Raw genomic sequence first — 115343 nt, 5'->3', positions numbered from 1 at the left:
AATAGCACCAAACTAGATTCAATTTTAGGCTATTTTGACGGCACCCTGCAGACAAAATGGCATAAGCTATTTTTAAACAAAAAACATGTTTAAAGAGAGCATCATGACAGAACAAAAGTTTTATCACGTAGGTGAGAGAAGCACTGAGCAACCTGCAACAACTCAATACCAACCTTCAAAATTTGCGAAAGCAAAGCACCCTGAGCCGTACCGCTTTGAAGTCAACTTAAGTGCAGATGCAGGCAATATGCAAAGTAAAACTGGTGTGGTTTCGGTGAATATTCCAGGCTTTAGCCCAGTGAAATTATATTGCGACGAGCAGCCTCCTGTAGGGGAAGATACTGCGCCGCCTCCATTGGCATTTTTCTCGGCAGGCATTGGTTTTTGCTTAATGACGCACTTGACCGATATTTTGACGGCACGAAAAATTCAGGTAGATAGCTTAAAGTTAGAGCAGCGCATTGTATTTCGTACAAACTTGGGCCACATGCGTGAGCATGGTTACATGACAGATGGCGGCTGTGATGTAGTCGAGACTCATGTGATCATCGAAAGCCCTGAGCCTGAAGAGAAAATCAAAGATCTATTGGATGAAGCTGAAAATGGCTGTATGGCACATTTTGCGCTTCGCAACCCTATTCCTTGGTCGACACGCTTAGTTTATAACGGTAAAGAAGCGATCAGTCGTTCAGGTGAATAATCTTGATTTACGACAGAACATCAGCCAATGAATAGGCTAGTGAATTAAGAGGCTAACCTCGATTAGCCTCTATGCATTTACTGACTTAATTCTGCCGCTGTATCTTGAAAGATCCCCTGAATGTCATGCGCTTCGCGTTCAGTTTGGCCACCATGCTTTAAAAATGCTTTGATGATAGTTTGCGTTTTTTGTTCTTTGGCGCGGTCTAAAAAGTATCTCAATTCTAATTCTGCACCCGCATTTTCATCAATGATTGACGTGTTGATGATGTCTTTATACATGGCAATATCTCGCAACTCCCAGTGACTAACTAGTGCGAGTAAAGGTGCTAAAAATTCATCGAGATCACACTTTGGTACAAATTGAGTAATGATGTTCAGCGTTTCCGCTTGTTGAGCAGTAAAATCAGCACCTGTGAGTAACGCTTGCAGTGCTTTGCCTTTACCTAAACGTCTTGCGAATTGAACTGCACCTTGACCACCTGTAGGTATGTTAATGTAAAGCTCTGGTTGCGCAAATGCCGCACTTTCAGTGCCATAGGCCAAGTCACAAGCCATTACAAACTCATTGCCACCTCCTCTAGCCACGCCATCAACTACTGCAATAGACAACTGCTTCATTGCTTTGATGTTTTCAATCATATGATTAAATTCGATTGATGCCGCTTGGCCACCTTGCGTGCCATTAATGACATGTAAATCTAAATGGGCGATAAAAAAAGTGTCATGAAAAGACTTAAAAACAACCACTTTGGTATCTCTGTCATCTTTTAAAGACAGCACGAATGCATTGATTTCGTTTATTAAATCACTGGTTAATATATTGATTGGCGGATTCTGAATTAAAACAGTTGCGACACCAGCTTGTTTTGTAATTGCGAGTTTAGACATGAGATGACCCTTTTACGTGTATTAAGTGGCAATTTGCCGTGTTGTTGAGCACACTTTAAGGTTTAATTTGTTATCTAAAAACAAGCTAAATTGAATTATAATGATTCCAAATGGGAACCAATTGGGTGGGTTATGGATCTGGCAAGTCGATTATTATTACTGTTGGAAGTGTCTGAATTGGGCAGTTTTGCTAAAGTCGCGGAATACCGTAATGTCAATCGTTCCGCGATTTCAAAGCAAATAACGAAGCTTGAAGAAGAGCTTGAGGTACACCTATTAAATCGCTCAACAAGGGCTATTTCCTTTACCGCTGCAGGGGTTGAGATGCTAAATCAAGCGAAGCAACTTCGCACTGTATTAAGTAACTCTAAACGCTTAGCACAGAATTATCATACCGAGCCAAGAGGGGAGTTAAAAATTGCTAGCCCAACCTTGTTTGGTCGCCAATATGTTCAGCAAGCTGTAACGATTTACCAAGAGAAATATCCTGATGTCACGATTGAGCTTTTGCTTGAAGACAGGCTAGTTGATGTGATCGGTGAAGGGTTTGATTTGGGCATTAGGATGGGAGAGCCTTTAGAGTCAAATCTAATCGCTAGAAAAATTGCACGAAATCGCTTACTGCTGTTGGCTTCTCCCGCGTACCTAGCAAAATTCGGTGAGCCAGAAAGTATTGCAGAATTAGAACAACTGCCCGCAGTGGTTTATTGCGCCCCCGGCTTAGTCATAGATAAAATTAAGTATATAGATGAAAGCGGTAAACAAGCGTTTCTTCATTTGAATACGGCTTATAAAGTGAATGAAGCCGAGTTACTGATTAAAACAGCTTTGAATGGTCGTATGCTGACAGCAGCAACCGCGCAAATGCTCGGGGACGAAGTTAAAGACGGTGAACTGATCCCAATAATGACAGGTATAGAGCTCAGTAATTACGGTAACTTCTTTGCTGTTTATCCACATAGAGATTTGGCATTAAAGACTCAGCTATTTCTAGATATACTCACTGATATTGTTGGAGCGGCAACACCGGTTTGGGAAAGTAGAATTCCAGGCTTTAATAAAATGTATGGTTTTGATGAGCCTTAAAACAGAAAAAGCGCACTGTAGGGTAGTGCGCTTAATTTCTGCGAATGGTGAAGGGGTACTAAATGCAAGGACTAGTTCTTGGTGAATGCAACACCGTTTCGACCCTTCAATATGTTTAACGCAGCTGCTATTAGAAAAGATCAGTTAATTTAAAAAAATCTTTAAGATTCTTGTTTAGCACTATGCTTTACCATTTTTATAGCTTAGGTGCGACTCGCCCCTGAGTTAATTGCTCAAGCAGCTTTGCGATTTCAAGCACTTTCATATCTTGGTCTAAATCACCAATAATACTTACAGCATAAGGCAACCCGTCTTTTAACCCCATAGGGACAGTGATGCTTGGTGAGCCAGTGACAGCGGCAATTGTTGAGCTACTACCTGTAAATTTGTCTCCATTGATAGGATCTATTTTCCATGCAGAGCCAACACTCGGTGCAATGATGGCATCGAGTTTATGTTGTTTGAATATTTCCTTTAATTGTTGCTTAGCGTATTTGTCTATCGCAGCGATAGCTTGTTTGTATTTAGCTTCATCATTTGCTTGAAGTGAGGCAAGTAAGAGCTCTTGTTTTTGATCGTTCAGTTTCTTGTTGTATTCAATTAGTTCAGGTAGTGATTTAACACTGACACCATCGCCAGTATTTGCTAAATAAGCAGTGACGCCATGATTAAACTCGTACAACAGTACATCAAATTCAGCGGGGAATATTTTGTCCATATGATTAAACTTTATATCGTTAACGATAGTTGCACCCGCTGAACCCAAGCGTTTTAAGGTGTCTTCGAATTCAGCTTTATAAGCTTGATTAAACTGGTTTATGCCCGGGATAACTCCAATGCGTTTACCTTGCAATGAATTAGTTGAAGGTGACTCTTTGTGAGCATACTCCGAGATTGCTAAATAAGTAAGCTCAGCATCAGTCACGGTTCTTGTAATAGGGCCTGCTGTATCTTGAGAATGCGCAATCGGGATGATCCCTGTTTGGGAAATATGATGAATACTCGGCTTAAAACCAACAACGCCATTGAGCGCGCTTGGGCAGTGAATTGAACCATCGGTTTCTGTACCAATACTGACTAGTGCTAGATTACTAGAGACTGCCACAGCAGAGCCAGAGCTAGAGCCGCAAGGAGTCATAGTCAGATCGTAAGGGTTCTTTACTTGACCAGCGACATGACTATAACCACTCGAGCTAGGTGAAGATTTAAAGTTTGCCCATTCACTTAAATTTGCCTTTCCTAAAATGATTGCGCCTTCTGAAAGCAATTGCTCAACAATAGGGGCATTTTTGCTTGGGTAATGATTTTGCAATGCGAGCGCCCCGGCAGTGGTTGCCATTAACTTGGTATCTATGTTGTCTTTTAGTAAAACGGGTACACCAAATAAAATGCCTTTTTTTCCATTTTCTTTGTAGCGTTTGTCTTTGTTCAAAGCTTGCTGGTAGGCGTCGGGATTGACAGTGATCACAGCGTTTAGTTGAGGGTTATGTTTTTGTATGTTGTTTAGGTAATACTGGGTAACTTCGGCAAAAGTAAACTGACCTGCTTTTACCCCTTGATGAAGCTGGTTAATTGTCAGCTCAGAAAAGTCTTTTGGTTGTGATAGCGCTGAGGCTGAAATTATTAAAGACAGTACGACCATGCAGGTTTTTATCATGAATGTATTCCTTTTAGGTATTTATTCGATGGTATCTGATGGATTTTTAAACTGCAATTGTTCTAGAAAATTTAATAAACGTATTAGCTCAATACAGTGTGTAAATAACTTTGGATAACAGCAAAAGCTATGCTTATGTCGTTATGGAATCACATACTTAAGTAAATCCACCCATCACGCATTCATAAGATGAATCAGCCAAAGATTAAAATTCAAGAAGTTGATGAGTCTAGGGAGGGAAGTTTAGGCTTTTTCATCGCATGGCACTGCAAAATCTACATGATAATGTTCATCATGCCTCACCCATGAACGTTTCTTGGAAAACTGTATATGCGTTTTAAGGTAATCCCCGTATTTGGTTTTAAATAAATTGGGTTGTAGTTTTGGATCAAAAATAACTCGCCATAAATCCAAACCGAGTTCTTTTGACGACTTGTGTAATGCAACCAGATGTGCTGAAAGCGCGTCATAATCTATTCGATATTCATCAAATTGACCTACATTATCAAACTCAATGTTATAACCAAATTTGTTAAATGGGTGGGTAGAAAGGTGTACTGATTCACCATTCTCATTTAATACAGGAGTCATGAAATCTACAGATAAACCATTTTGATGTGTTTTATGAGGTCGAAACTTTCCACCATCAACAAAACCGGTTTCTGCATACTTAAAGACCTTATTAGGTTCTAATTTTTCTAAACGAGAATAAGCATCAAGGGTGATATCTCTGACTTTTGAGTGCACGTATGTGCGCCCAGCTAACCTTGCTATTTCACTATAACCAACAAAGTTATTGCCTTCTTTTGGTAGCTGAACACCATTTTGTAAACTACCGTTTGATGTCGTGCCATAGCAAACGCTTGAACTGGCCAAAGACGAAAAGGTGCTCAAGAGAAAAATAGCGCATACTGATAGCGTTTTGAGCTTATACAAAGCAGATATAAAGAGAGTGTAGAAATCCATTTGTATGTCGTTGTTTGAAAACGTACCAATAGTTTAAACACCTAATCTGAATGCAGCTTTAATTTACCACTTTGCAAACCGCTCTAATAAAAAGTCTATGGCTAGGCGTGCCCTGAGCGGCATAAATTGCTTGTTTTGATAAACAATCCAGCTGGTTGCGCCTTTAATGCAATATGAGTCTAAAAGCGGTACCAGCTTTTGCTGTTCGATTGATTCTGTGAAGGTGCTTTCGGGCATATAGGCAATACCAAGACCTTGTTCGCAGGCTTCGCGTACCACATTGGAATTATTGCTGCGCCAGTTACCAGTGACTTTCACACTTTGTTTGGTTCCGTCGATATTAAACGCCCAGTGGTCGTTATTAGCGATAATACAGCGATGGCTTTTTAGTTGGTTAGGATGGTTTGGCGAGCCATTGGTTTTGAGATATTCAGGGCTGGCAACCACCATCATAGAGCGGCTAATTAACTTACGGGCGATGAGGTTTGAATCATTCAATTCGCCATAGCGAATGGCAAAGTCGATACCGTCTTCAACAAAATTAACCAGTCGAGAATTAAAGTCTATTTCAATATTGAGCTCTGGGTGCTGTTTAGCAAATTCCATCAGAGCAGGGGCGATGTAACTTTCGGCAAAGCCACCTGCGGCACTGACTCTGAGCGTGCCAGATAACTGATATTGCTGCTGGCTTAATTGTTCGTTGGCTTGTTGTAAGCCAGTGACGAGTTGCTTGCACTGTTGGTAGTAAAACTCGCCATTTTCAGTCAGGCTAATTTGGCGAGTGGTTCTTGCTAAAAGACGCGAGCCTAAGCGTGCTTCTAAGCGAGAAACTTGTCGGCTGACATGGCTGGTGGAGCAGTTTAACTTTTTTGCAGCCGCCGAAAAGCCACCGCTTTCGGCAACAGCCACAAACTCAAAAATGCCTTCAAAACTGTCCATCACTACTTTGCCTATGTGGTAAATATTTGCAGGTGTTATTTAACAATCACTTATCGTAAATAGCAAAGATTGGTTTAAGTGAGGTGTGTTTTACAGCTAAAATGCTTCATATAGAGTGAGCGTAATTCTAGTCTTAATAGTCCCTACATATGAACAGATTAAAGTCGATAAGCTGTTGCTCTAGCAAGGTTAGAGTAATCATATTGTAAGCTCATAAATAGGCCAAAAAATGGATGTTTACTCCACATTCAGTTCATTCTTTAAATTATTTTCAATTGAACAAACAGTGTATTTAGCCTGTTCAAATTCACCACATTGCAGCAATTCAATTATCCTTAAAGCATTTTCTTTACTTCTACCTTCAACTCGATCGATTACAGAAAGAAGTAAAGTTAAGCTTTCATCAAACCTTTCTTGCAACACCAAACCAAAACCACAAGTTAAAGAGATATTTGGGTGACGGTTAACATTTGCTCTTAGCTTAGAACAAAAATCGATTAAGTTATCTGGCTCTTCAAATGTTCTGACTTCACCTTCCAGAAAAAGCAGGAGTTTTTCAATAATTTCTCCTTTGTTACTCGTTGAATTATTAAACTTAAAATTACTTTTGTCGGCAATGCTGCTATAAAGTAAATGAAATCTATTCTCACCATCAAACAAAGGAAAATTAAAATTCCAGATTACAAAACCTGTACTTCTCTTTTCTATCAGGAAGCCTTTTATAATATGCAGATTTATCTTATAAAAATAACGTGATTTGTATGAATGAAAACCTTCAAAGACCTTATTAAAAATTTGCTTTCCCATGACTTAGCTTTATTAACTGTCTCTTAATAAAAATGTACCTCAACTCTGCACTTGAAGGAAGCATGATTCATTTTCCCTTTAAGTTGTTCTGGGTCTGTAAAAGGCTTAATTGCTTTAGTTTCAAAAGCGAAATTAGACCTAACAAGAGCACCTAAATGTACTCCTATTAAATCTTTTAATATTAATATTTTGATTGTTTTGCTTCAGTGTAGGGACTAGGTGGCTGTCTTTTAATAGGTAAATTTATTACTATCTTCACTTATAAGTATTATTTACTCAGGGTTTCAACGTTAATGACCGACAGAAAATGGACGTTAAAGAGTATCGCTGCACATTTAGGTGTGTCGAATGCCACTGTTTCAAATGCTTTTAATCGACCAGATCAGCTGTCGAAAGCAAAACGTGAAGAAATCCTCGCAGCGTGCCATGAGCTCGGTTACTTTGGGCCAAATAAAGCGGCACGTTCGTTGCGAAAAGGCACGTTCAACATTGTCGCGCTCGTGCTTCCTGACAGCGTTGAATACATGGTGTCAGATCCGGTGGCGAGCAGCTTTATGCGCGGTGTTGCCAAAGTGCTTGAACCTCAAGGTATTAATTTACTGCTTTTCTCGGGTAATGCTGAAAGCGTCAATGATATTGTCGATTTTGTTGATGGCTTTATTTGCTATGGCCGCCCTCGTAATACCAAATTAATTACTCACCTTGAAGCGCTCAGCAAGCATGTCGTGACGGTCGATTTTGAGTTAGACAACAAAGCCAGTGTCAACATCAATAATCATGAAGCCGCTTACACTGTCGCGAAACAAGCATTTACAGGTTTTGAACAGACGAATGATGATATTGAGGCAGCTATTTTAGGCCTACGCTTGCTTGATACTGAGCTTATCTGTCGTGTGTATGACCATCATTTGCCAGAACTTAATACCTCGATTGCACATCAACGTTTAGCTGGATTTCGCCAAGCTATCAATGAGTTGGGTGTCGTCATTGCGGATGATAAAACTTGGAATATACCTGAGAGTAGCGAACGTTATGCGCGCATTGCTGCAAAAGAAGCATTAAATACATCGCCTCGACCCAATGTGTTGTTATGTATGAGTGATTTAATTGCACTCGCCGCAGCGAGAGAAGCCCAAGCGCAGGGCATTAAGATCCCTGAAGAGCTTAAAATTGTAGGCTTTGACGGCATTGATGAAGCAGAGCTTTTTCAACCAGCCATTACCACCATTCACCAAAACAGTGAGAATAAAGGGCAACAAGCGGCCGAGCTGTTTATAAATAAAGAAAAGCAGCAAGTTATGCTGCCTTTCAATCTTAAGTTAGGTCAGTCGACCTAACACCTTTGGCGTAATTTCACAGATACGAAGTAGTCTGAGCTTTGGTTATGAGATTTGTATCCTGAGTTCAGGTTACTTAAGTAAATCCGCGAGATTAAAACGCTTAGCGCCTTTTCCATCAGCAAAGGTCATTTCAATTAGGTGTGTTTCAAAGTCAATTTTCAAACATGCCGTGTGTTGCTGATTTTCCCACTCCATGATTAATAAACTGTCGGCGCCTTGCAAAGAGAATGCACCATTAAAAGCTTGGCTTTCATTACGCAATTTAATGAGTTTTGACAGAGCTTTAACCACTGGTTTTTGTAATTGAATATCGACCTTTTCTGGCGTTAAGTAACTGCGGTTAATATCGCGGCCAACATTGGTGCTATCAAGTAATGCCATGTCATTATGCAATGCAAGTAAACCACCGTAATAAACCTGTGGTACACCCGGAGAGAAGAACTGAATAGCTCTTGCTGTTAAGTAGTCTAAGTCGTTGCGAGCGAGGGCATCATAATAGGTGCAGTTCACTTGGTATAAATCGACGTTACTGGCTGCTGCGCCGGTCGCTTGACGGCTTTGCGAATTGCTATTTTCATGGATCTGTTCAACTAAGTTGTCGACTTGTGCTGCATTGAGCAAACCCGGTTTTTCACCTTCAGGACCCGCATCAACAATGCCAATACCATCGTGGGTGTCGAGCACGGTCAAGCAGTTACGCGGCGCAATGGTCAGCCAAGATACTAGAGCATCTACATTTTGCGTAAACAAAGTGTGCAAGATAAGTGGTGGCAGCGCAAAGTCGTACACTCGGTCAACTTTTTCTGCAACCGCAATTTGGGTTTGATAATGGCTGTGAATTTCTGCAATTGTTTCCATGCCCATCTCATTGGCTTGTTTTGAGAGTTGTTTAATAAAAGCAAAGGCTTCATCGGTCATAAAGCAGCTGGTACCTGCGCGCTTAATGGCAAAACCTGCGGCATCTAAACGAATGATCTTCACCCCATTGTTGGCAAATAAGTTGAGTACTTTATCTAAGTAATTTTTACCCGCTTCGGTTTCAACATTTATATCAATCTGGTTGTCGGTAAAGGTCGTCCAGAAATTAACAACTTCGCCTGAAGCCAATGTTTTAGGTGTAAAACAACTGGTGGGTCGTGGTCTAAAAATAGCGGCGGCTTCTTCGTCTGTGATGCCATTTGGAAACACATCCTGCTCTTTTAAAAACATACTCCAATATTTAGATGCTGTGCCATTTTCAAGCACATCTAAAAACTCAGGAGATTGACCAGAAGCGTGGTTGACGATGAGATCAGCCATTATTTCATAGTCTTCTCCTAATGCTTTTAAGTCTGGCCAACTACCTAAGCGACTATCAATTTGTGCATGGTCAATTGGGTCAAAACCCGCATCGCTACCATCAATAGGATAGTAAAAAGGCAAAATATGTACGCCAGAGAATAGACCTACCAGCGGCCCGTCAAGCATCTGCTTTAACACTGGTAGGCCACTCCCTGTAAGCCTGTCTGCATAGGTGATCAATTGCACTTGGTTTTTCATAGTCGCACTCAATATCTCAAAGTTGATTCTTAATCGATTAAGTTATATCTTTAATCAGCAATCAAAGATATTCAAGTACTATTTACAATAAAAATTGGCTGAAGCTGGCCTGATACAGGCTAGACTTATTTAAGATCAGCCAGTTATATCAACTGAATTAACCGCTTAATAAAGTTGGTATTAATCCTTGAGGTAACCATTATGACAACACACAACTTATCGACGCTTCGCTGGTTGACCTACATGATGTTTTTCATGTTTGCGATGACCTCAGACGCGGTGGGCGTGATTATTCCAGAGCTGATCAGCGAATATAACCTGACCATGACACAAGCCAGTGCTTTTCATTATGCGCCGATGATTTGGATTGCCATTAGTGGCCTGTGCCTTGGTTTTTTAGCAGATAAAATAGGCCATAAGCCCACCATAATTATTGGCTTTTTATTATTCTCAGTGGCGTGTTTTGGTTTTGCTGTCGGCAACACATTTACGTTATTTGTCGGTCTGTTAAGTATGATAGGTCTGGCAATTGGCTTGTTTAAAACCGCGGCGCTGGCTTTACTTGGCGATCTAACGCCATCAAGTAAAGCGCATACTAAAACCATGAATACCGTAGAAGGGTTCTTTGCTGTGGGGGCCATAGTGGGTCCGGCCATTGTTAGTTATATGTTGGTTGCTGGCGTCAGTTGGAAGTACCTATATTTACTGGCAGGCGCCATGTGTGTGTTGTTATGTTTGGCGACTTTTAAGGTGTCCTTCCCAGCTAAAACAGAGAAAACAAGCAACGAGCAGGCGAGCTTTAAACAAACGCTTGCGATGTTAAAAGACAAGCATGCCCTTGGTTTTTCTGCTGCCATTGCGCTTTATGTGGCGACTGAAGTTGCAATCTATGTCTGGATGCCAACCTTGCTTAAAACCTACCAAGGTGATTGGACGTTGCTGGCGACTTATGCGTTGACCATCTTTTTTGTGCTGCGTGCTGTGGGTCGATTTATGGCTGTATGGTTGTTGAATTTATTCTCGTGGCAGAGCGTGATGCTTGCACTCAGTAGCGCGATATTTTTATGTTATTTAGCAACTTACCTGTTTGGTGTAGATGCAGCTGTGTTTACATTGCCACTGAGTGGCTTATTTATGTCGATGATTTATCCGACCCTGAACTCAAAAGGGATCTCCTGTTTTGAAAAACATCAACACGGCTCTGTCGCCGGGGTGATTTTATTCTTCACCGCGTTGTCAGCAGCGGTTGCGCCTTTATTGATGGGTATCGTCAGCGATCACTTTGGTCATATTGAATATGGCTTTGCATTGGCAACCGGCTTTGCTGCCTTACTGATGTTAGGCATGTTGTATAACTATTTTAAAGATCCAGCAAAAGCGCGTTTAGCTCACGCTTAATTTAAATCAAATCCCCTTGTCAAAGTGTTCAACTGCACCAAATCTGCCAATTTGGGTGCACCGAGTTGGACACTTTTTTGTTATCTATAACAATCACTTAATAAAATAAGCACAATAATCGAGCACTTTTTTATTGCAAATGATGACATTTTTGCTAACTTACTTAATCGATTAAGTAAGAAAATCCACATTAGTGGTGCCATACTTTAAATTGACAACAATGAGGCACATTATGAGAACACATAACCCCACTTGGTTTGCCCTAAGCGCTATCGCGTTAGCTATCAGCACTCAAGCACTGGCTGAAGAACAACAAGCAAATACCGCAAAGCCACAAAATGAATTAGAAAAGATAATTGTTACAGGTGTGCCTCAAAGTCGCACCGTGATGGCATCTAGTGTGTCAGTGAGCAGCATTTCTGCAGAGCAGATCAATGTATCAACACCTAGAACCACCGCTGAAGCATTTAGAATATTACCGGGTGTGCGCTCTGAGTCGACGGGCGGTGAAGGTAATGCAAACATTGCCGTGCGTGGCCTACCTGTGGCATCAGGTGGGGCTAAGTTTTTACAGCTTCAAGAAGACGGGCTGCCAGTTTTACAGTTTGGTGATATTGCATTTGGTAATGCTGATATCTTTTTACGTCTAGACAACACGGTACAATCTGTCGAGTCTATTCGTGGGGGCTCAGCGTCTACGGCGGCAAGTAATGCACCGGGCGGTATCATCAACTTTATTTCTAAAACAGGTGACAGCGAGTCAGGCAGTATCGCAACAACCTTTGGTTTAGATTATGACGAGTTTAGAACTGACTTCGAATTTGGTACTTACTTATCTGACAGTGTGCGCTTTCATATCGGTGGTTTTGTTCGCCAAGGTGAAGGGCCAAGAGACACAGGTTACACAGGCAATAAGGGCGGCCAGATCAAAGCTAATTTAACCAAAGAGTTTAATAACGGTTACGTGCGTTTGTATCTAAAACATTTAGACGACCGAAGCACTAGTTATTTACCAATGCCAATGCGCTCAAATGGCGACTCGTTAGCCAATTTTGACGCTTTATCTGATACACCACACTCGGCGTACTTTATTAAAACACAAGGCTTAGGCGCAAATAATGAAATTCGCCAAGGCGATATGCGTGATGGTATGCATCCACAAGTAGACAGTGTGGGCGTAGAAGCCAGTTTTGATCTCAGCAATGATTGGAAAATAGAAAACCGTTTTCGTGTTGCAAGTGTGAAAGGCTCTTTTAATTCTCCTTTCCCTGCCGAGGTTGGCAGTGCATCGAACATCGCTGCAAGTATTGCTGGAGAAGGTGCCACCTTACAATATGCAAACGGCCCACAAGCAGGTTCAGCCTTTAATGATGACACATTGATGCGTATTCACACCTTTGATGTTGAAATGCGTGATTTCGGTTCAATGGTTAATGACACCAAGTTAACTAAATCATTAAGCGATGATACGTCAGTTACATTTGGCTTTTATGCATCTGAGCAAACCATTGCCATGTCTTGGCTTTGGAACTCTTATTTAATGGAGCTTCAGGGCGATAATGCTGCGCTCGTCGATGTGTTTGCTGCTGACGGCACTGCATATTCAGAAAACGGTTTGTACGCCTATGGCACTCCAGCATGGGGCAACTGTTGTCAACGTAACTACGACACAGACTATTCAACGCGAGCGCCTTATTTGGCGGTATCTTCTCAATTTGACGATATCACCCTAGATGCAAGTGTACGTTATGACTCGGGCGAAGCCAAAGGCACGTATGCAGGTGCTGTAGTGTCACAACGAGACATTAATGGTGACGGCGTTATTTCAAAACCAGAAGAGCAAGTAGCTGGCATCGATATCGCAAACCCAAGTGCGGTGAACTATGACTGGAGCTACACCAGTTATTCAATCGGTGCGAATTATCAAATCAACCCAACACAAGCTATTTTTGGCCGTATCAGTGAAGGTGCACGTGCAAATGCTGATAGATTACTGTTTGGTAAAGTAAACGCCGACGGCAGCGTGGCCAAAGAAGATGCCATTGATGAAGTAACCCAATATGAGTTTGGTTTAAAACAGCGTTTTGAAAACGGCAGTTTATTTGCAACGGCATTTTATGCTGAAACAGAAGAGCAAAACTTTGAAGCAACCAGTCAAAAGTTCTTTGATCGCCAATACGAAGCAAAAGGCATTGAGCTAGAGGGGGTTTACTTCGTAGGGTCATTCGACTTCAGAGGTAACATGACTTGGACGGATGCAGAAATTGCCAAAGATGCATTAACACCTGAAGTAGTGGGTAACACGCCTCGTCGTCAAGCTGACTTTATCTACTCACTGATGGCGCGTTACAACATGGAGCAAGGCGCGGTTGGTTTAAGCTTTATCGGCACCACAGATGCGTATGCACAAGATAATAATGACTTAAAGTTCGATGGCTACACGCAGGTTAATGCATTTGCAAGCTATGACGTGACTGAAAACTTATCTGTCTCACTCAACATCAATAACCTGTTTGATACGGTGGGTATAACAGAAGCAGAAGAGGGCAGCGTACCAGCTAACGACATTATTCGCGCACGAAGCATTAATGGCCGTACGACGTCGTTCACATTGAACTATCAATTCTAAACCGCATATTGAGTTGGAGTTATTATGACTGAACAAACGATCATGCAGCTAACTTGCTTTGGCGAAGCATTAATGGACCTTTTACCTCACGATGGCGAAGCTTTGCTTCCCATTGTGGGTGGAGCGCCCGCCAATGCCGCTGTGGGCTTTGCCAAATTAGGTGGTCACAGTGCGTTTTTAGGTGGGCTATCGAATGATGCATTCGGGCAGATCATTGCTAAGACATTGCAACATTATGGGGTAGATACGGCACATTGTCCGGTTATCAAAGCAGCAAACACCGCGTTGGCGGTTGTTCAGCTCGATGAGCACAAAGAGCGACAATTTAGCTTTTATCGTCAACAAACGGCAGATATCAGCGTATCAATGGATGACTTTAATGAATTCGCTTGGCCGCAATCAGGTATTTACCATTTTTGTTCGAATACCTTAACGGATTCGTCGATTACAGCAACGCATATGGCGCTATTAGAGCAGGCCAAAGCACATGGGCAAATGATTAGTTTTGATGTCAATCTTAGATTAAATCTATGGCACGATTTAGCTGATTTACCTGCTCGCGTTGAAGCCTGCTTTTCGTTGTGTGACATTTTAAAATTTAGCCTAGAAGAGCTTGAATACTTAAGCCAAGCGGCGTCGCTTTCAACTGAGCAATATATTCAGCGATTATGCGCGCTGGGCGTTCAGGTAATCTTGGTGTCAGATGGCAAAAATCCGGTGCAATTGATCACGCCACAACAGACGCGCTCAATTGCAACCCCGACCATTAACGCTGTTGATACCACAGGGGCGGGAGATAGTTTAATAAGCGGCTTTTTGTTCGCTTTAGCTCAGCAGCAATTAGAGCAATCCCAGTTGAACACAAATATTGAGAAGCTGATTGATGCCGCTGAGTTTGCAGTCAAGTGTGGGGCCTATACCTGCACAAAGCTTGGCGCAATGCCGGCACTTCCGACTTACGACGAAGTGAACTAATCGCTTTCTTTGTCTAACTTATTTTGAGTAAAGGCCATTCGTTAAAGCGACTGGCCTTTTTTATTTTAGGCTTTTAAAAGAAATAAATAGAAAAGCGATCTTTCAAAGGGCAGCGGCGTATCTTATAAGCTTGAATCAATAAATTGCATTGATTGTTGCTAAATAGCAAAAGAGTTTCACTGATTTATCTAATTATCATTCATTAGGTAACAATATACAGTGTCCTTATCGTCTTTTTAGCAACTTGCACAAAGGCATCAAACAACTTTATGACAACACTGAGTTAAGGTAATCATCATGAAAAAAGTACTTATTCCAGTCACTAATCACGCAACACTCGGCAGTACAGATCAAGCTAATGGTACCTATGCACCAGAGCTGACGCATGTTGTAGATGTATTAAACGCGAATAACATTGGGTTCGATATTGTCTCTATTCAAGGTGGTAAAGCACCACTGTATGGCACCGACATTGAGGGGGATGAGGTAAATAATAAGGTATTAGGTGATGCGTCATTCCAAACGCAGATCAACAATACCGTGCCTGCCTCTCAGGTCAACGTAGACGATTACGATGCTATTTTCTACCCAGGTGGTTTTGGTTTACTGTCAGATTTAGCAAGCAACGAAGAAGTCGCAGCAATGGCAGCCAAGCATTATGAAGCGGGCGGGATCATTGCGGCAGTGTGCCACGGTCCGGCTGCATTATTGCCAATTACACTCAGCAATGGCGAATTATTAATTGCTGACAAAGAAGTCACTGCATTTACCCGCGAAGAAGAAGTCGACTTTGGCACCATCAATGATATTCCTTTCTTACTCGAAGAAGCATTAACGCGAAAAGCGGCTCAATACAGCAAGGTACAACCTTGGAATGAATTTGTTATTCAAGACGACCGTTTAGTGACAGGTCAAAACCCAGCAAGTGCCCATGCGGTAGGTGATTTTTTGGTGAAATTGTTAGCTGAGTAATTGGCTAACAACTTTAAAAAGAAGGATTTAATATGAATCAAAATCGTAATGTTAATCGCCAAATAACTTTGAATTCACGCCCTCATGGGGCACCAACGTTAAGCAACTTCAACCTTGTTGAGTCGGCTATCCCAGAACCGGGAGAGGGTGAAATTTTACTTCGCACCATTTACCTATCATTAGATCCTTATATGCGTGGACGTATGAACGATGCCAAATCATATGCACCACCAGTTGCTTTAGGTGAGGTGATGGTTGGTGGCAGTATCTGCCGTGTTGAGGTTTCAAATCATCAAGGTTTTGAACAAGGCGATTTGGTTGTCGCATTTGGTGGTTGGCAAGATTACAGCGTCTCGAATGGCGAAGGGGTGATCAAACTAGATTCAGCAATGGTAAACCCATCTTATGGCTTAGGCGTGTTAGGTATGCCGGGGCTAACCGCTTATATGGGCTTGATGGACATCGGCCAGCCGAAAAAAGGTGAAACACTGGTTGTTGCCGCAGCTACCGGCGCAGTGGGTAGCTTGGTTGGTCAAATAGGCAAGTTACAAGGCTGTAAAGTCGTTGGCATCGCTGGAAGTAAAGAAAAGTGCGAGTACGCGGTGAATGAACTGGGTTTTGATGCGTGTCTTAATCACAATGCTGCAGACCTAGAATCACAACTGGCAACCATTTGCTCGAATGGCATAGATATTTATTTTGAAAATGTGGGCGGAAAAGTGTTTAACGCCGTACTGCCTCTGTTAAACCCAAAAGCACGGGTACCACTTTGCGGCTTAATTGCTCAATACAATGCCACTGATTTACCTGAGGGACCTGATCGTATGGGCTTACTTATGGGGAACTTGCTTGTTAAACGTATAAAAATGCAAGGCTTTATTGTATTTGACGATTATGGCCATCGCTATGACGAGTTTCAGCAAGCTATGGTGCCTTGGTTGATGTCAGGGCAAATTAAGTACAAAGAAGATAAGGTCAGCGGGCTTGAAAATGCAGCGACTGCATTTATCGGATTATTACAAGGTGAAAACTTTGGCAAATTGGTCGTGCAAGTGGGTCCAGAGCATTTAGATTAAAGATTATTCATCGCAACACACAGGATCAAAATATGATAAAGGTACATCATCTCAATCAATCGCGTTCAACACGCGTGTTATGGCTATTAGAAGAACTTGGCATGCCATACGAAGTTGAGAAACATGAACGCGATGCAACAACGCGTTTAGCGCCAGCGAGTCTTGGCAAAGTACATCCATTAAATAAAGCGCCGATCATTGAGCACAATGATATTGTGATCTGTGAATCGGGTGCGATTATGGAGTACATTCTTGACCAAGACACAGAGCAGCGTTTACGTCCAGAAAAAGGCAGCAAAGCCTATTACCAATATGTTGAATGGTCGCACTTTGCTGAAGGCTCTTTAGGCTTGCCAGTGATCACTAGCTTGCTGATGCAAATGGAAGAGCGCAGTGGCACCAACCCGATGGACGGGTATATTGCCAAAGAGCTAAATCTAGATTTCTCATACATAGACTCGGTACTCGCTCAGCAAACTTATTTTGCTGGAGATGAGTTTACTGCGGCCGATATTATGATGACCATTACACTTGAAATTGCAGGTAGCCTAAACTTGCTACAGGGCCGTGAAAATATCGCTGGTTATCTTGCGAATATGCAAAGCCGCGAAGCGTATTTAAAAGCGCGTTCATTCGGTTAACTCGCAGTCAGTTAATTTTTAAAGCGTGCGTTACATTGTTTGTTGCGCACGCTTTTATTTTTCGGGTCACCTTGATCACGCTATCAACTTTAATGAGGGTTACTTTTAATTTGATCGTTCTTATCTTTTTGTACTTCTAAATCATTAACATAAATTTGCTGACAAAGCCGTTTTGCGAGCTCATAAGAGGTTGTTTATTAGACTACTCTGAAGTATAAATATAGGTACTTCGATGTAGCTTATTTATCTATATCAACAGTTTGCTAATTTAGATAAGGACAATCATGTTTAGCTTCAAAAATATAAGCACTCTTACCGCTTCAATAGCACTTTCCTTATTTGCAGCATTTTTACTTTATCCTGAATTCCCATTTAGTTTATTTAGTATTGAACAAAACAACTCTGCACTTTTTGTTGGTCGAAGAATGGCAATGCTGTTTTTAGGTTTAGCGATACTGCTATGGGTAGGCAGAAATGCAGCGCATTCAGAGTCACGACAAGCAATAAGCTTAAGTATTGCCGTTTCGATGTGCGGGCTTGCTGGTCTTGGCGTTTTTGAATTATCACAGGGTCATGCTGGGCCGGGCATTTTACTCGCTATTTTTACTGAATGTGTCATTGCCGGGTTGTATTTCAAATTGTGGCTAGAACACCAGAATATCGAGCAAAATGTGGGAGGAGAAACCTTGCCAAATGTAAAAGGTGAGTAGCTTTTAGGTCACCACTTTACACATTGATTGTGCACTGTTTTTAGCCTTCGACTTGATAAATAAAAGTTCACCTCCATAGATTATCTTATATACATGCTAAGTTTATGGATAAGCCTAGGTTAATAAAGAGCAATCTATAATGTCGCGCTAGCAGTTGGTTACCGATCACCGAAAATCACTTATGGCTTTGAGTTAAAGTCGATAGCCGTACACAGCACGCTATAAGCAATTAAGGATAAGCAATGAAGATGTTAAAGTATTATTTAGCGGTCAGTTTATGCTTAGCCGCACTCACCATTTACAGCATAGGCACTTGGTTTTTATTGCCAATTCTTTGGATAACCTTGTCTTTCTTTTTGGTTACTTTTGCCTATGCCACAAACTCACCTTCAGTTTTTAGAAAAAAAAGCACAGGTAAGATCCCTTGGTACATTACTTGGTTATTCTGGCCATACCTGAGTGGCGTTCATCTATATAATGGGCTTGCAAGAAAAAGAGATACCGTGGATGTATTTCAGCCTCTATCCGATAATTTATTTGTTGCTTGTCGTTTGTTCCCTAGCGATGTTGATATGCTAAAAGCCCAAGGCATTGAAGCGATTTTAGATGTCACAGCTGAATTTGATGGACTAAATTGGTCTGCTGAGCAGCAAGGCCTGCATTACCTCAATATTCCAGTACTTGATCATCAGCCCCCAACAAATGAGCAGTTATCTCATGGTATTGCTTGGATAGATGCGCAGCATAAATTAGGTCGAAAAGTGGTGGTGCACTGCGCTTTAGGCCGCGGTCGTTCAGTGTTTTATTGTGCGGCATATTTACTGTTTAAAAATAAACATGACACAGTTCAACAGGTACTTGAGCAAATCCAGCAACGTCGAGAAACCGCTAGGCTGAACAAGCATCAGCTCAAAACACTGACAAAATTACATAAAAGTCAGGCGCTGGCACATACAGATAAAGCATCATTGATTATTAACCCAGTGGCGGGTGCGAAAAAATGGTCTATTTCAGAGAATGAAATTATCGGCTTGTTAACCAGTAAGTACCATTTAACCATTCATTTCACCGAGGCAGATACCGATGTTGCCGTGTTTGCGAAGCAAATATTAACTTCGGATAAACCCAATATGGTTATTGCTGGTGGCGGCGATGGCACATTAGCGGCCGTTGCTCACGGGATCATAAAAAGCGATGTTAAATTTGGTATTCTCCCGCTGGGTACTGCGAATTCACTAGCAACGGTGCTGTTAGGGCCAGCAACAAAAGTAGTGCCCATCTCCACGTCATGTGAAGCCATTTTGTCAGGCAAGCTTAAACCCATAGATATCATGACCTGCAATGATAAAACGGCGCTTTTAGCGGCTGCGATTGGCTTTGGCGAAGAGATGATTGAAAAAGCCGATCGAGAACAAAAAAATATGTCTGGCCAATTTGCCTACATAAAAAGCCTATTAGAAGCCGTCAGCGAAAATAAGCCATTAAAGCTAAAGGTGAGTTTTGATGGTAATGCGTACTCTGACATTGAATGTGTTAGCCTCGTAGTTGCCAATGCGGCGCCAAAAACAACTATCTTGGCGCAAGGGAATGGTGAGCCAATTTATGATGATGGCAAGTTAGACGTGACCATTTTGCCTTTTAAACCAGAAAGCGCGCAGAGTATTACAGTCGCAGAGCTTCTTTTACCTGAGCACGATAGAGTATTTTCAGATATTCGCTTAAAGCAGTGTGAAAAAATAAATTTAGAATTTGAGCAAGAGCAAAACTTCGCCCTTGATGGCGAGATACTGCATGCTAAAAGCATTGAAATAGTGATCCAAAAACATGCCCTTAACGTTATGACGCCCAATTAGTCGCGTTGTGAGATAAGAGTTAACTGTTAAGTCACTCAGAGGCATAAACACAAAATTATTCGAGAGGGATCCAATTGAAAACAGTTTTACTTGTAGATGATGACAATGAGTTTGCAGAACTCGCTGCGCGTATTCTTGAGCACCTAGGTCATGAGGCATATATTGCAAATGACTTATCTGCTGCAAAACAGTGGCTAGAAACCCAAAAATTTGACCATATCTTTTTAGATTTTATGTTGCCTGATGGCAGCGGCTTGCACTTAGTGGATGCACTGAGGGGGCAAGGTGACAACACGGCCATCACTTTAGTGACAGGGCACCCATCAGTAAAGTCAGCCTTGTCTCAGTTGTGTCATGACGGCTTGAATTATCTTACTAAGCCAATCGATGCCGATGACTTTAAAACAGCGCTCACTCCTCAATTAAAAACCAATAAACCAGTACAAAACACGGCCCATTTTGGTGTTCTACTCGGTGAATCTGAAAAGATGAAGCAGCTTTATAAAATGATAGAGCGCGTAGCAAAGACCGATGCCAACGTGATGCTGATGGGAGAAAGCGGTGTAGGTAAAGAAATGTTCGCTCAAGCAATCCACAATGCCAGTTTGGTCAAGGGTGATCTTGTTAGTGTTAACTGTGGTGCTATTCCAAAAGACTTAATAGGCAGTGAGCTTTTTGGCCATGAGAAAGGGGCGTTTACTGGCGCAAATGCCCAGAAGGTCGGGGTATTTGAACAGGCTGAAAATGGCACGCTATTTTTAGACGAATTAACCGAAATGCCTATTGAGCAACAACCAAATTTATTACGTGTTTTAGAAACACAAACTGTGACGCGTGTTGGCGGTACAAAATCAATTAATGTGAACTGTCGGGTTATCTCTGCCACAAACCGCAGTGTAGAAGATATTGCGACGAATGAAGTGCTACGAGAAGACATTTATTTTCGTCTTGCCGTTTTCCCGATAGAGATCCCGCCGCTTAGGTCGAGAAAAGATGACATTCCGATTTTAGCCGAGCACTTTTTGCAAGGTCTGAATAAAAAGGGCAACACCGAGTATGTTATCGCGCCTTCAGATATGTCACGGTTAGAAGAATATGACTGGCCGGGTAATGTGCGAGAGCTTAAACACACCATTCATCGCGCTTATATTATGGCCGATCACGACACACAGACTTTACAGTTCGACAGCAATTTTGCTTCACCATTTGCACAAGCAAAACGTATGCATCAACACTCTTCGGTGGTGACTGCCCAAAGCCTAGTGCAAAACACCAGTTTGCAGCAGCCAAAGGCCATTGAAATAGACTCGCCAGAAATGAAAACAGGCAAAACCATAGAAGAAGTGGAGCGAGAGCTAATTTACCATACGCTCGACTCAGTTGAGGGAAACAAAACCCTTGCTGCAAAAATGCTTGGGATCAGCACAAAAACACTCTACAACCGCTTAAACACCTACGAGGGAGTAGCACATCCATAAATATAGGGGGCTAAGATGTCAAAAAACAATAATGAAAATCTAACTCAGTTGGTACATGATGCACGTAAGCCATTGAATCAAATATCAATGAATTCAGAAATAATAAAGTTACTTGCTGAAAAGCCCGGCTCTCACGAGCAAGTGATTGAAAGTGCTAACGCCATTATTAAGGCCAGCAAAGAATGTAGTGAGTTGCTGCAAAAACTGGTCGAGCAAGGAACGAGTGAATGAGTTTAAGCCCAAAGGTAAATGTGTTTCAGCGCTTATTTAGCAAGTTAAATTATATTTGGGTGTTAGCCCTCATTGTTATGGCATTGGTCGCGGCGAATGTCATGGTGAGTTACAAGAATATTCAATACTTGAACCGTGTACAATTAAGCATCAGTAACACCAGCGAAGTTATGATGTCACTCGATCAACTTCATATCTCGATGTTAGATGCTGAGTCAGTACAGCGCGGTTTTTTATTGGCATCGAATGAGCAAGACCTACTGCCATTTAAGTCTGCATTGGCTTTACTTGAGAGCAACATTGATAAAGTAAGCCAAAGACAATCGGAAAGTAAAACTCAGCAAAATAAAATCAATCGCTACGTTGAAGGGGTAAAAAAACGCTTTACTGCACTAGAGTCAACCATCTTTATTGCCCAAAACAATGCACAGGCTGACGAATTAAAATTGCTTGATAGGGCGTCGAATTCGGGTGGTGAGTTGCGTCAATTGTATGAAGAAATCATTTCAAAAGAAGAAGAGATCAGAGACTTTCAAATCAAAGCTTTGGGTAAAGTGAAAGCTGATGCGACCAGCAATATTACCTTGTCAGCTTTACTGAGTGTGACGCTACTACTTGCAATACTGGCGTTAATGACCATGAACCTCAGACATGCCAAAAGAGCAAAAATTGAATTGCAGCGCGCCAATAGTGATCTTGAAGATAAGGTAAAGGCAAGAACAGAAGTATTAGAACATTACGCCGAAGAGTTAAATCGAAGCAATCGAGAACTCGAAGACTTTGCTTTTGTTGCATCACATGATTTACAAGAGCCGCTCAGAAAAATACGGGCTTTTGGAGATCGAATTGAGAAAAATCATAGCCAACAGTTAGACGAAAAAGGCCTAGATTATTTAGCGCGCATGACCAGCGCAGCGAAAAGAATGTCAACGTTGATAACTGATTTACTGGAACTGTCGAGAGTAACGACGCGTGCAAAACCTTTCGAGTTAAATGATCTCAATGAGATTTTACAATATGTGCAAGATGACCTAGAAATCGCAGTCAAAGAAAGTCATGCCGTGGTCGATATTGCGCCTTTGCCCAAACTCAAGTGTGATGCCAGCCAAATACATCAACTCTTTTTAAACCTCATTTCGAACGCACTCAAATTTCGTGCACCAGGGCTGACACCCGAAGTTAAAATCACGGTAGATGAGACCTTATTCATGGAGCAAAAAGCGTACACTTTTGTCATTGAAGACAATGGCATAGGTTTTGAGCAGGAATATGCAGAAAAAATATTCTCGCCATTTCAGCGCCTTCATGACAGAAACCAATATGCCGGAACGGGCATAGGCCTAACCGTTTGCAGACGAATTGTAGAGCGCCATAGCGGTGTTATTTTTGCAACTGCAGAGCAGGGTAAAGGCGCAACATTCTCTATCACGCTTCTTGCCGAACCAGTACAAATCATTCAGGAATTGAACACATGAACTACAGAAAGACCCAGCCAATCCACATATTGATGGCCGACGATGACGAAGACGATCGCTTATTGGCACAGGATGCACTTGAAGAAAGTCGCGTGCTCAATGCCGTTCAGTTTGTGAAAGATGGGGTTGAATTGCTTGAATATCTCAGAAATGAAGGGCAGTTCACCGATGCACAAAAATACCCAAGACCGAATCTTATTTTACTCGACCTAAATATGCCGAGAATGGATGGCCGCGAAGCATTAAGAGAAATAAAAAAAGACCCAGCACTGCGCTCTATCCCGGTTGTTATTTTAACTACCTCAAAAGAAGAAGAAGACAAACTAAGAGGCTATGACTCTGGTGCCGCTTCATATATTACTAAACCTGTGGACTTTGATGGTTTAGTAGATTTAATGAAGAATTTAGGTAAATACTGGATAGAAATTGTGGAGTTGCCGAACTAATACTCAAGACCTATTTATCTGGATTTACTCACCCATGCGCACCGTCATCTAGCAGCGCTCTTTAAAGCCTAGATAGATAACGACGGTGTAGCGTTTCACGCAATCAATATGACTCTAACTTGGAAATTAGCATGACAAAGGGATCACTCAGCGACGTTAATGTACTGCTTATTGAAGATGATGAAGACGATTATGTCTTAACCTTAGATTACTTAGAATCTATCGCTAACTTTAACTTCAACCTAGTTTGGCACAGTCAATATAATCAAGCGTTAGAAGCATTAGAAAGTAACGAGTATGACCTTTGCTTACTCGACTACCAGTTAGGCCCAAAAACAGGGTTAAGCATACTTAAAGAAGCGAAAGCGCGAGACGTTCATACACCGATTATCATGCTAACAGGGCAGTCTGATGCGGTGCTTGATGACGAGGCTTTAAAAGCCGGCGCGGAAGATTTTGTGCTTAAATCAGAAATTGGCAGCGTGCGTTTTATACGTTCTATTCGCTATGCTCTAGCACGTAAAGAACTCGAATTAGAACGACTAGAGCGCTTAAGAGTAGAGTCTGATATTAGAGCCAAAGACCGCTTTTTAGCGCATTTAAGTCATGAGCTCAGAACACCGCTGACCTCCATCTTAGGTTACACAAACTTATTACTTTCTAGACAAGAATTAGAAAACGTAAAACCAGAACTCTCAATAATCAATAACAATAGCGAGCACTTACTTAGTTTGCTGAATGATGTGCTAGACCTTTCTAAGATAAATGAAAATAACCTACAGCTGAATGTTGAAGATGTGTGCTTGAATAGCTTTTTGAGTGATCTACATAGCTTGTTCAAGATGGCTGCTGCAAAAAAAGGACTGAGCTTTAATATCGAAGCGAAAACGCTTTTGCCGAAAAAGGTGCGAGTAGATAAAACACGGTTAAAGCAAATTCTCATCAACATCATTTATAACGCGATTAAATTCACAAGCTCAGGGTTTGTGAAAGTTGAAATCGCTTTAAATGAAAGCTCAAAACTTGAATTTAAGGTGATTGATTCTGGTATCGGTATTCCGCAAGAGAAACTAAAGCGTATATTCAAACCGTTCGAGCAGGTGCAAAATGTCACCACCCGCAGTGATGAAGGAGCCGGGCTTGGTTTAGCAATTAGCTCTGCATTAATTGCCCTAATGGGAGGCAAACTTGAAGTGAGCTCTACCTTAGGCGAGGGCAGTGAATTTGGCTTTTTTATTGCGCTTGATATGGCCGATGAAACAACACTTGCACCGTTACGATTAAATGATGCGAAAAACGACGAAGAAGACTCATTGCCAAGTGATCTAAATGGACACATTTTGATTGTTGAAGACATGAGTGAAATTCAGATGCTAATGCGCACGTTAATCGGTCAAACCGGAGCAACTGCAGATATTGCCAGTGACGGCGTTGAAGCACTCGAGACTTTAAAGCGCAATCCAGATAAATACGATTTAGTATTTATGGACCTGCACATGCCAAGAATGGACGGTCGAGATACGTTAGTTACGTTAAGACAAAGTGGGCTTGAACTCCCTGTTATTGCACTCACCGCAGCAGCTCAAAAAGGGACCAAAGAAGAGCTCATAGCCCTTGGCTTTAACGATATGCTGAGCAAGCCTGTGAGTGTCCCTGAACTTGGACGCTGTCTAAAAAACTACTTAAATGCGCAACAAAACAGCGAAGTAACTCATATTGATTCCGCCTCAGACGAACTGACATTTTTAGTTGTTGAAGACGATGCCGATGCACGTAACTTGTTAGAGTTACTCTTAAATTCACAGCAAGTGAATGTGGTGACAGCAGACAGTGCACAAGCTTGTAGGCAGCATATAAACGGCAAACAGAAGTTCGATACGATTTTGATGGATATTGGCCTACCCGATGCATCAGGCCTGTCACTGGCAAGAGAAATCAAGTCACAAAACCAAGACCAACATATTGTTATTGCCAGCGGGTTTGACCCAGAACCTGAAATATTAGCCGAATCTCAAGTCGATGACGTACTGCTAAAGCCCATTACACTGGTTGATTTGCAAACAATTATAGAGTCATTACCAAGATAGTTGAAAAGTTGATGTGGCGCATAGTTCAATTAGGTAAATAAGGTTAGATTTCACTTAAGGCTCATGGGTGCTCAAATGGATGAAAATTTGCTTTAAGTTCAGCAAAGAGCAATTTTTTAAGTAGTCCGATTTTATCTTTATATAATTCCTATTTTAGTTACATGGGTTTTTATAAGGTGTTGAGTCTATTTAATAAACACTATATTGTTAATGAAATTAACAGGGGGCATTTCAGGTTTTCTTCCGGCACAATTAGGGATGACTCCTATGGAAAAGCTGCTAGTGCCCATGGAGTATTCACTACCGAGGGAACAACATGCCAGTAGGCTATAAACCGACAGTATTCGTAAGTTCTACTTGCTTTGATTTGGGGCAAGTTAGAGCAGATATTCGAGAGCTAATTAATACATTTGGACTTGAACCTGTATTATCTGAATATGATTCTTTTCCGATCTCACCAGACACAGACACTATTTCTAATTGTCTACGAAATGTAAGAGAGAAAGCTGATATTTTTATTCTTATTGTTGGTAGCAGGTATGGGTTTCAAACCGATAATGGTAAATCAATTACTAATTTAGAATATATAGAGGCAAAGAAAAAAGGTATTCCCGTATATGTATTTGTAAACTCAAATATCATGAATATTTTACCTATATGGAAAAACAACCCAACTGCTGATTTTTCTAGTCATGTTGAAAACCAAAAAGTACTTGAATTTGTAGATAATGTTTCTAATTATAAATCTAACTGGGTGTACAAATTTGACTTAGCACAAGACATCAAGTCTGCCTTACTTCAACAAATACCTTATTTGTTCATGGATTCTCTAGAGTCTAGGAGAAAGCTCAAAGCAAGTGATTTAACCCTACCCGAGAATAAATATCCTCCTATTGCCGCAAAACTTGTAATTGAAAGGCCTGAGGGTTGGGAATATTTGCTATTTGCAGAGTTATGCAAGTCTTACATTGATGATCTGAAGTATAAAAAATTTGATCTTGAATATGGTCTTTCATTTAGTGACGTAATTACAATTGATGACCCAATCGAAGTTTTTGAATGGATAAATTCTCATAACTCAGAAATGCTCAAATTAATTCGTATCACTACAACATTAATAAATACGGCAGCTGTAAAGTCTTTTGGAGAGTCCGGTGTTGAGGGGGACTATGAAAAAATTCAATATGTTAGCCAAAGATTGATTGAAGTTTATGGGCAATTAATTGATTGGAAACTATCATTTACCACCTTGGAAGTAGATGACGAATTTAGGTCTATATTATCGGTACTTTCAGGATTTGCAGATGACTCAATCTTTAAAATAGAGCAACTTGTGCAACGGCTGTATACTGAGACCCCTGAAGCTATTCAAGCTATTAATAAAGGTGAAGAAAAAGTAACTTTAGACTTCACATTCGTTTTAGAGTCACCTGATGTAGAAAGCTTTGATAAAGAGTTTGCTCGTTTAGTAAAACTTTACAAATAGTAGAACCCTAAAAAGTTAATTAAAAAATGCATGAAAAACAGCAGGTTTGAGCTCTTTTATCATTAATTTTAGCCTGCTATTTTCCGTCAGTTAAGCGATACATTATACCGCAGAGGATGCATGGCGAAAATTTCAGAACGTGTTAGACATACAAAGATTACTAATGGCTATTGTCTTATTTGTGGTGACTTTGGCAGGTTGTCAATTGATCATGTTCCACCCCAAGGTGCTGTGACCATTACTAAAGTTGAACAGAGGCATGTTTCGGAAATGTCCGGAGCAAAAGTAAACTCCATTAAAGGTGTTCGATCTCCAAACGGAAGTAAATTCAAGACTATCTGTCATAAGTGTAATAGTGAGGTCTTAGGTGCTAATGATGTTGAAGTGGCTGAAGTATCAAAGATGCTCACTGAAAAGATTAAGGCATACTACTCGGATATAAATAATCCATTTAATTTCATTTCAGTTGACATTAATCCGGTGAAGTATGCAAGGGCAATGATAGGGCATATATTATCTGCGACATCTGTAACGGAGTGCCGAGCCCCGCAAGAAGAAACAGAATATTTTACACCATTGAAAAAATTTGTTCTGGGTAATGACAAAGCGTTAGATAACTCTCATGATATTTATTATTGGTTCTACCCACACAATCGTCATTTAAGTGCAAAATACGTGTACTTTCGTAACCAAGGTCATTCTACGGGTTTAAGTTTACTATCGTTTTTTCCTATTGCCTTTTTGGTCACACCTAAAGGGCAAGGTATATACCCTGCACACGCACATAAACTTGATTTCAATACGACAACGATGTTTCTAAGTCTTTCTTCTCATAATTTAAAATATACAGATTTTCCTTTCGTAGATTTAAAGGGTGATCAGCTTTACTTATTGACCGAGTATCAAACAATTATTAGCTACCCTATAAAAGCGTAATACGATATAAAAACTGTTTAAGAGTGATTTGTATCAAAATAATAGGGCACCCATTCAAATAATTGAACACCATTCATCTATGACTTTATTTTACTTTTCTTAGCTCAGCTTGACGCTTCACTACTTAAAGAAAGCTGGGCTCATCACATTCAACTTGTCATCCCTACGCTAGTTGCGTACACTTCTTGTATGAAAAGTGTATTTGTCGAATCAACTATTTTTGAAAAGTACCGTAATGAATACCTCAGTGATGAAGAGTTTAGACTGTTTCAAGCTGAGTTAATGTCTAACCCTAAACAGGGGGACGTAATTCAAGGAACTGGCGGTTTGCGCAAGATTCGAGTGTCAAGCAAAGGCAAGGGTAAGCGGGGTGGCTCTCGCGTTATCTATTATTTTCTAGATGAAAAGCGACGTTTTTACTTGCTAACCATTTATGGCAAGAATGAAATGTCGGATCTAACCGCAGACCAAAAGAAACAGTTAAAGTCTTTTATGGAGGCGTGGCGTAATGAGCAATCGTGACCTATTTGCAGAATTAAGTACCTCACTTGTTGAAGCTAAAGAGCACTCGGAGGGCAAGGTAACCTTAAAAACCCATCTAGTTAATGACGTGAGTGAGTTAAACATTTCACCAGATGAAATTGTTAGTATCCGAGAACAGTTTAATATGTCGCGAGGCGTATTTGCTCGTTTGCTGCATACATCATCTCGCACTCTTGAAAATTGGGAGCAGGGGCGAAGTGCACCAAATGGACAAGCTGTCACACTGTTAAAACTTGTTCAGCGACACCCTGAAACACTGTCACATATTGCTGAGTTATAGCAAACGATCATGCTGCTAAATAACTGCTTCTAACACCTACACAACACTCAGAGTTAATTCAGTTGCCCTAACCAGACCTAGTTAGGGCTTTTTCAAATAAGCCCTTGCAAGACTCTGCGCATAAGCACAACTTTTCTGAGCGCACCATACTTACCATATTTAGCACTGAGTGCACCGACAACAAAAGTGAGGGCAATTCCTTCAGGTGAGCTCATTGTGTTTGCAATAGCTTTACGAGCTCGCACCTTAGTGAGTCTGTTGAATTGTGCAGCGTTAAATAGCGCTTCTTCTTGTTCGTTAACGATTTGGTGCGTTTTATTAATGATATGGTTTGCAAGCTTAGTCATCGTTTTTATCCTTCTGTACAAACTCTGAAAAGAAGCCTGAGGTTAAACTGTCAATGCTGTGATCAAAGAGCTTTAGCCCTGTCAGAATTAAGTAAATGACCGCGGCAAAGTTAATACCCAGTACCAAGCCAGCTGATAAAAACAAGTTAAGCCCAGCATAATGTAGAGCATAAACGACCAATACCTGAGCACATACCCACACCGCGACGGCTAAAACAGCGGCGAATAAGATAACGCCAAGCCCTATACATAAGGTTTGAGCATTCGCTTTTAATTTAGCACCCAGTAAATGCAGGGCTGTTTCTGCGATTTGTTTATAGCTGTCTAATAGCAATGAAGCCGAATCAGTGAGCTCAGCGAGCGCAGGTTTGCGCTCGTGAGCTGTGCTTTGATCAGCGACGCGGTCCTTGTCTTGCATCGTTATTTTTTCCTTAATAGCATGGTTGCTAGCATGCCGAGGGAAAATGCAATACCAGCCGTTTTAACCGGGTTCTCAGTGGCGTATTTTTTTACACCTGACTTATCCCAGGCGCGCTGCAATTCTTCACGCTTCATATTAATGGCCTCGCTTGAATCATGGCCTTTTTCTCTTAGTGAAGTTTCTGTGCGAGAAGCAGTTGCGTGCAGTGAGTCGACTGATTCATGTAAAGATTCAGCGAGGTTATCTGCAACAGGGTGGCTTGTGTCTTGGCCATTTGGCTTTTGTTTTGAATTACTGTTCGATTGAGATTGATTACTCATAAATTACTCCTTATTTGTGTTAGTCACCTAGAGAGTTGCAAGTGCCTTGCCAGATAAATAGTGTTTATTTATCAGTGGTTTATTGTGTTTGCGGATAGTGGGTGAGTAGTTTTGTAAGCAAGGCGGTAAAATTTACACGGTAATAAATACAAAGTAGCAATCGCTATTACTCCGGCTTCTGACTAAAGGCATTTGATGAATAAGCCAAACGGCACGAAGCGTATAAACACCACGAAGCGCATAAACAGGGTCTAATAAGGCTTTTTAAGATTTAATAAGGCAGTCAGCAGAAACAAAAAAAGCGCTATAAAATATAGCGCTCAAAATTGCTCTACAAAAAGAGCATCAGTCAAAGGGATAAATCGGTAGCAATACCTTTAAAATTGGTATTCAACAGATACGGCTGCTACGTCCATATCTGGGTCAATATTGTTTTCAAGTTCATAGCGCGTATATTCTAAGCGCATATTTACGTTTTCATTGAGGTGAAACTCAACACCGGCGCCGTATAGCCAGTCGCCACCGTCTATACTCGATGAAACTCGACCAATGGCAGGAATATCTGCGTGCACGTCAGCATCCCATTCAAGCCAGCCACCTTTTGCATAAACTGAAAAGTGTTCATTTAGCGGAGCAGATAAGCGCGTTGATAAAGATATGCCATCGACTTCAGCTGAGTTATCGATGTCGCTTGCTTCATCAAAATTTTCGTAAGCTAGTTCAAAGCTCCAGTAAGGGTTAATTTTTGTACCTACGTAAGCTTTTAACATTGAAGAGTCGTCATCAAACGAGGTGTCGTTGTCTCTGTCGTCCCATTGAAAAGAATACTGACCATAGCCAATACCCGTGTAGATTTTATAACCATCGGGCCAAAACGTTTCTTTTGAATAAGCAGTGGTTGATACCAAACCTAATGACGCAAAAAGCGCAGCGGGAATAGTAGGGCGTGTTTACCTTTGAGGTATGAATTTTGTTCAAATCAAAGGCTTTTAATACGCGAAATGAGCTACGAAGCATAATGAGTTATGTGAGTGGCGAATGACAAAGTAGTGGAAGCCTTTGGTTGAACTCTTCGAGCAGCACGAGTTGGACATTTATTCGGCGTTATCGGCTGACTTACATAGAATAATTATGCTACGCAGCCTCTGCGGGGCAGCCCCTGCCTAGCCTAAATACCCAACTCGCAGCTGCAAAAACACACAGCAAAGGTTCACACGCCCTAAATTTTCATGTTCATTCCTTTATTTAATTAAAATTCAAATAAGCTTTATTTGATAAAAATTGATATTAGAGGAGAGGGGGCAAGCCCCTCACAGATTTGAATTTATGACTTACTGCTGATGCGCAAGTTGTCTTCTACTTCAAGTACATCGTTGGCATTTTTCGCAATTTGAATCGCTAAGTCACGTTCGGCTTCGCTTTCGACGTGGCCGTTTAAAGTTACAATGCGGCGCTCTACATCAACGTCAATGTCTGTGCCGTCTACGTCTGTATCAAACAGGTATCGTGACTTAATGACGGTGGCAATTTTAGCGTCAGTAAAAGTACTGCTGTCTTCTTTACTGTCTGCCTTTTTGTGAATGTCTAAAATAGTCAGTTCGTTTTTGACCTTCTTAACACCATCGATACCTATTACAAGCTCTTCAGCTAGCTTTTTATCTACTGAACGCTCAACTTCACCCGTTAATACCACAACACCATTTTTTACATCGGTGTTTATATCGAAGTTATTAAGCTCACCATTAAAGAGTAGTGTGGCTTCGGCTTTGCCATCAATCCAGGCGTCACTCGCTTCTTTTTCCCAGTTGTTGTCAGATGCAAATACAGAAGTTGTTGTAAGTGCTGAAACTAGAACTGTTGCAATTAATGTGATTTTCATAATTAAACTCCTTTAATTTAAAGTCGAATTAATAGTTGCATGTGATGTGCCAATTTTAACTATCTGATTTTTAAGGTTTATTTTTGTTGTGTAAGTAAAGGCGGAAATTCTTACAGGGAAGTTTTGCAGCAAGTCTGTAAAAGTTACGCTGTTTATAAGCGCAATTTCTAGTTTGGCGCAGCCTAGTAACCAAATAGAGGCTTTTAGAATAAATCGCTCAACCAAGTAATGAGCCAATGGCAAGCTCTAGCAATACTATGTGCTAATAAGTCTAAAGGCGGTATGTTCACAAGCTTAAGAGCGTAAAGATGCTTAACTTAGATTGTGTAAGTGTTATTTATGCTGGCAAAAAAAGGCTATCAACACTGAATCTAATATTGTTTAACACACTCTTTGAGGAATGCTTTCTGCATTATTCATCAAACTCAAAAAATACTCTGGAGTTATGAATAATGGAAATAGATAAGTTTTGGAAACTCATTAATGAAAAGCTAATCGCCTGGTTAGAAGGCGCTATTCAACTATTACCCAACATCATTTTGGCATTATGTGTTTTGATATTCTTCACTTTGCTCGCGAGGGTATTGTCGGTTTGGTTCTCAAAAGTCATATATAGAATTATTAAAACAGCACAAGTCGCATCTTTGATCAGCTCAGTATTTAAGATCATCATCATCTTGGTAGGTGTTTTCTTTGCGTTAGATATTGTGAAGCTCTCTGGTGCGGTTATGTCTTTATTAGCTGGTGCCGGCATTATAGGGCTAGCGATTGGTTTTGCGTTTCAGGATATGACCGAAAACCTGATAGCCGGGTTCGTCATGAGTGTAAGAAAGCCATTTATGGTCGGTGACATCATAAAAACCAAAGACTGCTTCGGAACAGTGAGCAGGATCAATTTGCGAAACACCCTGGTTGAAAATTTTTATGGTCAGCTGTCATATGTTCCGAATAAAACACTATTTAAAAATGAGCTGCAGAATTACTCGAAACTCGGTAAACGCAGAATAGAGATACCCGTTGGTATTTCTTACGCGGATGATCCTGAGCAGGCAAGGGCACTGATTGTAGAAGCGCTGAATCAGCATGACTTTGTTTTAGATCCCGACGAAACAGATGTATATGCAGCATCATTTGGTGATAGTGCCATAAACTTACTTGTGTGGTTTTGGATTGATTATCCGAGTGAGCCAAGCTTTATGCTGGTGCGCCACAAAGCCATCTGCACGATTAATCGCGTGCTATCAGATAATGACATATTAATTCCATTCCCTATTAGAACGATCGACTTCAATGCAAAAGGCGGCACACGGTTAGGTGCACAATTTACACAGGAATAATTTACAAAGCCTATGTAATATTTTCATCGTGTAAAACTTAGATTTTATTTTTGTCTTTAAAAACAGTTATTTAAGTTTGGCATTAAACCTGCTGCATAGAGTTCACAGTAATTAAAACACTTACTGCATTTAAACAATATCGAAATGAAAGGAGTTACTTATGACACATTCAAACTACGATATGAGTCCAGTGAAAGATCTAATTAGAGTGCTTAACGGTGGCGTTGAATTTTACACTCAAGCTAAGAAAAAGTTGGATAGCACTAACTTGAACCGCGTGTTTGACCAAATGATCGCTGATAAAGCGCAAGCAATTTCTGATCTTCAGCCATTTGTTTTTGTTGATGAAGGTACCGTTGAGACGGACACTGCAACGAGTGTTGATATTCGTGAGTCTTACACCAAAGTCATTGGTGTATTAAGTACTGACAAAGCACATACTTATATTTCTCAGTTAGAAGAAGTTGAAGATAAAGTGCTAGATAAGCTTGATAAAGCGTTGAGTGAGCCATTACCGCCAAAATGTAAAAGTGCGCTGCTGCAAATTCAAAGCCGAATGCAGGTTTGTCATGACCAGATGAAGCAGTTACAAGAGCTAACCGCTTAAGGAGGACAGCATGCTTAGGTGGGCAATAACCTTCTTATGTCTTGCGCTGATTGCCGCTGTGTTGGGTTTTTCTGGCATAGCAGGCGCAGCAGCTGGAATGGCTAAAATATTATTTTTTGTATTTATCGCATTTATGGTCATTTCATTCTTATTTGGAAAGAGAAAAACTCCCAATTAACAGGGAATTGAATATTTAAATCGTTATAGGAGATTAATGATGAGATTAGCAATAACTCTAGCAAAAGTATTTGGTTTTATTTCAATTTTGGCGCTATTTGGTTGTAGTGACGGCCCTGCAGAAGAGGCTGGTGAACGCTTAGATGAGAAAGTTCAAGAAGTTGAAAACAGCGTTGAAGATGCATGCGAAAAGGTCAAAGAAGAAGTAAACGCGAAGAATGAAGAGTGCTAAGTAAATCGCAGGCTTTCTAAAAACAGCACTAACAAAGAAACTTCAGTTAACGTGATTGTTAACTGAGGTTTTAGTTTTCTCAATTCTCTTACCTTATCTAAAGCCCTGTTGGTGTACCAAATGAGATCACAACGCTTGAACATAATATGTGTATAATTCGCCCATTATTTAAGAGCGTGAAAAACATAGAGGTAAAATGGCTGTTTTAGAGATTCTAAAAGCTCCAAATGAAAAATTGAAAGTTGTTGCAGAGCAAGTAACTGACGTAGAAAGTGTGCAAACTTTGATTGATGACATGCTGGATACCATGTACGACACCGATGATGGCATTGGTCTGGCGGCGACTCAAGTTGGCCGTAAAGAAGCCATTATCATCATAGATATTTCTGAACAAAGAAACGAGCCGTTAATTCTGATTAACCCAGAAGTGGTGGGTGGCTCTAACAAAGAGATGGGGCAAGAAGGTTGTTTGTCGGTGCCGGGATATTATGCTGATGTAGAACGTTTTACCTCTGTACAAGTCAAGGGTTTAGACAGAACTGGCAAAGAAGTGCTCGTTGAAAGTGATGACTTTTTAGCAATCGTGCTACAGCACGAAATTGACCACTTAAAAGGTAAGCTGTTCATTGATTACTTATCGCCTTTAAAACAAAAAATGGCGATGAAAAAGGTTAAGAAAGCGATTAAAGCGGCTTAATCGCTTTTGGTAAATTAGCTAGAAATATAGCCTGTTAAGCTAGCATAAGTACTTGAAGCCTTGATGTTCACTGAGCATCAAGGCTTTTTTCTTAGTAAGCCACACCCATTCTCTTGTTGATATGTGCTGCTTTTTCAATTTCATCTACAAATGCGACCGCATAGTCGGCGACTGAAATACGACTATTGCCTTGCTCATCGGTAATAAGTTGCTCAGTACCGGTACGATATTGGTTTAGTTTATCACCCGGGAAAATCTCAGCTGCAGGGCTAATAAACGTCCAGTTTAATGGGCTACTAGAGTGTTTAAACACGTCAAGAGCTTCACCTTGCGCAACGGCTTCATCTTTATATTCAGCAGGAAACTCAGGGGTATCGATTAACTTTAAGTTTGGTGCTACTTCTAGTGAGCCTGCGCCACCGACCCATAGCAAACGCTCAATGCTGGTGTTTGGTAATTCATTGAGTAAGCGCTCAGCGGTCTTTTTTACAATCTCGTGATTGCCCAAAGCTCGACCGCCAATGGCCGCAACAAACACCGTTTCATCACTGATTAAAGCGCTTAAGTTGTTAGATGGGTTATTTAAGTCGAATGACTTTGCGGTGACGTTAGGTACGTCGTATTTATCATGTGCTCGAACTAGCGCTGTGATCTCATGCCCTCTTGATTTTGCTTCTGCCACGATATGAGAGCCTATCCAACCTGATGCGCCTAATACGATTAGTTTCATAATATTTTCCTCTTGGGTAAGTGTTTTGAGTTGTGTCTAGATTAGAAGAAAACTAAGATGAAATAATCGAGCAAAATTGAAATAGATTGTTTCTTATTTGCTATCTAATAATAGGCTGAATTTTTAATATGGATCGTATTACTGCCATTAAAAGCTTTGTTGAAGTGGCGCATTTATCTAGCTTTACTAAAGCTGCTGAACGTCTTGACTTAAGTCGTCTTCAAGTGACACGCCATGTGCAAGAGTTAGAACAATGGCTAGAGCAAAGGTTATTGCATCGCACCACCAGAAAGGTGAGCTTAACCCAGCATGGAGAACAAGCTCTACATAGATTTGAGCGAATTCTCGATGAAACCAGTGCTTTGATTGCTGAGAGTACCGAAGGTAGGCAAACGTTATCGGGCACGGTTCGCATTTCGAGTCCTATCGGTTTTGCCCAAAATATGTTGGTCAATGCCGTTAGTCAATTTATAGCGCAGCATCCAAACGTTAAAATTGATATTCATGCCAGCGATAGTTTTTCGAATTTAGTTGAACAGCGCATAGATATTGCGCTCAGATATACCAACACGCCCGATGAAAACTTGATTGCCAGACGACTGATGGTGATAGGCGCGTGTGTTTGTGCATCTCCAGAGTATTTAGACAAGCATCAAGTTCCCGAAAAGCCTGAAGCCCTAACAGAACATCCTTGCTTAGTGCATTTATCACATGATAAATGGCGATTTATGAAAGCTGAGCAAAGTGTTGAGGTGAAAGTAAACGGGCCATTAGTTTGCAATGATGTACCCACACTCGTGCAAGCCGCAATGAATGGCACGGGCATAGCGTGGCTGCCGTATGATATTGCGAGGAGCTACATAACAGAGAAAAAGCTCGTGCCTATTTTGCAAGATTATAAAATTGAGAATAATCAACTTTGGGCGGTGTACTTATCAAGAAGCTATCAATCGCCGGTTGTGCGCGCCTTTATTGATTTTGTGGCAGCGCTTTGGCAAGAAGATATAGTGCCATTCAATTAATTATCAAAAAAATATTGAAACTGTTTTCGTAATTACAGGGCTAAAACAGTTTAAAACGAACCTTTAAAATCGTGTTTTATCGACAATCGATGAGTCACAATATTTATGCGTCATGTAGTAAAAACCCTTGTTATAGTCACATTCTTTCTCACTTTTATATCAACAAACGCTTTCACTGCAGAGCTCAAAGTAATTAAAGCGCAATCAGTAGAATGGGGCTATCTGAACCCACTTCGAGGTGCCAAGAGCCCGGGAGCTGCTGAGCTGTGGGGAGACAGAACAAAAACTAACGCGACAGGCATGCTTGTTCGATTTAAAAAAGGCTTTTCGTCACCTCCGCATATCCACAATATCTCTTACCGTGGCATTGTGATCAAAGGGTTAATACATAATGCAGATCCAAATGCCGAACATTTATGGATGCCTTCAACTTCATATTGGACGCAACCTGCGGGTGGCAATCATATTACCGCAGCAAACGGTGATGAAAATCTCATTTATTTGGAAATAGATAGTGGTCCTTATTTGGTCAAACCAAGTGAAAAACAGTTCAATAATCAGGAATATCCACTCAATTTACATGCTGATAATTTGGTGTGGCAAAGTGCAGATGAACTGACAGCGTTGAAAACAAGGCAAGCTATGCTTTTAGCATCTTTATGGCAGTCAAATGATGGCAAAACAAAAGGGCAGCTATTAAAGTTACCTGCTGATTTCAGTGGTAATGTGCATGTTATGTCAAAAGAGTTTAAAGCTGTGATCATTCAAGGTGCTGTAAACCTTGCTAGCTCAAAGCACAATGACTTATTAGAAGCTGGAAGCTATATTGAGTTAAACGGTGTTGGTAAATTTAACCTTTCTTCGTCACAACCTGCAATTTTATATATTCGTTCAAATGGTGAGTTTGACGTAAGGGATTAACCGCCTTTTAGAGCATGAATAAGAGATTATTCATGCTCTTTTAAATGGGTACTTAAGAAATCAATAAAAGTCCCAATCTTGTGAGGAATGTAATTACTATTTTTATAAACTGCATACATTGGCAATGAAAAAGCATGCTTTTGTTGTAAAACTTCAACAAGTTCACCGTTTTCAAAGTACTCTGCGACCATCCATTTTGGCATGGCAGCTATGCCTGCCCCTAAGCACGCCATTTTCACTATCATGTCTGGGCTATCACTCTTTATAACTTCGTTTACTTGTACTTTACTGCCTTCAAAAGTCCAAACATTTGAAGGGCGCATTAAAGAGTAAGTAATGCACTTATGGGTGCTTAACTGAGACGGATTTTGAGGTGTACTATTTTCAGCTAAGTAACCAGGAGAGGCGAAGTAACATAATGAGTGCTCGATTAGTTTTTTGGCTTTTAAGTTTGAATCTTCAAGGTGAGCGGCCCTGATCGCAATATCAATATTGTCTTTGAATAAATCGGCCTGTTGATCATTCACTGAGATATCAAGCTCGAGCTCGGGGTGGAGTGCCATAAAGTGTTTCAAGGGCTCAGCGAGCCGCTTTGTTGCAAACGCCGAAGGGGCGGAAATTCTAAGCTTGCCAACGACTTTAGATTGCTCGTTACGGATCTGGTGCTCAGTTAACGACAGCTTCTCAAGCACTTCTTGGCTACAGGCTAAGTAATCACTTCCTGCATCTGTAAGCGTGATTTTTCTGGGTGTTCGGTTAAATAAAGTAAAACCCAAGTCTTGTTCAAGCCAGGCAATGCGCTTACTGACAGCGCCTTGTGTCATGTTTAGTTCGTCTGCGGTTGCCGTAAAACTACCCAAACGCGCTGCGGTGGCAAACACCGAAAGGCATGTGAGTTTATCCATTATGCATTCCTACTGGGAATATTAACTATGTAATTAATAGCATTTATCGCAATTTTTAGGAATGTTTAAATAACACCATTATTAAATACGGAGTTTAAACATGACGATTATTTCATTGGTGTTATTCGCGTTCTTTTCATTTGTAAGTTCAATTAAATTAACGGGGTGGCAAAAGAAGATTTTTGAGATCCAGTTAGGCTTTTTTAAAAACTATGGCTTGAGTCGTACCCATATGTTCTTAATTGGGTTGATAGAAAGCGCATCAGCACTGTGTTTGCTGTTATCAGTATCAATAGACAACAGCTTACTCAATGCGTTAGGTGCAATTGGCATTTTATTTACATCAATAGGCGCTATTTTCTTTCATCTACGTTTTGACACATTAAAAGATGCACTGCCTGCAATAGTAACTTTGTCTTTATCAGGTGCTTTACTATTTAGTAATCAATATGTGTATAACGTTATATAACACTTATCAAAAAAATTAATCACTGAGCAGTTTATATTTCAAAAACAAGTCGCTGATCCTGCGAGTTAACAGGCTTTGCTCGGTATTTGGCACATGATGTAAGTGCATCGATAAATAAGGTTCTGAGGGATAAAGTCTGAGTAGGGTCTTATTTATCTCAGCTATTATTTTTTTAGATCTTGGCGTGCTACTGCAGGCAATATGACCTGCTATAAATTTGGGGTGATTGTTAATAGTCAGCGAAGCAATATCAGTGTCATCTTCAGCGTAATATTGTTTAAAAATAGTGGGGTATGAAATTAAGAAATCAACGCGATGTCGGGCAAACAGTTTGATCATGGCATCGTATGCATCGCTGCCTGCACGAGCGAGTAGGTTTTCATTTTTTAGCTGTTTTACTTGCTTATCTAAGCCTTTTCCGTATGACCTACCTGTTTCGATGGCAAGACTTGCCATCGAGTAGTGATTAAACAAAGTATTCAAATTAATCAGCTCGCCATTTTCGGTTAGCATATTGTCTAGTAAAGGTGTGCGGTCTTTAAAATAGTAAAGACGATGACTGGGATACAAGTGCACAGGATATGAATAGAGGTTATAGAGCAGGCGCTCTTCGGTTTTGATACGGTTTACTGCACAGATGGTTTTGTCTTGTTTAAGAAGTGCATCAATACGAGCTGTGGGGGCGATTTTTAGCTCAAATTTAACGTTTTCTAAGTTTTCAAATAACAAGCGGTATGAGTCACTGGCAATATCGTTGCGGCCATTTTTATAAAACAGCTCGAGATCGTTTGCATCATCACTTAACAGTGTGACCTTTTCAGCCTCAGCGTTAAATGATATCAACAAGAAAATAAACAGCGAGAGTAAGTACTTCATAAACACCACTTGAAGTTGATTTATTCCATTATAGTCAATAAATACAATAACTGATGGAGAGTTTTAACACACGTTAAAAGTGGTAGGTAGTGTATTTGCTCCAACGTCATATTCTAATTTTTGTTATTTAAAATCATTGGATTAAAGATTAAGTTTGTAGAATAAAAAAATGCCACAAACAAACTTAAACAAATTTAAAATTTCTCTCTTGAACTTTTTGAGTTCGCCCATATCAAAAAATGCGATTCGTTCTTTACTTTGTTTTGGGGACAAGCCCAGCAACTATGGAGATAATAACAATGTATTTTTCGATAACGTCTCAAGCACTCTTTTCAAATAAAAATCTATTTATAAACAACTAGAAACTAAGCTGAGCTTTGGTTAAGAGATTTACTGACATAGCGATATTTAATCGATAAGCGTCATTTAAATCTGCAGCCGGAAACTTTTAGGGATAACACCGCTCACGCGTCCTGCTATCGCCAAGGTACCTACTTCCATGTAGGCAAGGCAAATTTGCGCGTCAATAGCAGGCCTATTGCAAGTAAATTTAACGCAGTTAGCGTTGAAAGTAGCCGCTGAAGATAGATTTATTATCCAGAGATCAGGTTAGTTAAGCTTAATTCGGAGACTTCCATGTTAGAGGTGAGTAATTTAACTCGCAGCTATGGCAGTTTTAAAGCTGTAGATTCTGTGAGTTTTAAAATCCAAAAAGGTGAAATTATCGGGCTGCTTGGGCACAACGGCGCGGGTAAAACCACCATAATGAAAATGATCAGCGGCTATCTCGAAGCTGACACCGGTGATGTTAGCTTAGATGGCATAATGCTTTCTAAAGAACCCAAAAAACTTCAAAGCCAACTCGGTTATTTACCCGAAAGTTTGCCAGTCTATCCAGAAATGAGCGTGGCCGAATACCTAGATTACACCGCTGATTTAAAAGGGTTAAAAGGCAACACTAAAGTGGCTGAAATTAAACGCGCCATCAAAGCCACTGACTTATCGGCAAAATTGTTAGCACCCATTGAAACCTTATCACGTGGTTATAAGCAGCGAGTGGGGGTGGCACAGGCAATTTTGGGGCAACCAAAACTATTGATTTTGGATGAGCCTACCAATGGCCTCGATCCAGAGCAAACACAACATATGCGTGAGTTGATTAGAGACATCGCCAAAAAAGCCATGGTGATTTTATCAACCCATATTATGCAAGAGGTGAATGCTTTATGTGATCGCGTGTTGATTTTGAAATCGGGTCAACAGGTCCTCGATGAACAACTCGAAGCACTGCAGCACAGTAAAAAGCTGGTGGTCGAAAGCGACTTAGCAGAAGTGAAAAAGCTCACCGACATCAAAGGCATTTTTGCTGTTGAACAAGAGCCACAAAAATTTATCGTGAGCTTAGAAGACAAGGCGAATATGCAGCAAGTTGCAGCCACTATCAGCAAAACCATTATTGGAAGTGGCGCGCAGTTGTTTGCCATATATCCGCAAAAACGTGACCTAGAAAGTGTCTTTAACCAAATCAATAACGACGAATTTGTCGCAACCGCGAATAACAATCAAGGGGGAGCCGCGCATGCAGCCTATTCAATCTGCGCAGTTTAATGCTGTTCGTATTGCGCAAAAAGAAATCGCGCTATTTTTCTCATCGCCCATTGCTTACTTGTTCATTGGCGCATTTGTGGGGTTAACCTTATTTATCTTCTTTTGGGCTGAGGCATTTTTCTCTCGTAACATTGCCGATGTGCGCCCAATGTTTGAGTGGATGCCCGTTCTGCTTATCTTCTTATCGGCAACCTTAACCATGAAGCTTTGGAGTGAAGAGCGACGCAGCGGAACCATCGAATACGTGCATACCTTATCGGTGCCACTGTGGCATTTTGTATTGGGCAAGTTTTTAGGTTGTTTGGCACTGCTGGCGATAGCGTTAGTAATCACACTGCCTTTGCCGATCACAGTTAGCTTTTTAGGTGAGTTAGACTGGGGCCCGGTTATTTCGGGTTATTTGGCGGTGTTGTTATTGGGTAGCGCTTATATTGCCATTGGTTTAGCGGTATCAGCGCGCAGTGACAATCAAATTGTCAGTTTGATCACCGCATGTGTGATTGGCGGACTTTTTTACTTTATTGGTACCGCTGCGATCACCGACTTTTTCTCCCATCAAATGGCTGAATTCTTAAGACAACTCGGCACCGGCGCGCGCTTTGATGACATCACTCGTGGTGTTATTGATGTGCGAGACTTGGTCTATTATGTGTCGTTAACTTTGGTGTTTTTGGCTTTAAACACTTACTTTTTAGAGCAAGAGCGCTGGGCGAAAAACGACAGCAAAGCAAATACACAATCAAGGCATCATAAAACCTGGCAGCTAGTGACAGGCTTGCTGGTAGTAAATTTACTCACAGCTAACGTGTGGCTTAGTCAGTTACCACAACTGCGTTTAGACACCACCGCAGGCAAACAATACTCGATTTCTGAGGCGACTGAGTCTTATTTGGCGCAGTTACAAGAGCCTATGTTGATCCGAGGGTATTTCAGCAATAAAACCCACCCGTTACTAGCGCCACTGGTGCCACAAGTGAAAGACTTATTACAAGAGTACGAAGTCGTTGCCGATGGCAGAGTGCGCGTAGAGTTTATTGACCCGCAAATGCACCCAGAGCTTGAAGAAGAAGCCAATACTCAATTTGGCATTAAACCAATGCCGTTTCAGGTTGCCGACCGTTATCAAGCGTCCATTGTCAGCTCTTATTTTAATATTCTGGTGCAATACGGTGACGAGCATCAAGTACTAGGGTTTAGAGACTTAATTGAGGTTAATGCCCGCGCCGAATCAGATGTTGAAGTGCTGTTACGTAACCCTGAACACGACATTACCCGCGCGATTAAAACCGTACTGCAAAACTATCAAAGCGGCGGTAACTTATTCGACACCGTTAAGCAAACATTGACATTTAACGCCTATGTGTCGGCAAATGACAAACTACCTGAGCAATTACAAACCTTAAAGCAGGGTATTGAAAAGCACTTAAATGATGTGCAAGCCAAGTCTTACAATAAGCTGGCAGTAAACTTTATCGAGCCAGAAGCCGAAGGCGGTAAAGTCGCGACTCAAATTGCTGAAGATTATGGCTTTGAGCCAATGGCAACCAGCTTTTTCTCAGATCAAACCTTCTACTTTTATCTGACTTTGGCGGGCGAAGATCAAATAGTACAAATTCCACTGGCTGACTTCAGTGACGCAAGCTTTGAGCGTAACCTCGATGCGGCAATTAAGCGTTTTGCTTCTGGATTCACTAAAAACTTAGCTTTGGTAAAACCCGCTTCAGCACCGAGTTATGGCTACGGTATGCCAAGCAGTAGCTTCAGAGAACTAGAGCGCATGCTAGGCAGTGAATTAAACATCATCAATGAAGATTTAAGCGATGGCAGTGTTTCGGGTGAAGCCGATATTCTAATGCTGGTCGCCCCTAAATCACTGGATGAAAAACAGTTATTTGCTGTAGACCAATTCTTGATGAAAGGCGGGACAGTGATCGCAGCAACGTCGCCTTATAGCATCAATCTTGCTGGTGGCAGTTTGAATATGAGTTCAGTCGACAGTGGGCTGACAGATTGGTTGGCGCATCATGGTTTAAACATTGAAAACAGCCTAGTGATGGATGCCACTAATGCGGCATTCCCAATTCCGGTGACCCGCAATGTCGGTGGATTCCAGTTGCAAGAAATGCGTATGTTGGATTACCCCTATTTTGCAGATATTCGTGATGGGTTAAATCAAGATAATTTAATCACCTCTGAGCTACCGCAACTGACCATGGCTTGGTCGTCGCCCATTACCCTTGCAGATAATAAAGACAATATCACTTTCACTAAATTGATTGAAAGCTCTGACAAAGCGTGGACGTCTTCGTCTCTTGATGTGATGCCGCAGCTAAATGCGCAAGGCGAGGCGAGTTACATCTCAGAAGGTGACACCTCGAAGCAGTTAATGGGTGTGATGGCACAAGGTAAATTTACTTCATACTTTGCAGATAAAAACTCTCCGCTTTTAGCTGCCAAAGAGTCTGACAATCAAGGCGATGCATCGGATGACAACACTGAGAATGAGTCAGAAATCAGTGAAGCCCAGAGCGACACGCAGTTTGATGTCAGCAGTGTGATTAAGCACGCGCCAGACAGTGCACGCATTATCTTGTTCAGTTCAAATGATTTTGTACAAGACCAAGTGCTACAACTGACCGCAGGCGTATCGCAAGGCGATTATCTAAATAGTTTACAGCTGATGATGAACGCCGTGGATTGGTCGCTGGAAGACCGAGCGCTCATGAGCATTCGCGCGCGTGGTAATTTCAACCGCACCTTGCCACCAATGGAGCACGACCAGCAACTTATGTGGGAATACGGAAACTATGCGCTGGCCTTTACATTGCTAATGGGCTTAGCCCTATTTGATCGTCAACGTAGAAAGCGCAAGCAGCGTGAGTATTTAACTTGGATTTCGCAATAGGAGTGCAACCATGAATAAAGCAGTAACTATTTTATCTGTGGCTCTAGGCGCACAGGTGATCCTAGCTGGCGCACTATTTTATAACGGTCAAAATAGCTTTGAGACACAAGCGCCAGTGCCATTGTTAAGCCTAGAACAGCAAACCATCAACGAAATTACCTTACAAGAAGGTGATAATGATAAGCCGCTTACATTGGTGAAAAACGGTGAAGATTGGCATTTGGCTGATTACCCAAATTTACCTTTACTTGATTATAAAGTGTCAGCTCTAACCGACACTTTAATCAACAGCAAGGTGAATTGGCCTGTGTCACGCACTGAAGCCAGTCACGAACGCTTTAAAGTGGCCGATGACAACTTCGAAAAACGCATCACCTACAAGCTAGGCGATGATGAAGTTGAAGTGTTGCTAGGTGAGTCACCCAGCTTTAAAAAGCTCTACGCGCGTAATGGCGACAATAACGATGTGTTCACCATAGAGTTCAGCGGCTATCATCTGAGTGTTGATAAAAATGATTGGTTGAATAAGTCGTTGCTGTCAGTAAATGATATCAGTGAAATCAGCCAAGCAGGATTAGCGTTTGAAAAAGCCCAAGTACAGCAAGACGCTGAATTAGACGAGCACACAGAGTCAGTGAAAAGCACAAGTGTTGATAAAAGCACTGTTTTACCAGAGATCATCAATGCAAAAGCCAGTTCAAAGACCCGTGTTGAAACCACATGGCAAGTTAAAGCGCCAGCAAAACTGCCCGAAGGTCAAACACTCGACACCGAGCGTATTGATGAGCTGCTTGAGCAATTCTCTAGCTTAACGGTGACGGCAATCGCTGAGCAAGAAATCGCTTTTGCAGAGATTGAAAAGCTCAGCGTGAAAGATGCCCACGGCAAGCAGTTCGACTTTGTATTTGCTCAACATAAAGACAGCTATTACGTAAAACGCAGTGACTTTGCACATTGGTTTAGCCTTGGCAAAGCGCAGTTTGATAACCTAGCTAATATCAATGCCAATGACTTTTTCATTACCCCAGATGATGACGAAAATTCGCAGCAATTGAGTAATGAAACAAATCAACAAACGGACACTGAAACATCAGATTAATTCGCCGTAGCTCTACTCCAAAGTAGGCAAAGGTGCGATCCCAAAGGATTGCACCTTTTTTATTTTATCTAATGAAGGGGAGGATAAGAAATATAAAGAAAAACCCGACATAAAGTCGGTGCTACCGAGATACTTTTTAGCTTTTAGCTTTTAGCTTTTAGCTTTTAGCTTTTAGCTTTTAGCTTTTAGCTTTTAGCTTTTAGCTTTTAGCTTCTATAACAACGCGGCTTGTTTCACTACAATCGCATGACGTTTTGCCAATCGTAAATGGTCTTTATCGTAACCGCCGCCGATCACCGTGGCTACTGGCACGCCTTTGTTTTGGCAGGTTTTAAGCACTAACGCATCACGCTTTTCTAATCCTTGCCATGAAATATTGAGCTTACCTAGGGTATCTTGCTCCCATACATCAACGCCTGCATCGTACAGCACTAAATCGGGGTTCAAGTCTTCAATCAGCCCCGTTAAGGTTTCTTGCACAATGTTTAAATACGCAGCGTCTTCTAAGTGATTCTCTAGACCGATATCTAAATCACTGTCATGTTTTCTAAACGGGAAGTTTTTCTCGCAATGAATAGAGCAAGTAAACACGTATGGGTTGTGTTTTAACATAGCGGCGGTACCATCGCCTTGGTGTACGTCTAAATCAAAAATCAGTACATTATTCACCTTGCCTTGCTTAATAAGCGTTGTTGACGTAAATGCAAGGTCATTCACCATGCAATAGCCTGAACCAAAATCATAATGGGCATGATGGGTGCCACCGGCAAGATGACAGGCAACCCCATGTTCAAGGGCCAACTCTGCGGTTTTTAATGTGCCAAGGGGGGCGGTAAAAGTACGCGCCATTAATTGCTCTGACCAAGGTAAGCCAATTCGGCGCATCGCTTTGTCATCGAGCTGATTACGCCATAGATCCCAAATATAGTCTTCGCAATGCACGAGCTCGAGTGGGGTAGGCGAGCCAAGCTCTGGTTGAACTAGGTTGTCACCAATTAAACCCATGCTTTTTACTTCATTAAATAAGTTTGCGAATTTACTCATTACAAAGCGGTGTTTAGGATCAAAACTAAACGAGTAATTTGGATGATAAACAAGCGGTAAACGGGTGTTGAGCGGGCTGTGATTTGAGAGCATTAAAGGCGGTGCTTAGTTTCAAGTTCAATAAGTGTAACTGATATACGTACCAGCTTACAGTTGAGATTATTATCTGCGCCTACAGGTTTTTTTACCGCATGGTTTATGCAATCATGTTGGTCTTATTTTTCAAAGTGGTAAAGACAAATGGAACTGAATTTCTCTGACTTTTCTGGCAATCAAATCTATCACTTAATGACGCAAACCATTATTCCGCGTCCTATTGCTTGGGTGTTAACTGACTCGGGCGAGCAAAGCTACAATCTTGCGCCATTTTCTTATTTCACAGCGGTGTCGAGTGCGCCGCCTCTGATGATGTTTTCGGCTGGTAAAAAGCCAACAGGCGAGATCAAAGACACAGTTAAAAACGTGATAAATACCAAGCAGTGCGTAATTCACATTGCGTCTGAGCAAGACGCTGATTTAGTCACCGCCACGGCTGCAACACTCGAGCATGGTGAGTCTGAAGTCACCGCTAACGACATTGAACTGGTGGAGTTCACAGGCTTTGATCTACCTCGCATTAAAAACTGCCATATCGCTTATGGTTGTGAGTTATATGAAGTTCAGAAAATGGGCGAAGCACCGCAATCGTTAGTGTTTGTGAAAGTAAACACTTTATACGTGAACGATGAAGTGATTGAACTGGATGCCAAACAACGTTTAAAAATTCATGCCGATAAAGTCGCCCCGCTGGCGCGATTAGGCGGTGGGGAATATTCAGGCATTACAGCTCCTTTTGCGATGGCGAGACCTAAATAAGGATAAATAATCAAAGCTCAATACAAATAACTCGGTTGAATGAGTGATTAGAATAAACAAGCGCAGCATCACACTGCGCTTTTTTGTTGGGAGAGCATTTTGTTTAGAGTGGTGTTGGTTAAGCCGTTTGCGGGTTTAACGTTTTTTGCATTTGTAAATTTGCCCATCTCTTCTCAAGGACCAAGATAGTAAATAAGTAACACAGCACCACAATAATTGGTTGTAACACAAAGCTGTTCTCAGGACTGATGATAAAAGCGGCGGTACATAAAACCGTTCTGACAACTGCGTGAGCCACACACACTTTAATCTTACAAATCGCGCCATGTACCAACCACATTAAACCCGACTGCACTGCAATCGCAAACGGCAGGGCGTAAGGGTTTTGCATGGCAAAGGTAATACTAATTGAGAAGGTCAAAAACGTCATCGCAACCGCAGCTAAAAAGATGGTATCGAATGGGTTGCGCTCAGCGCCTTTTTTAAACTGTACGTCTTCACCAGTTAACTTAGCGAGGCCTAAGCCCAAATACACTATTGAACCTGTACCAATATAAATCGCCCAAGTTTGCATGTGTAACGATAAAGACATGCCAGTAAAAATTAGCAAGCTCCACACTATCATTCCAGCCAGCGGCACAGCTAAAAAACGGCGGTTTTGATAGTTTTGTAAATGTGTTTCTAGGTTAATGGTGTTCATGGCAATCTCCGTCTGTTGATGGAGTAAGTATGGCCAGAAGGTTGGGTGTTTATCAGTGAGCTTTGTCACGAACTCAGATGACAAATGTCATTGCTTTGGTTTATCGGTGAGAGTTCATTGGCATGAGTGCAGGGGAGCGTTTTGTAGGATCTAAATTAAAGTCTACGCTGTTTATTTATTATGGTAATATCAAGAAATAATAAAAACTTTAAAGGAAATATAAAGTTATGAAATTAGTTTGCACTTTATTATCTGCCGCCATACTGTTTGGCACCTCAACGCTTTCTACATCAGCTTTTGCAGCTTCAACTTCTGCAGAAGCAGCAAAAAGTGTCACAGACATTGTCGATATTCAGCTTAAAGCCTACAACAACCGAGACATTGACGCGTTTTTAGCAACCTACCACAAAGACGTAGAGATCCACTATTTTCCAGAAGGTCTCAAATACAAAGGCATTGATAAACTAAAAGAAGAATATGAGCTGATGTTCAGCAGAGTCAGTTATTTGAATGCTGCAATTACACATCGCGAAATTCAAGGCCGCTTTGTTGTCGATACCGAAGAGGTGACTGCAAAGTTTTTGTATCAAGGTAAAGAGCTCGAAAACAAGTTTAAAGCGATCGCCACCTATGAAGTTGAAGATGGTTTGATAAAGCGCGTGCTGTTTTTGAAGTAGATTACTTACGAACCTTAATTTTTCTCTTCTCTTTAGGTTTATAGTCAGATTTGTTTGAGTTTTATCAAGCAAATCTGACACTCTCATTTTCAGCTTTCAGCTTTCAGCTTTCAGCTTTCAGCTTTCAGCTTATCGCCTACCCACTAAAAATAGCCTTAAACCCTTCTACAACAAGCTTACAATCAACGTTGCTCACATCTTTATGCAACACAAAACGCATTTGCTCACCAGCACAAATTTTGATGCCTTTTGCTAATAGCTTATCGGCAAGCTCGGTGGGTGAAAGCGGGCCCTTGTATTCAACAAACACCATATTGGTGAATTGCTTGGTGACTGTCAGTTCGTCGAATTCATTGAGTTCTGCTGCTAAAAACTCTGCATTGTGGTGATCTTCAATCAGTCTTTCTATGTTGTTGTCTAATGCGAATATGCCTGCGGCTGCGACAATGCCCGCTTGACGCATGCCACCACCGAGCATTTTTCGCCACTTGTGAGCTTCATGAATAAAGTCTTTCGGGCCACATAAAATACTACCAAGTGGCGTGCCTAAACCTTTCGACAAACAAATAGAAACCGAATCCATCTGAGAGGTAATTGCCGATACAGGCACATTGTGATGCACCGATGCGTTGAATACCCGTGCACCATCAAGGTGTAAACCAAGCCCTGTGTCGTTACAAAACGCACGCGCATCATCTAAGTACGACATTGGCAGAGCTTGCCCGCCAACTGTGTTTTCGATTGATAACAAGCGGGTGCGAGCAAAGTGATGGTCGTTAGGTTTGATTTTCTTTTTCGCGATATCCAGTGGAATAGTGCCGTTTGCAGCAAACTCAATTGGCTGAGGTTGAATACTGCCTAATACCGCCGCGCCACCGCCTTCGTATTTATAAGTATGGGCGTCTTGACCAACAATGTATTCGTCACCACGCTGACAATGGGCGAGAAGGGCAAGCAAGTTACTTTGAGTACCACTTGGGGCAAATAACGCCGCTTCATGGCCGGTTAGCTCTGCGGCTTTTTGCTGTAGTGCATTTACGGTTGGATCATCGCCAAACACGTCATCGCCAACAGGGGCATTGGCCATTGCCTCACGCATGGCTTTACAAGGTTGGGTAACGGTATCACTGCGTAGGTCGATTATTCTTGTTGTCATTCTAGTTACTTATATTAGCGGTGGGTAATTTGAGTGTAACTGGAGGGTTTTGTAGATTCAATGGCAAAGCGACAAAGCCATCTTTGACTCTGTCGCAGTATAAAAATAAGCATAAGCTTGAGCTTTTTCGAGTGCTATTCCCATACGCCTTTTTCTGTTTTACCCTGAATCTCAACATTGTCTAATTTAAACTCTGGAGTTTTATTGGCTTTTAGCTGACTTTGATAGTCTTTGGTAATATTAACAATGGTTGGGGTGAGTAGTACAATGGCGTAAACGTTCACTAAGGTCATTAAACCAAGGGCGGCGTCAGCCATGCTCCATACCTCTTTGAGTGATGCAGTTGCTCCCCAAAACACCATAAATAAATATAAGGCCGTATAAGCTGCGCGACCCAGTTTATTGTCGAGTTTGAATAGATGAAGATTACTCTCTGCGTAAGCGTAGTTTGCGACCACGGAAGTGAAGGCAAATAGGGTAATTGCCGCGGCAACAAAATAATGACCAAATTCACCAAAGTGACTGCTCATGGCGTTTTGTGTCATGCCAATGCCTTCCATTTCGCCACTGATGGTAATGTCAGACAGTAAAATGACGACGGCGGTACAGCTACATAAAACAATAGTATCAACAAATACCCCAAGCATTTGCACATAACCTTGCGCAACAGGGTGGTTTGGCACAGGAGATGCACCAGCAGCAGCATGTGGTACACTACCTGCGCCAGCTTCATTCGAATATAATCCCCGTTGAATACCATTTTTAATGGCAGCACCGAGTGCCCCCGCACCAGCTTCTGTTAAGCCAAATGCCGAAGCGAACATATCAGCAAACATAGCAGGGAGGTGTTGAATGTTCATTGCGGTAATTACCAGTGCCACGGCCACAAATGCCAGCCCCATAAATGGCACAATAAGCTCGGCAAAACGGGCAATACTGCGAAGTCCGCCTACCACAATAAAACCTGCGATAACGGCAATCACCGCACCAGAATAGGTTGGGTCGATAGCAAAAGTATTGTTCAGCGCATCGGCAATGGTGTTGGCTTGCATAGCACTAAAGCTTACCCCGTAGCCTAAAAACAAACACAGCGCGAACAGCACTGCGAGCCAAGGTTTGTTTAGACCTTTACGAATATAGTATGCAGGCCCCCCTCGAAATTCATTGTTGCCGTCACGAATTTTATAAAGCTGACCGAGTACGCTTTCGGCGAACCCAGTCGCCATACCCAATAGCGCAATTAACCACATCCAAAATACCGCGCCACTGCCCCCTAATGAGATGGCAATGGCAACGCCAGCTAAGTTACCTGTGCCGACCCGAGCCGATAAACCAGTACATAAAGCTTGAAACGAGCTGATACCAGATTTATCGCCTTGGGTGCTGTCTTTCATCACTTTGAACATGTATCTAAAGTGGCGAAATTGCACAAACTTGAGCTTGAATGAAAACCAGAAGCCTGCAAATAACAGCAAATAAATGAGTATTTGGCCTTGGCCCCACAGTAAATTGTTAATGGTACTAATTGCGCTATTTATCATTGTTATATGCTCTCTTTTTTTATACCAACTAAAATTCTCAATTGACCGGTGCTAGCGTTTTGACAGATGTATGCCCGCTAACATGCAGCGAACTGAGCCTCCGGCTAGTTCGATGGCCGAAACATCAAGTGGCACGAGTGTAACACTTTGCTCAAGCAATGCTTTTTGCGATTGGCTGAGCGCTGCAAATGCGGTGCTCGACAATGCCAATAAACGTTTAGAACCTGCGTGTAACTCTAGTGCATTACCGCAAAATGCGCCTATTTGCGCTTCAGTTAAATGGATCACCTTTTTGCCAGCGAATTCAAAACGACGAATGATTTCATCGCGACGTTTGACGTCTGTCATCATCTCAAACCCAGCTATAACAAAGTCGCTGCCAATACACATCAAGACATTGGTATGGTAAACCGCTTTACCTTGCTTATCTTGAGCATCAAACACCATAGGTTCAAAATTGAAGTGCGAGCAAAAACGCTCTAACACATGAGAGTCGGTGCGGTTTGAGCGAGCGGCATAAGCGACACGTTCAATATGGTCTAACACCATGGCCCCCGTACCCTCTAAAAATAGGTTGTCGTACTCAAGGCCAGAATAATCAATAACATCTTGTACACGATAATGAGCTTTTAAAAATTCGATGACATCACTGCGACGCTCTTTACGCCTATTCGGCGCGTACATAGGGTAAATGGCTATTTGCCCACCAAGATGGGTCGAAAACCAATTATTTGGGAATACCGAATCTGGAGTATCGATGCTTTCATCTTCAAAAATATGCACGTTAATACCATGGCCGCGCAAGGTTTCAGCGGCTTTGGTAACTTGCTCATAGGCTAAACGACTTACCTCAGCGGGGTCGAATTCGCTGCTTGACTGAAAGCTATTATCAACCGCAGTTTGCTCGTTTGGGCTAAAATGATGCGGTCTTATCATCACCACCGCATTGGGTGCTTGAGGAAATAAACTCATAGTGGTCTCTTCTTTATTATTTTTATTTAACTAAGAACCGATACGCTTGGGGCACTGTGATTTTGCGTTAAGCCAAACAAGTTTCTTGGGTCTTGTGGACTGGCCAATAACTCAATCTGCTGCGCCTCTTTATTCTGTTTTACTAGCTCAAAAATAAATCGCAATGCCGAATAATCTTCAAGTGCAAAACCTACACCGTCGAAAATGGTCAGTTGTGCGTCATGGGTACGCCCTGACTTTTCACCCAAAATAACTTGGTACATCTCGGTCACTTTGCTGTCGCTAGGTAGTTGCTGAATGTCGCCTTCAATACGCGTTTGAGGTTCGTACTCGACGAAAACGTCTGCGCGATTGAGCAGGGCGGCATCGAGTTCAGTTTTACCCGGGCAGTCGCCGCCAATGGCATTGATGTGAATGCCTTCACCTACCATGTCACTGGTTAAAATGGTGGCATTTCGTTTATCAGCGGTGCAGGTGGTAATGATGTCAGCCCCTTCAATGACCTCTTTGGCTGAGTGGCATATTTCAATATTTAGGTCGTTTTCTTTGGTATAACTTTTTAAGTTACTAAAGCACTTTTTGGTTGCATTAGGCTCTATGTCATACAGGCGAACATGGGTGACGCCTAATATGGCTTTGAATGCGAGTACCTGAAACTCAGATTGCGCACCACAACCAATCATTGCCAGCGTTTTGCTGTGTTTGGGGGCAAGGTACTTCGCCATCATGGCGGATGTTGCAGCTGTTCTGAGTGCTGTAAGTATGGTCATTTCGCTGAGCATCAGCGGGTAACCACTGGCAACATCGCTTAGAACGCCAAATGCGGTAACGGTTTGTAGGCCGATTTTGGTGTTTTTTGGGTGACCGTTCACATATTTAAAGCTGAATTGCTGGTGGTCAGCAACGGGCATCAGCTCGATTACGCCCTCCGCAGAGTGCGCCGCAAAACGGGGTGACTTATCAAAATCAAGCCAACGTTTAAAATCAGCTTCAAGATATTCAACCATGCCAAGCATCAGTTGCTCAACACCATATTGATTAATCAGTGCCAACATATCTGAGACACTCACAAAAGTGATGTTTGAAGACTTGATGTTTAATGACTCTAAGCCTTTTTGTTCAGCGTTAAAGTGTGTTTTGAACGGGGATTCTGTGTGCATTTTTACTACCTAGTTTTTAACTTAAGCAAATAATAGAAATGAGTTGAACTAAACTAAATGTAAAAATATGATGCTTTTTGTATTAATTTTTGGCATTTTGCTAGCTTCTGATGAGCAAAGTGATATTTCAACGGCTGAGTAAAGGACTAATTTAATGGAGAGTAATTTTGGATAATCGAAAACCTTATCTATTTGATGCCATCGATAAAGAGCTGGTCGCCATTTTAAAAAGTGACGCCAGAGCGCCTGTGGCAAAACTTGCAAAAATACTCGGCGTATCGCGGGGTACAGTACAAAACCGCTTAGATAGGCTGGTAAGTAGTGGGGCAATTTTAGGCTTCACCATTCGCGCCCATGAGCAAATCGAAACAGATGCCATTAAAGCGGTGATGATGATCGAAGTCGTAGGCAAATCGACGACTCAAGTTATTCAAAAGTTACGGGGTATCCCGCAGCTGTTAAAAATGCACACCACCAATGGCGCGTGGGATCTAATCGCAGAAATTCAAACTTCGAACCTACAAGAATTTGATTTAGTGCTTCGAGAAGTGAGAGCCATTGACGGGGTACTGAATTCTGAAACCAGTATTTTGCTAAGCTCTGTCTAATTTATACCTTGTTTAATTTAAGCTCGGTTTAGTTATAGAGTGAGCCTCGGTGAGAAAAAGTCGATAAAAGCGTTTATACGTGCCGATACGCTGGAGCTTTTATAATACACCGCATGGATTTCTTCTCTTGGATTCGGAGTTTGCAAAGCATGAGGGAGCACTTCAACTAAGCGCCCTGATTTTAGGTCGTCGTGCACCATAAAGTTTGAAAGCAGAGACAGACCATTACCAGCTAAGGTCAGCTGTCTTACAGATTCGCCGTTACTGGCAAATAAACTTGGTTTTATACGTGTAGGCTCTTTTAAAGGCCAGTTATTAAGTTTAGGTGCTTCGGCAAAACCAATAAGGGTATGCGCCGAAAGGTCTTGGTTGTTTTTAGGGGTACCGCATTCATCTAGGTATTCAGGACTTGCAACAATGCGTAATGGGCTGGTTCCTAACTTTTTAGCATATAGGTTTGAATCAGACAGTCGACCAATGCGAATAGCCACATCAGTCTTTTTCTCAATGAGGTCAACAATATTTTCATGGGTGATCAACTCTAGTTGGATCTGAGGAAACGCTTGTTTAAATGCTTTAACCCAGGGGATTATTTGATGAAACATAAAAGGGCTAGCCGCATCCACTCTAAGTGGGCCACTGGGGGAGCACTTATTTACACTGAGTGCCGCTGTGCCTTCTGATAAAATAGCGAGGCTTTGCTTGGCATAAGTTAAAAATGTTTGCCCATCTTCGGTTAAATCAATTTTTCTGGTGGTTCTGTTAAATAGCGTGACATTTAGCATGTTTTCTAATCGGGCAATTGCACGGGAGATCTTGGCGACTTGCGTATTATGAAAGTTGGCAGCAAGGGTAAAGCTCTGAGACTCGGCCACAGTCACAAATATTTCTAAATCTTCAGTCTTTGGTTGCGCCATTTTATATGTTCACTTTTACAATAATCACAAAAGTATTTTGAGATTATTGCTGTTTTTGTCAATTTAAATTTTCTCCAAAATACCCTCACTTTAATTTTGTGAGGAATCTAAATATGCCTTTAGCTTTATTCGCGCTGACTCTCAGCGCTTTTGCAATTGGCACCACTGAGTTTGTGATTGTCGGTTTGGTGCCGACCATAGCCGCAGACTTGGGCGTGTCTTTACCTTCCGCGGGTTTATTGGTGAGCTTATATGCGCTGGGTGTTGCGGTTGGTGCACCCGTATTAACTGCACTGACAGGAAGGTGGGATCGCAAGTTGGTGTTGCTGACATTAATGGCGCTGTTTGTGGCGGGCAATTTGTTAGCGTGGCAAGCCCCCAGCTATGAGTCTCTAATCACTGCGCGTATTCTCACAGGCTTAGCCCATGGGGTATTTTTCTCAATAGGCTCAACCATAGCAACAAGCCTAGTGAGCAAAGACAAAGAAGCCAGCGCCATTGCCATTATGTTTACAGGTTTAACGGTTGCGCTTGTAACCGGTGTGCCGCTGGGCACTTGGATAGGGCAAGAGCTGGGCTGGCGAGCAACGTTTTTAGTGGTATCAGTACTTGGCTTAATTGCGTTGATCGGCAGTGCTATTTTGGTACCAAAAAACCTCAAACAGTCTACGCCTGCGAAAATAACGGAACAATTAAAAGTGTTAACACAACCAAGGCTACTACTTGTGTATGCGATGACAGCAGTTGGGTATGGCGGCACATTTGTGGTATTCACGTATTTAGCACCAATTTTAGAGCAAGTATCTGGTTTCGCTTCGAGTTCAATTGGTTTGATCATGTTAGTGTATGGCGTTTCAGTTGCAGTGGGTAACATTTGGGGTGGTAAGCTTGCTGACAAAATGGGTCCTGTCAAAGCATTGCAACTCATATTTTCTGCACTGGCATTGGTTTTATTGGTCTTTACTTTCACAGCGCAAAGCCAAATAGGCGCAGTGTTGACCGTTTTAATTTGGGGCGCATTTGCATTTGGTAATGTGCCTGGCCTGCAAGTTTATGTGGTGCAATTGGCAGAGAAGCACACCCCAAACGCTGTGGATGTTGCATCAGGACTCAATATTGCAGCATTTAATGTCGGCATCGCACTTGGTTCTGTTGTGGGTGGTGTCATTGTTGAAGACATGGCTTTAACAGACACAGCTTGGATAGGCGCAGCAATTGTGGTGTTGGCATTCGCATTAACACGTTTCTCAGGTTATCTAGATAAGCAAGCTGAAAAATGTTTGATCTAGCCTAAAGCCTTATTTGATTTATCGTTCAGGTTATCAATTTGAAAGGGCGCATATTCTATACGCCCTTAATTTGTGAGCTACTTAACAAAACACATCTTGGATGTTCTTTAAATTTCCTCACAACCCAAAGAATGACATGGTCCCTGACATTGAGTTAAGTATGTTACATATCCTTATGATTATTAATAACTAAGATATTGACTATTTAGGGCTAAAATTTAATTTTTTCTAGGAATTTAAATTTATAACAGTTAAAGTTTTTTAGAAATTTCGTTTACGCCTTTGGTATAGATATATAAGGATAATATGTTAAGGGACAATATAAAGCTTATATCAACAGAGGTTTCGGTAGATGTTGCTCAAAGTATAGAAAACTTCACAGAAACTGAAATTAACTCTTTATGTTTAGATTTTTACGGCGAAAACGCTGAAGCATCTTGTTATAAGCAAGTAAGTTTATTCTTAAATCATCCGCAGCACCTAAGCATGAGTCTTCAAACTCTAGATAATAATGATTATGTGCACCAAAAAATTATTAATAACCTCAATAAAGCGGCAAAAAAATTAAACTGGCAGCAAAACTCAAAACCGCAAAGAGGTACATTAATCATTTTGGGTCTTGGCGCTGGGTATCACGTAACGCATTTATTAGAAAAGGTAAACTACTCAGATGTGATCATTATTGAACCGAATGTTGAGCAGTTAGCCCTTGCCTCACATCATACTTGTTTGAGTAACATAAAAAATATTTGTGAAAAAAGAAATGGTAAGCTAAGAATCTTTACCTTTAAAACTTACGAAGATTTCGTTAGGGAATTTATAAATTTAGTAAATAATCACGAACCTTCACTGGTTGCAGATGTCAGCCTTTTTCGTCATTACAGCTCACCGGAGTTTGACAAGATATTTAAAAATTTTAAAGTTTGGCGCAATAGTGCTGCAAGTCTGTGGGGTTTTTATGAAGATGAGTTAATGAGTCTAACTCATACAATAGAGAATAGTCATCATAATCAAATTAGTAGCCATTCAAATGTGTTTGAAAAGTACAAAAGCACACCAATCATAATTGCTGGCAATGGACCATCCTTGGATGACGATATATCTCATTTACACTCTGTGAAGAATGATGTGCTGATTGTATCCTGCGGAACTTCGCTAAACGCCCTGATCGAAAATGGGATTACGCCTGATATTCACGTTGAAATGGAACGTTCGCCTGAAAGTTTGTACATAAAAAAAGAACAAGCTAGGCAATTGGCAAATAAAAAGTCTATTTTTATTGCTTTAAACACTGTGTTTCCAAAATATATTCAGCTTTTCGAAAACCGTATTATATTTGCAAAGGCAAATGATCTCGGAGCCTCTTTGTTAAAAGAAGAGTTTGTTAATCTACAGTACCTGTATAACTGTAATCCAACGGTTACTAATATGGCTTTAAGCTCAATGCTGCGTTTAGGGTTTAAGAATATATTTCTGTTAGGTTGTGATTATGGTTATGCAGACCCTAAATACCACCACAGTAAGCACTCAGCTTATTTTGATGAAGCCAGTACTTTATCAAGCTCAGTATTTTTGGCTGAAATGAGTGTAAAAGGGAACTTTGAAGATACAGTATCAACTTCGAGAATATTTAATGAATCTAGGTTAGTACAACAAAAGATTATTGTTAGTGATACATCCCTTACGGTTACAAATTGTAGTAACGGTGCGAAGATAGAAGGAACTAAGGTTGAATACTTTAAGAACTTAAAGTTTCCAAGTCTTCATAAAGAGAACGTTATAAATGACATAAGACAATATGCTCAGTTTCATTCAATAAAAGCAATTAAATCTGATGATACACTAGACATTGCATCTGATTTAGCTGCTGCTCTCATGATGAAGTTACGAGAAGAAAAGTCTATAGAGGGTATTGTTAAGTTAATGTCCAACTTGGTTAAAGATATATCGTTAAATTCAGATTTCAGGAAGGTAAACTATCTATTAAGCGGTACCTTTAAATATATTTTATTAGTAATTTCATCTCATGTTAATCATATTCCAATTGATAAGCGAAGGGATTATTTAGTTGAGTTAAAGTCTAATCTTGATAAATATTTATTGTTTTTAATAAAGAAATAGCGTTGTAACGTTCATAAGGAAGATATATGAAATTTAATATAATGGCAGTTTTACCATTAGCAATAGGCACTATGCATGTAGGTGAGTCAGTGGCTGACACAGTTAACAAGGTTGTTCAGCATAACTCAGGTTTTACCCAAAATTCAGTTGACAATATCAATTCAGGTGACTCATTCGGTGCAGGTGACTCATTCGGTGCAGGTGACTCATTCGGTGCAGGTGACTCATTCGGTGCAGGTGATTCATTTGGTGCAGGTGACTCATTCGGTGCAGGTGAGCGTCCAGAAGGCTTTGTCTCATTTCCAACAAATGAAGTTAACTCCGACATGCCAAGCGGTACTTCAAGTTTCATTCACTATGGTGTTCTTTATATGGAAATAAAGAGAGATGTTTATGGTGAATATGAACCATATTATTCGACTTGCGTCAGGACTGCGAATAGACAAATAATTGGTTCAGCATCAACCTCTGATATTTTTCTGCTGGATAAACAATATATGCTATCAGGGCGTTATAAACCATACACACCGAAAACAGGTGCATATGAAAAAATACAGTTAACTATACAAGACACATTATTAAAGAAAAAAGAGCGTATTACCTTAGATAAAAATGATTCTGGTAAATATGAATTCTACGGCTATTCTAAAGTTGGTAAAGACTTTATTGGAACAGTAAGAGCTTACTATAAAGGCAGAGAGGCTTATGATAATGAATGCCGTTACTCCTTTGGTAATGCGCCAGATTAAATATTTAAAGTTAAGGTGATAATATTAAAATTAGTAAATTTTCTTTACAATAAAATTTATTCTGGCTTGCTAGTTATAAACCTCAAAATGGCGCATGTTATAATGCGCCATTTTCTTTTTAGCGAAGGTTTAAAGCTTCTGATTTTTAGTGAGATTACTCTCGTTTTTTCTGTCTTTTATACTATGTGATTATAAATGGACAAGAAATATGGGTAATATCAAATATACTGCCATTTTTAGCTTCTATGACCAAGTCAAAGAGGTTAACGAATCAGCAAAATGGTTTAATCAACACCTTTAAAAAATATAACGCCCTGGGGCCTTCAGGGCGCTTGTTGCTGGAAGCTTTTTCATGATGTTCACGTTACAATAACGGCTCTTAAATCTACATAGACGATAATAGTTATGAAGCGGTCTTATCTGAGCATATTTTTATTAGCAATAGTCTCCTTATCTGGGTGTGGAGGTGGCTCAGGCTCAGAAGGTGATACTTCGACTGACTCAATTCAGACGTATTCTGTCTCTGTAGATATTAATAGTAATGGCAGCATAGATAAAAATTCAGCTCAAGTGAAAGCGGGTGAGACAGTAACCTTTGAAATTACCCCCGATGATGGATTAGTGATTGATGCTGTTTCTGGCTGCGGCGGAAGTTTATCGGGAACCACATATACAACTGGTGCAATTAATGAAAACTGTGTCGTAAAAGTCAGTTTTAAACTAAAACCTTTTCTGGTTTCGACGGACGTAGCAGCGGGAGGCACTATCTCCCCCAGCTCAGCTGAAGTGATCCAAAATAGAATTCAAAGCTTTCAAGTTTCTCCTAATGAAGATCAGCTAGTTGAGTCGGTAAGTGGTTGTGGCGGTGAATTAAGAGATAATAATGTATATGTTACTGCGCCCGTGACTGAAAACTGTGAGGTTAAAGTGGTGTTCAAGCCAAAACTGGTGCTTGCAGAGATAATACAAGATCCGGCTTTATTGGCATGTACACAGGCCTCAGGTTATAAGTATGCAACCGATATTGCCGAACTTGCTTGTGATAGTGAGGTGACTTCGTTAGATGTATTACCATCACTGCCAAACCTTACAACTTTGAGGCTTGTAAATAGCCAGGTTCAGCAACTTGATGTTTCAAAAAATCCAACCCTAACAAGTATTTCACTTGTCAATACACTAATTACAAACCTAGATTTACAAGCGAACACTCAGCTCACAGCCCTTCACATTGAAAATAGCCTACTCTCACAAATCGATATCAGCGCTAACATAGCACTTAGAGAGCTGGCTGTGACCAATACATCTCTGAACAGTATTGATGTTACAAATAACTCCGCATTGCAAAAGGTGGTGCTAACGGGGAATCAGCTCACAGAGCTAGATATCTCGAACAACACAAATCTCATTGAGCTTAGAGTGGAAAACAACCAACTTACGAAGCTTAATGTGAGTAACGCACCTCTGCTGCAAGATCTGCGAGTGGACAACAATAAACTGTCATATTTAGATATCTCAAACAATATTGCACTTGAAGAATTAAGAGCATCGAACAATCAGCTTCAAGCAATTGATACGCAGGCAAACCCTGCATTGTCAGTTTTAAGCCTAGGAAGAAACTTAATCTCATCAGTAGATGTATCCAATAATCTGGAGTTAACGGATTTAAGGTTGTTTGGTAATCAGTTAACGACGCTTGATATCTCAAACAATACAGAGCTAACGCGTTTAAGTTTGTATGAAAATCAGCTCACAGAGCTAAATATCTCGAACAACACAAATCTCATTGAGCTTAGAGTGGAAGACAACCAACTTACTAAACTAGATGTGAGTAAGGCGCCTCTGCTTCAAGACTTACGAGTGGACAGTAACAAACAGTCAGATTTGGATATCTCAAATAATACTGCACTTGAAGCATTAAGAGCTTCGAACAACCAGCTCTCAGAGCTAGATATCTCAAGCAACACAAAACTCATCGAACTTAGAGTGGAAGACAACCAGCTTACGAACCTTGATGTGAGTAACGCACCTCTGCTGCAAGATCTGCGAGCAGATAACAATAAACTGTCATATTTAGATATCTCAAACAATATTGCACTTGAAGAATTAAGAGCTTCGAACAATCAGCTTCAAGCAATTGACACTATGGCCAATCCTGCATTAACCGTCTTGAGCCTAGGAAGAAACTTAATCTCAATAATAGATGTATCAAAGAATCAGGCATTAACGGATTTAAGGCTCTATGGTAATCAACTGACGGCGCTTGATATTGCTAAAAATATACAATTAATGTATCTAAGTTTGTACGAAAATCAGCTCTCAGAGCTAGATGCCTCGGACAACACAAATCTCATTGAGCTTAGAGTGGAAGACAACCAACTTACGAAGCTTAATGTGAGTAACGCCCCTCTGCTTCAAGATCTGCGAGTGGACAACAATAAACTGTCAGATATAGATATCTCAAACAATATTGCACTTGAAGCATTAAGAGCTTCGAACAACCAGCTCTCAGAGCTAGGTATTTCGAACAACACAAAACTCATCGAACTTAGAGTGGAAGACAACCAGCTTACGAACCTTGATGTGAGTAACGCACCTCTGCTGCAAGATCTACGAGCAGATAACAATAAACTGTCATATTTAGATATCTCAAACAATATTGCACTTGAAGAATTAAGAGCATCGAACAACCAGATTCAAGCAATTGATACGCAGGCAAACCCTGCATTGTCAGTTTTAAGCCTAGGAAGAAACTTAATCTCAATAATAGATGTATCAAAGAATCAGGCATTAACGGATTTAAGGTTGTTTGGTAATCAGTTAACGACGCTTGATATCTCAAAAAATACTCAGTTGACGCGTTTAAGCTTGTATGAAAATCAGCTCTCAGAGCTAGATGCCTCGGACAACACAAATCTCATTGAGCTTAGAGTGGAAGACAACCAACTTACGAAGCTTAATGTGAGTAACGCCCCCCTGCTTCAAGATCTGCGAGTGGACAACAATAAACTGTCAGATATAGATATCTCAAACAATACTGCACTTGAAGCATTAAGAGCTTCGAACAACCAACTTACGAAGCTTAATGTGAGTAATGCACCTCTGCTGCAAGATCTACGAGTGGACAACAATAAACTGTCATATTTAGATATCTCAAACAATATTGCACTTGAAGAATTAAGAGCATCGCACAATCAGCTTCAAGCAATTGACACTATGGCCAATCCTGCATTAACCGTCTTGAGCCTAGGAAGAAACTTAATCTCAATAATAGATGTATCAAAGAATCAGGCATTAACGGATTTAAGGCTCTATGGTAATCAACTGACGGCGCTTGATATTGCTAAAAATATACAATTAATGTATCTAAGTTTGTACGAAAATCAGCTCACAGAGCTAGATATCTCGAACAACACAAATCTCATTGAGCTTAGAGTGGAAGACAACCAACTTACGAAGCTTAATGTGAGTAACGCACCTCTGCTGCAAGATCTGCGAGTGGACAACAATAAACTGTCATATTTAGATATCTCAAATAATATTGCACTTGAAGCATTAAGAGCTTCGAACAACCAGCTCTCAGAGCTAGATATCTCAAACAACACAAAACTCATCGAACTTAGAGTGGAAGACAACCAACTTATAAAGCTTAATGTGAGTAACGCCCCTCTGCTGCAAGATCTGCGAGTGGACAACAATAAACTGTCAGATATAGATATCTCAAATAATACTGCACTTGAAGCATTAAGAGCTTCGAACAATCAACTTACGAAGCTTAATGTGAGTAATGCACCTCTGCTGCAAGATCTGCGAGTGGACAACAATAAACTGTCATATTTAGATATCTCAAACAATATTGCACTTGAAGAATTAAGAGCATCGAACAATCAGCTTCAAGCAATTGATACGCAGGCAAACCCTGCATTGTCAGTTTTAAGCCTAGGAAGAAACTTAATCTCAACGATAGATGTATCAAAGAATCAGGCATTAACGGATTTAAGGTTGTTTGGTAATCAGTTAACGACGCTTGATATCTCAAAAAATACTCAGTTGACGCGTTTAAGCTTGTATGAAAATCAGCTCACAGAGCTAGATATCTCGAAAAACACAAATCTCATTGAGCTTAGAGTGGAAGACAACCAACTTATAAAGCTTAATGTGAGTAACGCCCCCCTGCTTCAAGATTTGCGAGTGGACAACAATAAACTGTCAGATATAGATATTTCAAACAATACTGCACTTGAAGCATTAAGAGCTTCGAACAACCAGCTCTCAGAGCTAGGTATCTCGAACAACTCAAAGCTCATCGAACTTAGAGTGGAAGACAACCAACTTACGAAGCTTAATGTGAGTAACGCCCCTCTGCTGCAAGATCTGCGAGTGGACAACAATAAACTGTCAGATTTAGATATCTCAAACAATACTGCTCTTGAAGAATTAAGAGTTTCGAACAACCAGCTCACAGAGCTAGATATCTCGAACAACACAAATCTCATTGAGCTTAGAGTGGAAAACAACCAACTTACGAAGCTTAATGTGAGTAACGCACCTCTGCTGCAAGATCTGCGAGTGGACAACAATAAACTGTCATATTTAGATATCTCAAACAATATTGCACTTGAAGAATTAAGAGCATCGAACAATCAGCTTCAAGCAATTGATACGCAGGCAAACCCTGCATTGTCAGTTTTAAGCCTAGGAAGAAACTTAATCTCATCAGTAGATGTATCCAATAATCTGGAGTTAACGGATTTAAGGTTGTTTGGTAATCAGTTAACGACGCTTGATATCTCAAACAATACAGAGCTAACGCGTTTAAGTTTGTATGAAAACCAACTGAAAGAACTTGATATTGCTAATAATTTAAACCTAGTCGAGCTAAGTGTAGGCAGTAACCAACTAAGCGATATCGATACAAGTCAGCATACACAGTTAGTGTCTTTTAAACTGTATAGAAACAACTTGTCTCAAGTTGAAATTGCAAACAACCTCGCTTTAAAAGTGCTTAACTTGGGAGGAAACACACTAGGCTCGGTTGATGTCTCAAAACATACCGATTTAGAAGAATTGAGCTTGTATGAAACAGGCCTGAGTAACATTGATATTTCTAACAACCTCGCTTTAAAAGTGCTTAATTTGGGTGGGAATGATTTAGGTAATATTGATGTTTCAAAGCATGTTTTACTTGAAGAGTTAAACCTTTATGAGACTAATTTAACCAGTATCGATGTGTCAAAGAATACATTTTTAACTGAGCTTAGTTTGTATACATCAAGCAGCAGTAGCACTCGCAACGATTTAAAAGAGCTCAATTTGGCTAATAACAGCAAATTAATAGCCTTGAGTTTGGGCGGTAACAAGAATTTATCTAACTTAGATTTGAGCGCAAATACAGAGCTTGAATCATTAAAACTCTACAGTATGGGCCTTACTGAAATTAATCTCTCAAAGCATGAAAAGTTAAAGGAGCTGAACTTAAACTTCAATGATTTAATTGATATAGATTTGTCTTTACAAACGTCCTTATTGGAACTTTTATTGACTAATAATCGGTTGTCAGAAATAGACTTATCGAGCAATGTTGCTCTAGAAAAGTTGCATCTAGAGAGTAATAACTTAACCGAAATTGACTTAAGTAATAATACACAGCTGAAAGCGGAAAATATAAAGTTAGATGATGGCGTTACCTGCAATGGGGATGTTTGCCCAAATTTTGGAGAATAGAGCATAAATGACGTATGCTTTAGGTAAGTAATAGGGAGGTTTTATGGAAGCAAGTTTAAGGCATACGTTATTGAATCATGAATACTTCACGGTACGTGGAGTGTACCAGGATTTTTTGGAAATCATCGTTGCTTTAAGTGGCAGCCAGATTGGTTATTTTCATTTATATGATGAAGAGTCTAAAACGCTGCGTTTAAATATTTGGTCTAAAAGTGTTTTGGAATTTTGCTCAGCCTCTACCGACTCCCATTACCCTCTAGAAAAAGCAGGCATTTGGGCCGATGCTATTCGTTTGAAAAAAGCTATTTTTCATAATGACTATCCAAATTTAAAACATAAAAACGACCTGCCTGAAGGGCATTTTCCGCTACAAAACCATGCTGCATTTCCGATATTTGAAGGTCAAAAAGTTATTGGTGTATTGGGCATAGGTAATCATCCTGACGGATACTCTGAAAAAGTAATAACAAGCTTAGAAGCAAAAATTACTGAATTATGCACTATTGCATGCGAAAAAATAGAAGGTATAAAAAGACGAGAAAAACTCTTAGAAGAGGAATTCTCAAAATATAGTCCACATCAAATATTGCTTGAAATGCTCAAAGCAATAACGCATAGCTTAGAGATGCGAGATCCTTACACAGCTTACCACCAAAAGCATGTTGCTTATATTTGCTCGGAAATTGCGACCAAGCTTGCTCTGCCTGAAAAGCAAAGAATGGGACTTTATATTGGCGCATTAATTCACGATATTGGTAAATCAAATATCCCCAGTGTTATTTTAACTAAACCCTCTAAACTCATACCTGAAGAACTAGCCCTTTTAAGAACGCATAGTAGTAATGGTGTTGAGATGTTTAGGGAGTGCCATTTCCCGTGGCCTATTCAAGATATGATAGGTCAGCATCACGAACGACTTGATGGCAGCGGTTACCCTAAAGGACTTACTGAAAATCAAATTTGTTTAGAAGCAAAAATTATCGCAGTGGCCGATACTTTTGATGCAATGGCAAATGATAGACCTTATCGCAAGGCCCGAGGAGCGCAAGCGGCTATTAAAGTGCTTAAAGAGGGGCGCGGCACTGTGTATGACCCTTATGTGGTTGATGCTTTTATGGCATGTTACGAACGAGACCCAACCTTTGCAGGCATTTACGACTAGGCCTACCGGTTTTGTTGGTAGTTATAATCTTGAAAGAAGACTAGGTTACTAAAAAGAGACTAGTTGTTAAATTAAACAGCCAATCTAAAATTAGTCTAAAGCAATAACAGGTATAAAAAATGGCTTTAGACAAACACCCAATGTGGAAAGCACCACAGCATCACATGGACAGTGACCATCAACATGATCATGTTCATTGGATTGAGTTATTTTATGACTTAATCCATGTGGTCATTATATTCTTGCTCGGTAATTACTTGAGCGACCATTTAAATCCCGGTGGTTTTGCAGTTTTTACAGGTGTATTTATTGCAGTCTGGTTTGCTTGGGCAGACTCCAGTGTCTTCAACTCTCTCTATGTCAGCACCGACATCAAACACCGTTTTATTATGAGTAGCCAAATTGTCACCGCTATGATCATGGCTGCTTCTATTCCCAATATTCATGAAAAGGGGTGGATGTACTTTGCTCTTGCCTACTCAGCAAACCGCTTTATAACTGCTTATTTATATTATCGAACCGATAGATTGGGGATTGAAGAAACTGTATTGGCAAATAAAGTCAGTAAAAACTTTGCGGCTTTGGCGGTTCTTTTTACCGTAAGTGCGATTATTCCAGCACCTTACAACTACTTTTTATTTGCTCTTGGCATAATCAGCATTCAACTTTTGTACATGCTACCAAAAATAGGTGTTTTAGAATGCAGTCGTTTTTTACCCCGCCTTGGTCATATGTCAGAGCGATTCGCGTTACTTGTGTTAATTGTGCTTGGAGAAGGCTTTTTTAAGTTGGTGATCACCTTATCTGAGAAAGGCATTTATAAAGTAAGCCCTGATGTTTTAGTTAACTTCATTTTTGGTGGGATCTCTGTATTTGTTTTATGTTGGATATATTTTGATTTTGTAGGCAATGGTAAGCCTAAAAATACAAAAAAGTGGACGCTTGTAAGTTGGTGGCTGGCCCACTTATTGGTTATGTTGGCTGCCGTAATGATAGGTGTAGCCTTATCAGGAGAAGTTAAAGTCGGGTTTTGGGAACCTTACCCACTTAAGTATGCAACGATCGGATGTATCGGTCTGGCTGTTTATTTGCTCAGCTTACTTTGGATACAAAAGAATATTGAGTATCGAGTCGCACATCGATTTGCGACAGCCAAAATTCGATTCCTAGGCGTATTTTTAGCGATGATCACTTTGGTTGTTGTGCCATTTGTGCCTTCTTTAATTGGTAATTTGTTATGGGGCAGTGCACTGTTTTCGCAAATCGCCATTCCAGTCACAAAAGCTTATGTCACTTTTCAAAAAGAAGAGGCGTCTGAGGCCAAATAATAAAAATGACAAAGGCTGTTAATTTCGTTAGGGTTTTTAGCTGAAACTTTATAAAAATAAGAATATTAGTTTGCAGATCAGAAGACTTAACACTATACGTGCGCTTGCGGCCATCATTGTTCTAATTACTCACTTTAGTGATAAAACCGACTGGTTGGGTGGCATATTAGGAGGGCGAGCAGGGCAGTACGGCGTCATGCTGTTTTTTATGTTAAGTGGGTTTTTAATGGCGTACTTGTATGCTGACAAGCCATTTAATACGGTCAAGGTTAAAACTTATTTAATGGCGCGTATTGCCCGGGTTTTACCTTTGTATTTGTTAGTGGTGCTGGTGTCATTTGGCACGCTACAGCTAGGGTTTCAAAGCTTATATGACATTCCTGATGGCAGTGCTCTGTTGTCACATTTGTTGTTTTTAAAAGGCGACAGTGTACTTTGGACTATTGCCCCTGAAATTCATTTTTATCTACTTTTTGTTCTTCTTTGGGGCATTGCGCGGTGGCGCTTTGGCTACGTACATTTACTGGTTTTCACTTGTTTAATCGGACTATTTTTATCTAACTTTCCAAGGCCAATTGGGCAATTATTTGAGCTTGCTTATGATCTGCATATTTTTAGAAGTCTGCCGTACTTTTTAGTGGGCGTGCTATTTGGCTTACATTACGGCAAAGCCCATATTCCTGACTATTTAAAAAGCCACGGCTTTGTTTTGATGCTCGGTGGCATTGTATTGCTATACCCTGATCTCAGCCCAGTTCGTTTTGATAGCGTGTATCGTATGTGGCTCAGCTATGAAGTGTTACTGATGATGTCGGCTATTTTCTTTGCGCTGGTGTATTTAGTGCCCGATAAGAATGTGATTTTAGAAAACAAATTCGGCGACTTTCTTGGCAAGATTTCGTTCTCTTTATATTTGCTGCATATGCCAATATTGACGCAAGTAGTTAAGTTAGAAGTATCTGTATTAATGCAATTATGGATATTTATTGGTTTATCTGTGTTGGCGGCGACGCTCAGCTATCAGCTCTTCGAAAGACCTGTTGCCAAGCTAATTAGGGGGAGAGTAAAACCTTAATTATCGGTAGCACCGACTTTATGTCGGGTGAGATTAAGTTATAAAAACAAAACGGGGCACATGGCCCCGTTTTTGGTATTAGCTTTATTGCGAATTAGAATGTTGCGCGGTAGCGTACACCAAACTCGCTTGCATCATTGCTCTTGATAACAAGTAGGTAGTCACCTGTGTTTATACGAGCATCATCATAACGCTCATCAAAGATGTTACGACCGTAAAGTGATACATCCCAGTTTGCGTTTGCAGGCGCGTAAGAGATATCGAAGTTTACTGTTGTGCGGCTATCAACTTGCGTCATGCGAAGTGGGTCTGAGCTTGGCTCACCGTACATGCTGTCACGGAAAGATACATCAAAACGGCTTGTTACTGTCGCGTTGTTTTCAAGTTCAAACGTGTATGACGGGCTAAGTGATGCAGTCCACTCTGGTGTAAGTGGTGCAACTGGCTTCACGCCATTTTGTTCTTCAACGTCTACGTCCATAAAACCAAAGCTTGAGTGAAGCGTGAAGTTGTCAGTTACGTAATAAGTGCTTTCAAATTCAACACCGCGAGACGTTTGCTCAACGATCAGATTATTCGTATCAAAACCTGTCTCTGTTGACGTGTTTACTTGGTAAGGAAGGTCGTCATATTCTGTGTTGAAGAATGCCACACTCATGCTGAAATCATCTGTTAACTGGCCTTTGAAACCTGTTTCGTAGTTGATTGCGCTGATGTTATCACTTGCCATGAATGCGTTGTTTGCACGTACAATTGCAGCAGCTTCTGGGTTATCAAAACCACCTGCACCGAAGAATTGACCGATTAAGAAGTAAGGACGCGCAGGGTACTGACCTGATTGGTAACCAGTTTGTACTGTACCGTACCAGTTTAGACCGTTTTCAAACGTGTAGTTTGCAGCGACTTCATAAGACACTTCGTCCCATTCGCGGCTTGAATAAATTGTACCTACTGGGTCAAATACGTTTGTTGAAGCTGATTTTTCATCTTCTGTGTAACGCACACCACCAGATAGACGTAAGTCGTCAGTTGCATCGTAACCTACGTTTACGAATACAGCGCGGCTTGTCGTTTCTTGGTCAAGCTCAAGCTTTGTAGGGCCGCCATCAAACTGTGCTTCAGTGTCGCTTTGACGGTTGCTGCCTTCTTCGTTAAACCAGTAAACACCCGTTACAAAGTCAACTGAGCCTAAGTAACCTGTTAATTGTAGTTCAACAGAAGTTTGATCAGCTGTGCCGCGCTCTGGGTAATGGTCTAGTTTTATTGCTGTACCGTCGTCATCAAGACCCGCTTTGTATTCTGATGAACGCTTAGAGAAGATGAATTTTGTACCTAGGTCAGCGTTGATGTCGTATTCAGCTGTTAAAGAAATGCCGTTTGCTTTGTTTGAAACGGTTGCAGTTTCGATTGTGCTGGTTGCATTGTCATATGGGTCAGCTGCAACGTCAGCGTTTGTTAAACCGCTTTGCGCTAAACGACCGTTTGGTAGTTCGTCAATTAATGTTGTGAATGGACGTGTACCGCCTTCACCGTCGTTTGCATCTGCTGTGAATACCAAACGTAAATCTTCGCTTGCATTGTATTTTACAGATAGTCGGCCGTGGAACTCTTGGTTCTCGCCCACATCGTATTCAGCATTTGGCAAGTTGATGAACTCACCTAAACCGCCGCGACGGTTAAAGCCCATGTTGAAGTTAAACGCTAAGTCTTCAGTCACTGCTTGGTTAGTGAAGATGCTGCCTTTTAAGCGACCTCGAGTACCCACTTCAGCACTTACTTTAGTGACTGCTGCTTGATCTGGCTGTTTAGTGATGATGTTGATTGCACCACCGATTGAGTTACGACCGTAAAGAGTGCCCTGAGGACCACGTAACACTTCGATACGCTCGATGTTTGCTAGGTTCCAGTTTTGACCTACTTGGCGACCTAAGTACACGCCGTCAACGTAAACACTTACGCCTGGATCTGTAGTGATAAGGTGATCTTGCAGACCAATACCACGGATGAACGGGTTCGCAGATGAGTTGTGGCCCGCTGAGAAGCCTGTGATATTTAAGTTAGGAACAAACTTGCCTACATCAGTGATGTCAGAAATACCTTGTGAATCAAGGTCATCACCTGAGAATGCACTCATCGCAATTGGCACTTCATAAATAACTTGCGAACGTTTAGTTGCTGTTACTGTAATTGCTTCGATTTTTTTGTCTTCAGCTTTAGCTTCGTCAGCCATTACCGAAGTTGAAGGGAAGCTGGTCAGTGCAAAGGCCATCGCCGCAGCGATAGGAGATAAATTGCGTACAGGGGTGCTCATATTTATTCCTCAAGAAACAGTGTTTTAAATCTCGTGTGTGTTGGTTTCTTGCGAGGTGACTCGCCAACCTAGTGGAATAACAGAGAAATGAGACTTTAATTTATAAAACACGCGCGCACAAAAACGCCATCACCTTAAAAGGGCGATCGCTTCCATGACAAATGATTTTTTATAAAATGAAGGTCAGCATCATGCTGCTATTCGGTTGGGAGGGCATTATAGAGCAAAGCGTAATAATTCTGCAATAATAAATTAGATTTTATTCTCCAAAGTAAGAGGTTGGTTAAATAATTAAGTTGTTTTTGTGGCTAAATTAGAAATTTTTGTACCTTAAATTAATATAAGTTAATGGTTTTATAAAAATCGCAAAAGCTCGCATTAACAAAGACTTTATGAATTAATAGGATTTGTGAAAACAAACAACACTTAAAACAACAAGGGCTCCTGATGAAACTCACCTCAATTGCGTTAAGCATTTTCGCTGTTACAGCGAGTATGTCAGCATTAGCTGAAGACTTAATTATTCATGCCGACGCGGCACTCGATGTTAAAACAGGCAAGCTTATAAAGCCTGTTACGCTTGTGGTTGATGACAATAAAATTTCTGAAATTAAACGCGGTCATTCAAAAGTATCGGGTGATTATAAAGTCATTGAATTACCGGGACATACATTGTTACCAGGGTTATTCGACATGCATGTTCACTTAACCAGTGATTCTCAAGTTCATGGTTATAAACGGTTACAACGTACTTCGCAGCGTGCTGCAATTACGGGTGTTCGTAATGCAAAACGAACTTTAGAGGCTGGTTTTACCTCTGTGCGTAACTTAGGTGCTGTGGGTTATTCAGATATTGCATTAAAACAAGCAATTTATGATGGTGATGTGCCAGGACCGCGTATTTTTGCCTCAGGCCCATCGCTGGGTGTAACTGGTGGGCATTGTGATAATAATTTATTGACCCATGAACATGCCGTAACAGCTAAAGGGGTTGCTGATGGCCCTTGGGCGGTGCGTGCCAAAGTGCGTGAAAACATTAAATTTGGTGTCGATGTGATTAAGTATTGTGCAACTGGTGGTGTACTTTCTAAAGGCACTAAAGTGGGTGCCCAGCAATATACTCAAGAAGAGATGGACGCTATTGTTTCTGAGGCACATTTACGTGGCTTAACCGTTGCCGCTCATGCTCATGGTACTGAGGGTATAAAATCAGCAATCAAAGCGGGCGTAGATTCAGTAGAGCATGTGAGCTTCTTAGATGATGAAGCTATTATGCTTGCCAAAAAACACGGCACTTATTTCTCAATGGATATTTACAACACAGAGTATATTTTAGGTGAAGGCGAGAAAGCCGGTATCTTAGAAGAAAGCTTAAACAAAGAGCGTGTTGTAGGTGCTAAGCAACGAGCAAGTTTTGGCAAAGCGGTTAAAGCGGGCGTAAAAATGGTGTTTGGCTCAGATGCGGGGGTTTATCCTCATGGTGATAACGGTAAACAGTTTAGTCGTATGGTGAAATTTGGTATGACCGAGTTGCAAGCTTTACAGGCGGCGACTATTACGCCAGCTACTTTGCTTAAACAAGAGCAGTCACTCGGTTCGTTAGAGGTTGGCAAGTATGCCGATTTTATCGCCGTTAAAGGTAACCCGTTAGAGAATATTTCAGTGATGGAGCAAGTCAGTTTTGTCGTGAAAGATGGCGAAATTGAGGTTGATAAAAGATAATATCTAAAATCGTTTTTAGCCCCGTAAAACAGTCACGGGGCTAAAACCATTAAATAGAAAGTTTTAAGTCTGACGTTAATTCTTCAGGCTTCTTGTTTAGCAGTTTTTGACAGCTTTTAATTGGCTGCTTTTTTAAAACTAGCGGTTGCCACTCTTTCTTGTTGAAACTTGAGCTATTTGTGTGTTCGGCGACTACGTAATATCGAACACAAGGTTCAAGCGTTAATTCGACAGTTTTGGTGTTATATTGTGCAATTGCATTACCGACTGTTAGGCTCGGCTTAGTTGTAGATAAGCGCAATTGAACTTTACCCGGTTCAACAGTTCGTCTATTAAGCTGGCTGACGTTTGACTCGCCATTCACTCCAATGATGTTAGCACTATAAAGGTTTTTCTTGGCTGTTTGATCTAAGTTACCTGATACTTCTGACCAAGGCTGAGAGGCACATGCTGAAGTGAGTAATGTTGCTAAAATTATTGCTGTTTTTTTCATGTTAATTCCTTTCTATTTAAAAACAAAAATAATGCATTAATAACAATAGATCTAAGTGGTTAAATTTACAACACAATTTTTAGTTGTTAATTTGAGAGAGTTCGTTGATTATTTCAGTAAATGAAGAGTGATTTGAACTTGATTATGTATTTTTTGCACTTGTTGTATTTTTGAAATTATTGCAAAAGTTTCATTTGCTAATGTGATAATTTGGAATAAAAAAATACAAAGTTAAGTGTAAATTCTAAATTTAACATATGTTTACAATTTAACTGCTATAGTCATTATAAAATTATTTATGATAGAGATGGTTCATCTTATAAAGATATTATTATGACTATCACCCGCTTTGTTTTAATTCTCTTCTTGAGTGTCTTTTTTTCACCTGTTTCTGCAGAAAAAGCAGTTCAAGATGATGAATATCGCATAAATGAAGCGGCGTATTTTCTGAATTCAGACCCTCAAAAAACATTACTTTTACTTCAAAAAATAGATCCGGCAAAACTAAAAAGTGATGACTTAATTATCGAGTACCATCATATAACGGTACTGGCGTCTTTATTACTGCACGAACATCAATCGTCCGAGCCTTCTTTTGCATCCCTCTTCAGTCGTGTAGATGAAAAAGCTTTCCAAGAAAGGCGTTTCAATATTCTTTATAACCTCGGGGTGTGGTTGAGACGAGGTGGTTTTTATTCTCAATCTGAAGGAGTGCTACTTTGTGCTTTAAGAAGTGCTAATAAGTCGACAGACAAAATGAAAACACTCAATAGCTTAGGAGGTATAGCTCGCCATTATGCGAAAAACAGTCAAGCACGAGACTATTTTCAACGTACGCTCGAATTAGCGGAACAGGTCAATAATAAAAAGGCTATTGCGATCTTAAATAATAATTTGGGTGTCATGGCACTTGAGTTTAACGAAGTGACAAAGGCGAATCGTTTTTTTATAGCGGCGTATCGTAATTTTCAGATCAGCCAATATGAAAGCGGGGAGTTAAATTCGGGTATAAATTTATTATTTACTTTTGCTCTTTTAGAAGATCATGACATGTATAACCGTGCATTGCCTAGAGTTAAAGAATTAGTCGACAAATACAATAGTAATACTAAAAATGCCTATTTTTCATGGGTAAATGCTTTCAGCGAAGCTCAATTCAGTAGGCATAAGCATACTAAAGAGCAAAGGGATACCTTAAAACAGAGATTTGAAAGTATTGATGAGGCAGGACTTCAAAGGCTTTTACAAAAGTATATTGCTAAGCCGCTCGAGATAGAAGTCGCGCTCTTACCTGGAAAAGTTTTAGAAACAAAATCATTGGCCATTGAAACAAGGCCATGGCTAAAAAAAGCCATTGAATGTAATTTTTAGTCAATACCTGGTTCCTTTGGCTTAAAACTCATACTCCAGTGCAAATCTGAGAGTATGATCTTTTCCTGAGTGTGAAATTTCACTGATAAAACCTGCCTCCCACTTCAGTTGTTTTTGCCCTTCGAAGCGGTAAGTGCCCATAAAGCCTGGGCCAATACCGACAAAATCTTCGCCTAAATAGATTTCGATTGAAGGTTGTAGCACGCTCATATAGCGATATCTGAATTTGGCTCTGAATTCGGTTTCAAACTCGTTTTCTATGCTGTTGCCCCATTCATAAATTAAAAAGGCATTTAAAGTTGCACTGAGCTTACCAAACTCCTTTTCAACAGCGATGCCAGAAGTGGCTTCAAAGTTATCTTCGCCATTGTGCTTTTCAAATTCAAAAATAGCCCCCCAATCAGCACTGTATTGACCTTGCTCTGTGAGCATCCAGCGCATTTCGAGCTCGTAGCCGGTAACGCCAAAGTTATCATCTTGGTCACGCTCGCCAATGACATAGAGCTCCAACATTTTGTTTTCAGCAAATGACTGTCCATACCCAAAGCGCTGACCTAGGCGGTTTTTATTTTCCGTTTGGCTCGACATAATGCGCCATTCAAACTCTTTTTCGTTGGCCAGCACATAGGGGTGATATACCTTATCGACGACCAAACCATCGGCGTGCGCAAAAGGTGTAAACCAAGTGACAGCCAGTAGTAATAAAAAACCGAGCAATGATTTATTCATCGTGCTGGCTCCTTAGTAAAATGAGTTTTGTGTCTGCTAAACGCAGTAAAACACAAAGCAATAATGATTAGATAAAACAAAGCAAAGCCGCTGGTGGGCGCTGCTTCAAAGCCAAATAAGGCGCTGAGTAAATGACCGTACTCTGATTTGTCAGCGACGATATGGGAAATATCGAACAAGGTTTCTCCCGCACCGAGTACATCGACTTGCGCAAGGTTATCGCTAATTTGTGCGCTATGTCCTGCGACAAAGCTGGCAAATGCGAGCGAGTTAATGAATTGGCCAAATCGGCTGCTAAGTTCGTTTAGAAAGAATGACCAAAGCACTGCAAAGCTGAGCGAAATACCAAAGCCGACACACCCTGCAACTAGTAAAACTTGCAATGAGCCATGACCTTGCCATGCGGTTAAAAAATACACGTAAAAGCTCGCAAGTTTTAAAATTGCAAAGCTGCATAAGGCAATAGATAAGCTGAGCAATGGCCATTTTTTAAAGTGTGCGGCAACGAGCAATGCCAATATACTGATTAATAGTAAGGCACTTTGACTGAGCTCTAAGCCAATGCCATCGAACCATTCACTGATGTTTGCAGAGCTGGCGACGAAGGCGAACATGCCCAGTAAAGCACCGACAGACAATGCGCCTAATTGTTTCAGGGAATACTGCGGTGCAAAGGTGTTTTGTACATAAGTGAATAAAATAAAAATGGGCAGTAAGTCGCGCAAAAAGATAATCACGGTATTAATGAACATCTCTTGGCTCCTTCACAACTACAAACCCTCTGGCAGAGTCGGGGTTAAATTCGCCAAAAAATTCGTATTCACCGGGCTTCAAAGGGCCGACAAAAATCACGGCTTTGCGATTCGGAAACAAGACTTTTTCACGGTTTAAGTCGAAGCTATCAAATTCTTCTGCGGTCGTATCGCGATTGAGTATGATCAATTTAACTTTTTTATTGGCGGGCAGCTCGATGCGCTCGGGCACAAAAATATGATCTTTCAGTTCAATATAAAACGCTTCAAGCTTGGCAACACTCGAAAAGCTACATACCAGCAATAAACTCAGCCAAAGTGGGCGTAAACTCATATTTTCGCTCCTTGGCTAGCTTGCTCGGGTTTTGCAACCGGTAAGTAAATGGTGACGCCTAAGCCTCCAAGAGCACTTTGGGCGATTTTGAGCTCACCATTTAAAAGCGTGACAATGTGTTGCACTATGGCCAAACCGAGCCCTGAGCCTTTTGCTTGATGTTTATTGGTGTCGTCACGATAAAACGGTGTGGTCAGTTTAGCCAGGGTATCGGATTTTACGCCTGGGCCTGAGTCGCTCACTTCGATGCCAATGAATCCGCTCGGTGCTGCAACGGTTTGCATCACAATAGTTTGTCCTTTGCCCGCATATTTAATGGCATTTTTTAAAAGATTGTCGAATAGGGTGGTAAGTGCAAATTGCTCCCCTAACACAGTAATATTATCGGCGTCGAGGCTTATATCTTGCTCGTTGTCGGCGATTTGCTCGTAGCGTTGACCAATCAACTCTTGCAACAGGGCAGTTAAATCAACGGCCGTTAAGCTTTGTTCAAAATGCTCAGGGGTGTAACGCGATAGCGCTATGATTTGCTCAACCACTTGCGCCATTCTGGCAACTTGGGCTTTGAGCTCGAGCAGTTGTGACTCGCTAATATGTGTCGTTTTGATCTGCTGTAACAAGTTATGGCTGGTGATGGTAAGCACGCTAATGGGGGTACGAAGCTCGTGGGCAATATTGGCGGTTAAGCGTTTTTCGCGGTCAAAGGCGCTATCAAGGCGTGCCATGAGATCATTGACTTTGTCTGTCACCAATTGCAGCTCTTGCGGCACTTGCTCGGTGTTAAGTGGGCTTAAATCACGGTGACTTTTTTGTTTGAGTGCCATGCCTAAATCGGCAACGGGTTGCACGCTTTTTTGAATAATATAAAAAATAAATAAACCAATGACGGGAATGGTCAACACAATAGGCAAGATACTACTTAGCAATAAGTTTTCAGAAGCGTCGATGCGCTGCTGAATTGGCTCGGCAACAAGCACCGAATACGCATCATTGTGTTTTTCATATAAACGCCAGCGTTGCCCCCAAAATCCAGCTTCGGAAAATTGACTCGCTTCTGAGCGCTTAAGCTGTAACGTATCAAAGTGTTGCGACTGACTTTGCATAGCATGAGCTTGAAAAGGGCGAGGTAAACGTTTGGCTGCTTTTATTAAAGCTTGGCTTTGTACCAAACGACCATCAGCGTAACGAATTTGAAAAACATGCTGGTTGTCTTCAATGGGCGATTTGTTGTGTGTTAAGGCAACCAATGTGTGGGTAAATTGTGCCAATTGATTATCAAAAATGCGCTCAAGCTCGCGGTCGCTTTGCTGATAACTCTGCAAGGCGGCGAAAAAAGTCGCCAACACAACCATGGCGAGAATGAGTTTGAGTAACTGTTTTTGAATCGACATCAATTTTTAATTATATAACCCACACCACGAATGGTTTTAATAAAGTCTTTGGGGACGCGTTTACGCAAGTTGCTGATGTATACTTCAATGGTATTTGAGCTAACATCTTCACCCCAATTATAGAGCTTTTCTTCCAGGCTCGACTTTGACTGAATACGATTTAAATTTTCCATCAATGCGCGCAGCACCATGTATTCTTTGCGCGATAAGCTGACTTCGTTGCCATCAACAATAAGTTGGTTGTTTTGCGTATTTAACACCACATTGTTGACCACGATATTGGTTTGCGTATTGGTGCCATTGCGGCGCTCTAACACTCGCAAACGCGCCATAAGTTCAGCAACATCAAAAGGCTTGGCAAGGTAATCATCGGCGCCTTGGTCAAGGCCTGTAACTTTACTGTTAATATCATTGCGTGCGGTAAGAATAAGCACAGGTAATGTGGCATTGTGCGTTTTGAGCTTAGTGAGTACTTCAAGGCCATCGAGATCGGGCAAGCCTAAATCAAGGATCACCAATTGGTAATCAATCCGAGCAGCTGACTCAATGCCGAGTTTGCCAAGTGCCACCCAGTCGACCGCATAGCCTTGGGTTTCTAGAGAGGTTTTTAGGCCTCTTGCGAGAGGCCCATCATCTTCAATTAAGAGTAATCGCATTTAGCGTTTCTTTTTGTTTAATTTTTTATCGACTTTCGCCATCAGCATATCGATTTCATGGTGTCTGAACTCGTCCGCCACAGGTCGCATTGGACGAGCAGGGGCTTGTTTGGCGCGCTCTAAATACAATTTTGCTTGTTTGTATTTTCTTTCATCATAAAGGTATTCGCCGTAAAAGTAATTAGGATCAATACCTTGTGGGTTTAATTCTAGCGCCTTTTGCAGCAACTCGCCTGCTTTATCATCATCGCCAAAGCCAATCGGCCAACCTGGTACTTTGTGAAAGAGGGTGCCTAAGCTGGTATAGGCTGAGCCAGATAGCGCATTCGGGTTCATTTTAAGAGCTTGCTCGAATGCGTCTTTGGCATTTTCAGCATGCTTTAAAGCACCTAAACCGCCTTTTGCTACGGCATAACTTGATTGCACGATACCGTACCAAATCAGCGCATCGACATTATTTGGCTCTGCCGCTTTAAAGGCTTCGGTGTCTTTAATTAACGCTTTGTAGGCGTCAAGTTGGGCGTCATCTTCAAGTTGATAGTTCACATGTACCCATTGCTTTTGAATGGCGTTTAAGCTGTTTTCTTGGGCGCTTACAACGCTTGTTTGCAGGCTTAATGCAGAACAAAATAGTGTCGCTACTGATAATTTACAGAATAAGTTCATGATAGTTTCTCCAAACTAGGTTGAAAGAAGGTTTTAATTTTTTTCAGTTTTTTGCCAAGTGCATTATCAACGACTTCCGGTAGTGCGCCGTTTAATCGTACAAATAAGCGCTCGGGCCAGCCCAAGGTTAAGCGGCGTTTATTTGAGTTAATCAGTGCTACTAAGGCTTTAGCGACCACTTCAGGCTCATCGACTTGATTGCCAAGAGCGCTGTTCATGTCGTTGACTTGTTGCGAGTTAATCGCGGTTTTTGTGGCGCGAGGCGCAAGGTATTTAATGCGTTTATTTGAGCCTGAATATTCCCGCGCTAAGGCTTCTGTAAAGCCGCGCAGGGCAAACTTACTGGCGCAATAATTCACATAACCAGGATGCCCAATTGCACCTAGGGCCGAGCCGACATTCACCAAAGTTAACGGGCGTTGTTTGGCTTGTTGTAGTAGCAATTGATTAAGCGCCATCACTGCAGTGACATTGACATTAAAAATATGCTCAATGTCTTGATAGCTGCCCTCTACAAAGGCACCAAATTGTGATGTGCCCGCACAGTTGACCACTAAATCGAGCTCGCCTAATTGCGCGCAGAATGACAATAAATCGTGTCGAGCGCTTTGCTCAGTTAAATCGGCACTAAAGCTATAGTGCTCGCCGGGTAATTGATTACTCAAAGCGGTGAGCTTTCTGGTATCTCTGGCCGTTAAAATGAGCGTGTAGCCTTGGGACGCAAGCTCTAAGGCAATGGCTTCGCCTATGCCTCCGCTGGCACCACTTAGCAAACACAAAGGGTGTGTTGTACTCATGCAGCAGCTCCTTGTTTTGGTAGGTCTAATGCTCTAAAAATATTGCCATACAGCACGTAAAAACGTTTTGCACTGCGAATAATGGCTTGCTGCTGTTTCGGGCAGTCAATTTTATTCATTAAGTTTTCGAAAAACTTCACATGCTCTTGGTCCAGTGAGCCATGCGAGCGTAAGTAGCTAAATGCAGCATTCGGTAAATTTAGGGTTTCTTTAATTTTTGCAGCGGCCATATCGGCGATAGTGACACTGGTGCCTTCTAACACATGCACCATGCCGAAGAAGGCCACGGGCTCGATACGAGTAATTAAATCGTAGGCGTAAGAAACCATCAGCTCAGTTTGTAGTAAAGGCTCAGAGCGACGAGTTGCTTCTTTGTCAAAACCGCAGGCTGCAATGTCGTTTAAAATCCATTCTTGATGACCAAGCTCTTCTTCAATGTATTCTGCAACTGCTTCGCGCAGCCACTCTTGTTGCTCAGTAAGTTTGCCACCAAGGGTCATCAGTAAAGGCACTGTGTGTTTTACGTGATGATAGGCCTCGGTTAAAAAGTTCACGTAGTCGTTTAGTTCAATATCACCTTCAAAACAGCGGGCAATAATTGGAGAACCCAGTAAGTAAGCGCGTTCTTGTTCTGTTTCTAAAACCAGTTGTTTAAAAAAGCTCATAAGTATTCTCCTAAGCAAGCTTTGCAGTTGCATCCAATTGCGGGTGAGCAAAGTGGGCTGCTTGATTAAAATAAGTGTCTAAATGTTGTTTAAATGCGTGTTCAATGGCGGAGCGAATAAATTTGCCGTTGGCTGTGGTGCAGCCATTGATAGCGCTGATTGGGCTCGAAAGCACAAAGATGTGTGCGATTTTTGCGTAATCGGGCAGTTGTTGATTCACCAGTGCCAAACAACCTTGCAGTTGCTCATCGCTTAGTGGCGCAAACGGATATGCCACTGCAGTCAGTGCCGGATAGCCGTCGCCGAGTACCACAACTTGCATAAATGCGCCTGTGGCATCGAGCAGTGACTCAGGCCATTCGGGTGAAATGTTTCTGCCAAAGGCGTTAATAATGAGGTTTTTACGACGACCCGATAGCTGTAGCGAATTACCGTTAAGCTCGCCCAGATCGCCAGTTGAGAAACGTGTTGGATACCAAGACTCAGGCTCACCGAGATAGCCTAAGAATAAGTTGCTGTGAATAATCACTTCGCCGTTTTCAATGCTCACGTTGCTGTGCGCAAGTAGTTCGCCCGCAGCATTATTGCCCTCAATAATGTGCGTATTGAGGGCAACTACAGAGCCTGCCTCAGACAAGCCGTAGCCTTGATAAACCGGTAGGCCAAGGGCGTGAGCTTGCGAAATTAATTGCCCATCCACTTTCGCGCCGCCAACAGCAATAAAAGTCAGGCTGCTTGGTGCTTGCCAACCTTGCTTACTTGCGGTTACCAGCAGTTTTAGCAACTCAGGTACTAAAATTAAGGTATTAGGTTGAGTGCTTGAAATAGCGCCCAGTAATGCGTGTGGATTGACAAGTTTACTGCCTTTGAAGCCTCTTTGTTCGTCGCTGGCAATGACCACAGTACCGCCACTGAGCAGCACGGCATAAATGCCCGCAATATTCTCAAGCAAGGTGCTAAAGGGCAGTAAACATAAGTGTTTTGCTTTATCGCTGTTGCTCGAATTATTGAGAGCCGTCGCAGCATTAATGGTGGTCGCTAAACTTTGTGCCACGTTCAGTTGATTTTCTTTACTTAAACACACGCCTTTAGGAGAGCCTGTTGAACCCGACGTAAAAGTGATTTTTTGCGTGCCTGTTGGGCAGTTGATCTCACCCATAGTTTCTATAGATAAAACATTAAAATCGTACGCAAAAGGCTTGTTCTGTAGTGCAGCCTCGTCGGTGAGTAAATGCTTAATTTGACTCGATTCAAACAAATGTTGTTTTTGTAGCTCGGTAAAAAAGTCGGGCACAGGCACAATTAATCTATCGCTACAATGGGCTGCTAAATCCGCAATCAACCAAGCTAGCCTATTACTACTTTGCAGCGCAAAGGCGCTAATTTTGGCACTGTCGAGCTGGCGGCTAAAAGCAATAATGTGGCTAACCAGCTCTGCATAAGTCAGACTTTGCTCAGAAGCTATCACGGCAATGTCATTGGCAGGGTGTGCACGCAGCGCAGTTAAAAGCGAAGCAAAAGGCGTGTTTGAAGTGGTGTTTAACATAGTGCTTCCTTAGAGATTTGCGCAGCCAGTTTGTTGATTGAAGGGCTGATCAGTTTGAACATTTGCGCGTATTTCGGGGTGTTACTCACCACATGGGCGACTTGCGGCAAGCTCAATAAGTACACTTGCGGCTTGGTATCGTAATAACGACCCCAGTCATTGTTTGAGGCTGTAAGCTTGCTTGGATCGGCTTTGGCTAAATGAGTTAATGTTAAGCCATAGCCTTTTAAGATATTGGCAACGCCTTGGGTGGCGCAAAACGCCAAGGCTTGTACGCCGCTTTTCATTAACGCTAGGGTGCTTAACATGAAAAGAGGGGTCGCAAGCTTATGGCCATTGCTGTACAAGCTGCCGTATTCGACGATTTTACTTCTGTCGTTAAAAGTAAAATATTGCTGCGTATAGTCTTCTATTGGCTTATCAAGATACTGTTCGATGAATAGCGGCGAGTTAGCACTGCGAACGCCCATAGCGGCTTGCTTTGATAAAAAGCTTAAACGCAGAATGTAGGGCATAGAGACTTTGATTGAGGCATCAAAACGGTCTTTATATCCAGCTTCAATAAACTCACACACTTGTGGAGCCGAGCCATCATTACGTAGCAGTTGATAGCGAGGCAAAAACGCCGTAGCGGTTTTATAAAATTCAATGCTCTTAGCTAACATGGCAAAACTCTCTTGATTTGGAATAGTTTGATACCAATCCTCAATAATACTTTAATCATTTTGAGGGATTAAAACTGACGCTTGCTTCGTTAAAAATTTCTTATTTAGAACAACTAAATAGCAAAATTTTCGCCTTGCCATCGACCAGTTTTCCTTGCCTCAAAATAGATAACTTAATTAAGAGGATTGGTATTACTCTAAATCTCGAACCTTAAGAAAAACTTAAATTTCTTAAGGAAGCGTAAACCGTCTTTTAAGTTAATGAACTGGAAGAGTTTGTTTCGATCTTTGTTGCTGTTTCGGGGTTTTTAGAAACATAAAGATCACACATTCGGTTAAGGATTGAGCGAATAAAAATATTTTAATAATGATCATTGCAATGATAATTATTTTTATTTAGAGTTTGCGCGATTTGAAACTAGAGCACATATTCCAAAAATGAAAAAATTTAGCTTATCTCTCATCGCAGCCGCTTGTGCGGTCTCACCTTTCACTTATGCGCAAGCAAAAGCAGATGCAAATAATAACTCGGCAACCGACAGCTCTGACATTGAAGTGATCAGTGTTTATGGTCGCCAAAACCAAGTTGTTATGAACTCGGGTCTAGCCACTAAGTCAGATATGTCACTGATGGAAACACCTGCGGCGGTTGTGATTGTCGACAGTGAACTTATCAACGCACAAGGCGTTTCAAATCTGCAAGATCTTGTGCGTAATATCAGTGGTGTGACGCAAGCAGGTAACAACTATGGCATCGGTGATAACCTAGTCGTGCGTGGCTTAGGTGCTAACTATACCTACGATGGCATGTATGGCGGTGCAGGTTTAGGCAATACCTTTAACCCAACACGATCTTTGACCAACGTTGAGTCAATTGAAGTACTAAAAGGCCCTGCAACAGGCTTGTATGGTATGGGCAGTGCCGGTGGTGTGATCAACCTGATTGAGAAAAAGCCTGAATTTGAAGCGAAGCATGGGTTAACTGCTGAGTTGGGTCAGTGGAATAGTTACTCTGTAGAAATGGACTCAACTGCTGGCATTACTGATGATCTGGCGTACCGTGTATTGGTTAAAACGCAGCGAAGTGATGGCTACCGTGATTTAAGCAATGACAGAGACGAAGCGTATGTCAGCTTTAAATATGTGCTCAGTGATGCGCAAGACATTATGCTTTCAACGGCATATATCAAAGATGCCATTGCGGTTGACTCAATTGGTCACCCAATTCGAATTTATAATGCCGAATCTGTTGATGGCAAAACCGCAGGTGAAGCGAACTGGCAAGATTTAATTAATGATCCTGCAGGCAAAGGTGTGCAATTATCGGATGCTCAGCGTCAACAGCTTGCAAACTCTTTGGCAGCCAATGATGGTTTAACGCCTTATACATTCGGCCATAACGGTATTATTTCGCCAATGGCAAAAGACAATGAAGGCGAAGAGTTACGTGTAAAACTGACGCACAATATTGCTTTCACTAATGACTTAACGTTAAACCACCAACTGCAATTCCGTAACTATGATTCTGGCTTTGCCCGCCAAACCGGTGCGTATAACTATGTATACTGGAACCGTCGTGGCACCATCAATGCTGATCCGCGTGCACCTTTAGTGGTTGATGATGTACTTTATCCTTATGCTGCCCGTCGTCAAGAATATCGTAAAGTAGAAGCCGAAGAGCAATCTTGGCAGTACTTTGCCGATCTTCGCTATGACTTTACGTTAGGCAATGTTGATAATGAATTTTTAGTCAACGCAAACTACGAAGATCGTGATATCCGCTTTAAGCAATACTCAATTTATGATGCTGATAAAGTCATTAAAAACAAAGAGGGTGACGTGATTTACCAAGGTAAATTACCTTACATTTTTGATATCCGTAATCCGAACTGGGCAACCGGCAGTTTTGAAGATCACGATCCGTTAAAAACCAGTGATTACAATAAAACAGTGAATGCGTGGGGCTTAGGCGCACAGCATGTTGCTTATTTTGAAAATGGCATTACAACGCGAGTAGGCGTGGCGTATAACCGTATCAAGCAAAATTATGAGCACTTTGGTGTAGATGCCAGATACCGCGCAAGTGCTGCAGAGCCAACGCCAGAGCAAGATACCTCAGATAGCGGCTTAACGTTTAACTTAGGTGCGAGCTATAAGTTTACAGATGATGTATCTATGTTTGTTAACCATGCCAAAGGTCGCACGGCATACAGTGTACTGGGAACTATTTATGGTAATGAGAATGACCGTGAAGATTCAGAGTCAGTTTCAAACGATATCGGCTTACGTGTAAAAGCATTTGATGATCAACTTGTCGCTTCATTCATCGTTTTTGAAAGCAGCCGTACTAATTTAGAGTATGCAAACCCGGATTATGAAGAGGGTGTGTCAGCTTCAAGCGTGCCAAAGAGCTACTTTGATGGAAAAGAGCAAACTAAAGGTGTAGAACTTGACCTTAACGCAGTATTGACTGATGAGTGGAAGCTTAACTTTAATGCGGTCTATCAAGATGCTCGTGATAAGAAAGATCCAAACCGCGATTCATTCGATACACGTCAAAAAGGTGTGCCTTATGTGACGGTAGGGAGCTGGGTTACTTACTCAAAAGAACTGTTTGATCTCGCTGAGGCAATGAACTTCAGTTTAGGTCACAAGTATGTTGATAACCGCAGCACGCACTCGACTTCATTCGGTATTCCTGACGGGTATGTACCAAGCTATAGCGTATTTGATGCAGGTGTCAGTTACAGCAACGACAACTGGAAAATCCAAGCGAATATCTACAATTTATTCAACAAAGTGTATTACAACAAGGCTATGTTCTTAGGCGGTATGCCTGGGGACGAACGCAATGTGAAATTAAAAGTAACGTATGCTTTCTAATTCATAAAATTGAGTACAATTATGAGCGCTGCGGCGCTCTTTTTTATATTTTTGATTAAACATTGAGCAAACAGTTAACTTGGGTTTAAACGTCTGAAAATTGAGCTTTTAAAGCAGTTAAAGTTACAGAGAATTTACGCTTGATGATCGATTACGTAAAAGAAGATATCAAGCCCATGAATTTTAGTGTATTTAATTGTATAACCTTGGTTTCTTATCTTCTTGTGTAGCGGTGCTAAACAGCACAAATTTTCTTATCATTTACATTGTTTACGAGTTTAAACAGCCTTTAAATTCTTCGCTTACATCACTAGCAGTTTTGCAATTTTCCCTAATTTGAATACACAAAAAGAGTAGGCTAGGCTTGCGCGAATTTTATTACTCTCACCTCGGAAATTCGCTTTTATGTCTCTTTTTTCACCTCGTTTGTTGGCTTGTGCGATGGCACTTTCTAGCGCCTCTATGATGTCGTCATTATTCGTATCACCTTCTGTTGAGGCTGCAGGCAATACAGCTAATACTGAGCTTGAAAAGTTAGAGCAACAAATCACTGTGCTAGAGCAGCAAGTAAAACAGATCAAAGCGCATAACAGCAAAGAGGTGGTGGTAAATGCTGCCCCAGATATTCATGTCGGTGGTGCTATTCGATTTAACTACAACATGGTGTCGTATGACGATGACAATGAAAAGCGTGGCGGCGACATCGACTTTGATTTAGTGCGCTTGAATTTCTCAGGTGACATTGCAGACATCGGTGTAAATGCAGAGATCCGCTTCTTAGATTATATGCGTGTGGTTAAATTTGCATATCTAGATTACGACTTCAGTGATGACTGGCATGGGCAACTGGGCTTAGCGCCAGTGCCATTTGGCAATGCACCACATAGTGGCTTTCATAGTTACTTTATGAGTCCTAATTACTTCATTGGCTTGCAAGAAGATTATGACCTAGGACTGGTATTAAAACATAAGGCAACCGAAAATAGCGTATTAGACATCGCATTTTTCAAAAACGACGAACATGGTGGCGTTGATGGCGGTGCTGAAGAGCGTAAAGATCGCTATTCAGTCGATGCATTAGGGATCAGGCTACGTGATGAAAACATCCATGATGCGCCAACAACGACTTTAGCTGAATATAACACGCTAGTGGGTCGTTATACTTATCAACTTGAACATCAATTTGGCACAACGCATGTGGGTTTTTCAGCGCTCGATGGCGGTTTGCATGATGGCGTGAGTCGTATAGGCGACCATACTGCTTGGGCGCTGCATGCTTCGACGCATATTGGTCAATGGCGCGTGCATTTACAACATACTCAGTATCAATATCACATAGACAATGTGACACAAATTGTTGTGGGTGCTAACTCCATGTATGACACCATTGCCAGTGAGGCGACCAGCACTAATCTTGCTGTGTCTTATGATTTATCGGTAGATATTGGCCCTATTTCTCAACTGAGTTTCTATAACGATTTTGGCACCGTTTATAACAAATCAGATGATACTGCCAATACTTGGATGAACATTACTGGTATGTCGATATCAGCTGGGGCGTTGTTTACGTATGTTGACTTGGTGCATGCGAAAAACCAGCCTTTTGTTGGCGGCTCGATTGCTGGCAACAGTGACGATTTTGAAAGAAGGTTGAATATTAACGTGGGTTATTACTTCTGATAAAGCTGAGAGTTAGTTAAGCTCATGAGGCGCTTCTTTGCGCCTCAGTTATTTTATCAGTGAGTGATTTCTCGCTGGAAGATAGCAAGTAAGTTTCCGGTTTTTCCAACTAATGCGTTTTGTGCGAGTTCAGGCGTGAGTATTTGAACGAGCAGCCAACCATCTTGTCCTTCTTGATTCAATATCGTCTGTAAATCAGGTAGCTTTGCCTTTTTGAAGCCAGCCAAAAAACCTTCGTTATTTTCTATTTCGAGTGTTTTATATTCGTATTGCTTTTTCATGGACGTTTCCTCGTAGTCCAGATCTGCAAAGTTAATGTTTAACGCCGATGCGATGGCCTTTTTAGATTGCAATGAGGCCGTATACTCTTTTTCAATTCTTTGAATTGTTCGTAAGTTTAACCCTGCTGCAATGGCTAGCTCATCTTGAGACCAACACTGTTTTTGTCTGAGCTCAATAATTAAATCGGCATTTACTTTCATAACGCTGTAGACCTTTGTGAATGTACGCTAATAGCATCACTTAAAAACGTGAAATTGATTACGAATACTTAACGAAGAATACCCGCAATTTATACGACAGCAAATAATAACTTTGAATAAATCTATGAAAGGTATAGTTAAATTTTAATGTGGGTAAAAATAGAACGAGTATATAAATGAGAGCTTTGCAATTTGAATGGCTGCAAAGCTCAGATTAAAAGGGGTTTTAGAAAGTAAAAGTGAGGTTAATCAATCAAATCGAGCGTCAGCAACAAACGTTTTTTACCTTCAGCTAAACCCGGGGAGCGGTGAACTAAGCCTTTACCTTCATTACCAGCCCAACCTTCGCCTTTTAGTAAGGCTACATCGCCGGCTTCAAGTGTTTGAATGGCATTTTGCACAGTCATAATACCTGAATGCTCGTCATCAAGACCTTGGCTGCCCGCACCGAGCTTTGAGCGATCAACATGTTCGTTGAGTAGCCATTCTGTGGCCACGCCTTCAAAAGTGGTGACTAAGCGACAAGGGATTTTGTCGACATGAAATTTTGGGCACATTGCTTTGTCTAAAACCGATAAACGCACACCAGCGCGTTTGGCTTCAAACAACGTACAAAACATATCGACTAGAATTGCGATGTGATCACACAAAGCTGGACTTGCTTTCAAGGCACGATGGCTGCCGCTTAATTGTTCAAATGCATTTTCAGGTTCAGCAGCTATTACTTCTTGAAGGCTTGGCGCGTTTTCGATGATGTTTTGCGACTCTTTTAAAATGTCAGAAGATAAAGTGTGTTCCCAAATCGCAATATTGATGTTTTCGTTGTAGATGTCAGTGAGTATTTGAAACTCGTCAGACACAGAGACGCTTGATGCTACTTCAAGCTGCTCGGCGGTATTTGAGTAAGCCATGTTTATTTACAATTTAAGTGACGGTAGCTTGATTGTAATGTTATACAGTATCGATTTCTAGTTGCGATTTATTCAAGTCATTACATAAATGCTTATATGCATCTAAAGAGTTTGACTCTACTCGTTTTTAAATAAATCTATCTCGTTCTGTAAATGCTCTAACTGTTCAAGAATGGCTAAAAACTTTTCACCAAATGGAGTGACTTGATATTCAACGCGAGGAGGCAGTTCGTTGAATACTTGTTTTTCTAAAATGCCAAACTCGACATTACGTTTGAGACATTGATTAAGCACTTTAGTGGTTAGCCCTTCAACTTGACGGACCATTTCACCGGGGCGATTTATGCCTTCATCTAATAATTGATACACAGTTAAAGACCATTTACAGCCATAAATGGTTTCTACCATGCGTGCGCTAGATTGAGGCGCTAATTTTCTAGGAAATATTTTTTCGTTTGCTGTCATAAAGATGTACCAAAAAGTACCTACCTAACCAAATTGTGCTTACTATTCAGAGGCTTTTCGTAAAATTAATATTATCACGACTTTTACAAACAAGAGATGTGAATATGAAATTTTCAAATGCAGGCACAGTGATGATTATTGGCGGTTCTAGTGGTATGGGTTTTGCGACGGCAAAAGCACTATTAGATCTCGGACTTAATGTAGAGATATTAGCGAATAATGCAGAAAAACTCGATAAAGCCGTCAGTGAGCTGAGCCGTTTAGGTCAAGTCACTGGCACACAGATCGATTTATATGACATTGATGCTGTACAGGCACTTGCCAGCAAAATTACAGCCTCAACTACAGACTATGGTTACTTAGTGAATGCAGCTGGCTACTTTTCACCGCTGGCTTTTGTTGAGCACACTTTATCTGATTACAATCAATACCATGATTTAAATAAAGCAACATTTCTACTGACTCAAGCGGTTGTCAAGAATATGCAAAAAGCGGGTAGCGGTAGCATTGTGAATATTGGTTCTATGTGGGCAAAACAAGCCATCAAAGCGACGCCTTCGTCGGCGTATTCAATGGCAAAAGCGGGCTTGCATGCTTTTACTCAGCATTTGGCTATGGAACTCGCGGACGACAAAATTCGCGTTAATGCGGTGTCTCCAGCTGTGGTTAAAACGCCGATTTATGGCTCTTTTATTGCGCCTGAAGACATAGACACTACCTTGAACAGTTTTAATGCATTTCACCCAATCGGACGAGTGGGTGAGCCAAATGATATTGCTAACAGTATCGTCTTTTTATTATCAGATGATGCAAGTTGGATCACAGGCAGCATTTTAGATGTGGACGGCGGAGTGATGGCGGGTAGAAATTAATACACTTAGCATCTTGTGCTTTGTAGGAGATAAATATGTTGAATATGAACTTTCTAGAACGTTTAGTGATAGAAACAGCAGATATGCCTTGGCAGCCTAGCCCTGCTCAAGGTGTGTGGCGCAAACCTTTAGAGCGCGAAGACAAAGAGTCAGGACACACCACAAGTATTGTGAAATATGACGCGGGTTCTGCTTTTAAGCCTCATCCTCACCCTATGGGTGAGGAAATCTTTGTGCTAGAAGGCGTGTTTTCTGACGAGTTTGGCGATTACCCAGCAGGGACCTATATCCGTAATCCGCCAAACAGCGTTCATGCACCATTTAGTAAAGAGGGCTGCGTTATCTTCGTTAAGCTCAATCAGTTTGACGAACAAGACACCGAAACGATAAGAGTTCACACCTTAGAAAACAAGTGGCAACAAGGGCAGGGTAACTTACAAGTCATGCCATTGCATAGTTTTGTTCATGAACACACTGCACTAGTGAAATGGCCTGCGGGCGAGCAGTTTGTGCCCCATAAACATTTTGGTGGTGAAGAAATACTAGTCTTGAGTGGTGAGTTTATTGATGAGCAAGGAAGGTACCCAGAAGGCACATGGTTACGCAGTCCTCACATGAGTGAACATCACCCCTTTGTGGAGCAAGAAACCATTATTTTAGTCAAAGTGGGTCACTTGCCTGTTTGACAAATTATGCGCATTGAACCTTGAGTCTGATAAAGCTTGTCTATAATTAAGTGTATTGTTCGAACTCAAGGTATGCGTTTAATGGCAGAGATCCAAATTCCTTTTGAAGAGATCATGGATGAAACTGCCGTTGCTGTCGGCATGATGGACAAACATTTTGTGTATCAATACTGCAACAACAAAATGGCTGAGCTACTTGGATTGCCCGTCGAGTCGATTTTAGGGCGCAAACAGTCTGAAGTGATAAGCGAGATGCATGCAAAGTCAGTGGGTGTAAAAATAGACTCGGATGACTTAAAAGCCTGGTTAGAAAATGTCGAGCGAATGCAGTCAAGCACACCTGAGCGGCAATTTATAACGGATACCGTTGATGGCCGTTTTTTCAAAATGCAGCGAATGACACTTTCAGGTGGCGGTCATGTTGTACTGGGAATGGATATCACTGAACTTGAGGTGGCTAAACAGCAATTGACTCAATTGAATGAGGTTTTACATGAGCAAGCCACAACAGATGAACTCACAGGGCTGAGTAATCGTAGAGCTTTGTTCGACAAAGCGACGATAGAATTTAATAGAGCAAGGCGTTTACATACGCCCTTATCTTTACTCATTCTAGATATCGACTTTTTTAAAAAAGTAAATGACACCTACGGTCACCCAGTGGGTGATCGAGTGATTATCCGAGTAGCCGATGTGTTACAAAAAGAAGTGCGAGAATACGATTTAGTAGGCCGACTTGGCGGCGAAGAGTACGCCGTTGTGTTACCTAATACGGATGCAAAGCAAGCGGGGGTCGTTGCAGAGCGCATGCGCCTTTCAATAGAGAATACAGCCATTGAAGGCGAGCAAATAAACTTTAAAGTGACCTGCTCCTTTGGTGTGGCTGAGGTTTGTGCCAATCATAATGATGTGGACGATGTGTTTTTATCCGCTGATAAAGCACTTTACAAGGCGAAGCAAAACGGTAGAAATAAAGTGGTAGTCGCCTAATAAGCAACTACCAAAATAGCATTTAAATCACGCTAATGACTGCTTCACGAGGTAAGCGCGCTTTAGGCAAACCATGATTCCAATCTTCACCGTCTTTGTGGTAACCAATTGCAAGGGCCACTTCACAGATATGTCCGTCTAGATCTTCTTTAAATAATTCGCCCAACAGTTCAGAGTCAACGCCTTCCATTGGGGTAGAGGCAATCCCCATTCTGGCAAGTACGTGCAGTAAATTACCCAGAGCTAAATACACTTGTGCTTTTGTCCAAGCGCCGTTGTAACCTGTCTCATCAGTGTTCATTTCTGCAAAAGCATAAGCGCCCATAAAAGTGTCATACATTTCAGCAGGTAAATGGCCAGAACTCACCTCGGCATCGACACGTTTACTGAATTTGTCTTTCGTAAATTGAGGGTCGTAAGCCAATAGAATTGTATGCGAAGCTTCTTTGGCATGAAGCTGATTAAATTGATGCTTGTTGGCAAAGCTATCATGCAATCTTTGCTTTGCTGCGTCGCTTTCAATGACGACAAATTTCCAAGGCTGAGAGTTTATAGATGATGCCGACAAGCGAAGTGCTTCGAGAATAATGTTCAAATCATCGTTTGAAACTTTCTTCGTTGCATCGTATTTTTTAACAGTATAGCGGCGGTTTAAATCTTCAATAATCTGCTGTGACATAGTGTCTCCAATTCGGTTGAATGGTTTATTGGCGATTATTTTAACTTGAGCTTTAAAAATGATAATTGCTTATATACATGAAACACTTTCAATAAAAAATTGATAATAAAGTTAGATCATGGCCATCATGCTGGCAGACTAGGTCTAAATCACTTTCTTCTACTATCTTTATAAAAAGTTTACTGTCTTTAAGTAGCGAAATGAGCGGTTATCCTTATAAATCTTTTCATGAATTATCAGTAGAAGAAATAGATTGGCAGCGCTGGCAAAAACTAGTGAACACTGTTGCCAATTTATTCTCGGCGCCTGCGGCATTCGTGACACAAGCAAGTAATAAAGGTATTGAAGTGCTTGTTGCATCTGAGTTGCCTACAACCCACTATTCACCTGGGGGCGCTGCTGGTATGGACGAAAATGTTTATTGCCATTATGTGGTGCAAAACAATCTGCCCTTGTATGTAAAAAATGCCGAACAACATCCCGAGTGGCATTCAAACCCTGAGTATACCGAAGACAGTTATGTTTCTTATTTAGGCTACCCAATCCTTTGGCCTGATGGTACGTCTTTTGGCACTTTATGTGTGATGGATACACAAACAAGTGATTATGCCGATCAACTAGTTAATACATTAGAGCTCATGAGTGAAGTGTTGAATAGTGACTTGGCGCATTTATACACAGAGAGCCAATTGCGAGTAGAAAGTCGGATCGATCCCCTAACAGGTATACTAAACCGAAGAGGGTTTGAAGAGGCCTATGAACAATATTGCAAATTATCTCAGCGCCTTGGTCGCAAGGCAAAACTGTGTTTTATCGACTTAGATGATTTTAAAAAAGTGAATGACAATTTAGGCCATGAAATGGGCGATAAGTTGCTACAAATTTTTGCTCAAGCCCTGACAGAAGTAACACGGTCTACAGATTTGGTTTGTCGATGGGGTGGCGATGAGTTTGTTGTTCTATTTAATAGTGATAAAGAAATTAATTCAAAGCAGCTAATAGAAAGGATCAACGAATTCGTTCATCAAGGTTACCCATCGCACACTATCGGTTTTTCTTCTGGGGTAGTTGCCCTAGACCTAAATCAGGACAACTCATTAGAGCGAGTTTTAATCGATGCTGACAAAGCCATGTATAAACAAAAGTTATCGCTCAAGTAGCAAGCTTTGCGGTTATTTTTGTTGATAAAGGCGCTCTATGTTTGGAATGTTTCTCTCCCAAATAGGTTTTTTATCACCAATATAATGTCGTGCGGCGTCTAAAAATAATCTGGTTCTAACGGGTAAGTCACGATGTGGATACACGGCGTACATGGCACTGTAATCAGGTAAATTCACGTCTGTCAAAATGGGCACTAGATCACTTTCCTCCATGGGTTTTGCAAAAAAGAAAGCGGGAGCAGTCATAAAGGCATTATGTGAAAGCACTTTTTCAACTAATGCCTCACCGTCGTTTGATTTAAACACTGGATTGATTGGTTGCTCTTGTGGTTCGCCTTTATCATCTATATAACTGATCGATTCGAAGCGGATATGTGAACTCGAATAGGCAGCAGCAGGTAGTTCTTCTAAGTCGGCCATGGTTTTTGGCTCACCATAGATTTCTAAAAACTGTTTCGTGGCAAGAATAAGCATACGATTACGAGCAATTTTACGTGCTATAAGCGAAGAATCGCGAGGCTCACCGATTCTAAATGCTAAATCAAAGCCTTCAGACACCATGTCTACGACTCTGTCGTCGTGTCTTAAATCTATGGTGACTTGCGGAAAGCGCTTTTGAAAGTCATTGATGACAGGCATGAGATAAAACTTACCAATGTAACTCGACGCCGTAATTCGCAGCAAACCGCGAGGCTCTTGGTGGTAGTTTTCAGCCAGTTGCACTGTATCTTGTAGCAATAATCTAAGTTCAGCGGCTTTTTTTACCATTTCAGCGCCGGCAGCAGTCAAAGAGAAAGAGCGAGTTGTTCGGTTGAGTAGGCGAACCCCCAAATCTTCTTCTAATTTGCTCACTTGCTTTGAAATAACAGAACGATCAATGTTTCTAAGCTCGGCAGCTTTTGAAAATGAACCTTGTTCAACAACTTCAAGTAACATGATCAAGCGACTGGTTGTATCCACGGTGCGATCCTAAAAATCAATATTGATGATAGTTTGGCACCAATGAAAGTGTAAAACTAGATAAATAATCTACAAATAAAGTATAAATTATAAATTTAATGGTTTCATTACCTTATGTTGACAATTGTCGCAGTGAGGTTGTTGAACTTGAATTGACGTGTTTTAATAGCAAAAAGCGACAAATTAGCAATTATTTTGCAATAATTGGCATGTTTTGATACCACAAACTGATTCTTTTAATGACAGGAAATGTATGTCTGCAGTTAACAATTCAATGAAAGTCATAGAACTCGTTCAGGCCGGAGAGGCTTTCGACTTGCAATGTGCCGAACGTCAAGTACCACAATTGGGTGCGAATGAATTGCTGGTGGCCATCGATTATGTTGCTTTGAACCATGTTGACGCGCGATTAGCTCAGACTGGCTTTTCACAATGGCAATACCCTCATGTTTTGGGACTCGATGCAGTGGGCACTGTGGTTGACGCGCCAAAGGGCGTTTTTCCGAACAAAGGCTCACGCGTGCTATTTAACGCCTGTCTATCGCAACAGGGCATGCTAAAAGAATATGCAGTGGTGCCTAGCCACAGTGTTTCTGTGATCCCTGATGAAGTACCTAGCGAGGTTGCCGTATCTTTACCCAATGCTGGTATGGCGGCACTAATCGCCTTAAACAAACTACAGTTGCAGCCAGGTGAATCTTTACTGATCAACAGTGCACAAGGCGCGGTTGCCCACTTCGCGATTCAATATGCCAAACAGCAAGGCGCGCAAGTGTATGCATTTGCACAAAAGCCTCATCAGAAACGGCTTGAAAAACTAGGGGCGGATTTAGCGTTTGATTGCGAGCAAGAAGGTGTGTGCGAGCAAATTAAAAGAGAAATTGGCAATGCGGGATTTGATTGCATCATTAATACCCAAGGCGATGAGACTTTCTTAGAAGATTTACAACATCTGCGTTTTTGTGGGCGTATTGCTTGCTTGAATGGTTTTAGCACTATTCCTGAACAGTTACTTTTTGAGAAAGCGCCGAATATTGGGGTGGTCTCAGTATCAGGTGCTTGGCTTTCAAATAGTTTATGTGCACAGCAACATTTGCGTTTTATGGGCGAGCAGCTGTTACAAGACGTGGCACAAAAGCGTATTCAGGCGCCAGAATTAAACATTATCGATTTCGAGGTGGCCGCAGTGCGTGACGCCTTGTCTATGTTGTTAACTCAAACTTGTACAAAGCGACCGATTATCAAAATTAGATAATTAAGGTCATTATTAAAAAAGGGTTGAGCGGCCAAGCCACACAACCCTTCAACAGCTTTTGGGAAACAATCAAAAAAAGCTGGAATACGAGAGTGAAATAAAATCGAGTCCTGGATTTGGGCTTTTGAACCCCGCATTTGAGTAATGCATATACCTGACGGCCACTTTGGCATCTCCCAAGTCATAAACCAGTCCCAGTCTGTCTTCAAATTGATAATGGGTACTAACGTTTTTACCAGCAAAATGCGTGTCGTCTAGCAGTGCAAGTCCAATACCCAGTTCTAAATAAAGGGGTTTTTCATACCAAGTTGTAAGCGGGTATTTGAATACAGGGGTAAGAGCCAATACAAAGTTAGTATCGTGGTTGCTTTTTGAACCTCTTCCAGCAGCTGAATAGTTCCAAAAATTAATGCTGGTCTCAAAGTGTAAATCAAAGTTTTTCCAAGCTTCAGGCAGTAAATTTTCAGGGTGGTACTGATAAGCAAGCTTGATCCCATCTACGTCTCCTTCGCCATGAATATAGTGAATAGCATAACCGTGCTTGTTATTTGCAAATGCTGTTGAAGTAAATGTTAGTAAGAAGGCGAGTGCCAATAAACGGAGTAAATTCATAGTTAATGTGAACCTCATCATTTCAATGAGCGTATTTTCACAAAGCTATTTGTGTTTATATGCAAACAAATGTGCACGATATTGATGCTGAAAATGAAACAAAAGTAAAACTAATTGAAATATATAGGTTTTTTATTAGTGTGCATTTTTGGCAACAAAAGGGTGCAAAAGTGTGTCTTTTTCATCATTAAACAAACTCGTATCATGCACTCACTAACTAAACGGGGACACATTATGAAAACTGCAATACAGTATTTATTTTTTTCGGTATTAATTCTATTCAGTGCATACAGTGCTGGCGCGGGTTCTAAACAAGCAAATACCGAGACACCATACACATTAATTAAATCAGTCGGTGATCAGCTGTTTATCGATATTGGTAAGTTGAAAGATTTAGACGAAGACACAAAACGTATTGAACTTAAAAAGCTGGTCAGTGCGCAACTGATGCCGCATATCGATATTAAATTTGTTTCTTTTAAGTTGCTTGGCAAACACGTCAGAGAAGTAAAGCGTGAGCAAGCGGTGAGTTTTATTGATGCGGTTGAACAATATCTGACGGGCACGTATGCCAATGTGTTAATGAGTTACAAAGGCCAAGAAGTACGATTTATTGAACCAGTTTTAGACAGCAAAAGTAAGTTTGCCTCAGTTAAGTCTGAGATTGTAGAGCCAGGCGCTCCGAGTATAGACATTGTATTTAAGTTCAGAAAAAACAAGAAAGGCGAATGGCAAGTTTACGACCTAGTTGCTGAAAGTATTTCACTATTGAATGCAAAGCAGAAAGAAATTGTCTCTCGTATTAGTGAAGTGGGTATAGATAAAGTAACTAATGAATTGATTGCTAAGAGCTAATTCAGTTTGCAGTCAGAAATAAGTGAGTATATTGAAGTTGATTTTACAGAGTCAGTTACCGCTCATTAAGCCAGTTACTTATAACCTAAGTAACTAAATGAACATTAACGTACTTAGTTCCATAGTTGTTATTTAACAACGCTCTTCAAGCGGGCAGTCCCCTTTAATTGCATCCCTTCGCAGTTTTGCCCGCTTATTTTTCTTTTAATTCCATTGCTAATAACCACCAAAATTGTATGCATAACACTTAATCACTTCACTTGTTTTTTAATCTCAGCTAGCTTCTTGGTAATTAAAGATAAAGTGAATGAAATTATGAAGTTAAATATCGACATAGTGGATGCTTTTACATCCACTCAGTTTGGCGGCAATTCAGCGGCAGTGATCATCACAGACACTTGGTTAACCGAAAAATTAATGCAGGCAATCGCTGCAGAAAATAACTTATCTGAAACAGCATTTTTAGTGCCTGTTGAAACGGACGTTTATGATATTCGTTGGTTTTCCCCACTGACCGAAATTGCATTTTGTGGTCATGCAACTTTAGCATCAGCGTTTGTGCTGTTTAATAAAAATCCAACTTTTCAGCAGGTAACACTGAGTGCATCAGCGGTAGGCGCTATGCTGATCAACAAGTTAGATAATGGTTATATTGAAATGGACTTTCCGAGTTTTGCACCTGAGGCTACTTCAGATATACCCGAAGCCCTCATTGCGGGTTTATCGATAAAGCCTCAACAGGTACTAAAAAATCAGCAGGCCTACTTTGCTGTTTATAACAGTGAGTTTGACGTTAGAACTGTCGAACAAAGTACTGAGCAACTAAAACAATTGGCACCGTTGGATGTGGTTGTGACTGCACCAGGCGAAAAACATGATTTTGTATCCCGTTATTTTTGGCCTGCGAATGGGGGCGATGAAGATCCGGTAACGGGCTCTATTCACACGGGATTAGCACCTTACTGGTCTCAAAGGCTTAATAAAACTGAGTTAAAAGCCTATCAGGCATCGAAACGAGGTGGTGAGCTATTGTGTGTGATTGAAGGTGAAAGAGTGAAGCTACGAGGGCAGGCTGTGCATTACTTATCGGGTTCAATTACAGTCAACAACTCTCAAAATTTGTCATAAGTCAAAAGATGGGTTGATCACTCTTGTCGGAACAATCCAATAGCTGTTAGCTTAGTTTTCGTGTCGAAAAACATGCCTCTAGAGCCATATTGGGCCCAGGGATTAATGCTTAAGGAAAATCATGGAAACAACACTGCGACAGCTCTCTGTCAAAACGCGATTGTGGGCGCAAGTTAGCGCTTGTTTTGCTGTAATTCTTGTCATTACTTTTTTGATGCTTAATTCGCTGTACAGTGAATTAAAGCAGTCTAAGCAGCTTGAAACACAACACATTGTTGAAACTGCTCATGGCATAGTGAGCTTTTATGCAGAGCAAGTGGCCAGTTCAAAAATGACGCTTGAGCAAGCGCAAACTGAAGCTAAACAAGTTATCGAAGCAATGCGTTACGCTGATGACGAGTATTTGTTTATTATAGATACTCAGCACACCATGCTGATGCATCCGGTTAAACCTAGTTTAAATGGCACTAACTCTGCGGGCTTGAAAGATCCCAATGGTGTGTACTTTATTCGAGAAATGGTCAGTGCAGCGACGCGCTTTGGTGAAGGCTCAGTACAGTACATGTGGCCAAAAACGCCAAATTCGACGCCGATTGATAAAATCTCTTATGCAAAACAGTTTTCTCCTTGGGGTTGGGTGATTGCCACTGGCATTTATATCGATGATGTTCAAGAGACTTATTGGCAAGAAGTGTCGACCATGGTGGTGCTCATTGTCATCATTGCCATCATATCAATCATTATCACCATCAATGTATTACGCAGTATTATCAACCCATTAGACAGAATAGGCGGCACCATTGAGCGTCTTGAAGAAACGGGTGACCTAACACTCGCGGTAGATACCCAAGGTAAAGATGAACTCACACAGATTGCAGTAGGGTTGAACAACATGGTGTCTAGCTTTAGAGATATTGCGTTTAGTAGTAATGCCTCTGTTGAGCAACTGAACGTTTCTACTCATAGCCTAGAAAGCGTGGCCAACGACACGAAGCAAGCGATGGCCAATCAGCAAATTGAAATCGAACAAGCCGCCACAGCCATGAATGAGATGACGGCGACCGTGTCTGAAGTGGCGCATAATGTTGTAAATACCGCCAATGCCGCCCATAAAGCCCACAAAGAAGCGGGTGAGGGCATGGCGCTGTTAAATATTGCCATTGAGGCAATCAGCGGTTTGGCTAATGAAGTAGAAAAAGCGGCGGCGGTGATTCATAAACTGGGTTCAGTGAGTGAAGAAATAGGCAATGTTACCACGGTCATTAATGCCATCGCAGAGCAAACGAATTTGCTAGCACTTAATGCCGCAATTGAAGCTGCAAGAGCGGGTGAGCAAGGGCGAGGTTTTGCGGTCGTTGCTGATGAAGTTAGGGCTCTTGCACAAAGAACCAAAGAATCAACAGAAAGTATTCAAGGCATGATTGAAGAGCTGCAAAAATATTCTCACGATGCAGTTGTGGTGATGGAAGAAGGACAAGTTTACGCTGAGCGCACTGTTGAACAAGCACAAAATGCTGATCATGCCTTAAAAGAAATTGTAGAAGACATTGCCATTATAAATGAAATGAGTACGCAAATAGCAACGGCTTCAGAAGAGCAGTCTGCAGTCGCTGAAGAAATAAACCGCAGTATAATCACAGTAAGTGACCATACCTCTTCAACTGTTGATGCAACAAAAGACATTGCTTTGGCGGGCTCAGAGCTTAAAGCGTTGGCTGTAGACTTAAAAGCACACGTATCGAAATTTAAAGTTTAACTTCCCCTTTTAAGCCGAACTTAACCAGTAGTAGTTCGGCTATTTTCTCTGCAATAGATAATTTCATAACAGCGCTTGGCAAAGCTGATTAGTTGCTCTAGTATCACAAAAAAAGCCTGCAAACTTTTGTAATGAAATCATTTATCTCTTTATATTTCACCAATCTATTTTTAATTAGTGGCACTGGCTTATTAACCACTTATTTAGCGCTCTATTTAGGTCAAAAAGACGTTTCGACCTTTTGGATCGGTTTACTCACCTCATGTTATTACTTGGGTCTTTTATTAGGCTCAAAGCTTGGTTATCACTTTATTAAATCGGTTGGTCATATTCGTACTTTTGCAGCAAGCACTGCCGCAGTTGTCGCTTGTGTTGCCGCGCATGGCGTCAGCGATAACGTTTATTTATGGCTATTTCTTCGCTTGTGTGTTGGTCTGGGGATGATGGCCAATTACATGGTGTTAGAGAGCTGGCTTAATGAACAAGCAGAGCCTGAGTCACGGGGTAAAGTGTTTTCGTTTTACATGATCACCTCTTACATGGGCATGGTGCTTGGGCAGTTTGCATTATCAAGCTTTCCTGAGTTGGGCTATGCTCCTTTATTCTTGGTGTGTATGGCGGTTGCTGCGGGTATTATTCCCATTGCAATCACGCGACGTATTCACCCTAAACCCATCAAACCCATTCAAGTGAGTTTATTCGACTACTTTAAGAAAGTACCTCAAGCACTCGCTGCGGTACTTTTTGCTGGCATTATCAACGGTAGTTTTTATGGACTAGCGCCCACTTTTGGCAGTGGTATAGGCTTTAGTTCTGCAGAGATTGCAAAGTTTATGTCTTTCACCATATTTGCAGGCCTATTGGCACAGTGGCCAATGGGTGTGATTTCAGACAAAGTACCTAGAAGTATTTTATTAAGAAGTAACGCAGTTGCTTTATGCCTGATCAGTTTGGCAATTTGCTTATTACCAGCTGAGCCGACAGTTTTGATGGCCTGTAGCTTTGCTTTTGGTTTGTTTGCGTTTACGCTTTATCCGCTTTCGTCAGCGTTGGCAAACTCTCGAGTCAGTGATGAAGACCGAGTTGGCGTATCATCTGCACTGCTTATGGTGTTTGGTGCAGGCGCCGCTTTTGGTTCAGCGATCATTTCAAAATCTATGACCTTTTTCGGCCCTAAGGCCTTATATGCATCTATCGCAGTACTCACCGTCTTGATGTTTGGCGTACTGACTTTCATAAACTCTCGTCAAAAAGTTGAACAGCCAGAAGCCAGTGATTATGTGGTGGGTAATTCAGATGTCACTAGCTCGCCGCTTGCAGCAGCGATGGACCCGCGGATCGAGGAAGAAATTGCTCATGAGCAATTGTTAGTTGTAGAAAGTGATGAAGAATCAAAAGTTGATGATAGTTCAAGTGACGAGTTTAAAGAGGCTGAACCTAGTTTTAGTGAACAAAGCAGTAAATAGTTAAATACATAAGTTATTTGTCTAACTATTTGAAACAGATGCTGTGGTTAGACTAGAATGCCGAAAATTCTTTGATAGGTAACATAATGAACGAACCTAAGTCGTTTGGTAATAAACTGGAGCATGTTTTAGAGTCAACCCTTTTCAAAGGTCGCTGGTTACTAGCGCCTTTCTTTTTAGGCTTGTTGTTTGCTGTGATTTTGCTACTTATCAAATTCTTTAAGCAGCTTTATACAATGACACTTACTGCATTCAATACAGCTAATAATGATTTGCTTGTTGGCATTCTCACTTTAGTCGATACTGCTTTATTAGCTGGACTGTTATTGATCATCATTTTTAGCGGCTATGAGAACTTTGTTTCAAAACTCGACATTGATAATCACAGAGATAGACCCGCTTGGATGGGTAAAGTTGGCTTCTCAGGTCTAAAAATTAAGTTGATCAGTGCCATTGTTGCAATTTCAGCCGTCGAGTTACTAAAAGTCTTTATCAGCTCAGAGTCTCTAAGTAATGAAGAACTTGCCTGGAAAGTGGGCATTCACTTAACATTCGTCATATCAGGCGTATTGTTTTCAATTACTGATTACATCAACAGCAAAACTCATAATCATTAGTATGATTTTAGATTTTGCTAGAGCAACTCAAAGGGCTCTAAACACATAAGTGATTCATTTCCTTAAACGCTGTCTATTATTTATACGGGTAAAGCAGGGAGGTTCTGAAATTTTTAAGTTTTTGAAGTAAAAGGCTTTACTCTTTGCTTAACAAAACACTAATATTATTTCATTAGGAATAATTGCTTTAAAATAGATTTGATACGGCCTATATTTTAAAGCAGTTAACTTTTTATTAAAAAATAAGTTGCCTCTATGTTTCTAGCAGTAGCCAAAAAGATTTCAAGTCACCTCACTTTAGTTGTTCTTTTACCTTGTATTTTGCTTGGCGCCATCATTACTTACGATATGAGTATGGCACTCAAGAAAATGAATAATGCCTATGACGCCGAGTACAACGCTTTTCTTAGCCATGCTGTATTAAGCATTGTTCATGAGACACAAAAAGAGCGCGGTGCTTCGGCGAGGTTTGTAGGTTCAAATGGTGCTAAATTTGGTCAGTCTTTGAGAGCACAACGCTCTAATACGAATGCGAAATTGAATACATTAAAAAGTACGCGAAAAGAGTGGGCGCTATCAAAAAAAATGCATAAAGAGCTTAAAGAGTTTGAAGCACTTTTCTTTGAACTAGAGTCAATGCGCAGAAAAGTAGATAACTTATCGGCATCGCTACCAGATTTACTTAAATACTACACTGCAATTAATTCAAAAGGCCTTCATATTGTTATAAAAGCGGCTCGTTTAAGTGAAGATCCAATCATCGCCAAAGAGTTAACAGCCATATATAACTTTTCAAGTGCAAAAGAGTCATCAGGTATGGAGCGTGCATTGCTTGCAAATGTATTTACAAGCAATGCAATGAGTTATACTCAAAAAGCACGATTTATAGAGTTTTTAACCCAACAAAAAATATATATTAATGAAGCATTAGAAGTTGCACCAGAAGCAATTAGCTCAGTTTTACAGTCAGCGTTGAATCAAAACGCATTTGCTGAAGTTGATCGTTTTAGAAAGCTAGTTGAACAGAAAAGCTCTGACTTTAATGTTGATCCGGAAGCATGGTTTACCTCTGCCACTAATAGAATTAATGCCTTAAAAGAGGCAGAAGAAAAAGCTTTAACAATTGTTGATAAAACAGCTATTCGTATTCAGCAAGATGCGGTTACTGTATTAGTAGTCGAAGCAACGATATTCATTGTCGGTTTGCTTATCACTGCTGCATTATTCTTATCTATTCAACTAAGGCACCGTCAGTCAGAATTAATAGCAAAAGGCATTGATATAGCGATTAAAGAGCGCGACATGGCTGATGAGATTGAAGTATTAAGCTCAGATGAACTTGGCGAGTCTGCAGATAAAATCAATGCACTGACTAAGCAGTTTGAAGAGGATTTAATTGAGCTTGGCTTAGTGTCTAAAAAAATCACAGTATCAATTCACGAAACAGCTGTAGCTATTAGTCAAAGCCAAGAAAACTTAGTAGAGCAACAAATGGGGATCCAAACTATTGCTTCTGCTTCTGAGCAAATGAGCGCTAATATTCAAGTTATTGCAAGCTCCATGTCTGATAATTCACAAGCAGCTAAAACCGTTGCCAATGAATCTTTAAATGGCCAAAAGGTGGTAAGTGAAGCGGTTGATGTTATTCAAAGTGCATCTGATGATATGGCGCGATCAGCACAATCGGTTGATACCTTAAATGAGCGTGTTGGCAGTATCTCTAGCATGGTAGATATGATCCGAGAAATCGCAGAGCAAACCAATTTATTGGCGCTTAATGCGGCTATTGAAGCAGCTAGAGCAGGTGAGCAAGGGAGAGGATTTGCGGTTGTGGCTGATGAAGTTAGAAGCCTAGCTAGTCGAACGCAAAAATCGACTGAAGAAATATCTTCTTTAGTGGCAGAGCTTCAAACAAGCTCAAAAGAAGCATCAAGCATTATTACCCAAGGTAAAGAGAATGCATTAGAAGCTGCTAATCGAGCAGAAGAGATTAAACTGGCTTTAGCGACGATTGTTGAACAGGCAAAACAAGTTGAAGCGGTGACAGAAGCGGTTTCTTCAAATACTCAACAGCAGAGTAACGCGATTGAAGAAGTAAGCAAAAATATTGTTGATATTTATCAAAAAGCCACAGAAAACGTTGCTGGTGCAGAGGAAATAGCTAAGGCGGCAACCAATATAGCGGGCTCAGCAATCGATATGGATGAGATGATCGAGCGCTATAAGGTCAGTAAAGAATGTAATTACGAGTATTAAAGAAAACTTAAGCTTTTCATGATGCCCGTTAGTGGGCATCACTTTTGTTCACTTCGTCGCTAAATCCATGACATTTCTTGCTGACTCTAGTATTCATATCCTAAATTTATTGATTAGGGGCCACTATGTATGGGTATTGGGATCAGAAAAACACTTTCAGTATTGGCATTATTACCTGTTTTTGCTCAGGCAAATTCAACATTTAATGCCAATGATATCTTTGCATTAGAGTATGCAAACGACCCACAAATTTCGCCAAACGGTAAGCAGGTCGTTTATGTCAGAAATTCAAATGACATAATGAAAGACAGTACACGCCGTAACTTGTGGTTAGTTGATGTAAAAAGTGGTGAACAAACGCCGTTATTTTCAAATGAAAACCAATACCTTCACCCAAGGTGGTCGCCAGATGGGAAAAAAATAGCCTTCATCAGCAATGTTTCTGGTAGCTACCAAGTTCATGTGCATTACCTAGAGCAAAATCGCACAGCTCTACTAAGCCAGCTTCAATCAAGTGTGAGTAATTTAACTTGGTCTCCTGATGGCAAATGGCTTGCTTTTAGTCAGCAAATCAACGAAAAGCCTTCTGTAATTGCTAAAATGCCAGCCAAGCCAAAAGGTGCGACATGGTCAGAGCCTGCAATTGTTATTGATAAAGCCTATTACCAAGCTGATGGCAGAGGATTAGTTAAACCGGGCTTCCGTCAAATATTTATTTTACCGAGTGATGGCGGCACGCCGCGTCAACTGACTTCTGGCAGTTTTCATCATGGTGGCCAGCTGACTTGGCATAGTAACTCTGAAGAAATTGTATTCTCAGCGAATAGAATTAAAGATTGGGAATACAAGCGTTTAGAAGGTGATTTATTCAGTGTTGATTTAAAGGGCAAGTTAACTCAACTTACCACTCAACCTGGTCGAGAGCATTCTCCGAGTTTTTCAAGAGATGGTAAAAAGCTCGCTTTCTTAAGTGCATCTGGCGAGTTGAATCCTTATCGTAATCACAAACTGAATATCATGGATTGGTCAGATAAAGAGTTTGAAATGGTGGGCAAAGATTTTGACCGCTCCATCCAAAATCCAACGTGGATCAGCAATTCAAGATTGGCAATTGCTTACGATGACTTCGGTAAGCGTAAGCTTGCAGCGATTTCTTTAAGTGGCAATATCAAAGACCTAGCCGACAGCTTATCGGGTACAACACTGGGGAGACCTTATATTAGCGGCCAGTTTAGTGCGAATTATTCAGGTAAAATCGCATTTACCCATGGCACAGCGCAAAGGCCCGCTGATGTAGCAATTGCATCGACTAAAGGGAATACCAAACAGTTAACTTCTTTAAACGAAGATTTACTTGCTCATAAAACCTTAGGTGAAGTACACGAAGTTAACTACAAGTCTTCATTCGATGGCGAGCAAATTCAAGGTTGGTATATCACGCCCCCTAATTTTGATCCTAAGAAAAAGTATCCGCTATTGATTGAAATTCACGGTGGCCCACATTTAGCCTATGGCCCACATTTTTCGGCTGAGTTACAGCGCTATGCTGCACAAGGGTATGTGGTGTTTTACGATAATCACCGAGGCAGTAGCTCTTATGGTGAGCGTTTCGCTATGTTGTTAAAGTATAAATACAGCTCGAAGGAAGATTTTGCAGATCACAATTCAGGCGTTGATGCCATGATAGCTAAAGGTTTTATCGATAAAGACAATCTATTTATTGCTGGTGGGTCAGCTGGGGGCATTGCAACGGCTTACGCGATTGGCCTAACCGACAGATTTAATGCTGCTGTGGTCGTGAAACCAGTCATTAATTGGCTGAGTAAAGTGCTTACTGCGGATAGTGGTTTAGTACAAATACCAACGCAATTTCCGGGTATGCCTTGGGAGCATGTTGAACATTACTGGCAGCGCTCTCCGTTATCGTTAGTTGGTAATGTGTCAACGCCAACCATGTTGATGACAGGCGAAGAAGATTTACGAACGCCAATGGCAGAGACCGAGCAGTATTATCAAGCTTTGAAACTTCGTAAAATTGATACCGTTCTGGTGAAAATTCCAGGCGCACCACATGGTATTGCAGGGAAGCCATCTCGTATGGTGAGTAAAATTGAGCATACCCTTGCTTGGTTTGAGAAGTATAAAAAGTAGCACAATTCGATAGGGTGTGGTTAGGTTGATTTCAATTTAACCACACACAACCAGATTGCGGCCAGATTGCTTTGCCTTATACATAAGCTGGTCGACTCGAGTGAGTAAGGTTGTAAAGTTATCATCTCTCTTAAATTGTGTTACACCAAAACTGGCAGAAAGGGACTTTTTGTTTGGAAATTTAATGGTATTTAATGCATTTTTGATGTGTTGAGCGATATTGCAAGCATCGGTCAATGATACGTTATTGACGACTATAAGAAACTCTTCACCTCCCCAGCGACCATATTGTGCGTAACTAGGTAAAAATTTTCTCATGGCATCTGCTGTGGCCATAAGTATTTCGTCGCCATAGTTATGCCCAAATGCGTCATTGACTCTTTTGAAATGATCTAAATCGAATAGCATAATTGAAAAAGGCAAACCAGTATTTACTGTGTCATTTATTAATTCGCGTAAAGAGGCATTAATTTTTCTTCGATTATATAATTTAGTTAACTCATCAGTGATTGCTTGTCGTTCTAACTCTTTTGCTTGGTTAAACTCTTCAGTAATATCTTGAATAAGGCCGACTGTTCGAAGCGGTTGTCCAATACTATTTGTAAACGTATGACTAAAATGCTTAAAGTGGCGTTTTATTTGTGTATCGTCTAAAAATGTATGAACAATTGCAGGGTGCTCAACGTCTTCAAGTTGAATTAATTGTGTTTCAAGCGCCAAGCGTTTTTCAGGGTCGATAAGATTAATGAACTCATTCCATTTTAATTTACAAGACGTCTTTGTTAGCCCCAACATGTTCAATAGCTCGGGGGAGAGGCAAACGTCATAGGTGAGATGATTGAGTTTCCAAGTGCCTACTTTTGCGACTTGCTGTATCTTAGATAAGGTAAATTGCTCAAACTGCCTTTCTCTGAGGTCTTTTTTGAGTTGGTGATTCTCCATCTCAAGATTGAGTTGATGCAGGTTTAAACTTGGCTCAATACTCGTCATGTTTACTTCTTTAACTTAATCCAAGCTTCATCTCTGCCAGTTTGGTTCCTTCTAATCTAGCCTTTATCTTCTGGTATGCGACTTCTCGGGCAGTTGATATATCGTCTGCGAAAGGAGAAAAGCCACAGTCATCTGTAGAGCCTAACTGCTCCACAGGGATATATTTAGCAGCGGTGAGTAATAATTCACATACCGATTCAGGTGTTTCTATTTCTGTGCTGATAGGATTGGTCACGCCTATAAAAACTCTTTGCTCTGGTTTGATGACATTTCCGAGTAAATAGAGCGCTTTTTCTGGCTCTTTTTCACCTCGGACTGCCACATAGAAGTTACCCGCATTGATTTCAAATAATGTGGGCAGTAAATATTTGTAGTCCACCTCGGCACTGTGTGTTGAATCGATATCGGCACCGGGGCAAGTGTGAATACCGATACGAGCAATTTCTTTTTGGTTGAAATGTGAAAGGCATTTGTTGATTAAATCGACAAATGAATTAAGTAGCTCACCAGAGGGATCTAACTTAAGAGATAATCTTGCTTCGGTGAAATCAATCTGTACTTTGTGCGCCGCAAGCTCTAAACAGCGTTTCACTTCACCTACATGTTGCTGAACTAAGTCTTCTATGAATTGTTGATGGTTGTAACCTTTTAAGCCTGTATTTGGATAGACTAAACTCAGCATTGAAGGAGAGATCACAGCTTGTTTGACAGGGACATTTGCGTGTTTTATTGCAAACTGTAAAAACTCATCTGCGGTATGCTCGTATTTAAATGGTGCCGTTTTGAGGTGTGGGGCAAATACGCGAGAATGACCATCCGAAAAATCAACTAATAAACCTTCGGATTCATAGCAACAAGAGTTGTGTAAACAGTAATGCGCAAAGCCATCAAACTTTCGTTGTTCGCCATCGCTGATCACTCTACAGCCTAAAGCCTCTAAATCTTTCATTACTTGGACTGTCTCTGATTCGGCGATATCGCAGAGTGCAGCATAACTAAGCTCGCCATTTTTAAACGATTTATACGCACTTATCAGCTCAGCATTTCTTGGTATTGAGCCTATCTGTTCTGAAGGAATAAACCGTTTATTCATCTATGACCCCAAAAACATGTAGTAAAAAGTGGGCGTGTAATTTTTGTGTAGTTAAACATCAACACTATTAACTTAAATCTAGATTAATGCTTAAAAACTTCCAGTTTTCTGGAGAGTTTTATACTTGATGGTTTTTTGTTGTTATTAAGTTGATAATTGGGCTAGTAGCATCACTGTATGAGTTTTTTCATAATATTCAAAAATAGAGTGCAATTTTATTAATATTTAAACATTTTCTTAACCTTAAGCTTGATTTGTAAATATTTTGCAATTAACTTTAACAAATAGATTATTTAGTTTAAGGGATTAAAAAATGTTACATGGATTTAGAGTGATATTGTTAATTGGTGTGTTTTTAGCGATAGCGGGGTCTGTGCAATCAGGTGATTGGCGATATTCTGTCTGGATCGTTGTTGCACTATCAACTGTACTCTTGATGAGCTTTAAATTACCAAAAAGCGAAAATGAAGAGTTAGATGAGCGATCAGACACAAAAACAGATTCGTTTGTTTTATTGCTATCTCAGGCCTCATACTTTTCAGATAAATACGATTCTAAAGCAACAAATTCTTCTCTACGTAGTAAACGCTTTAAATATTAAAACAGATTCCAACCAACAGTAAGTAAACAAAGCCTGGGTCAACGCTCAGGCTTTTTCTATGTAATTCACTTTTTATTGACTGTTTAGGATCCAGCCAACGTGAGGTTTTTGGCTATTTTACCTATCGTGTTGAGATTCAGGTATCGATTTTATAATAAAGCATTCGATGAAAGTTTTATAAAGTATTTAATATCAGTAAGTTGAGTGAAAATTTATGTATCCCTAAGAATTAAATTTAAATCTTTTTAATTTTTTCTCTTGAAAACTGTTTAGCAGACCTTATCTCTTATTGTGAAGACGCCTTACAGGGTTTTCACTAACTTAATATTATGAATTATAAAGGTATTTTTGCTCATGAGAGGAGATGCCAAGAACTTATCGCTCTAAGAGGATATTATTATGCGTACAGTAGATTTATCACCATTATACCGTTCATTCATTGGTTTTGATCATTTAGCTCAACTTATGGATAACGCTAGTCGTAATGCAAAGCAATCAAGCTTTCCTCCATACAACATAGAACTTTTAGGTGAAGACAAATATCAAATCACCATGGCTGTGGCAGGGTTTGTAGAGTCAGAACTACAAATTGAAACCGAGAAAAATACTTTAACAGTGAAAGGGCTAAAAGAAACCAAATCGGTTGATGGAGAGCGTACCTTTATTCATCAAGGTATCGCTGAAAGAAATTTCGAACACAAATTCCAATTGGGAGACCATGTAAAAGTACGTGGTGCATCTTTAGAGAATGGTCTATTAAATATTGCTTTAGAGCGTGAGATCCCAGAAGCAGATAAACCTCGCACCATTGCAATAAATGGCGCTAAGCAAGAGCTTCTCAAAAGCGCATAAACCATTCAATTCATTTTAACGTCTCCCAATCAGCGGCTTACTTAGGTAAGCCGCTTTTTTGTTTCATATACCCTCGCTTTTTAATTCATTGCTACACTTTGAATATGAAAGCTAAGAATCTTTTCTTATACCAATCCTCTTAGTTAAGCGCTCTATTTTGAGGCAAGAAAAATTGTCGATAGCACCGCTCACGCGTCCTGCTATCGCTGAGGTACCTACATCCATGTAGGCAAGGCGAATATTTTGCTATTTAGTTGTTTAAAATGAGAAATTTTTAACGAAACTAGCGTCAGTTTTAGTTCCTCAAAATGATTGAATATTATTGAGGGTTGGTATTATAAAGCCTTTGACGCAACTAAAGACTTATTGTGGAGGTAGTATAATATGACAAGTTATGCAGGTAATGACTTTTACTGTGATTTAGCATTAAGCGGCCAAGTAGAGCTTGATGTCGTATATGAAGATCAGCATGTACTCGCTTTTCATCATACTAAGCCCCATTGGCCAGTACACATAGTCGCTATTCCTAAGCAACACATTCCATCGTTTACTGACTTAGGTGGGCACGACTCTGAACAACTTTTTCACCTTATCATGGTTGTACAAAAACTGGCAGGTAAAGTTGAAAAAGAATATGGTTCTGCACGTGTACTTACTAATCTTGGTGATTATCAAGATAGTAAGCACTTGCATTTTCACGTTAACTTTGGTGAGCCGAAACTTAACTAGCTCGCTTGGGAGACTTGTTTAAAGTTTTCTAGCTCATCAAGTAATTCGAGCACTTCAGGCTCAACATCGGAAATGTTTTGATGGCGTTTCAGACCGGTTTCAATAGTTTCTGATAACTGTTTTAGTTTAGGCACACCTGTGTAGCAACAAGCGCCATGAAACTTATGAATGACAGAAAGCAGGAGTGCGAAATCTTCATTTTCAAGTGCTTGATTTATCTGTTGGTGCGTGTCGTTTAAGCTATCTAATAGCATGTTCAACATTTCAATAGCCAAATCGGATTTACCGCCTGCATGACGAAGTGCTAAAGGCCAGTCAAGTAAATGGCTTTCAAAAGGGGCAGGGCTTGGCTCAACTTCTTCCGATTTGATCTTTGTTGCAGAGCTCACCGAAGAACTACTGTAATCACAAATCGTTTGTTTAAGCATGTCTTCATCGATGGGTTTAGTTAAATAACCACTAAATCCATCTTTAAGTAACTGATCCTTTTCGCCACTTAAAGCGTGTGCTGTCACAGCGATAATAGGGGTATCTTCATTGAGAGATGAATCTAAGATAGTTTTACATGCCGTGATGCCGTCCATAATGGGCATTTGAATGTCCATGAAGATCAAATCATATTTATGGGTTTTACACAGAGCCACAGCTTGTGCGCCATTATGCGCAGTATCTATGCCTTCGATTTGCTCAGATAACAGTGTAGAAAGTAGTTTTAAATTGGCATCATTATCATCAGCGATGAGTGCTTTTAAAGGCAATATTGGTTGGTCATGTTCATCGGTTGACACATCAGGATGATCTAACCGGTACGGGGCAGCTAACATTTCGCACAGTTTTCGGTAATGTAAAGGTTTACTTGCACAGGCATCTGCGCCACTTCCTACTAATGATTCTCGCATATTATGAGAAATGGTACTGACCATGAGGTATAAATAATCAGACAATGGACGAGCTTGAGAGATGTAGTTTTTCAGCACCGGCATTTGTTCAACGTCAGCGGTATTACCAATTAAACAGATGTCATAACTGAAGTCTTTTTCAAGAGCCTGGTAAAAAGTTTCTTCAGTCAAACAAGGCGTTACTTGCATTTTCCACTCATGCAATTGGGCTAATATTGCATAGTGAGTATGCTCTTGAGGTTCAAAGAATAAAATACGCTTATTTTCAAGGCTGTAAGTCGGTAAGTCGTTGTTGAATGCTCGCTGAGGTAGTTCAAAGATGGCATTAAAGGTAAAACAAGTACCTTGGCCAGGAGCTGAGTTTAAACTAATACTACCACGCATGGCCTCAACTATATGCTTAGTAATAATGAGGCCAAGACCTGTGCCACCAAATTTACGGGTAATGCTTGAGTCAGCTTGGCCAAACGGTGTGAATAGCGCATCTTGTTTTTCTGCTGCAATGCCTACACCAGTGTCACTGACAGACACTAACAAAGAAGCATTGGTTTGTTTGATTACACGGTGAGTGATATCAATTTTAACCGCGCCTTTTTCTGTGAATTTAATGGCATTACTTATCAAATTAATGAGTACTTGCTTTAATCGAGTGGGGTCACCTACTAAATTCTCTGGCACATGAGGGTGAATAGAAATAGACAGTTCAAGTTTTTTCTCATAAGCGCTTGGCGCCAGTAATGTCATGACTTCACTGATGACTTCTCGTAACTGAAAGTGGATACTTTCTAATTCCATCGCACCCGCTTCTAATTTAGAGAAATCCAAGATGTCGCTGATAATGGTCATGAGGCTATTGGCTGAAAGCTCAATGGTATCTAAATATTCTTTTTGGTGTTTATTTAGCGGCGTTTTATAAAGTTGTCTTGTGAAACCAATCACACCGTTTAAGGGGGTTCGTAATTCATGACTCATTTTTGCTAAAAAGTCAGATTTAACTCGGTTGGCATCTTGGGCTTCTTTTTTGGCAATATTGAGCTGAATGTTCTGAGTTTCGTACTGCTCGAGTGTCTCTCTATAGTCACTGGTGGCTTGGTCAATATGCTTTTGCATTTCGTCACGCTGGTTTGCCATGGCGCCATTGATGGTGTGCAACCCTTGACGAAGCAGTTCAAACTCACCTTGCATCGGTGCTTGAAGACCTATGTCTTGTTTACCTTCGACCAGCTTGTCTGTTGCTAAAAGTAACTTAGACAGTGGTGAAACTAATACTTTACTGATGCGCAACGACAAAATACCACTCAAAATTAATGCAATTACAATGATACTAATACTCATAATAAGCGTTTGTTGCTGCGCAATAATCGCTTTATCTTTACTCACCTCAATAACTAATAACGCCAGCGGTGCAGCATGGGCATCTTGCCATAGTTCTGAAGGTTGTGAGTTAAATTTAACTGGGGTGAAAAATATAAATGTATCGTCTCTTTTCACCATATCAGTATGATGAAGCGTTTTAATGTCGTTAGAGAAGTTTAAGTTACTAAAATGTTCATGATAATTGCTGGTGAGTAGTAGTTCTTTTTCAACATCAAAAACAGCAATACTTTTAATAAGCGGAGAATGTTTGTTGTGTGCAGTACTGACTATACGCTTAAGTTGTGCTCTATCTTCACGCAGAACGGGCTGTTCTAATGCGATTGCCAATGGCTCTGAAATACTGCTTCCACGTTGGAAGAGAATTTCTTCAAGCTCAACATAGCGATTTACTGTAAAATACCCCCCAAGAATTAAACCAATCAGCATGGTTGGAATTAAAGTTAGAACGAGAATGCTATCGCGCAGGCCTAATCTGGTCATGAATGAACTATTTCTTATTAATATTCTAGCTTTAAGAGTATCGACTTAGACACGGGTTGGCAAACATTAAGGGGCATTCGTATGGCACAGATATTTCGTGCTAAAAAAACGTCTAATAAAGGCAAAGTACTGACTTTGAATGTAAAGTCACTTGATCACCAAGGTCGCGGTGTTGCAAATCACAATGGCAAGGTGTGCTTTATTGACGGTGCATTACCAAACGAGCAAGTAAAAGCACAAATTCTCGATGAGAAGTCAAAGCTCATTGAGGCGAAACAAGTCAAAGTACTTACGCCGAGTGAAGAGCGTGTTACACCTTTTTGCCAACATTATGGCGTATGTGGCGGGTGTCAGTTACAACATCTAAAAGTAGACAGCCAGATCACATACAAGCAACAAGCCGTCAGTAAACTATTTGAAAAGTTTGCAAAAGAAACGCACTTAGCATGGCAACCTGCTATCACCAGTGATGATAAACACTACCGTCGCTCTGCCCGTATTGCTTGTATTGCAGATAAGAAAACCAAGCAATTCAAATTGGGTTTCAGAGCGCAAAAAAGTAAACAAATCGTTGAAGTCGAAAGTTGCCCTGTTTTAAACATTGCTTTTAAAGAGCTATTCACCCAACTCAGACTTGCCATCACAGACAATGCCAAACTTCATTCAATTAGTCATGTGCAGCTTTGTGAAGCGGATAACGGTGTATTTGTATTAATCAGGCATACCAAAGCAATTGACGACAATACTAAAAAGATAGTAACGGCAGCGCTAAGCGACTCAGGTGTACTGGTTTTATGGGATGATGGTAAAACACCTGTAGCATATGAGCAGCTCCCTAACTATCGAGTTGATGGGGTTGAGTTTGATTTTCAGCTCAATAACTTCATTCAAGTTAACGGCGAAGTAAATGAGAAAATGCTAATGCAATCACTAGGTTGGTTAGCACTCAATAAGCAAGACACCGTATTAGACTTGTTTTGCGGTATTGGTAACTTTTCATTGCTTGCTGCAAAACATGCGAAGCACGTTGTCGGTGTTGAAGGGGTTGATAGTTCAGTACAAAGAGCAAAAGCAAATGCAGAACAAAACCAGCTTGAAAATGTATCTTTTGAATGTTTTGACCTGACTGATGATATCTCAAGTGCCAAGTGGTTTGATAAACAAGCGAATGTATTGATTTTAGACCCATCTCGTACCGGCGCTTTCGACGTATTGAAGCAGTTAGCACTTAAGCAGTTCGAAAAAATCCTCTATGTATCGTGCGATCCGGTTACTTTAGCGAGAGACAGTGCTTTAGTACTTGAAGCTGGCTTCACAATCAGTAAAGTGGGACTTATGAATATGTTTCCTCACACGGGGCATATAGAGACAATGGCGTTGTTCCAAAGGAGGTAATGCAGATGGTTGCAACCCGCCAATCACATCAAACTCATCTACCAGCCGATTTTTCGGCTCGGCTAGATCTTCTGAATCTGTCAGACGATAAACTCTCATATTTAGACCGAGCCCATGCTTTATGTCCTTCTGATGTGAATGCAACGACCTTGAATAAAGCCGTTGAGATGGTGGAAATCCTTGCCGAGCTGAATTTTG

104 protein-coding genes (1 of these 104 running past the window's edge) are annotated in these 115343 nt (G+C 41.0%); 62 read left to right on the top strand and 42 right to left on the bottom strand.

Annotated elements, in window-relative coordinates; genetic code table 11:
* The first annotated feature begins 103 nt into the window (after nt 1-103).
* A complete protein-coding gene (locus AC1HJP_RS04335) occupies nt 104-700 on the top strand; it encodes an OsmC-related (seleno)protein (protein WP_480360550.1) in 597 nt (198 codons plus the stop codon).
* 77 nt (nt 701-777) lie between these two features.
* Here AC1HJP_RS04335 and AC1HJP_RS04330 read toward each other — a convergent pair whose 3' ends face one another.
* Entirely contained in the window at nt 778-1590 is an 813-nt protein-coding gene (locus AC1HJP_RS04330; RefSeq protein WP_480360549.1) for an enoyl-CoA hydratase/isomerase family protein, read from the bottom strand.
* 132 nt (nt 1591-1722) lie between these two features.
* On the opposite strand from AC1HJP_RS04330, the gene AC1HJP_RS04325 reads away from it, so the two are divergent.
* A complete protein-coding gene (locus AC1HJP_RS04325; protein WP_480360548.1) occupies nt 1723-2676 on the top strand; it encodes a LysR family transcriptional regulator in 954 nt (317 codons plus the stop codon).
* A 196-nt stretch (nt 2677-2872) separates the two neighbouring features.
* Here AC1HJP_RS04325 and AC1HJP_RS04320 read toward each other — a convergent pair whose 3' ends face one another.
* From AC1HJP_RS04320 to AC1HJP_RS04305, 4 genes are all read right to left on the bottom strand, one after another.
* Nucleotides 2873-4333: an amidase family protein gene (locus tag AC1HJP_RS04320; protein WP_480360547.1), complete on the bottom strand. Its 1461-nt coding sequence runs from the start codon at nt 4331-4333 to the stop codon at nt 2873-2875.
* Between the two features lie 243 nt (nt 4334-4576).
* The gene (locus AC1HJP_RS04315; RefSeq protein ID WP_480360546.1) at nt 4577-5209 is read right to left on the bottom strand and encodes a penicillin-insensitive murein endopeptidase; all 633 of its coding nucleotides are present in this window, start codon (nt 5207-5209) and stop codon (nt 4577-4579) included.
* Nucleotides 5210-5362: 153 nt separating this feature from the next.
* Nucleotides 5363-6238 (bottom strand): LysR family transcriptional regulator, encoded by an 876-nt coding sequence (locus AC1HJP_RS04310; RefSeq protein WP_480360545.1) that lies wholly within the window; start codon nt 6236-6238, stop codon nt 5363-5365.
* Between the two features lie 237 nt (nt 6239-6475).
* Complete coding sequence (locus AC1HJP_RS04305; RefSeq protein WP_480360544.1) at nt 6476-7045, bottom strand: hypothetical protein; 570 nt, start codon at nt 7043-7045, stop codon at nt 6476-6478.
* Between the two features lie 293 nt (nt 7046-7338).
* Between AC1HJP_RS04305 and AC1HJP_RS04300 the strand changes: the two genes are divergently transcribed.
* The gene (locus AC1HJP_RS04300) at nt 7339-8382 is read left to right on the top strand and encodes a LacI family DNA-binding transcriptional regulator (RefSeq protein ID WP_480360543.1); all 1044 of its coding nucleotides are present in this window, start codon (nt 7339-7341) and stop codon (nt 8380-8382) included.
* Nucleotides 8383-8454: 72 nt separating this feature from the next.
* On the opposite strand, the gene gtfA is transcribed toward AC1HJP_RS04300, so the two are convergent.
* Complete coding sequence (gene gtfA, locus AC1HJP_RS04295) at nt 8455-9924, bottom strand: sucrose phosphorylase (protein WP_480360542.1); 1470 nt, start codon at nt 9922-9924, stop codon at nt 8455-8457.
* A gap of 201 nt (nt 9925-10125) precedes the next feature.
* On the opposite strand from gtfA, the gene AC1HJP_RS04290 reads away from it, so the two are divergent.
* From AC1HJP_RS04290 to AC1HJP_RS04210, 17 genes are all read left to right on the top strand, one after another.
* Nucleotides 10126-11322 carry an MFS transporter gene (locus tag AC1HJP_RS04290; RefSeq protein ID WP_480360541.1) on the top strand — a complete coding sequence of 399 codons (1197 nt, stop codon included), beginning with the start codon at nt 10126-10128 and terminating at the stop codon, nt 11320-11322.
* A gap of 232 nt (nt 11323-11554) precedes the next feature.
* The gene (locus AC1HJP_RS04285; RefSeq protein WP_480360540.1) at nt 11555-13951 is read left to right on the top strand and encodes a TonB-dependent receptor domain-containing protein; all 2397 of its coding nucleotides are present in this window, start codon (nt 11555-11557) and stop codon (nt 13949-13951) included.
* Nucleotides 13952-13975: 24 nt separating this feature from the next.
* Nucleotides 13976-14926 carry a carbohydrate kinase family protein gene (locus AC1HJP_RS04280; protein ID WP_480360539.1) on the top strand — a complete coding sequence of 317 codons (951 nt, stop codon included), beginning with the start codon at nt 13976-13978 and terminating at the stop codon, nt 14924-14926.
* A 297-nt stretch (nt 14927-15223) separates the two neighbouring features.
* Nucleotides 15224-15898, top strand: a complete 675-nt coding sequence (locus AC1HJP_RS04275) for a type 1 glutamine amidotransferase domain-containing protein (protein WP_480360538.1) — start codon at nt 15224-15226, stop codon at nt 15896-15898.
* A gap of 32 nt (nt 15899-15930) precedes the next feature.
* The gene (locus AC1HJP_RS04270) at nt 15931-16974 is read left to right on the top strand and encodes an NADP-dependent oxidoreductase (RefSeq protein WP_480360537.1); all 1044 of its coding nucleotides are present in this window, start codon (nt 15931-15933) and stop codon (nt 16972-16974) included.
* A gap of 32 nt (nt 16975-17006) precedes the next feature.
* The gene (locus AC1HJP_RS04265) at nt 17007-17615 is read left to right on the top strand and encodes a glutathione S-transferase family protein (protein ID WP_480360536.1); all 609 of its coding nucleotides are present in this window, start codon (nt 17007-17009) and stop codon (nt 17613-17615) included.
* Nucleotides 17616-17899: 284 nt separating this feature from the next.
* Nucleotides 17900-18325 (top strand): hypothetical protein, encoded by a 426-nt coding sequence (locus AC1HJP_RS04260; protein WP_480360535.1) that lies wholly within the window; start codon nt 17900-17902, stop codon nt 18323-18325.
* A gap of 242 nt (nt 18326-18567) precedes the next feature.
* Nucleotides 18568-20178, top strand: coding sequence for a diacylglycerol kinase family protein (locus tag AC1HJP_RS04255; RefSeq protein ID WP_480360534.1), 1611 nt, complete (start codon nt 18568-18570; stop codon nt 20176-20178).
* Between the two features lie 74 nt (nt 20179-20252).
* Nucleotides 20253-21656 carry a sigma-54-dependent transcriptional regulator gene (locus tag AC1HJP_RS04250; RefSeq protein WP_480360533.1) on the top strand — a complete coding sequence of 468 codons (1404 nt, stop codon included), beginning with the start codon at nt 20253-20255 and terminating at the stop codon, nt 21654-21656.
* Between the two features lie 15 nt (nt 21657-21671).
* On the top strand, nt 21672-21887 hold the full coding sequence (locus AC1HJP_RS04245; protein ID WP_404394087.1) for a histidine kinase: 216 nt from the start codon (nt 21672-21674) through the stop codon (nt 21885-21887).
* Nucleotides 21884-23362 carry a sensor histidine kinase gene (locus AC1HJP_RS04240; RefSeq protein WP_480360531.1) on the top strand — a complete coding sequence of 493 codons (1479 nt, stop codon included), beginning with the start codon at nt 21884-21886 and terminating at the stop codon, nt 23360-23362. The genes AC1HJP_RS04245 and AC1HJP_RS04240 overlap by 4 nt, the downstream gene beginning before the upstream one ends.
* Complete coding sequence (locus AC1HJP_RS04235) at nt 23359-23808, top strand: response regulator (protein WP_480360529.1); 450 nt, start codon at nt 23359-23361, stop codon at nt 23806-23808. The genes AC1HJP_RS04240 and AC1HJP_RS04235 overlap by 4 nt, the downstream gene beginning before the upstream one ends.
* A gap of 131 nt (nt 23809-23939) precedes the next feature.
* Nucleotides 23940-25895: a response regulator gene (locus AC1HJP_RS04230; protein WP_480360528.1), complete on the top strand. Its 1956-nt coding sequence runs from the start codon at nt 23940-23942 to the stop codon at nt 25893-25895.
* A gap of 316 nt (nt 25896-26211) precedes the next feature.
* The gene (locus tag AC1HJP_RS04225; RefSeq protein ID WP_480360526.1) at nt 26212-27381 is read left to right on the top strand and encodes a DUF4062 domain-containing protein; all 1170 of its coding nucleotides are present in this window, start codon (nt 26212-26214) and stop codon (nt 27379-27381) included.
* A 120-nt stretch (nt 27382-27501) separates the two neighbouring features.
* Nucleotides 27502-28317, top strand: a complete 816-nt coding sequence (locus AC1HJP_RS04220) for a metal-binding protein (RefSeq protein ID WP_480360525.1) — start codon at nt 27502-27504, stop codon at nt 28315-28317.
* 189 nt (nt 28318-28506) lie between these two features.
* Complete coding sequence (locus AC1HJP_RS04215; RefSeq protein ID WP_480360523.1) at nt 28507-28839, top strand: type II toxin-antitoxin system RelE/ParE family toxin; 333 nt, start codon at nt 28507-28509, stop codon at nt 28837-28839.
* A complete protein-coding gene (locus AC1HJP_RS04210; RefSeq protein ID WP_480360522.1) occupies nt 28826-29140 on the top strand; it encodes a helix-turn-helix domain-containing protein in 315 nt (104 codons plus the stop codon). The genes AC1HJP_RS04215 and AC1HJP_RS04210 overlap by 14 nt, the downstream gene beginning before the upstream one ends.
* 92 nt (nt 29141-29232) lie before the next feature.
* On the opposite strand, the gene AC1HJP_RS04205 is transcribed toward AC1HJP_RS04210, so the two are convergent.
* From AC1HJP_RS04205 to AC1HJP_RS04185, 5 genes are all read right to left on the bottom strand, one after another.
* A complete protein-coding gene (locus tag AC1HJP_RS04205) occupies nt 29233-29487 on the bottom strand; it encodes a hypothetical protein (RefSeq protein WP_480360521.1) in 255 nt (84 codons plus the stop codon).
* The gene (locus AC1HJP_RS04200) at nt 29480-29905 is read right to left on the bottom strand and encodes a phage holin family protein (protein ID WP_480360520.1); all 426 of its coding nucleotides are present in this window, start codon (nt 29903-29905) and stop codon (nt 29480-29482) included. The genes AC1HJP_RS04205 and AC1HJP_RS04200 overlap by 8 nt, the downstream gene beginning before the upstream one ends.
* Before the next feature lie 2 nt (nt 29906-29907).
* Entirely contained in the window at nt 29908-30228 is a 321-nt protein-coding gene (locus AC1HJP_RS04195; protein WP_480360519.1) for a hypothetical protein, read from the bottom strand.
* A gap of 377 nt (nt 30229-30605) precedes the next feature.
* On the bottom strand, nt 30606-31166 hold the full coding sequence (locus AC1HJP_RS04190) for an outer membrane beta-barrel protein (RefSeq protein WP_480360633.1): 561 nt from the start codon (nt 31164-31166) through the stop codon (nt 30606-30608).
* Nucleotides 31167-31552: 386 nt separating this feature from the next.
* Nucleotides 31553-32107: a BON domain-containing protein gene (locus tag AC1HJP_RS04185; protein WP_480360518.1), complete on the bottom strand. Its 555-nt coding sequence runs from the start codon at nt 32105-32107 to the stop codon at nt 31553-31555.
* A gap of 452 nt (nt 32108-32559) precedes the next feature.
* Between AC1HJP_RS04185 and AC1HJP_RS04180 the strand changes: the two genes are divergently transcribed.
* From AC1HJP_RS04180 to def, 5 genes are all read left to right on the top strand, one after another.
* Nucleotides 32560-33444: a mechanosensitive ion channel family protein gene (locus AC1HJP_RS04180; protein ID WP_480360517.1), complete on the top strand. Its 885-nt coding sequence runs from the start codon at nt 32560-32562 to the stop codon at nt 33442-33444.
* Nucleotides 33445-33604: 160 nt separating this feature from the next.
* Nucleotides 33605-34051, top strand: a complete 447-nt coding sequence (locus tag AC1HJP_RS04175; RefSeq protein WP_404394111.1) for a PA2169 family four-helix-bundle protein — start codon at nt 33605-33607, stop codon at nt 34049-34051.
* Between the two features lie 10 nt (nt 34052-34061).
* On the top strand, nt 34062-34229 hold the full coding sequence (locus tag AC1HJP_RS04170) for a DUF1328 domain-containing protein (protein ID WP_480360516.1): 168 nt from the start codon (nt 34062-34064) through the stop codon (nt 34227-34229).
* A gap of 36 nt (nt 34230-34265) precedes the next feature.
* Nucleotides 34266-34460: a hypothetical protein gene (locus tag AC1HJP_RS04165; protein WP_480360515.1), complete on the top strand. Its 195-nt coding sequence runs from the start codon at nt 34266-34268 to the stop codon at nt 34458-34460.
* Between the two features lie 196 nt (nt 34461-34656).
* The gene (def, locus tag AC1HJP_RS04160) at nt 34657-35157 is read left to right on the top strand and encodes a peptide deformylase (protein WP_404394116.1); all 501 of its coding nucleotides are present in this window, start codon (nt 34657-34659) and stop codon (nt 35155-35157) included.
* A gap of 91 nt (nt 35158-35248) precedes the next feature.
* Here def and AC1HJP_RS04155 read toward each other — a convergent pair whose 3' ends face one another.
* Nucleotides 35249-35887: an NAD(P)-dependent oxidoreductase gene (locus AC1HJP_RS04155; protein WP_480360514.1), complete on the bottom strand. Its 639-nt coding sequence runs from the start codon at nt 35885-35887 to the stop codon at nt 35249-35251.
* Between the two features lie 128 nt (nt 35888-36015).
* On the opposite strand from AC1HJP_RS04155, the gene AC1HJP_RS04150 reads away from it, so the two are divergent.
* Together AC1HJP_RS04150 and AC1HJP_RS04145 are read left to right on the top strand one after the other, a co-directional pair.
* Nucleotides 36016-36909: a LysR family transcriptional regulator gene (locus tag AC1HJP_RS04150; protein WP_480360513.1), complete on the top strand. Its 894-nt coding sequence runs from the start codon at nt 36016-36018 to the stop codon at nt 36907-36909.
* A gap of 105 nt (nt 36910-37014) precedes the next feature.
* Nucleotides 37015-37830 (top strand): DUF4437 domain-containing protein, encoded by an 816-nt coding sequence (locus tag AC1HJP_RS04145; RefSeq protein ID WP_480360512.1) that lies wholly within the window; start codon nt 37015-37017, stop codon nt 37828-37830.
* Nucleotides 37831-37856: 26 nt separating this feature from the next.
* Here AC1HJP_RS04145 and AC1HJP_RS04140 read toward each other — a convergent pair whose 3' ends face one another.
* Entirely contained in the window at nt 37857-38735 is an 879-nt protein-coding gene (locus tag AC1HJP_RS04140) for a LysR family transcriptional regulator (RefSeq protein WP_480360511.1), read from the bottom strand.
* Nucleotides 38736-38835: 100 nt separating this feature from the next.
* Here AC1HJP_RS04140 and AC1HJP_RS04135 point away from each other — a divergent pair, with 100 nt between their 5' ends.
* Nucleotides 38836-39204, top strand: coding sequence for a DoxX family protein (locus AC1HJP_RS04135; RefSeq protein WP_480360510.1), 369 nt, complete (start codon nt 38836-38838; stop codon nt 39202-39204).
* 15 nt (nt 39205-39219) lie between these two features.
* On the opposite strand, the gene AC1HJP_RS04130 is transcribed toward AC1HJP_RS04135, so the two are convergent.
* On the bottom strand, nt 39220-40080 hold the full coding sequence (locus AC1HJP_RS04130; RefSeq protein ID WP_480360509.1) for a hypothetical protein: 861 nt from the start codon (nt 40078-40080) through the stop codon (nt 39220-39222).
* Nucleotides 40081-40716: 636 nt separating this feature from the next.
* On the opposite strand from AC1HJP_RS04130, the gene AC1HJP_RS04125 reads away from it, so the two are divergent.
* The 3 genes from AC1HJP_RS04125 to AC1HJP_RS04115 are packed head-to-tail and all read left to right on the top strand — an operon-like array spanning nt 40717 to nt 45692.
* Nucleotides 40717-41688, top strand: a complete 972-nt coding sequence (locus tag AC1HJP_RS04125) for an ABC transporter ATP-binding protein (RefSeq protein WP_480360508.1) — start codon at nt 40717-40719, stop codon at nt 41686-41688.
* Nucleotides 41660-44593, top strand: coding sequence for a Gldg family protein (locus tag AC1HJP_RS04120; protein ID WP_480360507.1), 2934 nt, complete (start codon nt 41660-41662; stop codon nt 44591-44593). The genes AC1HJP_RS04125 and AC1HJP_RS04120 overlap by 29 nt, the downstream gene beginning before the upstream one ends.
* A gap of 10 nt (nt 44594-44603) precedes the next feature.
* Entirely contained in the window at nt 44604-45692 is a 1089-nt protein-coding gene (locus AC1HJP_RS04115; protein WP_480360506.1) for a DUF4340 domain-containing protein, read from the top strand.
* A 213-nt stretch (nt 45693-45905) separates the two neighbouring features.
* Here the strand turns inward: AC1HJP_RS04115 and AC1HJP_RS04110 are convergent, their stop codons facing one another.
* Nucleotides 45906-46829: a histone deacetylase family protein gene (locus AC1HJP_RS04110; RefSeq protein ID WP_480360505.1), complete on the bottom strand. Its 924-nt coding sequence runs from the start codon at nt 46827-46829 to the stop codon at nt 45906-45908.
* A gap of 147 nt (nt 46830-46976) precedes the next feature.
* On the opposite strand from AC1HJP_RS04110, the gene AC1HJP_RS04105 reads away from it, so the two are divergent.
* Nucleotides 46977-47591, top strand: a complete 615-nt coding sequence (locus AC1HJP_RS04105; RefSeq protein ID WP_480360504.1) for a flavin reductase family protein — start codon at nt 46977-46979, stop codon at nt 47589-47591.
* A gap of 118 nt (nt 47592-47709) precedes the next feature.
* Here the strand turns inward: AC1HJP_RS04105 and AC1HJP_RS04100 are convergent, their stop codons facing one another.
* The gene (locus AC1HJP_RS04100) at nt 47710-48375 is read right to left on the bottom strand and encodes a DUF7010 family protein (protein ID WP_480360503.1); all 666 of its coding nucleotides are present in this window, start codon (nt 48373-48375) and stop codon (nt 47710-47712) included.
* Between the two features lie 143 nt (nt 48376-48518).
* Between AC1HJP_RS04100 and AC1HJP_RS04095 the strand changes: the two genes are divergently transcribed.
* Nucleotides 48519-48968, top strand: a complete 450-nt coding sequence (locus AC1HJP_RS04095; protein WP_480360502.1) for a nuclear transport factor 2 family protein — start codon at nt 48519-48521, stop codon at nt 48966-48968.
* Between the two features lie 136 nt (nt 48969-49104).
* Here AC1HJP_RS04095 and ltaE read toward each other — a convergent pair whose 3' ends face one another.
* The 4 genes from ltaE to AC1HJP_RS04075 form a co-directional block, all read right to left on the bottom strand.
* The gene (gene ltaE, locus AC1HJP_RS04090) at nt 49105-50112 is read right to left on the bottom strand and encodes a low-specificity L-threonine aldolase (RefSeq protein WP_480360631.1); all 1008 of its coding nucleotides are present in this window, start codon (nt 50110-50112) and stop codon (nt 49105-49107) included.
* 146 nt (nt 50113-50258) lie between these two features.
* Nucleotides 50259-51665, bottom strand: a complete 1407-nt coding sequence (locus tag AC1HJP_RS04085) for an alanine/glycine:cation symporter family protein (RefSeq protein ID WP_480360501.1) — start codon at nt 51663-51665, stop codon at nt 50259-50261.
* Between the two features lie 51 nt (nt 51666-51716).
* Entirely contained in the window at nt 51717-52637 is a 921-nt protein-coding gene (ctlX, locus tag AC1HJP_RS04080; protein WP_480360499.1) for a citrulline utilization hydrolase CtlX, read from the bottom strand.
* Nucleotides 52638-52663: 26 nt separating this feature from the next.
* The gene (locus AC1HJP_RS04075; RefSeq protein ID WP_480360498.1) at nt 52664-53797 is read right to left on the bottom strand and encodes an ornithine cyclodeaminase; all 1134 of its coding nucleotides are present in this window, start codon (nt 53795-53797) and stop codon (nt 52664-52666) included.
* Nucleotides 53798-53964: 167 nt separating this feature from the next.
* On the opposite strand from AC1HJP_RS04075, the gene AC1HJP_RS04070 reads away from it, so the two are divergent.
* Nucleotides 53965-54405 carry an Lrp/AsnC family transcriptional regulator gene (locus AC1HJP_RS04070; protein WP_058030352.1) on the top strand — a complete coding sequence of 147 codons (441 nt, stop codon included), beginning with the start codon at nt 53965-53967 and terminating at the stop codon, nt 54403-54405.
* 32 nt (nt 54406-54437) lie between these two features.
* Here AC1HJP_RS04070 and AC1HJP_RS04065 read toward each other — a convergent pair whose 3' ends face one another.
* On the bottom strand, nt 54438-55322 hold the full coding sequence (locus AC1HJP_RS04065) for a LysR substrate-binding domain-containing protein (protein ID WP_480360497.1): 885 nt from the start codon (nt 55320-55322) through the stop codon (nt 54438-54440).
* 113 nt (nt 55323-55435) lie between these two features.
* Between AC1HJP_RS04065 and AC1HJP_RS04060 the strand changes: the two genes are divergently transcribed.
* The 7 genes from AC1HJP_RS04060 to AC1HJP_RS04030 all read left to right on the top strand — a co-directional run bounded on the left by AC1HJP_RS04060 (nt 55436) and on the right by AC1HJP_RS04030 (nt 68767).
* Nucleotides 55436-56611 carry an MFS transporter gene (locus AC1HJP_RS04060; protein WP_480360496.1) on the top strand — a complete coding sequence of 392 codons (1176 nt, stop codon included), beginning with the start codon at nt 55436-55438 and terminating at the stop codon, nt 56609-56611.
* 306 nt (nt 56612-56917) lie between these two features.
* A complete protein-coding gene (locus AC1HJP_RS04055) occupies nt 56918-58732 on the top strand; it encodes a motility associated factor glycosyltransferase family protein (RefSeq protein WP_480360495.1) in 1815 nt (604 codons plus the stop codon).
* A gap of 26 nt (nt 58733-58758) precedes the next feature.
* Nucleotides 58759-59481 carry a hypothetical protein gene (locus AC1HJP_RS04050; RefSeq protein WP_480360494.1) on the top strand — a complete coding sequence of 241 codons (723 nt, stop codon included), beginning with the start codon at nt 58759-58761 and terminating at the stop codon, nt 59479-59481.
* Between the two features lie 405 nt (nt 59482-59886).
* Nucleotides 59887-65202 (top strand): hypothetical protein, encoded by a 5316-nt coding sequence (locus AC1HJP_RS04045; protein WP_480360492.1) that lies wholly within the window; start codon nt 59887-59889, stop codon nt 65200-65202.
* 43 nt (nt 65203-65245) lie between these two features.
* Nucleotides 65246-66364 carry an HD domain-containing phosphohydrolase gene (locus AC1HJP_RS04040; protein WP_480360491.1) on the top strand — a complete coding sequence of 373 codons (1119 nt, stop codon included), beginning with the start codon at nt 65246-65248 and terminating at the stop codon, nt 66362-66364.
* 119 nt (nt 66365-66483) lie between these two features.
* A complete protein-coding gene (locus tag AC1HJP_RS04035) occupies nt 66484-67692 on the top strand; it encodes a low temperature requirement protein A (protein WP_480360490.1) in 1209 nt (402 codons plus the stop codon).
* Nucleotides 67693-67762: 70 nt separating this feature from the next.
* Nucleotides 67763-68767 (top strand): acyltransferase family protein, encoded by a 1005-nt coding sequence (locus AC1HJP_RS04030; protein ID WP_480360489.1) that lies wholly within the window; start codon nt 67763-67765, stop codon nt 68765-68767.
* 94 nt (nt 68768-68861) lie between these two features.
* On the opposite strand, the gene AC1HJP_RS04025 is transcribed toward AC1HJP_RS04030, so the two are convergent.
* Nucleotides 68862-71078 carry a TonB-dependent receptor gene (locus AC1HJP_RS04025; protein ID WP_480360488.1) on the bottom strand — a complete coding sequence of 739 codons (2217 nt, stop codon included), beginning with the start codon at nt 71076-71078 and terminating at the stop codon, nt 68862-68864.
* Between the two features lie 495 nt (nt 71079-71573).
* Between AC1HJP_RS04025 and AC1HJP_RS04020 the strand changes: the two genes are divergently transcribed.
* Nucleotides 71574-72800 carry a Xaa-Pro dipeptidase gene (locus AC1HJP_RS04020; RefSeq protein WP_480360630.1) on the top strand — a complete coding sequence of 409 codons (1227 nt, stop codon included), beginning with the start codon at nt 71574-71576 and terminating at the stop codon, nt 72798-72800.
* A 49-nt stretch (nt 72801-72849) separates the two neighbouring features.
* Here the strand turns inward: AC1HJP_RS04020 and AC1HJP_RS04015 are convergent, their stop codons facing one another.
* On the bottom strand, nt 72850-73293 hold the full coding sequence (locus AC1HJP_RS04015) for a hypothetical protein (RefSeq protein ID WP_480360487.1): 444 nt from the start codon (nt 73291-73293) through the stop codon (nt 72850-72852).
* A gap of 333 nt (nt 73294-73626) precedes the next feature.
* Between AC1HJP_RS04015 and AC1HJP_RS04010 the strand changes: the two genes are divergently transcribed.
* Nucleotides 73627-74664 carry a tetratricopeptide repeat protein gene (locus tag AC1HJP_RS04010; RefSeq protein ID WP_480360486.1) on the top strand — a complete coding sequence of 346 codons (1038 nt, stop codon included), beginning with the start codon at nt 73627-73629 and terminating at the stop codon, nt 74662-74664.
* A gap of 21 nt (nt 74665-74685) precedes the next feature.
* Here the strand turns inward: AC1HJP_RS04010 and AC1HJP_RS04005 are convergent, their stop codons facing one another.
* Genes AC1HJP_RS04005 through AC1HJP_RS03960 form a run of 10 tightly spaced genes read right to left on the bottom strand, consistent with a single transcriptional unit; the run spans nt 74686 to nt 82865 of the window.
* Nucleotides 74686-75393, bottom strand: coding sequence for a hypothetical protein (locus tag AC1HJP_RS04005; RefSeq protein WP_480360485.1), 708 nt, complete (start codon nt 75391-75393; stop codon nt 74686-74688).
* On the bottom strand, nt 75390-76145 hold the full coding sequence (locus AC1HJP_RS04000; protein WP_480360484.1) for a hypothetical protein: 756 nt from the start codon (nt 76143-76145) through the stop codon (nt 75390-75392). The genes AC1HJP_RS04005 and AC1HJP_RS04000 overlap by 4 nt, the downstream gene beginning before the upstream one ends.
* Nucleotides 76135-76479: a cupredoxin domain-containing protein gene (locus AC1HJP_RS03995; RefSeq protein WP_480360483.1), complete on the bottom strand. Its 345-nt coding sequence runs from the start codon at nt 76477-76479 to the stop codon at nt 76135-76137. Before AC1HJP_RS03995 ends, AC1HJP_RS04000 begins: the two co-directional genes overlap by 11 nt.
* Entirely contained in the window at nt 76476-77870 is a 1395-nt protein-coding gene (locus AC1HJP_RS03990) for a sensor histidine kinase (protein ID WP_480360482.1), read from the bottom strand. The genes AC1HJP_RS03995 and AC1HJP_RS03990 overlap by 4 nt, the downstream gene beginning before the upstream one ends.
* Entirely contained in the window at nt 77870-78526 is a 657-nt protein-coding gene (locus AC1HJP_RS03985; protein ID WP_480360480.1) for a response regulator, read from the bottom strand. Before AC1HJP_RS03985 ends, AC1HJP_RS03990 begins: the two co-directional genes overlap by 1 nt.
* Nucleotides 78527-79192: a tetratricopeptide repeat protein gene (locus AC1HJP_RS03980; protein ID WP_480360479.1), complete on the bottom strand. Its 666-nt coding sequence runs from the start codon at nt 79190-79192 to the stop codon at nt 78527-78529.
* Nucleotides 79189-79989, bottom strand: a complete 801-nt coding sequence (locus AC1HJP_RS03975; protein ID WP_480360478.1) for an SDR family oxidoreductase — start codon at nt 79987-79989, stop codon at nt 79189-79191. The genes AC1HJP_RS03980 and AC1HJP_RS03975 overlap by 4 nt, the downstream gene beginning before the upstream one ends.
* Nucleotides 79986-80654: an iron-containing redox enzyme family protein gene (locus AC1HJP_RS03970; protein WP_480360477.1), complete on the bottom strand. Its 669-nt coding sequence runs from the start codon at nt 80652-80654 to the stop codon at nt 79986-79988. The genes AC1HJP_RS03975 and AC1HJP_RS03970 overlap by 4 nt, the downstream gene beginning before the upstream one ends.
* Before the next feature lie 10 nt (nt 80655-80664).
* Nucleotides 80665-82200, bottom strand: a complete 1536-nt coding sequence (locus AC1HJP_RS03965; RefSeq protein ID WP_480360476.1) for an AMP-binding protein — start codon at nt 82198-82200, stop codon at nt 80665-80667.
* Nucleotides 82194-82865, bottom strand: coding sequence for a thermostable hemolysin (locus AC1HJP_RS03960; RefSeq protein WP_480360475.1), 672 nt, complete (start codon nt 82863-82865; stop codon nt 82194-82196). The genes AC1HJP_RS03965 and AC1HJP_RS03960 overlap by 7 nt, the downstream gene beginning before the upstream one ends.
* A 438-nt stretch (nt 82866-83303) precedes the next feature.
* On the opposite strand from AC1HJP_RS03960, the gene AC1HJP_RS03955 reads away from it, so the two are divergent.
* Together AC1HJP_RS03955 and AC1HJP_RS03950 are read left to right on the top strand one after the other, a co-directional pair.
* Entirely contained in the window at nt 83304-85748 is a 2445-nt protein-coding gene (locus tag AC1HJP_RS03955; RefSeq protein WP_480360474.1) for a TonB-dependent receptor, read from the top strand.
* A 405-nt stretch (nt 85749-86153) separates the two neighbouring features.
* Nucleotides 86154-87428 carry a carbohydrate porin gene (locus AC1HJP_RS03950; protein WP_480360473.1) on the top strand — a complete coding sequence of 425 codons (1275 nt, stop codon included), beginning with the start codon at nt 86154-86156 and terminating at the stop codon, nt 87426-87428.
* A gap of 56 nt (nt 87429-87484) precedes the next feature.
* Here the strand turns inward: AC1HJP_RS03950 and AC1HJP_RS03945 are convergent, their stop codons facing one another.
* The 3 genes from AC1HJP_RS03945 to AC1HJP_RS03935 all read right to left on the bottom strand — a co-directional run bounded on the left by AC1HJP_RS03945 (nt 87485) and on the right by AC1HJP_RS03935 (nt 89286).
* The gene (locus tag AC1HJP_RS03945; protein WP_480360472.1) at nt 87485-87910 is read right to left on the bottom strand and encodes a DUF4177 domain-containing protein; all 426 of its coding nucleotides are present in this window, start codon (nt 87908-87910) and stop codon (nt 87485-87487) included.
* Between the two features lie 245 nt (nt 87911-88155).
* Entirely contained in the window at nt 88156-88821 is a 666-nt protein-coding gene (locus tag AC1HJP_RS03940; RefSeq protein ID WP_480360471.1) for a DUF1826 domain-containing protein, read from the bottom strand.
* A 117-nt stretch (nt 88822-88938) separates the two neighbouring features.
* Nucleotides 88939-89286: a winged helix-turn-helix transcriptional regulator gene (locus AC1HJP_RS03935; RefSeq protein ID WP_480360470.1), complete on the bottom strand. Its 348-nt coding sequence runs from the start codon at nt 89284-89286 to the stop codon at nt 88939-88941.
* 104 nt (nt 89287-89390) lie between these two features.
* Here AC1HJP_RS03935 and AC1HJP_RS03930 point away from each other — a divergent pair, with 104 nt between their 5' ends.
* The 3 genes from AC1HJP_RS03930 (at nt 89391) to AC1HJP_RS03920 (ending at nt 91834) form a co-directional block, all read left to right on the top strand.
* Nucleotides 89391-90158, top strand: a complete 768-nt coding sequence (locus tag AC1HJP_RS03930; protein ID WP_480360469.1) for an SDR family NAD(P)-dependent oxidoreductase — start codon at nt 89391-89393, stop codon at nt 90156-90158.
* A 35-nt stretch (nt 90159-90193) separates the two neighbouring features.
* Nucleotides 90194-90844 carry a cupin domain-containing protein gene (locus tag AC1HJP_RS03925; protein WP_480360467.1) on the top strand — a complete coding sequence of 217 codons (651 nt, stop codon included), beginning with the start codon at nt 90194-90196 and terminating at the stop codon, nt 90842-90844.
* A gap of 81 nt (nt 90845-90925) precedes the next feature.
* Nucleotides 90926-91834: a GGDEF domain-containing protein gene (locus AC1HJP_RS03920; protein WP_480360466.1), complete on the top strand. Its 909-nt coding sequence runs from the start codon at nt 90926-90928 to the stop codon at nt 91832-91834.
* Between the two features lie 22 nt (nt 91835-91856).
* Here the strand turns inward: AC1HJP_RS03920 and AC1HJP_RS03915 are convergent, their stop codons facing one another.
* Complete coding sequence (locus tag AC1HJP_RS03915; RefSeq protein WP_480360465.1) at nt 91857-92513, bottom strand: NAD(P)H-dependent oxidoreductase; 657 nt, start codon at nt 92511-92513, stop codon at nt 91857-91859.
* A gap of 200 nt (nt 92514-92713) precedes the next feature.
* On the opposite strand from AC1HJP_RS03915, the gene AC1HJP_RS03910 reads away from it, so the two are divergent.
* A complete protein-coding gene (locus AC1HJP_RS03910; protein WP_480360464.1) occupies nt 92714-93673 on the top strand; it encodes a sensor domain-containing diguanylate cyclase in 960 nt (319 codons plus the stop codon).
* A gap of 12 nt (nt 93674-93685) precedes the next feature.
* On the opposite strand, the gene AC1HJP_RS03905 is transcribed toward AC1HJP_RS03910, so the two are convergent.
* Nucleotides 93686-94633: a LysR family transcriptional regulator gene (locus tag AC1HJP_RS03905; RefSeq protein ID WP_480360462.1), complete on the bottom strand. Its 948-nt coding sequence runs from the start codon at nt 94631-94633 to the stop codon at nt 93686-93688.
* A gap of 253 nt (nt 94634-94886) precedes the next feature.
* Here AC1HJP_RS03905 and AC1HJP_RS03900 point away from each other — a divergent pair, with 253 nt between their 5' ends.
* Entirely contained in the window at nt 94887-95888 is a 1002-nt protein-coding gene (locus AC1HJP_RS03900) for a zinc-binding dehydrogenase (protein ID WP_480360461.1), read from the top strand.
* 69 nt (nt 95889-95957) lie between these two features.
* On the opposite strand, the gene AC1HJP_RS03895 is transcribed toward AC1HJP_RS03900, so the two are convergent.
* Nucleotides 95958-96500 carry an acyloxyacyl hydrolase gene (locus AC1HJP_RS03895; RefSeq protein WP_480360460.1) on the bottom strand — a complete coding sequence of 181 codons (543 nt, stop codon included), beginning with the start codon at nt 96498-96500 and terminating at the stop codon, nt 95958-95960.
* Between the two features lie 234 nt (nt 96501-96734).
* Here AC1HJP_RS03895 and AC1HJP_RS03890 point away from each other — a divergent pair, with 234 nt between their 5' ends.
* From AC1HJP_RS03890 to AC1HJP_RS03860, 7 genes are all read left to right on the top strand, one after another.
* Nucleotides 96735-97355 (top strand): MlaC/ttg2D family ABC transporter substrate-binding protein, encoded by a 621-nt coding sequence (locus AC1HJP_RS03890; RefSeq protein WP_480360459.1) that lies wholly within the window; start codon nt 96735-96737, stop codon nt 97353-97355.
* A gap of 315 nt (nt 97356-97670) precedes the next feature.
* Nucleotides 97671-98483: a PhzF family phenazine biosynthesis protein gene (locus AC1HJP_RS03885; protein ID WP_480360457.1), complete on the top strand. Its 813-nt coding sequence runs from the start codon at nt 97671-97673 to the stop codon at nt 98481-98483.
* Nucleotides 98484-98604: 121 nt separating this feature from the next.
* Nucleotides 98605-100239, top strand: coding sequence for a methyl-accepting chemotaxis protein (locus tag AC1HJP_RS03880; RefSeq protein WP_480360456.1), 1635 nt, complete (start codon nt 98605-98607; stop codon nt 100237-100239).
* Nucleotides 100240-100370: 131 nt separating this feature from the next.
* Nucleotides 100371-101705 carry an MFS transporter gene (locus AC1HJP_RS03875; RefSeq protein WP_480360455.1) on the top strand — a complete coding sequence of 445 codons (1335 nt, stop codon included), beginning with the start codon at nt 100371-100373 and terminating at the stop codon, nt 101703-101705.
* Between the two features lie 86 nt (nt 101706-101791).
* Nucleotides 101792-102322, top strand: coding sequence for a TIGR00645 family protein (locus AC1HJP_RS03870; RefSeq protein WP_404394229.1), 531 nt, complete (start codon nt 101792-101794; stop codon nt 102320-102322).
* Between the two features lie 255 nt (nt 102323-102577).
* Entirely contained in the window at nt 102578-104578 is a 2001-nt protein-coding gene (locus tag AC1HJP_RS03865) for a methyl-accepting chemotaxis protein (RefSeq protein ID WP_480360454.1), read from the top strand.
* Between the two features lie 129 nt (nt 104579-104707).
* Nucleotides 104708-106729 (top strand): S9 family peptidase, encoded by a 2022-nt coding sequence (locus AC1HJP_RS03860; protein ID WP_480360453.1) that lies wholly within the window; start codon nt 104708-104710, stop codon nt 106727-106729.
* Between the two features lie 36 nt (nt 106730-106765).
* On the opposite strand, the gene AC1HJP_RS03855 is transcribed toward AC1HJP_RS03860, so the two are convergent.
* Nucleotides 106766-107719, bottom strand: a complete 954-nt coding sequence (locus tag AC1HJP_RS03855; RefSeq protein WP_480360452.1) for a GGDEF domain-containing protein — start codon at nt 107717-107719, stop codon at nt 106766-106768.
* 10 nt (nt 107720-107729) lie between these two features.
* The gene (locus AC1HJP_RS03850; RefSeq protein ID WP_480360451.1) at nt 107730-108812 is read right to left on the bottom strand and encodes a uroporphyrinogen decarboxylase/cobalamine-independent methonine synthase family protein; all 1083 of its coding nucleotides are present in this window, start codon (nt 108810-108812) and stop codon (nt 107730-107732) included.
* Between the two features lie 331 nt (nt 108813-109143).
* On the opposite strand from AC1HJP_RS03850, the gene AC1HJP_RS03845 reads away from it, so the two are divergent.
* The 3 genes from AC1HJP_RS03845 to AC1HJP_RS03835 all read left to right on the top strand — a co-directional run bounded on the left by AC1HJP_RS03845 (nt 109144) and on the right by AC1HJP_RS03835 (nt 110994).
* Nucleotides 109144-109413, top strand: a complete 270-nt coding sequence (locus tag AC1HJP_RS03845) for a hypothetical protein (RefSeq protein WP_480360450.1) — start codon at nt 109144-109146, stop codon at nt 109411-109413.
* Between the two features lie 399 nt (nt 109414-109812).
* Nucleotides 109813-110265, top strand: coding sequence for an Hsp20 family protein (locus AC1HJP_RS03840; RefSeq protein ID WP_138481004.1), 453 nt, complete (start codon nt 109813-109815; stop codon nt 110263-110265).
* A gap of 384 nt (nt 110266-110649) precedes the next feature.
* Nucleotides 110650-110994: an HIT domain-containing protein gene (locus AC1HJP_RS03835; protein ID WP_480360448.1), complete on the top strand. Its 345-nt coding sequence runs from the start codon at nt 110650-110652 to the stop codon at nt 110992-110994.
* Here the strand turns inward: AC1HJP_RS03835 and barA are convergent.
* A complete protein-coding gene (barA, locus tag AC1HJP_RS03830) occupies nt 110991-113750 on the bottom strand; it encodes a two-component sensor histidine kinase BarA (RefSeq protein ID WP_480360447.1) in 2760 nt (919 codons plus the stop codon). The genes AC1HJP_RS03835 and barA overlap by 4 nt on opposite strands.
* An 81-nt stretch (nt 113751-113831) precedes the next feature.
* Between barA and rlmD the strand changes: the two genes are divergently transcribed.
* Both rlmD and relA read left to right on the top strand, forming a co-directional pair.
* Nucleotides 113832-115145, top strand: coding sequence for a 23S rRNA (uracil(1939)-C(5))-methyltransferase RlmD (rlmD, locus tag AC1HJP_RS03825; RefSeq protein WP_480360446.1), 1314 nt, complete (start codon nt 113832-113834; stop codon nt 115143-115145).
* A 5-nt stretch (nt 115146-115150) separates the two neighbouring features.
* Nucleotides 115151-115343 carry the start of a GTP diphosphokinase gene (gene relA / locus AC1HJP_RS03820; protein WP_480360445.1) on the top strand. Its footprint extends 1964 nt past the window's final position, so 193 of the gene's 2157 nt are visible here — the first part of the coding sequence; the start codon lies at nt 115151-115153; the stop codon falls past the right edge of the window.

Source organism: Pseudoalteromonas sp. NFXS53 (assembly GCF_056629255.1).
This window is presented reverse-complemented; position numbering and strand designations above follow the sequence as displayed.

What these genes read in the sequence shown, in the direction of transcription:
- AC1HJP_RS04045 (WP_480360492.1), top strand. Translation starts at nt 59,887, where the DNA reads ATGAAGCGGTCTTATCTGAGCATATTTTTATTAGCAATAGTCTCCTTA.
- AC1HJP_RS04325 (WP_480360548.1), top strand. Translation starts at nt 1,723, where the DNA reads ATGGATCTGGCAAGTCGATTATTATTACTGTTGGAAGTGTCTGAATTG.
- AC1HJP_RS04240 (WP_480360531.1), top strand. Translation starts at nt 21,884, where the DNA reads ATGAGTTTAAGCCCAAAGGTAAATGTGTTTCAGCGCTTATTTAGCAAG.
- AC1HJP_RS04200 (WP_480360520.1), bottom strand. Translation starts at nt 29,905, where the DNA reads ATGCAAGACAAGGACCGCGTCGCTGATCAAAGCACAGCTCACGAGCGC.
- AC1HJP_RS03895 (WP_480360460.1), bottom strand. Translation starts at nt 96,500, where the DNA reads ATGAATTTACTCCGTTTATTGGCACTCGCCTTCTTACTAACATTTACT.
- AC1HJP_RS04185 (WP_480360518.1), bottom strand. Translation starts at nt 32,107, where the DNA reads ATGAAAATCACATTAATTGCAACAGTTCTAGTTTCAGCACTTACAACA.
- AC1HJP_RS04195 (WP_480360519.1), bottom strand. Translation starts at nt 30,228, where the DNA reads ATGAGTAATCAATCTCAATCGAACAGTAATTCAAAACAAAAGCCAAAT.
- AC1HJP_RS04130 (WP_480360509.1), bottom strand. Translation starts at nt 40,080, where the DNA reads ATGAAGTACTTACTCTCGCTGTTTATTTTCTTGTTGATATCATTTAAC.
- AC1HJP_RS04105 (WP_480360504.1), top strand. Translation starts at nt 46,977, where the DNA reads ATGGAACTGAATTTCTCTGACTTTTCTGGCAATCAAATCTATCACTTA.
- AC1HJP_RS04055 (WP_480360495.1), top strand. Translation starts at nt 56,918, where the DNA reads ATGTTAAGGGACAATATAAAGCTTATATCAACAGAGGTTTCGGTAGAT.
- AC1HJP_RS04020 (WP_480360630.1), top strand. Translation starts at nt 71,574, where the DNA reads ATGTCAGCATTAGCTGAAGACTTAATTATTCATGCCGACGCGGCACTC.
- AC1HJP_RS03880 (WP_480360456.1), top strand. Translation starts at nt 98,605, where the DNA reads ATGGAAACAACACTGCGACAGCTCTCTGTCAAAACGCGATTGTGGGCG.
- AC1HJP_RS04155 (WP_480360514.1), bottom strand. Translation starts at nt 35,887, where the DNA reads ATGAAACTAATCGTATTAGGCGCATCAGGTTGGATAGGCTCTCATATC.
- AC1HJP_RS04290 (WP_480360541.1), top strand. Translation starts at nt 10,126, where the DNA reads ATGACAACACACAACTTATCGACGCTTCGCTGGTTGACCTACATGATG.
- AC1HJP_RS04220 (WP_480360525.1), top strand. Translation starts at nt 27,502, where the DNA reads ATGGCGAAAATTTCAGAACGTGTTAGACATACAAAGATTACTAATGGC.
- AC1HJP_RS04255 (WP_480360534.1), top strand. Translation starts at nt 18,568, where the DNA reads ATGAAGATGTTAAAGTATTATTTAGCGGTCAGTTTATGCTTAGCCGCA.
- AC1HJP_RS04305 (WP_480360544.1), bottom strand. Translation starts at nt 7,045, where the DNA reads ATGGGAAAGCAAATTTTTAATAAGGTCTTTGAAGGTTTTCATTCATAC.
- AC1HJP_RS03900 (WP_480360461.1), top strand. Translation starts at nt 94,887, where the DNA reads ATGTCTGCAGTTAACAATTCAATGAAAGTCATAGAACTCGTTCAGGCC.
- AC1HJP_RS03835 (WP_480360448.1), top strand. Translation starts at nt 110,650, where the DNA reads ATGACAAGTTATGCAGGTAATGACTTTTACTGTGATTTAGCATTAAGC.
- AC1HJP_RS04330 (WP_480360549.1), bottom strand. Translation starts at nt 1,590, where the DNA reads ATGTCTAAACTCGCAATTACAAAACAAGCTGGTGTCGCAACTGTTTTA.
- AC1HJP_RS04335 (WP_480360550.1), top strand. Translation starts at nt 104, where the DNA reads ATGACAGAACAAAAGTTTTATCACGTAGGTGAGAGAAGCACTGAGCAA.
- AC1HJP_RS04140 (WP_480360511.1), bottom strand. Translation starts at nt 38,735, where the DNA reads ATGGATAAACTCACATGCCTTTCGGTGTTTGCCACCGCAGCGCGTTTG.
- AC1HJP_RS03915 (WP_480360465.1), bottom strand. Translation starts at nt 92,513, where the DNA reads ATGTCACAGCAGATTATTGAAGATTTAAACCGCCGCTATACTGTTAAA.
- AC1HJP_RS04205 (WP_480360521.1), bottom strand. Translation starts at nt 29,487, where the DNA reads ATGACTAAGCTTGCAAACCATATCATTAATAAAACGCACCAAATCGTT.
- AC1HJP_RS03850 (WP_480360451.1), bottom strand. Translation starts at nt 108,812, where the DNA reads ATGAATAAACGGTTTATTCCTTCAGAACAGATAGGCTCAATACCAAGA.
- AC1HJP_RS04085 (WP_480360501.1), bottom strand. Translation starts at nt 51,665, where the DNA reads ATGATAAATAGCGCAATTAGTACCATTAACAATTTACTGTGGGGCCAA.
- AC1HJP_RS04310 (WP_480360545.1), bottom strand. Translation starts at nt 6,238, where the DNA reads ATGGACAGTTTTGAAGGCATTTTTGAGTTTGTGGCTGTTGCCGAAAGC.
- AC1HJP_RS04280 (WP_480360539.1), top strand. Translation starts at nt 13,976, where the DNA reads ATGACTGAACAAACGATCATGCAGCTAACTTGCTTTGGCGAAGCATTA.
- AC1HJP_RS04230 (WP_480360528.1), top strand. Translation starts at nt 23,940, where the DNA reads ATGACAAAGGGATCACTCAGCGACGTTAATGTACTGCTTATTGAAGAT.
- AC1HJP_RS03910 (WP_480360464.1), top strand. Translation starts at nt 92,714, where the DNA reads ATGAGCGGTTATCCTTATAAATCTTTTCATGAATTATCAGTAGAAGAA.
- AC1HJP_RS04115 (WP_480360506.1), top strand. Translation starts at nt 44,604, where the DNA reads ATGAATAAAGCAGTAACTATTTTATCTGTGGCTCTAGGCGCACAGGTG.
- rlmD (WP_480360446.1), top strand. Translation starts at nt 113,832, where the DNA reads ATGGCACAGATATTTCGTGCTAAAAAAACGTCTAATAAAGGCAAAGTA.
- AC1HJP_RS04285 (WP_480360540.1), top strand. Translation starts at nt 11,555, where the DNA reads ATGAGAACACATAACCCCACTTGGTTTGCCCTAAGCGCTATCGCGTTA.
- AC1HJP_RS03955 (WP_480360474.1), top strand. Translation starts at nt 83,304, where the DNA reads ATGAAAAAATTTAGCTTATCTCTCATCGCAGCCGCTTGTGCGGTCTCA.
- AC1HJP_RS04165 (WP_480360515.1), top strand. Translation starts at nt 34,266, where the DNA reads ATGATGAGATTAGCAATAACTCTAGCAAAAGTATTTGGTTTTATTTCA.
- AC1HJP_RS03930 (WP_480360469.1), top strand. Translation starts at nt 89,391, where the DNA reads ATGAAATTTTCAAATGCAGGCACAGTGATGATTATTGGCGGTTCTAGT.
- AC1HJP_RS03860 (WP_480360453.1), top strand. Translation starts at nt 104,708, where the DNA reads ATGGGTATTGGGATCAGAAAAACACTTTCAGTATTGGCATTATTACCT.
- AC1HJP_RS03855 (WP_480360452.1), bottom strand. Translation starts at nt 107,719, where the DNA reads ATGACGAGTATTGAGCCAAGTTTAAACCTGCATCAACTCAATCTTGAG.
- AC1HJP_RS04225 (WP_480360526.1), top strand. Translation starts at nt 26,212, where the DNA reads ATGCCAGTAGGCTATAAACCGACAGTATTCGTAAGTTCTACTTGCTTT.
- AC1HJP_RS04125 (WP_480360508.1), top strand. Translation starts at nt 40,717, where the DNA reads ATGTTAGAGGTGAGTAATTTAACTCGCAGCTATGGCAGTTTTAAAGCT.
- AC1HJP_RS03870 (WP_404394229.1), top strand. Translation starts at nt 101,792, where the DNA reads ATGAACGAACCTAAGTCGTTTGGTAATAAACTGGAGCATGTTTTAGAG.
- AC1HJP_RS03980 (WP_480360479.1), bottom strand. Translation starts at nt 79,192, where the DNA reads ATGAACTTATTCTGTAAATTATCAGTAGCGACACTATTTTGTTCTGCA.
- AC1HJP_RS03925 (WP_480360467.1), top strand. Translation starts at nt 90,194, where the DNA reads ATGTTGAATATGAACTTTCTAGAACGTTTAGTGATAGAAACAGCAGAT.
- AC1HJP_RS04320 (WP_480360547.1), bottom strand. Translation starts at nt 4,333, where the DNA reads ATGATAAAAACCTGCATGGTCGTACTGTCTTTAATAATTTCAGCCTCA.
- AC1HJP_RS03935 (WP_480360470.1), bottom strand. Translation starts at nt 89,286, where the DNA reads ATGACAGCAAACGAAAAAATATTTCCTAGAAAATTAGCGCCTCAATCT.
- AC1HJP_RS04040 (WP_480360491.1), top strand. Translation starts at nt 65,246, where the DNA reads ATGGAAGCAAGTTTAAGGCATACGTTATTGAATCATGAATACTTCACG.
- AC1HJP_RS03975 (WP_480360478.1), bottom strand. Translation starts at nt 79,989, where the DNA reads ATGAGTACAACACACCCTTTGTGTTTGCTAAGTGGTGCCAGCGGAGGC.
- AC1HJP_RS04260 (WP_480360535.1), top strand. Translation starts at nt 17,900, where the DNA reads ATGTTTAGCTTCAAAAATATAAGCACTCTTACCGCTTCAATAGCACTT.
- AC1HJP_RS03990 (WP_480360482.1), bottom strand. Translation starts at nt 77,870, where the DNA reads ATGTCGATTCAAAAACAGTTACTCAAACTCATTCTCGCCATGGTTGTG.
- AC1HJP_RS04210 (WP_480360522.1), top strand. Translation starts at nt 28,826, where the DNA reads ATGAGCAATCGTGACCTATTTGCAGAATTAAGTACCTCACTTGTTGAA.
- AC1HJP_RS03960 (WP_480360475.1), bottom strand. Translation starts at nt 82,865, where the DNA reads ATGTTAGCTAAGAGCATTGAATTTTATAAAACCGCTACGGCGTTTTTG.
- AC1HJP_RS04235 (WP_480360529.1), top strand. Translation starts at nt 23,359, where the DNA reads ATGAACTACAGAAAGACCCAGCCAATCCACATATTGATGGCCGACGAT.
- AC1HJP_RS04060 (WP_480360496.1), top strand. Translation starts at nt 55,436, where the DNA reads ATGCCTTTAGCTTTATTCGCGCTGACTCTCAGCGCTTTTGCAATTGGC.
- AC1HJP_RS03890 (WP_480360459.1), top strand. Translation starts at nt 96,735, where the DNA reads ATGAAAACTGCAATACAGTATTTATTTTTTTCGGTATTAATTCTATTC.
- barA (WP_480360447.1), bottom strand. Translation starts at nt 113,750, where the DNA reads ATGACCAGATTAGGCCTGCGCGATAGCATTCTCGTTCTAACTTTAATT.
- AC1HJP_RS04180 (WP_480360517.1), top strand. Translation starts at nt 32,560, where the DNA reads ATGGAAATAGATAAGTTTTGGAAACTCATTAATGAAAAGCTAATCGCC.
- AC1HJP_RS04025 (WP_480360488.1), bottom strand. Translation starts at nt 71,078, where the DNA reads ATGAGCACCCCTGTACGCAATTTATCTCCTATCGCTGCGGCGATGGCC.
- AC1HJP_RS03995 (WP_480360483.1), bottom strand. Translation starts at nt 76,479, where the DNA reads ATGAGTTTACGCCCACTTTGGCTGAGTTTATTGCTGGTATGTAGCTTT.
- AC1HJP_RS04035 (WP_480360490.1), top strand. Translation starts at nt 66,484, where the DNA reads ATGGCTTTAGACAAACACCCAATGTGGAAAGCACCACAGCATCACATG.
- AC1HJP_RS04150 (WP_480360513.1), top strand. Translation starts at nt 36,016, where the DNA reads ATGGATCGTATTACTGCCATTAAAAGCTTTGTTGAAGTGGCGCATTTA.
- AC1HJP_RS04065 (WP_480360497.1), bottom strand. Translation starts at nt 55,322, where the DNA reads ATGGCGCAACCAAAGACTGAAGATTTAGAAATATTTGTGACTGTGGCC.
- AC1HJP_RS04265 (WP_480360536.1), top strand. Translation starts at nt 17,007, where the DNA reads ATGATAAAGGTACATCATCTCAATCAATCGCGTTCAACACGCGTGTTA.
- AC1HJP_RS04010 (WP_480360486.1), top strand. Translation starts at nt 73,627, where the DNA reads ATGACTATCACCCGCTTTGTTTTAATTCTCTTCTTGAGTGTCTTTTTT.
- AC1HJP_RS03950 (WP_480360473.1), top strand. Translation starts at nt 86,154, where the DNA reads ATGTCTCTTTTTTCACCTCGTTTGTTGGCTTGTGCGATGGCACTTTCT.
- AC1HJP_RS04005 (WP_480360485.1), bottom strand. Translation starts at nt 75,393, where the DNA reads ATGAATAAATCATTGCTCGGTTTTTTATTACTACTGGCTGTCACTTGG.
- AC1HJP_RS03965 (WP_480360476.1), bottom strand. Translation starts at nt 82,200, where the DNA reads ATGTTAAACACCACTTCAAACACGCCTTTTGCTTCGCTTTTAACTGCG.
- AC1HJP_RS03865 (WP_480360454.1), top strand. Translation starts at nt 102,578, where the DNA reads ATGTTTCTAGCAGTAGCCAAAAAGATTTCAAGTCACCTCACTTTAGTT.
- AC1HJP_RS04135 (WP_480360510.1), top strand. Translation starts at nt 38,836, where the DNA reads ATGACGATTATTTCATTGGTGTTATTCGCGTTCTTTTCATTTGTAAGT.
- AC1HJP_RS04145 (WP_480360512.1), top strand. Translation starts at nt 37,015, where the DNA reads ATGCGTCATGTAGTAAAAACCCTTGTTATAGTCACATTCTTTCTCACT.
- AC1HJP_RS04110 (WP_480360505.1), bottom strand. Translation starts at nt 46,829, where the DNA reads ATGCTCTCAAATCACAGCCCGCTCAACACCCGTTTACCGCTTGTTTAT.
- AC1HJP_RS04215 (WP_480360523.1), top strand. Translation starts at nt 28,507, where the DNA reads ATGAAAAGTGTATTTGTCGAATCAACTATTTTTGAAAAGTACCGTAAT.
- AC1HJP_RS04075 (WP_480360498.1), bottom strand. Translation starts at nt 53,797, where the DNA reads ATGCACACAGAATCCCCGTTCAAAACACACTTTAACGCTGAACAAAAA.
- AC1HJP_RS03970 (WP_480360477.1), bottom strand. Translation starts at nt 80,654, where the DNA reads ATGAGCTTTTTTAAACAACTGGTTTTAGAAACAGAACAAGAACGCGCT.
- gtfA (WP_480360542.1), bottom strand. Translation starts at nt 9,924, where the DNA reads ATGAAAAACCAAGTGCAATTGATCACCTATGCAGACAGGCTTACAGGG.
- AC1HJP_RS04175 (WP_404394111.1), top strand. Translation starts at nt 33,605, where the DNA reads ATGACACATTCAAACTACGATATGAGTCCAGTGAAAGATCTAATTAGA.
- AC1HJP_RS04245 (WP_404394087.1), top strand. Translation starts at nt 21,672, where the DNA reads ATGTCAAAAAACAATAATGAAAATCTAACTCAGTTGGTACATGATGCA.
- AC1HJP_RS03920 (WP_480360466.1), top strand. Translation starts at nt 90,926, where the DNA reads ATGGCAGAGATCCAAATTCCTTTTGAAGAGATCATGGATGAAACTGCC.
- AC1HJP_RS03985 (WP_480360480.1), bottom strand. Translation starts at nt 78,526, where the DNA reads ATGCGATTACTCTTAATTGAAGATGATGGGCCTCTCGCAAGAGGCCTA.
- AC1HJP_RS03840 (WP_138481004.1), top strand. Translation starts at nt 109,813, where the DNA reads ATGCGTACAGTAGATTTATCACCATTATACCGTTCATTCATTGGTTTT.
- AC1HJP_RS03940 (WP_480360471.1), bottom strand. Translation starts at nt 88,821, where the DNA reads ATGGCTTACTCAAATACCGCCGAGCAGCTTGAAGTAGCATCAAGCGTC.
- AC1HJP_RS04015 (WP_480360487.1), bottom strand. Translation starts at nt 73,293, where the DNA reads ATGAAAAAAACAGCAATAATTTTAGCAACATTACTCACTTCAGCATGT.
- AC1HJP_RS04000 (WP_480360484.1), bottom strand. Translation starts at nt 76,145, where the DNA reads ATGTTCATTAATACCGTGATTATCTTTTTGCGCGACTTACTGCCCATT.
- AC1HJP_RS04275 (WP_480360538.1), top strand. Translation starts at nt 15,224, where the DNA reads ATGAAAAAAGTACTTATTCCAGTCACTAATCACGCAACACTCGGCAGT.
- AC1HJP_RS04120 (WP_480360507.1), top strand. Translation starts at nt 41,660, where the DNA reads ATGCAGCCTATTCAATCTGCGCAGTTTAATGCTGTTCGTATTGCGCAA.
- AC1HJP_RS04050 (WP_480360494.1), top strand. Translation starts at nt 58,759, where the DNA reads ATGAAATTTAATATAATGGCAGTTTTACCATTAGCAATAGGCACTATG.
- AC1HJP_RS04095 (WP_480360502.1), top strand. Translation starts at nt 48,519, where the DNA reads ATGAAATTAGTTTGCACTTTATTATCTGCCGCCATACTGTTTGGCACC.
- AC1HJP_RS03875 (WP_480360455.1), top strand. Translation starts at nt 100,371, where the DNA reads ATGAAATCATTTATCTCTTTATATTTCACCAATCTATTTTTAATTAGT.
- AC1HJP_RS04270 (WP_480360537.1), top strand. Translation starts at nt 15,931, where the DNA reads ATGAATCAAAATCGTAATGTTAATCGCCAAATAACTTTGAATTCACGC.
- AC1HJP_RS04170 (WP_480360516.1), top strand. Translation starts at nt 34,062, where the DNA reads ATGCTTAGGTGGGCAATAACCTTCTTATGTCTTGCGCTGATTGCCGCT.
- ctlX (WP_480360499.1), bottom strand. Translation starts at nt 52,637, where the DNA reads ATGAGTTTATTTCCTCAAGCACCCAATGCGGTGGTGATGATAAGACCG.
- AC1HJP_RS03885 (WP_480360457.1), top strand. Translation starts at nt 97,671, where the DNA reads ATGAAGTTAAATATCGACATAGTGGATGCTTTTACATCCACTCAGTTT.
- AC1HJP_RS04300 (WP_480360543.1), top strand. Translation starts at nt 7,339, where the DNA reads ATGACCGACAGAAAATGGACGTTAAAGAGTATCGCTGCACATTTAGGT.
- def (WP_404394116.1), top strand. Translation starts at nt 34,657, where the DNA reads ATGGCTGTTTTAGAGATTCTAAAAGCTCCAAATGAAAAATTGAAAGTT.
- AC1HJP_RS03945 (WP_480360472.1), bottom strand. Translation starts at nt 87,910, where the DNA reads ATGAAAGTAAATGCCGATTTAATTATTGAGCTCAGACAAAAACAGTGT.